The organism is Actinoplanes sp. NPDC049548 (assembly GCF_040676695.1).
GTDB lineage: Bacteria > Actinomycetota > Actinomycetes > Mycobacteriales > Micromonosporaceae > Actinoplanes.
This window is the reverse complement of the sequence record NZ_JBFAPM010000008.1, coordinates 169,686-281,374: the sequence shown is the minus strand read 5'-3', so window position 1 is coordinate 281,374 and position 111,689 is coordinate 169,686. Positions and strand designations below refer to the sequence as shown.

At 71.4% G+C, this 111,689-nt stretch carries 106 protein-coding genes, 3 tRNA genes and 2 pseudogenes (2 of these 111 cut by a window edge); 53 read left to right on the top strand and 58 right to left on the bottom strand.

Translation table 11 applies throughout. The features are described from left to right. On the top strand, nt 1–62 hold the final stretch of the coding sequence (locus tag AB0J80_RS18735; protein WP_364706157.1) for a nitroreductase family deazaflavin-dependent oxidoreductase. Its footprint begins 355 nt before the window's first position; only the last 62 of its 417 coding nucleotides appear in the window; the start codon falls outside the window, past its left edge; it ends in the stop codon at nt 60–62. Nucleotides 63–517: 455 nt separating this feature from the next. Here the strand turns inward: AB0J80_RS18735 and AB0J80_RS18730 are convergent, their stop codons facing one another. From AB0J80_RS18730 to AB0J80_RS18705, 6 genes are all read right to left on the bottom strand, one after another. Next, a complete protein-coding gene (locus AB0J80_RS18730; protein WP_364706154.1) occupies nt 518–877 on the bottom strand; it encodes a hypothetical protein in 360 nt (119 codons plus the stop codon). A 13-nt stretch (nt 878–890) separates the two neighbouring features. Further along, nucleotides 891–4,241 (bottom strand): RHS repeat-associated core domain-containing protein, encoded by a 3,351-nt coding sequence (locus AB0J80_RS18725; protein WP_364706152.1) that lies wholly within the window; start codon nt 4,239–4,241, stop codon nt 891–893. Nucleotides 4,242–4,349: 108 nt separating this feature from the next. Beyond that, nucleotides 4,350–4,514, bottom strand: a complete 165-nt coding sequence (locus tag AB0J80_RS18720; RefSeq protein WP_364706149.1) for a hypothetical protein — start codon at nt 4,512–4,514, stop codon at nt 4,350–4,352. A 287-nt stretch (nt 4,515–4,801) separates the two neighbouring features. Continuing rightward, nucleotides 4,802–5,971, bottom strand: a complete 1,170-nt coding sequence (locus tag AB0J80_RS18715; protein ID WP_364706147.1) for a calcium-binding protein — start codon at nt 5,969–5,971, stop codon at nt 4,802–4,804. 32 nt (nt 5,972–6,003) lie between these two features. Then, nucleotides 6,004–6,480 carry a hypothetical protein gene (locus tag AB0J80_RS18710; protein ID WP_364706144.1) on the bottom strand — a complete coding sequence of 159 codons (477 nt, stop codon included), beginning with the start codon at nt 6,478–6,480 and terminating at the stop codon, nt 6,004–6,006. A gap of 199 nt (nt 6,481–6,679) precedes the next feature. Beyond that, on the bottom strand, nt 6,680–8,515 hold the full coding sequence (locus AB0J80_RS18705) for a M48 family metallopeptidase (protein ID WP_364706143.1): 1,836 nt from the start codon (nt 8,513–8,515) through the stop codon (nt 6,680–6,682). A 177-nt stretch (nt 8,516–8,692) separates the two neighbouring features. Between AB0J80_RS18705 and AB0J80_RS18700 the strand changes: the two genes are divergently transcribed. Beyond that, complete coding sequence (locus AB0J80_RS18700) at nt 8,693–9,901, top strand: cytochrome P450 (protein ID WP_364706140.1); 1,209 nt, start codon at nt 8,693–8,695, stop codon at nt 9,899–9,901. Here AB0J80_RS18700 and AB0J80_RS18695 read toward each other — a convergent pair. Then, nucleotides 9,898–11,367, bottom strand: coding sequence for a beta-N-acetylhexosaminidase (locus AB0J80_RS18695; protein ID WP_364706137.1), 1,470 nt, complete (start codon nt 11,365–11,367; stop codon nt 9,898–9,900). The genes AB0J80_RS18700 and AB0J80_RS18695 overlap by 4 nt on opposite strands. 112 nt (nt 11,368–11,479) lie before the next feature. Between AB0J80_RS18695 and AB0J80_RS18690 the strand changes: the two genes are divergently transcribed. Beyond that, the gene (locus AB0J80_RS18690; RefSeq protein WP_364706134.1) at nt 11,480–12,022 is read left to right on the top strand and encodes a GNAT family N-acetyltransferase; all 543 of its coding nucleotides are present in this window, start codon (nt 11,480–11,482) and stop codon (nt 12,020–12,022) included. Here the strand turns inward: AB0J80_RS18690 and AB0J80_RS18685 are convergent. Then, nucleotides 12,012–12,482, bottom strand: coding sequence for an NUDIX domain-containing protein (locus AB0J80_RS18685; protein WP_364706131.1), 471 nt, complete (start codon nt 12,480–12,482; stop codon nt 12,012–12,014). The two genes, AB0J80_RS18690 and AB0J80_RS18685, sit on opposite strands and share 11 nt — an antisense overlap. 142 nt (nt 12,483–12,624) lie before the next feature. On the opposite strand from AB0J80_RS18685, the gene AB0J80_RS18680 reads away from it, so the two are divergent. Further along, complete coding sequence (locus tag AB0J80_RS18680; RefSeq protein WP_364706129.1) at nt 12,625–13,425, top strand: ATP-binding protein; 801 nt, start codon at nt 12,625–12,627, stop codon at nt 13,423–13,425. 58 nt (nt 13,426–13,483) lie between these two features. Here the strand turns inward: AB0J80_RS18680 and AB0J80_RS18675 are convergent. From AB0J80_RS18675 to AB0J80_RS18665, 3 genes and pseudogenes are all read right to left on the bottom strand, one after another. After that, nucleotides 13,484–13,600: pseudogene (locus tag AB0J80_RS18675) on the bottom strand (DUF1768 domain-containing protein); the annotation flags it as partial. A 113-nt stretch (nt 13,601–13,713) separates the two neighbouring features. Further along, nucleotides 13,714–14,457: a hypothetical protein gene (locus tag AB0J80_RS18670; protein ID WP_364706126.1), complete on the bottom strand. Its 744-nt coding sequence runs from the start codon at nt 14,455–14,457 to the stop codon at nt 13,714–13,716. 13 nt (nt 14,458–14,470) lie between these two features. Beyond that, nucleotides 14,471–15,517 (bottom strand): hypothetical protein, encoded by a 1,047-nt coding sequence (locus tag AB0J80_RS18665; RefSeq protein WP_364706124.1) that lies wholly within the window; start codon nt 15,515–15,517, stop codon nt 14,471–14,473. A 21-nt stretch (nt 15,518–15,538) separates the two neighbouring features. Here AB0J80_RS18665 and AB0J80_RS18660 point away from each other — a divergent pair, with 21 nt between their 5' ends. Further along, on the top strand, nt 15,539–15,721 hold the full coding sequence (locus AB0J80_RS18660; RefSeq protein ID WP_364706121.1) for a hypothetical protein: 183 nt from the start codon (nt 15,539–15,541) through the stop codon (nt 15,719–15,721). 36 nt (nt 15,722–15,757) lie between these two features. On the opposite strand, the gene AB0J80_RS18655 is transcribed toward AB0J80_RS18660, so the two are convergent. From AB0J80_RS18655 to AB0J80_RS18640, 4 genes are all read right to left on the bottom strand, one after another. Then, complete coding sequence (locus tag AB0J80_RS18655) at nt 15,758–16,315, bottom strand: NADAR family protein (RefSeq protein WP_364706119.1); 558 nt, start codon at nt 16,313–16,315, stop codon at nt 15,758–15,760. 40 nt (nt 16,316–16,355) lie between these two features. Beyond that, a complete protein-coding gene (locus AB0J80_RS18650) occupies nt 16,356–16,616 on the bottom strand; it encodes a Txe/YoeB family addiction module toxin (RefSeq protein ID WP_364706116.1) in 261 nt (86 codons plus the stop codon). Next, entirely contained in the window at nt 16,613–16,870 is a 258-nt protein-coding gene (locus AB0J80_RS18645) for a type II toxin-antitoxin system prevent-host-death family antitoxin (RefSeq protein WP_364706114.1), read from the bottom strand. Before AB0J80_RS18645 ends, AB0J80_RS18650 begins: the two co-directional genes overlap by 4 nt. Before the next feature lie 286 nt (nt 16,871–17,156). Further along, nucleotides 17,157–18,140 carry a YafY family protein gene (locus tag AB0J80_RS18640; protein ID WP_364706111.1) on the bottom strand — a complete coding sequence of 328 codons (984 nt, stop codon included), beginning with the start codon at nt 18,138–18,140 and terminating at the stop codon, nt 17,157–17,159. Between the two features lie 62 nt (nt 18,141–18,202). On the opposite strand from AB0J80_RS18640, the gene AB0J80_RS18635 reads away from it, so the two are divergent. From AB0J80_RS18635 to AB0J80_RS18615, 5 genes are all read left to right on the top strand, one after another. Next, nucleotides 18,203–19,171, top strand: a complete 969-nt coding sequence (locus tag AB0J80_RS18635; protein WP_364706109.1) for an ATP-binding cassette domain-containing protein — start codon at nt 18,203–18,205, stop codon at nt 19,169–19,171. Nucleotides 19,172–19,174: 3 nt separating this feature from the next. Next, complete coding sequence (locus AB0J80_RS18630; protein ID WP_364706106.1) at nt 19,175–19,912, top strand: ABC transporter permease; 738 nt, start codon at nt 19,175–19,177, stop codon at nt 19,910–19,912. Nucleotides 19,913–19,955: 43 nt separating this feature from the next. Next, nucleotides 19,956–21,092 (top strand): magnesium and cobalt transport protein CorA, encoded by a 1,137-nt coding sequence (locus AB0J80_RS18625; RefSeq protein WP_364706104.1) that lies wholly within the window; start codon nt 19,956–19,958, stop codon nt 21,090–21,092. Further along, on the top strand, nt 21,089–21,595 hold the full coding sequence (locus AB0J80_RS18620) for a GrpB family protein (protein ID WP_364706102.1): 507 nt from the start codon (nt 21,089–21,091) through the stop codon (nt 21,593–21,595). The genes AB0J80_RS18625 and AB0J80_RS18620 overlap by 4 nt, the downstream gene beginning before the upstream one ends. A 172-nt stretch (nt 21,596–21,767) precedes the next feature. Beyond that, on the top strand, nt 21,768–24,356 hold the full coding sequence (locus tag AB0J80_RS18615) for a hypothetical protein (protein ID WP_364706100.1): 2,589 nt from the start codon (nt 21,768–21,770) through the stop codon (nt 24,354–24,356). A 43-nt stretch (nt 24,357–24,399) separates the two neighbouring features. On the opposite strand, the gene AB0J80_RS18610 is transcribed toward AB0J80_RS18615, so the two are convergent. Continuing rightward, a complete protein-coding gene (locus tag AB0J80_RS18610) occupies nt 24,400–24,825 on the bottom strand; it encodes a hypothetical protein (RefSeq protein ID WP_364706098.1) in 426 nt (141 codons plus the stop codon). Nucleotides 24,826–24,841: 16 nt separating this feature from the next. After that, complete coding sequence (locus AB0J80_RS18605) at nt 24,842–25,333, bottom strand: GNAT family N-acetyltransferase (protein ID WP_364706095.1); 492 nt, start codon at nt 25,331–25,333, stop codon at nt 24,842–24,844. A gap of 70 nt (nt 25,334–25,403) precedes the next feature. Between AB0J80_RS18605 and AB0J80_RS18600 the strand changes: the two genes are divergently transcribed. Together AB0J80_RS18600 and AB0J80_RS18595 are read left to right on the top strand one after the other, a co-directional pair. After that, a complete protein-coding gene (locus AB0J80_RS18600; protein ID WP_364706093.1) occupies nt 25,404–26,048 on the top strand; it encodes a DUF2238 domain-containing protein in 645 nt (214 codons plus the stop codon). Between the two features lie 30 nt (nt 26,049–26,078). After that, nucleotides 26,079–26,420: a DUF2750 domain-containing protein gene (locus AB0J80_RS18595; protein WP_364706091.1), complete on the top strand. Its 342-nt coding sequence runs from the start codon at nt 26,079–26,081 to the stop codon at nt 26,418–26,420. Here the strand turns inward: AB0J80_RS18595 and AB0J80_RS18590 are convergent. Then, nucleotides 26,398–28,938: a transglycosylase domain-containing protein gene (locus tag AB0J80_RS18590; protein ID WP_364706088.1), complete on the bottom strand. Its 2,541-nt coding sequence runs from the start codon at nt 28,936–28,938 to the stop codon at nt 26,398–26,400. The genes AB0J80_RS18595 and AB0J80_RS18590 overlap by 23 nt on opposite strands. A 188-nt stretch (nt 28,939–29,126) precedes the next feature. Here AB0J80_RS18590 and AB0J80_RS18585 point away from each other — a divergent pair, with 188 nt between their 5' ends. The 4 genes from AB0J80_RS18585 (at nt 29,127) to AB0J80_RS18570 (ending at nt 33,251) form a co-directional block, all read left to right on the top strand. Continuing rightward, nucleotides 29,127–29,558 (top strand): response regulator, encoded by a 432-nt coding sequence (locus AB0J80_RS18585; protein WP_364706086.1) that lies wholly within the window; start codon nt 29,127–29,129, stop codon nt 29,556–29,558. Between the two features lie 39 nt (nt 29,559–29,597). After that, nucleotides 29,598–29,951 carry a PRC-barrel domain-containing protein gene (locus AB0J80_RS18580; protein ID WP_364706083.1) on the top strand — a complete coding sequence of 118 codons (354 nt, stop codon included), beginning with the start codon at nt 29,598–29,600 and terminating at the stop codon, nt 29,949–29,951. Nucleotides 29,952–30,020: 69 nt separating this feature from the next. Continuing rightward, complete coding sequence (locus AB0J80_RS18575) at nt 30,021–30,383, top strand: nuclear transport factor 2 family protein (protein WP_364706080.1); 363 nt, start codon at nt 30,021–30,023, stop codon at nt 30,381–30,383. A gap of 120 nt (nt 30,384–30,503) precedes the next feature. Then, the gene (locus AB0J80_RS18570; protein WP_364706077.1) at nt 30,504–33,251 is read left to right on the top strand and encodes a tetratricopeptide repeat protein; all 2,748 of its coding nucleotides are present in this window, start codon (nt 30,504–30,506) and stop codon (nt 33,249–33,251) included. Here the strand turns inward: AB0J80_RS18570 and AB0J80_RS18565 are convergent. Next, a complete protein-coding gene (locus AB0J80_RS18565) occupies nt 33,242–34,012 on the bottom strand; it encodes a nucleotidyltransferase domain-containing protein (RefSeq protein ID WP_364706075.1) in 771 nt (256 codons plus the stop codon). The genes AB0J80_RS18570 and AB0J80_RS18565 overlap by 10 nt on opposite strands. 99 nt (nt 34,013–34,111) lie before the next feature. Here AB0J80_RS18565 and AB0J80_RS18560 point away from each other — a divergent pair, with 99 nt between their 5' ends. After that, complete coding sequence (locus AB0J80_RS18560) at nt 34,112–34,480, top strand: hypothetical protein (RefSeq protein WP_364706072.1); 369 nt, start codon at nt 34,112–34,114, stop codon at nt 34,478–34,480. 8 nt (nt 34,481–34,488) lie between these two features. Here the strand turns inward: AB0J80_RS18560 and AB0J80_RS18555 are convergent, their stop codons facing one another. Together AB0J80_RS18555 and AB0J80_RS18550 are read right to left on the bottom strand one after the other, a co-directional pair. Next, the gene (locus AB0J80_RS18555) at nt 34,489–35,727 is read right to left on the bottom strand and encodes an Ig-like domain-containing protein (protein ID WP_364706070.1); all 1,239 of its coding nucleotides are present in this window, start codon (nt 35,725–35,727) and stop codon (nt 34,489–34,491) included. Nucleotides 35,728–35,807: 80 nt separating this feature from the next. Further along, complete coding sequence (locus AB0J80_RS18550) at nt 35,808–37,094, bottom strand: Ig-like domain-containing protein (RefSeq protein WP_364706316.1); 1,287 nt, start codon at nt 37,092–37,094, stop codon at nt 35,808–35,810. A gap of 156 nt (nt 37,095–37,250) precedes the next feature. Between AB0J80_RS18550 and AB0J80_RS18545 the strand changes: the two genes are divergently transcribed. Beyond that, nucleotides 37,251–37,326: transfer RNA gene (locus tag AB0J80_RS18545), tRNA-Lys, on the top strand. A 143-nt stretch (nt 37,327–37,469) separates the two neighbouring features. On the opposite strand, the gene AB0J80_RS18540 is transcribed toward AB0J80_RS18545, so the two are convergent. The 6 genes from AB0J80_RS18540 to AB0J80_RS18515 all read right to left on the bottom strand — a co-directional run bounded on the left by AB0J80_RS18540 (nt 37,470) and on the right by AB0J80_RS18515 (nt 42,679). Beyond that, on the bottom strand, nt 37,470–38,120 hold the full coding sequence (locus AB0J80_RS18540) for a hypothetical protein (protein ID WP_364706068.1): 651 nt from the start codon (nt 38,118–38,120) through the stop codon (nt 37,470–37,472). A 203-nt stretch (nt 38,121–38,323) separates the two neighbouring features. Further along, nucleotides 38,324–39,256, bottom strand: coding sequence for a copper transporter (locus AB0J80_RS18535; protein WP_364706066.1), 933 nt, complete (start codon nt 39,254–39,256; stop codon nt 38,324–38,326). Nucleotides 39,257–39,495: 239 nt separating this feature from the next. Further along, a complete protein-coding gene (locus AB0J80_RS18530; protein WP_364706064.1) occupies nt 39,496–39,822 on the bottom strand; it encodes a hypothetical protein in 327 nt (108 codons plus the stop codon). A gap of 209 nt (nt 39,823–40,031) precedes the next feature. Then, nucleotides 40,032–40,718, bottom strand: a complete 687-nt coding sequence (locus tag AB0J80_RS18525; RefSeq protein WP_364706061.1) for a polysaccharide deacetylase family protein — start codon at nt 40,716–40,718, stop codon at nt 40,032–40,034. Between the two features lie 100 nt (nt 40,719–40,818). Further along, nucleotides 40,819–41,895 carry an LCP family protein gene (locus AB0J80_RS18520; RefSeq protein WP_364706058.1) on the bottom strand — a complete coding sequence of 359 codons (1,077 nt, stop codon included), beginning with the start codon at nt 41,893–41,895 and terminating at the stop codon, nt 40,819–40,821. A 4-nt stretch (nt 41,896–41,899) separates the two neighbouring features. Next, entirely contained in the window at nt 41,900–42,679 is a 780-nt protein-coding gene (locus AB0J80_RS18515; RefSeq protein ID WP_364706055.1) for a polysaccharide deacetylase family protein, read from the bottom strand. A gap of 134 nt (nt 42,680–42,813) precedes the next feature. Here AB0J80_RS18515 and AB0J80_RS18510 point away from each other — a divergent pair, with 134 nt between their 5' ends. Together AB0J80_RS18510 and AB0J80_RS18505 are read left to right on the top strand one after the other, a co-directional pair. After that, nucleotides 42,814–43,608, top strand: a complete 795-nt coding sequence (locus tag AB0J80_RS18510) for an isocitrate lyase/phosphoenolpyruvate mutase family protein (protein ID WP_364706053.1) — start codon at nt 42,814–42,816, stop codon at nt 43,606–43,608. A 25-nt stretch (nt 43,609–43,633) separates the two neighbouring features. Next, complete coding sequence (locus tag AB0J80_RS18505) at nt 43,634–45,094, top strand: FAD-binding oxidoreductase (protein ID WP_364706051.1); 1,461 nt, start codon at nt 43,634–43,636, stop codon at nt 45,092–45,094. On the opposite strand, the gene AB0J80_RS18500 is transcribed toward AB0J80_RS18505, so the two are convergent. After that, nucleotides 45,091–45,666: a TetR/AcrR family transcriptional regulator gene (locus tag AB0J80_RS18500; protein ID WP_364706049.1), complete on the bottom strand. Its 576-nt coding sequence runs from the start codon at nt 45,664–45,666 to the stop codon at nt 45,091–45,093. The genes AB0J80_RS18505 and AB0J80_RS18500 overlap by 4 nt on opposite strands. A 98-nt stretch (nt 45,667–45,764) precedes the next feature. On the opposite strand from AB0J80_RS18500, the gene AB0J80_RS18495 reads away from it, so the two are divergent. Both AB0J80_RS18495 and AB0J80_RS18490 read left to right on the top strand, forming a co-directional pair. After that, nucleotides 45,765–46,784, top strand: coding sequence for an aldo/keto reductase (locus AB0J80_RS18495; protein ID WP_364706047.1), 1,020 nt, complete (start codon nt 45,765–45,767; stop codon nt 46,782–46,784). Nucleotides 46,785–46,887: 103 nt separating this feature from the next. Next, a complete protein-coding gene (locus AB0J80_RS18490) occupies nt 46,888–48,018 on the top strand; it encodes a peptidase (RefSeq protein ID WP_364706044.1) in 1,131 nt (376 codons plus the stop codon). Nucleotides 48,019–48,062: 44 nt separating this feature from the next. On the opposite strand, the gene AB0J80_RS18485 is transcribed toward AB0J80_RS18490, so the two are convergent. Beyond that, the gene (locus AB0J80_RS18485) at nt 48,063–48,932 is read right to left on the bottom strand and encodes an aldo/keto reductase family oxidoreductase (protein ID WP_364706314.1); all 870 of its coding nucleotides are present in this window, start codon (nt 48,930–48,932) and stop codon (nt 48,063–48,065) included. Between the two features lie 212 nt (nt 48,933–49,144). Between AB0J80_RS18485 and AB0J80_RS18480 the strand changes: the two genes are divergently transcribed. Further along, nucleotides 49,145–49,966: a helix-turn-helix transcriptional regulator gene (locus AB0J80_RS18480; RefSeq protein WP_364706041.1), complete on the top strand. Its 822-nt coding sequence runs from the start codon at nt 49,145–49,147 to the stop codon at nt 49,964–49,966. Nucleotides 49,967–50,022: 56 nt separating this feature from the next. Here AB0J80_RS18480 and AB0J80_RS18475 read toward each other — a convergent pair whose 3' ends face one another. The 5 genes from AB0J80_RS18475 to AB0J80_RS18455 all read right to left on the bottom strand — a co-directional run bounded on the left by AB0J80_RS18475 (nt 50,023) and on the right by AB0J80_RS18455 (nt 57,433). Next, nucleotides 50,023–50,613: a DUF664 domain-containing protein gene (locus tag AB0J80_RS18475; protein WP_364706039.1), complete on the bottom strand. Its 591-nt coding sequence runs from the start codon at nt 50,611–50,613 to the stop codon at nt 50,023–50,025. A gap of 510 nt (nt 50,614–51,123) precedes the next feature. Next, nucleotides 51,124–51,199 (bottom strand) — tRNA-His (locus AB0J80_RS18470). Nucleotides 51,200–51,478: 279 nt separating this feature from the next. Next, nucleotides 51,479–52,069 carry an oligoribonuclease gene (orn, locus tag AB0J80_RS18465; RefSeq protein ID WP_364706036.1) on the bottom strand — a complete coding sequence of 197 codons (591 nt, stop codon included), beginning with the start codon at nt 52,067–52,069 and terminating at the stop codon, nt 51,479–51,481. A 314-nt stretch (nt 52,070–52,383) separates the two neighbouring features. Beyond that, complete coding sequence (locus AB0J80_RS18460) at nt 52,384–55,668, bottom strand: hypothetical protein (RefSeq protein WP_364706034.1); 3,285 nt, start codon at nt 55,666–55,668, stop codon at nt 52,384–52,386. A gap of 103 nt (nt 55,669–55,771) precedes the next feature. Continuing rightward, the gene (locus AB0J80_RS18455) at nt 55,772–57,433 is read right to left on the bottom strand and encodes a copper resistance protein CopC (protein WP_364706032.1); all 1,662 of its coding nucleotides are present in this window, start codon (nt 57,431–57,433) and stop codon (nt 55,772–55,774) included. A 54-nt stretch (nt 57,434–57,487) separates the two neighbouring features. Here AB0J80_RS18455 and AB0J80_RS18450 point away from each other — a divergent pair, with 54 nt between their 5' ends. The 11 genes from AB0J80_RS18450 (at nt 57,488) to AB0J80_RS18400 (ending at nt 66,324) form a co-directional block, all read left to right on the top strand. After that, on the top strand, nt 57,488–58,024 hold the full coding sequence (locus tag AB0J80_RS18450; RefSeq protein ID WP_364706031.1) for a sigma-70 family RNA polymerase sigma factor: 537 nt from the start codon (nt 57,488–57,490) through the stop codon (nt 58,022–58,024). A 90-nt stretch (nt 58,025–58,114) separates the two neighbouring features. Continuing rightward, complete coding sequence (locus AB0J80_RS18445) at nt 58,115–58,570, top strand: MauE/DoxX family redox-associated membrane protein (RefSeq protein ID WP_364706028.1); 456 nt, start codon at nt 58,115–58,117, stop codon at nt 58,568–58,570. Then, a complete protein-coding gene (locus AB0J80_RS18440; RefSeq protein WP_364706026.1) occupies nt 58,567–59,292 on the top strand; it encodes a thioredoxin domain-containing protein in 726 nt (241 codons plus the stop codon). The genes AB0J80_RS18445 and AB0J80_RS18440 overlap by 4 nt, the downstream gene beginning before the upstream one ends. Continuing rightward, a complete protein-coding gene (locus AB0J80_RS18435; protein WP_364706023.1) occupies nt 59,289–60,281 on the top strand; it encodes a hypothetical protein in 993 nt (330 codons plus the stop codon). The genes AB0J80_RS18440 and AB0J80_RS18435 overlap by 4 nt, the downstream gene beginning before the upstream one ends. Next, nucleotides 60,278–60,748: a thioredoxin-dependent thiol peroxidase gene (gene bcp / locus AB0J80_RS18430; protein ID WP_364706021.1), complete on the top strand. Its 471-nt coding sequence runs from the start codon at nt 60,278–60,280 to the stop codon at nt 60,746–60,748. Before AB0J80_RS18435 ends, bcp begins: the two co-directional genes overlap by 4 nt. A 77-nt stretch (nt 60,749–60,825) precedes the next feature. Then, nucleotides 60,826–62,646: a methyl-accepting chemotaxis protein gene (locus AB0J80_RS18425; protein ID WP_364706019.1), complete on the top strand. Its 1,821-nt coding sequence runs from the start codon at nt 60,826–60,828 to the stop codon at nt 62,644–62,646. 112 nt (nt 62,647–62,758) lie between these two features. Next, complete coding sequence (locus tag AB0J80_RS18420; protein ID WP_364706017.1) at nt 62,759–63,700, top strand: helix-turn-helix domain-containing protein; 942 nt, start codon at nt 62,759–62,761, stop codon at nt 63,698–63,700. Between the two features lie 15 nt (nt 63,701–63,715). Then, nucleotides 63,716–63,790 (top strand) — tRNA-Leu (locus tag AB0J80_RS18415). A 340-nt stretch (nt 63,791–64,130) separates the two neighbouring features. Continuing rightward, the gene (locus AB0J80_RS18410) at nt 64,131–64,991 is read left to right on the top strand and encodes a hypothetical protein (RefSeq protein WP_364706015.1); all 861 of its coding nucleotides are present in this window, start codon (nt 64,131–64,133) and stop codon (nt 64,989–64,991) included. 356 nt (nt 64,992–65,347) lie between these two features. Then, the gene (locus AB0J80_RS18405; RefSeq protein WP_364706013.1) at nt 65,348–65,809 is read left to right on the top strand and encodes a phage tail protein; all 462 of its coding nucleotides are present in this window, start codon (nt 65,348–65,350) and stop codon (nt 65,807–65,809) included. Next, nucleotides 65,806–66,324, top strand: coding sequence for a GNAT family N-acetyltransferase (locus tag AB0J80_RS18400; RefSeq protein WP_364706010.1), 519 nt, complete (start codon nt 65,806–65,808; stop codon nt 66,322–66,324). The genes AB0J80_RS18405 and AB0J80_RS18400 overlap by 4 nt, the downstream gene beginning before the upstream one ends. On the opposite strand, the gene AB0J80_RS18395 is transcribed toward AB0J80_RS18400, so the two are convergent. Together AB0J80_RS18395 and AB0J80_RS18390 are read right to left on the bottom strand one after the other, a co-directional pair. Beyond that, a complete protein-coding gene (locus AB0J80_RS18395; protein ID WP_364706008.1) occupies nt 66,321–67,235 on the bottom strand; it encodes an expansin EXLX1 family cellulose-binding protein in 915 nt (304 codons plus the stop codon). The genes AB0J80_RS18400 and AB0J80_RS18395 overlap by 4 nt on opposite strands. Nucleotides 67,236–67,278: 43 nt before the next feature. After that, the gene (locus tag AB0J80_RS18390) at nt 67,279–68,058 is read right to left on the bottom strand and encodes an MOSC domain-containing protein (RefSeq protein WP_364706005.1); all 780 of its coding nucleotides are present in this window, start codon (nt 68,056–68,058) and stop codon (nt 67,279–67,281) included. 62 nt (nt 68,059–68,120) lie between these two features. On the opposite strand from AB0J80_RS18390, the gene AB0J80_RS18385 reads away from it, so the two are divergent. From AB0J80_RS18385 to hutH, 6 genes are read left to right on the top strand one after another with little or no spacing between them, the layout of a single operon-like run. After that, nucleotides 68,121–68,957 (top strand): MurR/RpiR family transcriptional regulator, encoded by an 837-nt coding sequence (locus AB0J80_RS18385; protein ID WP_364706002.1) that lies wholly within the window; start codon nt 68,121–68,123, stop codon nt 68,955–68,957. A 12-nt stretch (nt 68,958–68,969) separates the two neighbouring features. Then, nucleotides 68,970–70,604: a urocanate hydratase gene (gene hutU, locus AB0J80_RS18380; protein WP_364706001.1), complete on the top strand. Its 1,635-nt coding sequence runs from the start codon at nt 68,970–68,972 to the stop codon at nt 70,602–70,604. Further along, on the top strand, nt 70,601–71,785 hold the full coding sequence (locus tag AB0J80_RS18375; RefSeq protein WP_364705999.1) for an allantoate amidohydrolase: 1,185 nt from the start codon (nt 70,601–70,603) through the stop codon (nt 71,783–71,785). Before hutU ends, AB0J80_RS18375 begins: the two co-directional genes overlap by 4 nt. After that, entirely contained in the window at nt 71,782–73,056 is a 1,275-nt protein-coding gene (locus AB0J80_RS18370; protein WP_364705996.1) for a formimidoylglutamate deiminase, read from the top strand. The genes AB0J80_RS18375 and AB0J80_RS18370 overlap by 4 nt, the downstream gene beginning before the upstream one ends. Next, complete coding sequence (gene hutI, locus AB0J80_RS18365) at nt 73,053–74,201, top strand: imidazolonepropionase (protein WP_364705995.1); 1,149 nt, start codon at nt 73,053–73,055, stop codon at nt 74,199–74,201. Before AB0J80_RS18370 ends, hutI begins: the two co-directional genes overlap by 4 nt. Continuing rightward, nucleotides 74,198–75,733, top strand: a complete 1,536-nt coding sequence (hutH, locus tag AB0J80_RS18360; protein ID WP_364705993.1) for a histidine ammonia-lyase — start codon at nt 74,198–74,200, stop codon at nt 75,731–75,733. Before hutI ends, hutH begins: the two co-directional genes overlap by 4 nt. 4 nt (nt 75,734–75,737) lie before the next feature. Here the strand turns inward: hutH and AB0J80_RS18355 are convergent, their stop codons facing one another. Beyond that, a complete protein-coding gene (locus AB0J80_RS18355; protein ID WP_364705992.1) occupies nt 75,738–76,994 on the bottom strand; it encodes a hypothetical protein in 1,257 nt (418 codons plus the stop codon). A gap of 302 nt (nt 76,995–77,296) precedes the next feature. Here AB0J80_RS18355 and AB0J80_RS18350 point away from each other — a divergent pair, with 302 nt between their 5' ends. Then, a complete protein-coding gene (locus AB0J80_RS18350) occupies nt 77,297–78,256 on the top strand; it encodes a sulfotransferase (RefSeq protein ID WP_364705991.1) in 960 nt (319 codons plus the stop codon). Between the two features lie 259 nt (nt 78,257–78,515). On the opposite strand, the gene rdgB is transcribed toward AB0J80_RS18350, so the two are convergent. From rdgB to AB0J80_RS18330, 4 genes are all read right to left on the bottom strand, one after another. After that, nucleotides 78,516–79,172, bottom strand: coding sequence for an RdgB/HAM1 family non-canonical purine NTP pyrophosphatase (gene rdgB, locus AB0J80_RS18345; RefSeq protein WP_364705988.1), 657 nt, complete (start codon nt 79,170–79,172; stop codon nt 78,516–78,518). Continuing rightward, nucleotides 79,127–79,855: a ribonuclease PH gene (rph, locus tag AB0J80_RS18340; RefSeq protein ID WP_364705985.1), complete on the bottom strand. Its 729-nt coding sequence runs from the start codon at nt 79,853–79,855 to the stop codon at nt 79,127–79,129. Before rph ends, rdgB begins: the two co-directional genes overlap by 46 nt. A gap of 147 nt (nt 79,856–80,002) precedes the next feature. Next, complete coding sequence (locus tag AB0J80_RS18335; protein WP_364705982.1) at nt 80,003–81,247, bottom strand: glycosyltransferase; 1,245 nt, start codon at nt 81,245–81,247, stop codon at nt 80,003–80,005. 62 nt (nt 81,248–81,309) lie between these two features. After that, nucleotides 81,310–82,056, bottom strand: a complete 747-nt coding sequence (locus tag AB0J80_RS18330) for an MBL fold metallo-hydrolase (RefSeq protein ID WP_364705979.1) — start codon at nt 82,054–82,056, stop codon at nt 81,310–81,312. A 260-nt stretch (nt 82,057–82,316) separates the two neighbouring features. Here AB0J80_RS18330 and AB0J80_RS18325 point away from each other — a divergent pair, with 260 nt between their 5' ends. Beyond that, on the top strand, nt 82,317–82,910 hold the full coding sequence (locus AB0J80_RS18325) for a hypothetical protein (protein WP_364705976.1): 594 nt from the start codon (nt 82,317–82,319) through the stop codon (nt 82,908–82,910). A 200-nt stretch (nt 82,911–83,110) separates the two neighbouring features. Here the strand turns inward: AB0J80_RS18325 and AB0J80_RS18320 are convergent, their stop codons facing one another. The 3 genes and pseudogenes from AB0J80_RS18320 to AB0J80_RS18310 all read right to left on the bottom strand — a co-directional run bounded on the left by AB0J80_RS18320 (nt 83,111) and on the right by AB0J80_RS18310 (nt 84,963). Next, nucleotides 83,111–84,076, bottom strand: a complete 966-nt coding sequence (locus AB0J80_RS18320; RefSeq protein WP_364705973.1) for a cysteine synthase — start codon at nt 84,074–84,076, stop codon at nt 83,111–83,113. A 5-nt stretch (nt 84,077–84,081) separates the two neighbouring features. Next, nucleotides 84,082–84,396, bottom strand: a complete 315-nt coding sequence (locus AB0J80_RS18315; protein ID WP_364705970.1) for a MoaD family protein — start codon at nt 84,394–84,396, stop codon at nt 84,082–84,084. Between the two features lie 64 nt (nt 84,397–84,460). Then, nucleotides 84,461–84,963: pseudogene (locus tag AB0J80_RS18310) on the bottom strand (M67 family metallopeptidase). 98 nt (nt 84,964–85,061) lie between these two features. On the opposite strand from AB0J80_RS18310, the gene AB0J80_RS18305 reads away from it, so the two are divergent. After that, nucleotides 85,062–85,922 carry an aldo/keto reductase gene (locus AB0J80_RS18305; RefSeq protein WP_364705967.1) on the top strand — a complete coding sequence of 287 codons (861 nt, stop codon included), beginning with the start codon at nt 85,062–85,064 and terminating at the stop codon, nt 85,920–85,922. Nucleotides 85,923–85,928: 6 nt separating this feature from the next. On the opposite strand, the gene AB0J80_RS18300 is transcribed toward AB0J80_RS18305, so the two are convergent. Together AB0J80_RS18300 and clpS are read right to left on the bottom strand one after the other, a co-directional pair. Then, nucleotides 85,929–86,426: a DUF2017 domain-containing protein gene (locus AB0J80_RS18300; RefSeq protein ID WP_364705964.1), complete on the bottom strand. Its 498-nt coding sequence runs from the start codon at nt 86,424–86,426 to the stop codon at nt 85,929–85,931. A 28-nt stretch (nt 86,427–86,454) separates the two neighbouring features. After that, nucleotides 86,455–86,745 (bottom strand): ATP-dependent Clp protease adapter ClpS, encoded by a 291-nt coding sequence (gene clpS, locus AB0J80_RS18295; RefSeq protein WP_364705961.1) that lies wholly within the window; start codon nt 86,743–86,745, stop codon nt 86,455–86,457. A 282-nt stretch (nt 86,746–87,027) separates the two neighbouring features. Here clpS and AB0J80_RS18290 point away from each other — a divergent pair, with 282 nt between their 5' ends. From AB0J80_RS18290 to AB0J80_RS18275, 4 genes are read left to right on the top strand one after another with little or no spacing between them, the layout of a single operon-like run. Continuing rightward, complete coding sequence (locus AB0J80_RS18290) at nt 87,028–89,613, top strand: LuxR C-terminal-related transcriptional regulator (protein WP_364705958.1); 2,586 nt, start codon at nt 87,028–87,030, stop codon at nt 89,611–89,613. A 12-nt stretch (nt 89,614–89,625) separates the two neighbouring features. Further along, nucleotides 89,626–90,912 (top strand): nicotinate phosphoribosyltransferase, encoded by a 1,287-nt coding sequence (locus AB0J80_RS18285; protein WP_364706313.1) that lies wholly within the window; start codon nt 89,626–89,628, stop codon nt 90,910–90,912. Nucleotides 90,913–90,960: 48 nt separating this feature from the next. Then, a complete protein-coding gene (locus AB0J80_RS18280; protein ID WP_364705956.1) occupies nt 90,961–91,545 on the top strand; it encodes an isochorismatase family protein in 585 nt (194 codons plus the stop codon). Then, nucleotides 91,542–91,961, top strand: coding sequence for a RidA family protein (locus tag AB0J80_RS18275; protein ID WP_364705954.1), 420 nt, complete (start codon nt 91,542–91,544; stop codon nt 91,959–91,961). Before AB0J80_RS18280 ends, AB0J80_RS18275 begins: the two co-directional genes overlap by 4 nt. Nucleotides 91,962–91,985: 24 nt before the next feature. Here AB0J80_RS18275 and AB0J80_RS18270 read toward each other — a convergent pair whose 3' ends face one another. The 3 genes from AB0J80_RS18270 to AB0J80_RS18260 all read right to left on the bottom strand — a co-directional run bounded on the left by AB0J80_RS18270 (nt 91,986) and on the right by AB0J80_RS18260 (nt 96,410). Then, nucleotides 91,986–93,278, bottom strand: coding sequence for an MFS transporter (locus AB0J80_RS18270; protein ID WP_364705952.1), 1,293 nt, complete (start codon nt 93,276–93,278; stop codon nt 91,986–91,988). A gap of 147 nt (nt 93,279–93,425) precedes the next feature. After that, nucleotides 93,426–95,177, bottom strand: coding sequence for a cytochrome c oxidase subunit I (gene ctaD, locus AB0J80_RS18265; protein WP_364705950.1), 1,752 nt, complete (start codon nt 95,175–95,177; stop codon nt 93,426–93,428). A gap of 123 nt (nt 95,178–95,300) precedes the next feature. Continuing rightward, on the bottom strand, nt 95,301–96,410 hold the full coding sequence (locus AB0J80_RS18260; protein WP_364705948.1) for an FAD-dependent monooxygenase: 1,110 nt from the start codon (nt 96,408–96,410) through the stop codon (nt 95,301–95,303). A 141-nt stretch (nt 96,411–96,551) separates the two neighbouring features. Here AB0J80_RS18260 and AB0J80_RS18255 point away from each other — a divergent pair, with 141 nt between their 5' ends. Next, nucleotides 96,552–96,947, top strand: a complete 396-nt coding sequence (locus AB0J80_RS18255; RefSeq protein ID WP_364705945.1) for a VOC family protein — start codon at nt 96,552–96,554, stop codon at nt 96,945–96,947. Here the strand turns inward: AB0J80_RS18255 and AB0J80_RS18250 are convergent. Continuing rightward, entirely contained in the window at nt 96,940–97,605 is a 666-nt protein-coding gene (locus AB0J80_RS18250; protein WP_364705942.1) for a helix-turn-helix transcriptional regulator, read from the bottom strand. The two genes, AB0J80_RS18255 and AB0J80_RS18250, sit on opposite strands and share 8 nt — an antisense overlap. 73 nt (nt 97,606–97,678) lie before the next feature. Here AB0J80_RS18250 and AB0J80_RS18245 point away from each other — a divergent pair, with 73 nt between their 5' ends. Next, nucleotides 97,679–98,746 (top strand): DNA polymerase ligase N-terminal domain-containing protein, encoded by a 1,068-nt coding sequence (locus AB0J80_RS18245; RefSeq protein WP_364705939.1) that lies wholly within the window; start codon nt 97,679–97,681, stop codon nt 98,744–98,746. Nucleotides 98,747–99,153: 407 nt separating this feature from the next. After that, nucleotides 99,154–100,551, top strand: coding sequence for a hypothetical protein (locus AB0J80_RS18240; RefSeq protein ID WP_364705937.1), 1,398 nt, complete (start codon nt 99,154–99,156; stop codon nt 100,549–100,551). A gap of 8 nt (nt 100,552–100,559) precedes the next feature. Here the strand turns inward: AB0J80_RS18240 and AB0J80_RS18235 are convergent, their stop codons facing one another. Then, a complete protein-coding gene (locus AB0J80_RS18235; protein WP_364705934.1) occupies nt 100,560–101,159 on the bottom strand; it encodes an MBL fold metallo-hydrolase in 600 nt (199 codons plus the stop codon). Further along, complete coding sequence (locus AB0J80_RS18230; RefSeq protein WP_364705932.1) at nt 101,159–102,244, bottom strand: S-(hydroxymethyl)mycothiol dehydrogenase; 1,086 nt, start codon at nt 102,242–102,244, stop codon at nt 101,159–101,161. Before AB0J80_RS18230 ends, AB0J80_RS18235 begins: the two co-directional genes overlap by 1 nt. A 65-nt stretch (nt 102,245–102,309) precedes the next feature. Here AB0J80_RS18230 and AB0J80_RS18225 point away from each other — a divergent pair, with 65 nt between their 5' ends. After that, the gene (locus tag AB0J80_RS18225) at nt 102,310–104,280 is read left to right on the top strand and encodes a TPM domain-containing protein (RefSeq protein WP_364705931.1); all 1,971 of its coding nucleotides are present in this window, start codon (nt 102,310–102,312) and stop codon (nt 104,278–104,280) included. Here AB0J80_RS18225 and AB0J80_RS18220 read toward each other — a convergent pair. From AB0J80_RS18220 to AB0J80_RS18210, 3 genes are all read right to left on the bottom strand, one after another. Further along, nucleotides 104,277–104,738 (bottom strand): MarR family transcriptional regulator, encoded by a 462-nt coding sequence (locus AB0J80_RS18220; protein ID WP_364705929.1) that lies wholly within the window; start codon nt 104,736–104,738, stop codon nt 104,277–104,279. The two genes, AB0J80_RS18225 and AB0J80_RS18220, sit on opposite strands and share 4 nt — an antisense overlap. 224 nt (nt 104,739–104,962) lie before the next feature. Next, on the bottom strand, nt 104,963–105,352 hold the full coding sequence (locus AB0J80_RS18215) for a cupin domain-containing protein (protein WP_364705927.1): 390 nt from the start codon (nt 105,350–105,352) through the stop codon (nt 104,963–104,965). A gap of 44 nt (nt 105,353–105,396) precedes the next feature. Then, nucleotides 105,397–107,157, bottom strand: a complete 1,761-nt coding sequence (locus AB0J80_RS18210; protein ID WP_364705924.1) for an EAL domain-containing protein — start codon at nt 107,155–107,157, stop codon at nt 105,397–105,399. 368 nt (nt 107,158–107,525) lie between these two features. On the opposite strand from AB0J80_RS18210, the gene AB0J80_RS18205 reads away from it, so the two are divergent. Then, nucleotides 107,526–109,121, top strand: coding sequence for a restriction endonuclease (locus AB0J80_RS18205; RefSeq protein WP_364705921.1), 1,596 nt, complete (start codon nt 107,526–107,528; stop codon nt 109,119–109,121). On the opposite strand, the gene AB0J80_RS18200 is transcribed toward AB0J80_RS18205, so the two are convergent. Continuing rightward, nucleotides 109,118–109,507 carry a cupin domain-containing protein gene (locus tag AB0J80_RS18200; RefSeq protein WP_364705920.1) on the bottom strand — a complete coding sequence of 130 codons (390 nt, stop codon included), beginning with the start codon at nt 109,505–109,507 and terminating at the stop codon, nt 109,118–109,120. The two genes, AB0J80_RS18205 and AB0J80_RS18200, sit on opposite strands and share 4 nt — an antisense overlap. 51 nt (nt 109,508–109,558) lie before the next feature. On the opposite strand from AB0J80_RS18200, the gene AB0J80_RS18195 reads away from it, so the two are divergent. Then, on the top strand, nt 109,559–110,536 hold the full coding sequence (locus AB0J80_RS18195; RefSeq protein ID WP_364705917.1) for a helix-turn-helix domain-containing protein: 978 nt from the start codon (nt 109,559–109,561) through the stop codon (nt 110,534–110,536). Here AB0J80_RS18195 and AB0J80_RS18190 read toward each other — a convergent pair. Both AB0J80_RS18190 and AB0J80_RS18185 read right to left on the bottom strand, forming a co-directional pair. Beyond that, a complete protein-coding gene (locus AB0J80_RS18190; protein WP_364705914.1) occupies nt 110,487–111,422 on the bottom strand; it encodes an SMP-30/gluconolactonase/LRE family protein in 936 nt (311 codons plus the stop codon). The two genes, AB0J80_RS18195 and AB0J80_RS18190, sit on opposite strands and share 50 nt — an antisense overlap. Further along, on the bottom strand, nt 111,382–111,689 hold the 3' portion of the coding sequence (locus AB0J80_RS18185) for an AAA domain-containing protein (protein ID WP_364705911.1). It continues 3,952 nt past the right edge of the window; only the last 308 of its 4,260 coding nucleotides appear in the window; its start codon lies beyond the right edge, outside the window; its stop codon occupies nt 111,382–111,384. The genes AB0J80_RS18190 and AB0J80_RS18185 overlap by 41 nt, the downstream gene beginning before the upstream one ends.

Genomic DNA, 111,689 nt, shown 5'->3' with positions numbered 1-111,689 from the left:
CCGACCACCAGGACAAGGCCGGCGCCCGGCGCATCCCGATCGTCGCCTTGCGAGCCGACTGAGCTTTGTGCGCGACGCCGGCTTCTGTTGCTGCATGACCGTCCCTCCTTGACGGATCTCGGTGATGGGCACGCCCAGGTGGCCGCACCCCTCAGCGGTGGGCAGCCAACGTGGTCGGTGCCGATATACGGCGAGGCGGAAGCCGCGAGCGACGACGCCGTCGACTGCTCCGGCGCCGAGCAGAAGCGCTCCAGCCGTGAACGGCACGGTGGTCGGTCCGGCGACGGCCCAGGTCCCGGCAGCGGTCATGCCTCCGCTGACGATGCTGGTCAGTCTGCCGACGTTCGAACTTGTCGAACACGTGCCGGCCGGGTCGATGGTGTGTGCTGCTCCTGCATGCCCTGGTCGAGCGTGATCTCTCCGGCGCGGGTCGCTCCGACCTGGTCGGCCGACGGCAGCGGCCCCTTCCGACGGTGCGGAAGAGGCCGCCGTTCAGGCCGCTGATCGGCGCTGCACCTTACTTACCCGACTGGGCCCTCCGGCCCGCGAGCCCTGCGCCGATCAAGCAGACGGACATGGCCGACAGGAAGCCGAGCACTTGGGGTGCGGCCGTCACCTCGTGGGTCGCGGCGATTGCGGCTCCGAGCGCGATCAGCACAACCACCAACAGACCCACGTGGATCAGCGTCGTTGCGCGTTCTGGGGAGAGTCGCACATGCCAACCGTTGTTCTTCCGATGCGCTGCTACAGCAAGCAGCACGGTAACAGCGGCGAGGACAACCACAATGGGCCACCCGATGGAGGCATACGTGAACCATCCGATGAAGACCATTGCAGCGAACCATCCCGTGATCAGGAACGCCGTCGCCAAACGCATGGACTGTCTCCTCCTAAAGGGCCGAGCGGGCGCCCTTGACGAACACACCTCCGGCGAGGCCCATCACCCCGCCCGCGAAACAATTGAGCGCCAGCCCGCCGCCGCTCACGTCACGGTGTTGCGAGACGTACGAGCCCGCCATGCCCCCGGCGCAACCACCGATGGCACCAGCTACCAAGATGCCGGCGCCCAGCGTGGCGGCGACATAACCGACGGCGAGAGCGACACCGGCGCCAGCGATGAGACCGAAGGCGTCGTTGGCCTCGTCGTCTGACATCTGCCCTGTCGGGTCGATGTTGTTCACCGGATTTGCACCGGCGTAGCCGTAGCGGTTGCCGTTTCGCGGGTTGCCGATGAAGCTGAGGTTGTCTTGTTGGGTGAAGCGGCCCTGGTTCGGGTTGTACCAGCGTTGTCCGTACTTGGTGAGCCGGGTGGCGGGGTCGTAGGTGCCGCCGGCGTAGCGGATGATGTTGGTCTGTCCGAGGCCGTTCTCCTGGCTGGCGGCTTGGACGACGCCGTAGGGGTCGTACTGGTAGGCGGCGGCCACGGTGTTGTTGCTACCCATGATGGCGGCGACCGAACCGAGGCCGTCGAGGACGTAGGCGTAGTCGGTGGTGCCGATCCGCAGGCCGAGCGGGGTGCCGAGGCCGTCGCGTTCGACGTAGACCGTCGGGCTGGTGCCGTTGGTCCAGGACTGGATCCAGGGCATGCCGTGCTGGTCTTCCATGCCGTAGTCGAGCTTGATCGCGCCGGCGCGGGTGGCTTCGACCTGGTCGGTGCCGGCGTAGGTGTAGTCGGCTGCCCCGCCGGGGCCGTAGGCGGAGGTCATCTGGTTGGCGGCGTTGTAGGACAGAGTGCCGATCAGCGGGGCGCTGGCCTTCGTCTGGTTGCCGCGGTTGTCGTAGTTGTTGTCGGTGCTGGTGATCTGGTTGGCGGAGTTGAAGTTCAGGCTCTGGGTGGTGTTGCCGTCGACCTTGACGCTCTTGCGGTTGCCGTTGGTGTCGTAGTCGTACTCGTAGGTCTTGCCGTACCAGTTGGTGGCCTTGGTGAGGCGGTTGCCCTTGTCGTGGCTGAACTCGCTGACCGCGCCGGTGATCTCGTTCTTCTGCCACTGCCGCAGGCCGGTGTCGTCGTCCTTGTCGGTGGAGCACGGCTGGCCGGAGGTGTACTCGGCGTAGCAGTAGGTGGTGTCGAAGACCTTGGCCGGGGCAGCGGAGTTGCGGGTGGCGGTGATGCGCTCGGGCCGGTCGGACTTGTCGTAGCTGGTTTCGGTGTGCAGGGCCCACGTGGTGTTCTCGTTGTCGGTGGCGAACCACTGGTCGGTGCGGTTGCCGTTCTTGTCGTAGGCGAAGTTGTAGCGGGTGCCGCCGGCGGTGTCGAGGCGGACCAGCCAGTTGCGGGTGTTGTAGTAGTAGCGGGTCGTGCCGCGTCCGTCGATGAGGTACTCGAGGTTGCCGGCCGGGTCGGGCTTGTAGGTCTGCACCGGCGTGTTCGGCGCGGTGCGGATCCGCAGCCGGTTCAGCTGGTCGTACTGGTAGGTGGTGGTGCCGGTGGCATCCGTACGGGTGATCAGGTTGCCGGTCAGGCCGTAGTCGAAGGCGACCGGCGTGGTGGAGGGGCAGCCGGAGCCGGAGTAGGCGACGTTCATCAGCCGGTCCTCGGCACTGTAGTCGTACGTGGTGGTGCAGGCGCCGTTGGTGACCGTCTTGAGCCGGCCGAACGAGTCGTAGGTGAAGGTCTTGACCGCGAGGTTGTTGCCGGTCGGGGCGGTCACCTTCTTGAGCTGCTTGTGATCGTCATACTCGTAGGTGGTGCTGTTGTCGTCGTTGCCCGGGTCGGTGGACTTCTTGAGGGTGCCGTCGTCGTTGTAGTCGACCTTCGCCTCGGCCGCGAGGGCGTCCTTCGTGGAGGTGCGGTTGCCGGCACCGTTGTAGGTGTAGCTGGAGCTGTTTCCCTGGGTGTCGATGGACGACGAGGGTTGGAAGTTGGCCGTCGGGTTGGTCTCAGTGGCCGGATTCGCGTATGCGGCGGATGCGCTCGCGCCGGTCGGCGAGGCGGACTTGGTCATCGACTCGCCCGCGTTCGCCCCGTACGAGTTGGTGATGGTGCCGCCCTCGGGTGACTGCGAGGAGGCGACGTCACCGAACGGGGTGTACTTGTCGCTGCGCTCGTTGCCCGCCGGGTCGACGGCCTTGGTGACGCGTTCCTCGTCGTCGAGGGTGTAGCTGGTGTGGGGCACGTCGGTCACCGGCTTCGACAAATCCTGGCGCGGGTCCGCCACGTCGGTCTGCGTCGAGCTGGTATAGGCCAGGCGGGTGACGGAGCCCTTGCCGGTGGCGAATTCGGTGACCTGGTTGACCGAGGTGACCCGGTGCTGACCGTCGTAGGTGATGATCACGTAGGTGTCCGGCTTGGTGGTGATCTTCGTGAGGTCACCGGCGGCGTCGTAGTCGAACATGACCTTGCGCGGGGTGGCGCTCTGGATCGTCTGCAACCGGCCCGCGCTGTCGTAGGCGTACGACGCCTCGCGCCAGCTGCCGTCCGAGCCGGTCTGCCGGTACTTGCTGATCTTCCCGTCGGTGTACGACACGGCCACGGTCTTGCCGGAGCCGACGCCCTTGTCGGAGGTGACACTGGACCACTGCGAGCCGTTGTAGGCGTAGTCGGTGACGTTGCCGTTGCGGTCCTCGGTCTTGTCCAGCACGCCGTCGGAGGTGAAGAACAACTCCTTGCCGCTGCCGTGCTCGGTCAGTTTCCAGCCGGAGCCGTTGTGCTTGAGCGTGGCCTTGAACTGCCCCGGCGACTTGTAACCGGAACCGGAGACGGTGAACTTGCCGACCACACCGTCGGCCGCCACGTACGTCACCGAGTCGTCGCTGGAGGCCTCGTAGAGGCGCACGTCGGCGCCGCTGCGGCTGCGCCAGCCTGGCCCGAGCGAGCCTTGGGGCAGGTCGGCACCGAGGAACCTGCTGTTGAACGACGCACCCAGGGTCACGTTGCCGGCGATCCCGGGCAGCGTCATCTCCGTGCTGGTCAGCAGCAGGTTTCCGGAGCCGACATTCACCTTCATCTGCAGGCGGTCGGTCAGCGAGAACGACAACTGCGTCGCGTTGCGCACAGGTCCCGTGCCTTTCGGCACGGACGGCGGGTCGGTCACCCCCGCGGCGACCGCCCTGTCCGCGCGCGCCGGCGCCTTGGCAGAACCTGTGTAGAGCCACACCTTGTCGCTTGATTGCGGCGACACCACGGGCTCGATCTGCGGTGCGGGCGGTTCGGCCGACGCCGAACCGGTGGAGATCGCCACCAGGGACGACGATGCCGCCAACGACATCGCCATTCCCAGTGCAGCGCGAATGCGTGCCATCCGAACTCCTTACCGTCGACCGGTGAAGACGGTCTTCACCGGCACCTCAGACAGGAAGAAGGCAGCCTGCGGATCGCGCCGGCGGCGCAGTTCCGCAGTAATGGCGAGTCAGTTCGTGGAGTCCGCCATCTCTTTGTCCGCCCGGACCGGTGGCGGCGCGTCATCGAGCATGTGGTCGACCAGACGCCAGGCGCGGGCCAAGGACCGAACCGCCCAGCTCAGAACCGCGACGAGCGAGATGACAACCACCGCCCTAGCGGCGATCGAGCTCATGACAGAACCGCGGCAACCATGACGTGCCCCCGTATTGCTCTCCCCGTTTGATGACGATGAATGTATGTCCGTCCACAAGCAACAGTCAAGGAGACTAACAAGCGGTGAGGACGAATACCGATAAGACATGGGAAATGAGGTCATCCGGTAACCGAACGTCGATCTTTCCACATTAAACCATGGCCTGCGTCACATCGAGACTAATGTCTGACGCATTCATAGATCTCGAATCCTGCGTGCAGGGACCGCGGAACGCGAGGGCTGCGAGCGGCGCTATCCGCGAAGCGTCACCAGGGCTGGAACGTCTCGCAGGAGATCAGGGTGACGGTGTCCCAACGGCCGCTGCACACGTCGTTGTTGTCGCCGCCGTCGAGGAAACCGACACCGTCGTAGGCGGACAGAACGTCGTCGCCCTTCTCGCCGTAGAGCTTGTCGTTGCCGTTGTTGCCGCGCAAGTCGTCGTTGCCGCCGCCACCGAGAATGGTGTCGTTGCCGCCGAAGCCGTCGATGACATTGGCCGCCGCGTTGCCGACGAGGCGGTCGCTGCCCGAGCCGCCTTCGAGGAGCTCGACGTCGGCGCCGACGGTGTCGTGCTCACCGGCCACACCGTCGTCGCGGGACACGCCGTTCAGAGAGATGGTGACGGGCTTCTTGTAGCGCTGGTAACTGACCTGGTCCCGGCCGGTGCCACCGAGCAGCACGTCGGCGGAGACCTTGCGGTCGTCGGGGTCGCCGCGCAGCTGGTCGTTCCCGGCGCCGCCCTCGATACGGTCCGCGCCGCCCCAGCCGGTGAGGAAGTCGTTGCCGTCGCCGCCGTACAGCTTGTCGTTGCCGTTGTCGCCGAAGATGTCGTCGACGCCGTTGCCACCGTGGATGACGTCGTTGCCGGGGCGATGGGGCGCGGTGAGGCAGTCGCTGTCGCCGAGGACCCGGTCGTCGCCGTCACCCGCGGAGACGTAGTCGGACCCGTCGCCGGCGTAGATGAGGTCGTCGCCGCCCTTGCCGTAGATCTTGTCGTTGCCGGTCGCCCCGTCGCAGGGGTCCTCGCCGTGCAGCGCATCGGCCTTCGGGCCGCCCACGAGCTTGTCGTTGCCCGCGCCGCCGTAGGCGGTGATCGTGAGGTCGCTGTTGTTGACCACCGAGTCGTCCCGGTCGTAGAGCCAGACGGTCACCCTGGCAGGTGTCCTCGTGGTCTTGCAGCGGACCCGGGTCTTGTCACCCTTCACCTGCTTGCAGTTCCTGCCGGGCTTGACAGCCACCCGATCGTCGATCGTGACGGTCCGCCCGGAACGCGTGATCACGACCTTGTTCTTGACCTTGGTGTCGGCCGAGAACGTGACCGTGGTGGCGCCCGCGGTCACCCATCCGTAGCTCGACGCCGCAGCCGGGCCGGCAACGGCCGTGGCAGCAACGGTGATGACAGCCGACAGAAGAAGGGCCGACCAGACTTTGCGCACCGACGCAGCATAGAAGATCTTCGAAAGTCGGCCTAAGCGAGCTCGGTCTTCGTCTCCGAGTCGGTGGATGCCGGGTCCGGCGGCGGCGGGTCGTCCTGGTCGTCACCCGTCGCCGGGGTGGTCGGCTCGGTGGTCGACTCCGTCGGCGGTGTGGTGGGCTCGTCCGTCTCGTCGTCCGCGGGCGGCGTCGACTCGGTCGGCGGGTCGCTCGGCTCGGACTCGGACGGCTCGGGCGATGCCGAGGACGCCGACGGGGCCGGCTTCGGGCGGCTGCGCAGCGGCTTGGTGTCGGCCTTGGGCTCGGTGCGGATGATCTGGGTCTCGTCGGCGGGCGCGTCGCCCGCGCCGGTTCCGCCCTTGGGCTCCGTCGCGTCGTTGTGCTGCACGGTCACCGCGGGCGGCCGCTGCGGCGTCAGTGTCGCATCACCGAACTGCGCGCCCAGCCACATCGCCGGTCCGAGGCCCACCGCCACGATGGCCCCGAAGAGCGCCATAGGTCCCCGTTCCATGAGCGCCCCTCCCCCCTGTCATGGCGATCATCCTCGCTTCGCGTTGCCTTTCTCTACCCATTTCGGCGAACGCTAAGCGAATGACGCCCGATCTTCAGTGTGACAACCCGTGCCGGTCCGGCTACCGCTTCGTCGGACATGCGACCATCCACTAGAGAACACGATCCCGGGGGCGAATCGGTTCATCCGGTCAGGATGACTATCGGGTACGGGACAGAAACGCCACGGCGTCGTCGAGGGCACCCCACCCGCCCGGCAGCTCGTCGGAGTCCAGCGCACCCCGCACGCTCAGGGTCCCGCCCTCGCGCAGCTGCAGGTCCCAGCTCCGCCGCTTGACCTGCGTGGCGCCGGCCACGTCCGCGTACGCGACGAACCGCGACTCCGGCGCGATGACCTCCCGGCGCGGCCCGTCGGCGGCGGCGAACTCGGCCAGCCGCCGCTTCGCGGAGCCGTTCTGCGACCGCGGCAGCCCCGGCACCAGGAACAGCCCGGTGTCGACGATGAGCACGTCCGTCCGCGCCCCGTCGACCACGAGGTTCACGACCCCGCCGACCACCTCGGCGCGGGGCAGGCCGGCCTCCTCCGCGGGCCCGGCCGAGACGTCGACGCCCAGCTCGGCCAGCCGCTCCCGGGCCGTCGCCACGGTCGCCGGGTCGACGGCCAGCGCGGCGAGACCCCCGAGATCCAGGTGCGCGCCGTCCGGGGCGACCAGCTCCGCCGTACCCATCCAGCTGTGCCGCCAGCGGGCCGCACCGCTGCGCAGGGCGGCGAGCGCGAGCAGCAGGGTCACCAGCTCGGCCACCTTCAGCGCGGTCTCGTCGGCCGGCAGGCCGGGGAAGACCGACTCGGCGAGCTTGCGCAGCCGCCCGTCGCCGGCCAGGTCGAGAACGTCCGCCGTCGTGACGACCGGGCTGCCGGCGACCCGGCTCAGGGTGGTCAGGGCCGCGCCGGCCTCGCGCTCGACCTCCACGGTGCGGGCGGCACCGAAGAACTCGTCCCAGCCGACCGCGGTCCGCCCCTGCGGCGGGAAGGCCACCGCCTGCAGAGCGCGGCCGAGGCCCGGGAGGTCGGGCACCAGCTCAGCCTCTGCCGGCATGGGCTCCTCCGCCGCTCCTTCGACAGCGGCGATGGCGGCCAGGCGTTCCTCGCGCGGCGGATGCGTGTCCCAGGTAGACGGCGGCGCCGGCTCCCGCGCCCGCAGCATGGCCACATCCTCGGCCCGGGCCGCCAGCGCCCGCAGGAAGCCCCCGAAGATGTCGTCCGGCACGTGACCCGCCTGCCACCCGGGCCCGAGATACTCGGCGTGGAAGATCCGCATCAGCCCGTCCAGGGCGGGCAGGTCCCGCAACACGGCGGCCGCGGCGGCAGGTCCCGCGTACGCGGCCGCGATCCGGTCCGCCTGCAGCTCCTGCGCGGTGCTGAACGGCGCATCGACACGGCGGTAGAACCGGGCGTACGCCCGCAGCAACGGCCCCGCCGGATTGCGCCGAGGGATGCGCGGCACGATCCGCCCCACCGCGACCCGCCCCCGGTACGCCACCGGCGCGAGCCGCCCCGATGCCGGCGAGTAATGACCGAGCTCGTGCGCGACGACGGCCCTCAGCGGCGCGGTGTCCCACGCCTGCAACAGCGGCAGCCCCAGGTAGAGGTCCCGGCGCCCGCCCGCGAGCCCCAGCAGCCGGGTGCGCTCGATGACCTTGGCAGCCACGTCCGCGACGATCGTCAGCCGGTCCGGAGCCCGCGTACCCGCGGCCGCGGCAGCCCCGTCGACCAGCGCCCACAGCCCGGGGGCGTCCTCCCGACCGACCGGAATCCCGACCGGCTCCGGGCGACGCGTGTGCAGCGCGCGCCGGGTCGCGTACCCCATGACCCCGACCGTGGCGATGCACACCGGCAACCCGATCCGCAGCGCGGCGCCACCCGGCAGCATCGACAGCACCAGCATCACCGGCACGACGACGACCGCGAGCTGCAACGCCGCGACCGCCAGGAACCCGGCCAGCGCGGCAACCGAGCCCCACACCCTTCTCTGCACCCGGCAAGCCTAGGGCCGCCACGGACCCTCCCGGCCGCCGCGGTCCGGCGGTTCGGCCCGGACCATGCCTCTGACGTGCGAAAACTCCCGTCCACTGCCACCGGAGATTTAAGCCTGGTTTTAGCTGGGGGCCGGTCGGACAGTTTCGGGCCGCGCCCGCCGGGGATGCAGGGGCGCATGATCGATCAGACTCTCGCTCTCGCGATCAAGGGGTATGCCTGGCTGCCGGACCTGCGCCGCGAGGCCGGTGGTGGGCCCGTACGCCTGCGTGTCATGGGGCAGCCCGCCCTCGGCATCTGCGGGACCGACGCGGCGGCGTTCTTCTACGCCGACGGCAATCTCGAGCGGCACACTGCGCTGCCGCATCCGGTCGTCAGTTCGCTGTTCGGGAAGGGGGCCGTGCACACCCTTGATGGTGAGGCGCATCGGGCGCGGAAGGCGTTGTTCGTGGCGTTGCTGCTCGGTGACGGGATCGGCGAGGTCGCCAAGCTGACCGGGGAGGCGTTCGACCGGGCCGCCGAGTCGTGGCGGGGCGGGCCGCCCGTCACCCTCTTCGACGAGTCGGCGCGGGCGATCGCGCGGGGGGTGACGCGCTGGACCGGCGTACCGCTGGCCGAGGGTGCGGTGGACGGCCTGGCGGCCGACATGATCGCGCTGGTGGACGGGTTCGCGACGGCCGGACCGCGGCATTGGCGGGCCCTGGCGGCCCGGCGGCGGCGGGAGCGGTGGCTGGCCGGCCTGATTTCGGGGGTACGCGCTGAGCAGGTCGAAGCGGCCCCGGAGTCTGCGCTGGCGACCGTGGCGCGCTTCGAGGACGAGGGCGGGCTGCTGGATGCACGTACCGCCGCGGTCGAGATGCTCAACATCATCCGGCCTACGACGGCCGTGGCGTGGTTCGTCGCGTACGCGGCGCACGCGCTGGACCGGCAGCCTCGGTTGCGGGCGGCGCTGCGTGCGGGTGACGACGAGTTCACCGCCGCCTTCGTGCACGAGGTTCGCCGGTTCTACCCGTTCGCGCCGTTCCTCGGTGGGCGGGCTGCCCGGGACCTGACGTTCCGGGGTGAGGAGGTGCCGCGCGGCACGTTGGTGCTGCTCGACGTGTACGGGCAGAACCACGATCGGGCGCTGTGGGCGCGGCCGTACGAGTTCCGGCCGGAGCGGTTCGTGGGCCGGTCGATCGGGGAGTTCGAGCTGATCCCCCAGGGCGGCGGCGACCCGCGGACGGGTCACCGCTGCCCCGGCGAGAAGATCACGGTGGCGGTGCTGGGCACGCTGGTGCAGCGGCTGGCGCGGCTGGACTACTACGTGCCCCCGCAGGATCTCTCGATCGGTCTGAGCCGGGTCCCGGCTCGGGTGACGAGCGGGTTCCAGCTGGTCGTGCCCTAGTCCATCCAGGGGATCTCGGGCGCCGGGTGGAAGGCGACGCCCTGGTGCCGCCACCGCGGGGCGAAGGCGGCCAGCCGGCGGCGGAACGACTCCCAGTCCCGCACGTCGCGCGGCGACCAGCCGATCTCGGCGATCGCCGGGAGGCGCGGGAACGTCATTGTCTGCACGTCGGCCAGGTTGCGCAGGGTCTCGGACCACAGCGGCGCCTCGACGCCGAGCAGGGAGTCCTCGCCGACGCCGGGGAGCCGCTCCGCCGGGTCCCAGCCGTACGCCTTCTCGACGCCGACCGTGCCCGCCCAGTCCAGCCCGAGCGGGCTGTCGGCGGTGTACTTCATGTCGAGGTAGGTGCGGTCGGCGGGAGACATGAGCACCTTGCTGCCGTGGGCGGCGGCGCGGGCGGTGCCCTCGTCGGCGGCCTCGATGCGCCAGAACTGCGGCACCGCCGAGGCGGGCAGGTCCACCGCGGCCATCTCGTGCCAGCCGACCGGGCGCTTGCCCAGCGCGACGACCAGGGGCAGCACCCGCTCGATGAAGGCGCGGTAGTCCTCGGCGGTGGTGGCCTGGGCCTCGTCGCCGCCGATGTGCAGGTACGGGCCGGGGGTCAGGGCGGCCACCTCGCGCAGGACGTCGCCGACGAACGCGTACGTCTCCTCCTTGCCGGCGACGAGCGAGCTGTAGCCCACCTCCACGTCGGTGCGCTGCGGCGGGGCGACCCCGTCGGCGGTCAGTTCCGGGTACGCCACCTGGGCCGCGTTCACGTGCCCCGGCATGTCGATCTCCGGGACGACGGTCACGAAGCGCTCGGCCGCGTACGCGACGATCTCGGCGTAGTCGGCCTTGGTGTAGTAGCCCGGCCCGGTGCCGCCGACGCCGGTGCCGTCGCCGCCGCTGATCGCGGTGAGCTTGGGCCAGCTGTCGATCTCGAGGCGCCAGCCCTGGTCGTCGGTGAGGTGCAGGTGCAGGTGGTTGATCTTGAAGAGCACCAGGGAGTCGACGTACGACTTCACCTCGTCGACGGTGAAGAAGTGGCGGGCCACGTCCAGCATCGCGCCGCGGTAGCCGAAGCGCGGCCGGTCGGCGATGGTGCCGCCGGGCAGCGTCCAGGCGACCTGCCGCAGTGTGGTCGCGAAGATCTCCGCGGGCAGCAGCTGGCGCAGCGTCTGCACCCCGTGGAACAGCCCGGCCGGAGCGCCGCCGGTCAGCGTCACGTCCGCCGAGGTGATCTCGAGCCGGTACTCCTCGTCGCCCAGCGCCTGATCGAGCCGCAGCCCGATCCCGCCCGGCCCGTCGCTCACCGGCAGCCCGAAGCCCGTCGCCGGCCGCAGGCTGTCGGCCAGGTACGCCGCGACCTGCTCCGTGCCGGGTGCCGCGCTGATGCCCGTACCGTCGTCGATCGTGAAACGTGCGGCCGCGTCGGGCCGCACCTCGGCCGGCGCGGGAATCACATCGCCCAGTCCTCTCGTCACCACTACGCCCTTCTCGTAGAGGCCGTGGCTCGGCCCGCCGGAAACTCTAAACGTTATTTCCAGTTTCCGACCAACCCGATGAAGCGCGTCACGTCGCCGATATCGTGGCGACATGGCGATCTCTCCCCGGCGCGCCACCCCGGCGGACGCGCCCGCGCTGCACGACCTCGCGGCCCGCACGTTCGGACTGGCCACCCCGCCCGGCACGCTCCAGACCGACATCGACGCTTTCATCTCGCAGCACCTGTCGCAGTCGAGTTTCGAGCAGTACCTCGCCGACCCCGACCGCATCCTGCTGCTGACCGAGGCCGAGGACGGCAAGCCGGTCGGCTACGCGATGCTGGTCGGCGGGCCGATCCAGGACCCGGAGCTGGCCGCGACGGTGGGCCCGGACAGCATCGAGCTGAGCAAGTTCTACGTCGCGGCCGACAGCCACGGGTCCGGCACCGCCGCGTCGCTGATGACCGAGACGCTCGCGGCGGCCGCGCAGACCGGCGCGAAAACCTGCTGGCTCGGCGTCAACCAGCTCAACGTCCGCGCCGCCAAGTTCTACGCCAAGCACGGCTTCGAGATCATCGGCACGAAGAAGTTCCTGGTGGGCGACGTCTGGCACGACGACCACGTACGCGCGCGCCGGCTGGAGGTCACGCGCTGAACCAGGCGGCCTCGCCGGGCCGCAGCGCGCACTCGATGCGCCGGCGGGTCAGCTCGGCCAGCGGCGGCAGGCCGGCCGGGTCGAACCAGCCGACCGCCAGCGACTCGTCGTCGTTGACCCGTGCCCGCCCGCCGACCGCCCGGCACCGGAAGGCGATGTCGACGTACTCGGTGCGGTCGCCGTTGGGGTAGGTGTTGGGCGGCTGCGTCAGCACGCTCGTGACCCGCTCCGGCACGACGTGGACGGCCGTCTCCTCGTAGACCTCCCGCACCACCGTCTCGGCCGGCTGCTCCCCCGGGTCCATGACGCCCGCGATCAGCGACCAGGACCGGTCGTCGCTGCGCTGACCGAGCAGGATCCGGCCCGCGTCGTCGAACACCACGGCGGTGACCCCCGGCAGGAGCAGCAGGCGCGGCCCGACGACGTCCCGCAGGCTCTTCAGGTACGGCGATATCGGCATACCGGGCACCCTAGGGCCGCCGGCAGAGGCACGATGCTCGTCAATACCCCTGAACGGGCGATCCCGTACGGGTGACGCTCCCGTTGACTGCCGGCGACCCGCACCCAAGACTCCGAGTACCCAGCGGCGAAAGGGCCGTGGCATGCGTGAGAAACCCCCGTACCTGTTCGATCCGGGCGACGAGCACTTCAGGGTCACCGCGGACGCGGACGGCGCGGTCATCGACATGACCGTCCGCGGCACCTGGCAGCCCGCGCTGCACAGCGCCGCCTCCCGGACGCTGCGCATGTGCCTCGCGGAGAGCCCGGCCGGCATCGTCGTCGACCTGACCGCGATCGAGGACCCCGCCGCGGCCAGCGTCCCGACCTGGCTGGGCGCCGCCCGGGCAACGGCGGCCGCCACCCCCGCCGCGGGCCTCGCGCTGTGCCTGCCGCCCGGAGCATCCCTGGCCGCCCACCTCGACCGAGCCGGCGCGCCGGCCATCCACGCGACCGCCGCCGAGGCCCGCGCGGCCCTGGCCGAGCACCGGGCGCACGAGGTCATCCGCATGTCGCTGCCGCCGGCCTCGCTGTCCCCGAGCCGGGCCCGCGACCTGGTCGGCCGCGTCTGCCAGGACTGGAAGCTGCCCGCGCTGCTGCACCCGGCCCGGGCGGTCATCTCGGAACTGGTCACCAACGCGGTGGAACACGCCCGCACCCAGATCGACGTCGCCGTCTCCCGGCGCGGCGCCGCTTTGCACCTCGCCGTCCGCGACCGCGACCCGATGCTGCCCCGGATCCTGGACCTCCCACCGGTCCGCACCGGCCACCCCCTCGACGAACGCGGCCGCGGCCTGCGAGTGGTCCACGCCGACTCGACCGCCTGGGGCGCGATGCCGACCGCCGGCGGCAAGGTGGTCTGGGCGACGGTCCGCGACCGCGCGGGACGCCCCCGCCCCTGGTGACCGCGGCAGTTCAGGCGGCGAGCCGGTTCCGCCGCCCGCCCTCAGCGACCGCGGCGGATCAAGCGGCGAGCCGTTGCCGGGCCTCCAACAGCGCGAAACCCAGCAGGTTGAGCCCCCGCCACCGGGCCGGGTCGGCGGCCCGCTCATGGGTTGCGGCCAGCCGGATCCCCCCAACCGGCCCGTCGGAGCGCTCCAGCGTGACCAGGTCATCCACGGTGCGAGGCGAGTCGTGCACGCCGGCAGTATCCGTCAGGACTCCGACACCCCTTCGCCGATAGGTTGACCGGCTCAGCCGCGCTTGGACCCAGACAGCGCAGCTTGGAGGAGCTCGTTGACGAGATGAAGATCGTCCAATTCCGTCTCCCGACCCTCAGGAATGCTGCGAAGTTGACGGAGGGAGCGCTCCGCGCGATCGCCGAACCAGAGCTGGGCATGGCGTGCGGCGTCGTCACGTATCTGAGCATCGGCGTCAGCCAGCTGGGTACGGAGAACCGGGCCAGCGGCGGGATCGAGACAGAGACGAATGATGTCCAGAAGGTCTGTCCCCTCCTTCTGCGAACCCCGATTCATTACCGACTGCAGCTTCATGGCGATGATGGGTCCTGGCTCCGCTACGGCGACTGTCAGATCCGCAGTACCGGTGGCCCGTATCATCACCGGCGTCGCGCTTTCCGCGGCCCATGCATGAGACAGCACATGCAGGCGGTCTGTCGGATCGTCCGGCAACGGAGCGAGATCTGCGTCCGCCACCTCGAGGACGTCGACCTGCACGGGCCCTGCGGGAGTAGGTACGAGGGCACCCGACACGCCGCTCCGCTGGGCGCCGCTGCTGATCAGCAATTCCAGTTGTGCGATCTCACCCTCGTGCCGTCGGTTCACCGTGTCCAGGTCACTCGTGGCTCGGTACGGTCGCGTCAACCGGCAGACGACTGCCAGCCCACCCACAACTATGACCTCACGACCCGTCCTTTCCGTGACGGCCGGGATGGCGAGAGCGAGCGCCGACATCGATGTACCGACGAGATCGACCATGACGGGTAAGCGGTTACCAGACACGCGGCCCAGCTTCCGGCGGAGGCGTCCATCCGTCCAAAACTGCACGACCGCGGTCGGGATCCCGCGCCAGGTCAAGCGCCACGAACAACGGCCTGGCCAGTGGCCATGCTTCGTCGGCCAGCTTCACGCGGCTGGCGCACACCATGGCCAGCGGTGCGACGCGTATCGTGGCGCCACGAGTTTCGTGGTTGGCTGCCGGACCGAGCAGGTGAAGGGCTCGTCTCACCACCGCCTGATCCGGCACATAGAAGTCGGGAGGATGGTCCGATCGAGCGGCGAGCGGCGCGCCGTATGCCGCAGCTGCGACCGTGTCGGAGAGTGCCCAGCCGATCGTCGCGCCGGCGTTCGCCAAACCGAGCCGAAGCGCCTCGTTGACGACACTGACCTCCCCGGATGTCACGGGAGCAGGATGACCATGAAGATCCGTGGGGACCGACTGCCAGCGTTCGGCAAGCTCCCAGAACAAGTGGGGGATCATCGGCTTGAGTTGATCGTCGATGAGCGCGGCCGATCGCATCTTGGTCAGGGCTTGCGACACCGAGCTCGGTGATCGGTCGAGCGTCCGTGCGATCTGGCGTACCGACGCCGGTCGGGCTGGTTCAAGCAGGAGTAGTGCCGCCACTTCCTGGCTTACCCGCCCCGCCAGTGCAGGTCCGATGGCAGAAGCCGCTTTCAGTTTGGGGACGTCTGCGTCGATGAAGAGCTCCGCATGGACGAGGTGAAGGTGCCCACGCAGATCCAGCCAGCTGAAGCCAGCCTCCCGCAGCAGCTGGCGAGCCGCTTCTGTCACCCGGTCGGCGACCAACACCAGTAGCGGTTCGTTCGTGCCGCCATCCTGTTGAAGCAACGTCCGCCCAACGGCCTCGGCAGCGACGAGCGACATGCGCTTCACCTGGACCAGGGTGCGACCACCCCCAGGACTGATCAGCACGAGGTCAGCTCCGCTGTCGTTCGGGGCGGGAGCCACGCCTAGGCCGATCGTGGTCGCGGCCTCGCGCAGTTCAGCAACGCCTCGCACATCCGCAGCACTAGCCACCTGCCCACTCTACCGTGTTCGGTGTTCGGTCAATACCGAACACCGAACACCCGTGGCAGGCGCCGGCCACCCCTCGACGAACGCGGCTGCGGCCTGCGAGTGGTCCACACCGACTCGACCGCCTGGGGCGCGATGCCGATCGCCGGCGGCAAGGTGGTCTGGGCGACGGTCCGCGACCGCGCGGGACGTCCCCGCCCCTGGTGACCCACCGCCGGGCGACAAGGCGGTCTGGGTGGCGGGTCAGGCGGCAAGCCGGTCCCGGGCCTCCATTAGCGCGAAACCCAGCAGGTTGAGCCCGCGCCACCGGGCCGGGTCGGCGGCCCGCTCATCGGTCGCGGCCAGACCGATCCCCCACACCCGGTCCGTCGGGCTGGCCTCGACAAGAACGCGCCTGCTCGTCCCGGCGAGGAACTCGCTCAACTCGGCGGACTGCCCGAACTTGGCGACGCTCGCGTCCACGACGATCTCGAAGCGCTGCGCGACCCAGGTCTGCTCGTCGAAGCCGCGCACCCGCCGGCCCAGCATCTTTGCCTGCCGAGGATGGCTCGCGGCGACGATCCGGGCGGCAGCCTCCTCGTCACCGAACAGCAGCGCCTTGCGCCACATCATGTAGTGCTCCGCCGTGCTGAAGCGGACGCCGTCCACTGTGAAGGCGGACGGCCACCACTGGCTGAGGCAGCCCGTGCCGATGCTGCCGTCGCGCTGCGGCCGATGTCCCCAGAAGAAGACGTACTTGACCGGGGCACCGGAGCGCTCCAGCGTGACCAGGTCGTCCACCGTGCGAGGCAAGTCGTTCACGCCCGGCAGTATGCCCGCCCCCTCCGACACTTCCGCCGCATTATTCGTAGTGGTAACGGCAGGAGATGATCGTGACTTCACCGGGCTCCACCGCGTACACCAGGCGATGCTCCTCGTCGATGCGTCGCGATCGGAGGCCTGCGAGATTGTTCCTGAGAACCTCTGGCTTACCGATTCCAGGTCCGTCGGGATCACGCTTGATGTCAGCAATCAGCGTGTTGATGCGCTTCGGCGTCTTGCGGTCCTGGCTCTGCCAGTACAGGTAGTCGTCCCAGCCGTGGTCGGTCCAGCTCAGCTTCATTCTTCCGGACCGAAGTCGCGCTCGGTGGCCCGGCCGGCACGCCACTGCTCAACGCTCTCGATCAAGCGCTTGGCGTTGGCCGGCGATCGAAGCAGGTAGTTGGTCTCCATGATCGAATCCCAGTCTTCCTTGCTCACCAGGACCGCGTTACCCCGCTTCGACACGATTTCGATCGGTGTGTGATCTTCGTTCACCCGCTCAATGAGCGGGAAAAGGGTCTTTCGCGCCTCACTGGCACTGATCGCTGCGGTCACGACGCCTCCCATAGTTGTACCGGATATGGTACCAGTTGGCCGGCCGAACCGCAGAACACCTGACCAAGCGCGGTCCAGCCTGCCCGACGGCGTCGCCGCCGCCGAGGACGCGAGAAACGGAATCGACCATGGTCCGGTCCCGAACGTTCGGTGTTCGGTCAATACCGAACACCGAACACCGCCCTTGCGGGTGAGCGGCCAGGGCACTCTTCCGGAGTTCGGCGCCGCGCGAGCCACCACTGTGGATCGCGGCGCCGAAAAATGTCAGAGGGGGCGACTAGGTTGGTCAGTGCGGATCGGCGCCACGGGGGCGCCGATCCGCGGCACCGCGCAGCAGGGTCTCGGCGGCCTGCCGGGCGCGCTCGTGCAGCTCCGGCGGGGACTCGATGGTGAAGTCGCCGCCGAGCACGCCCAGGATCATCACCGGCCAGCCCAGATCGTCGACGCTCATCCGCATCCGGCTGGTCTCCTCGGTGACCGGTTCCACTGTGGCCCAGTGTCCGACCGTCTGCCGCACCGTCCCCGCCGGGACGCTCACCAGCACCGACACGTCGTATCGGCTGGGTGCGGCGGCCAGCCGCTGCCGCATCCACGCGACCGGGTCGCCGCCGGGGATGTCGCGGGGGCGGAAGCGGGCGCCGGTCAGTGCCGGCTTCGTGAGGCGGTCGACGCGGAAGCTGCGCCAGTCGCCGCGGTCGAGGTCCCAGGCGATCAGGTACCAGCGGCGGCCGAGCGAGACCAGGCGGTGCGGTTCGACGTGGCGGTAGCCGGTCTCGCCGTCGCGGGGGGCGTAGTCGAAGCGCAGTCTTTCCTCGCCCCGGCAGGCCATCGCGATGGTGGTGAGCGAGGCCGCGTCCAGCACCGGGCCTCCGCCGAAGACGCCGGGGGCCGTTGCGGCCTGCAGGGCGTCGATGCGGCGGCGCAGGCGGGGCGGGAGGAGCTGGATGACCTTCGCGAGGGCGCGTACCGATGTCTCCTCGAAGCCGGCGACGGCGCCGGCGGCGGCGGTCCGGAGGCCGACCGCGATGGCGACCGCCTCCTCGTCGTCGAGCAGCAGCGGCGGGACCGCCGCCCCGGCCTGCAGCTGGTATCCCCCGGCGACCCCGCGGGCCGCGTCGACCGGGTAGCCGAGGTCGCGGAGGCGGTCGACGTCGCGGCGCAGGGTGCGGGGGCTCACTTCGAGCCGGTCGGCGAGCTCGGCGCCGGGCCAGTAGCGGTGGGTCTGCAGGAGGGAGAGGAGCCGGAGCATCCGCGCGCTCGTGTTCGCCATGACTCCAGCGTCCTTCCTATTGCGGTCAATAAGTGGCCGGTATGGACCCTAGCGTGGGACGCATGATTCAGACCGAGGAGCTCACCAAGCACTTCAAGGACGTCAAGGCGGTTCAGGGCCTGACGCTCACCGTCCGGCCCGGGGAGCTGGTCGCCCTGCTCGGGCCGAACGGGGCCGGCAAGTCGACCACGCTGCGGATGCTCACTACGCTGATCCCGCCCACCTCCGGCACGGCACGGGTCGCCGGCTTCGACGTGGTGGCCCGGCAGCGCGACGTCCGCCTGCGGATCGGCTACATCGGGCAGGGCAACGGCGCCGGCCACAGCCAGCGCGGGCGGGACGAGCTGATCAGCCAGGGCCGGGCGTACGGGCTGCGGGTCGGACAGGCCCGCCGGCGCGCCGCCGAGCTGATCGACTCGCTGGGGCTGGGCGAGGTCGCGGACCGGACCGTCGCCACGCTCTCCGGTGGCCAGCGCCGGCGGCTCGACATCGCGATGGGTCTCATCCACGAGCCGGGGCTGCTGTTCCTCGATGAGCCGTCGACCGGCCTGGACCCGCAGAACAGGGCGAACCTGCAGGAGCACATCCTCGCCCTGCGCGAGCGGCACGGCACCACGATCGTGCTGACCACGCACTATCTCGACGAGGCCGACTCGATGGCGGAGCGGGTCATCGTCGTCGACCACGGCCGGATCATCGCGGACGACACCCCGGCCGCATTGAAGGCCACCCACGTCGGCGACAGCATCCGGCTGGGCTTCGACCACGAGACCGACGTCGCGGCCGCGGCGGCACGGCTGCGCTTTCCCCGGGTACGGCGTGACGGCCTGACCTTGGAGATCGGCGTACCCGGAGCGCCGCGGCTCGTCCCGGACCTGCTGGAGGATCTGCGCGCCGCCGGGACCGCGGCCGCCTCGGTGGAGGTCACCCGGCCCACGCTCGACGACGTCTTCCTGAGACTGACCGGCCGCAGCCTGCGCGAGGGCGGAGCGGTGGCCGGCACCCGCAGCGACGAGCTGGTGGAGGCCTGAGTCATGAGCAACCTCGTCACCGACACCGGCGTCGTCTTCAGCCGTGAGCTGCGGCCGATGCTGCGCAACCCGGTCACCGTCGTCTTCTCCATGGTGCAGCCGCTGGTCTTCCTCGGCCTCTTCGCGCCGCTGCTGCCCGACGACCTGTCCCTGCAGTGGTTCGTGCCGGGCATCGTGGTGATGTCGTGCCTGTTCGGCACGTCCATGACCGGCTCGAACCTGCTCTTCGAGATCCAGACCGGCTCGCACCAGCGGATGCTGGTCACCCCGCTGCGGCGGCCGGCCCTGCTGCTCGGGCGGGCGCTCAAGGAGATCGTGCCCGTCCTCGCCCAGGCCGCCCTGATCGTGGGACTCTGCCTGCCGGGCAGCTTCGAGCTGCACCTCGCCGGGGCCCTGGTCGGGCTGGCCATCCTCGCGACGTTCTGCCTCGGGCTGGGCGCGCTGTCGTACACGCTGGCGCTCGCGGCGAAGCACCGGGAGTGGCTTTTCTGGACCGTGCAGCAGACGTTGCTCTTCCCGTTGCTGCTGCTCGCGGGCATGCTGCTGCCCATCGCCAACGGGCCGGGGTGGCTGCGGGCGTTGTCGCGGTGGAACCCGCTGACGTACGTGGTCGACGCCGAGCGGGCGCTGTTCAACGGGGAGATCTGGACCTCCACCACGGCGGCCGGCGTCCTCGCGGCGGCAGGGGTCGGCGCGGCGGGCCTGCTCGTCGGGACCCGAGCGATGAAGAACTCCGACTAGGCGTGCGGCCCGCGCGGGCCCGGTGCGGTTACCGTCGGGGTCGATGATCGACAGGACGGGGAGGGCACGACGGATGTTCGGCTGGCGGCTGCGGCGGGAGCCGTACCTCATTCCCCGCACCCTCGGCCGGTTCATCGAGGGCCTCAGCCGCCCCGAGCGCAGCGTTCCCGAGCCCCGGCGGCACAACCCCGACGCCGTCGTCGACTGCGCCGTCTACCACGAGGGCAGGCGGCTGCCGGGACGGCCGCACTACGCCGCCGCCGCTCGGACCGCCCGGCGGCGGCGTGACGCCTTCGTGTGGCTGGGCCTGCACGAGCCGGACGAGGCGACGATGGCGTCGATCGCCAAGGTGTTCGGCCTGCACCACCTGACGGCCGCCCAGGCCGCCTCGGGCGGGCACCGGCCGGCCGCCGAGACCTTCGGGGACGTGGCGCGGCTGGTGCTGCGGACCGCCCGGTACGTGGAGCACGAGGAGCTGACGGCCACCTCCGAGGTGGTCGACACGGGGGACGTGACGGTGCTCATCGGCGCCCAGTTCGTCATCACCATCCGGCACGGGGCGGCCGGCGCGCTCCAGCCCGTACGCGAGGAGCTGGAAGCGCGACCGGCCCTGCTCGCGGAGGGTCCGTGGGCCGTCGCGTACGCGGTCTGCGAGCGGATGGTCGACATATACCTGGATGTCGCCGGGCACGTCGAGCGGGATCTGGAGGCGCTCGAGACGATCGCCTTCGCGGCGGACAAAGCGCCCGATATCGCCCATGTCTACCAGCTGAAGCGCGAGATGGTGGAGTTCAAGCGGGCCGTGCTGCCCCTGCAGGAGCCGTTGCAGCGTCTCCTGGACCGCGGGGTGGTGCCGGACGCGCTCTATCCGTACCTTGTGGACGTACGGGGTCGCCTGGGGCGGGCGGTGGACCGGGTCGCGGGGTTCGACGATCTGCTGAACTCGATTCTGCAGGCCCGGTTGGCCCAGGTCTCCGTCGATCAGAACAATGACATGCGCAAGATCGCTTCCTGGGCGGCCATCGCGGCGGTGCAGACCGCCATCGCCGGGATCTACGGGATGAACTTCGAGTTCATGCCGGGGCTGAAGTGGGAGTACGGCTACTACGCCACGCTCCTGCTGATGGCGGTCGCGTCGGTGGTCCTGTACCGCAGGTTGAAGAAGGTGGGCTGGTTGTGACGATCGCGGAGCCGGAGCAGCGCTGGGCGGAGCTCGGCCGGCAGGCGTGCCGCACGCTGGCACCCCTCTTCTCCGCCGTGGAGCACATCGGCAGCACCGCCGTACCGGGGCTGCCCGCCAAGCCGGTCATCGACCTGATGGCAGCCGTGGACGATCTCGACGACATCAACGACAGCGCGCTGGAGTCGCTCGGTTACCGAGCGCAGCCGACGGACATGCCCGAACGGCTCTTCTACCGGCGTGAGGACTACGACAGCACGGCGTACCACCTGCACGTCGTGACCAGTGACACGTGGGACACCCGCAACGAGCGGCTGCTGCGCGACCACCTGCTCGCCCATCCCGAGGCCCGCGAGCGCTACGCGGCCCTCAAGCGGGAGCTGATGGACCGGTTCGGGCCAGGCGATGCGTATACGCGCGGTAAGACCGAGCTGATCCAGGAACTCACCGATGCGGCCCGAGCCGGGCGAGGACTGCCCTCGGTTCCGGTGTGGGAGGAATAGTCCCAGGTCACACCCGTCACAAACCTCGGCCGTTCGGTCCCGGACCCCTCCCCCGGACCGCACGATCTCCACACCGGACGGAACCCGCGATCTACCCCACTCTGCCGTGGCCGATCAACACACCCCGTAACTACCGTTGCGAGTCGATCACCACGGCTGGGGGCGGTAGTAGGTGGAAAGCACGGTTACTGAGGCCGTACCGGAGAGCCTTGACGCCGGGCCCGAGGGTCCGGGCCGCGGTGGGCTCGTCACCGTTCTGCGGGGTCACCTCGACCTCTTCCTGAACGCCGGCTCGCTCATGGCCACCACCGCCATCACGTCGCTGTTCGGCTTCGCGTACTGGTGGCTCGCCGCGCGCACCGCGCCGGCCGCGGCGGTCGGGCAGGCTTCGGCCGCGGTCTCCGCCATGACCCTGATCGGGACGATCGGGATGTTCGGCATGGGGACCATGCTGATCTCGGATCTGCCCGCGCTCAAGGGCCGCAAGTGGGAGCTCATCAGCACCTGCCTGCTCGTCGCCGGCAGCGCCGCGACGCTCGGCGGGCTGATCTACGTGGGGCTCGCCCACTTCGCCGTCCCCGGGCTGCGGGAAGCGCTCGGCAGCACGGCCGCCACCGTGCTGCTGGTCTTCGGCATCGCGCTCAACGCGATGACGCTGGTGCTGGACGAGGCCCTGGTCGGGCTCCTGCAGGGCCCGATGCAGCTGATGCGCAACGCCTGGTTCTCGGTGATCAAGCTGGCGCTGCTCGGCGGCCTCGCCGTGGCGCCGCTCACCCTGACCGGCGGCGAGCTGCTGCTGACCTGGGTGGCCGGCATGGTGCTCTCGGTCGCGGTCCTGGGCCGGGCACTGCGCCGCAAGGGCATGGTGGATTCGGTACGCCCCCGCGCGTCCCTGCTGCGCGGCCGCGGCCGGGCGACGTTCGACCACAACCTGCTGAACCTGGCGACGTACCTGCCGCGGGCGGCCCTGCCGCTGGTGGTCACCGCCGTGCTCTCGGCCGAGGCGAACGCGTCCTTCTACACCGCGTTCATGGTGCTGTCGTTCCTGGCCATGGTGCCCGGCAACGTGGCGCTGACCCTGTTCGCGGTGGCCAGCGGCGACAAGGCCGCGCTGCGGTCCAAGGTGCGGATGGGCCTGCTGATCTGCCTCGGCGGCGGCCTGCCGGTCTCCCTCGTGGTCGCCGTCGCCGCCGGCCCCATCATGTCGATCTTCGGCTCCGCGTACGCCGACTCGGCCGGCACGGCGCTGACCATCCTGGCGCTGACGTACCTGCCGTTCGTCTTCCACCACTTCTTCCTGGCGATCTCCCGGGTGCAGGGCACCGTCCGCGGCGCGGGCATCTTCTCGGTCTTCGCCGGGGTCGCCGAGCTCGTCGCGGCCTGGTACGGGGGCAGCCGCGGCAGCCTCACGGAGCTCGTCACCTGGGTGGCGCTGGTGATGGCGGCGGAGACCGTCCTCGTCGCCCCGACCGTGCTGCGCGTGGTCTTCGCGAAAGCAGCTCCCGAAGGAGAGAACATCATGTCGAGCACCAGCCTGACCCTGCGCGAGCGCGCGTGGCTGCCGCTGGAGTACATCCGTACCGTCGGCCCGCTGACCGGCGTGACGGCCGAGCGGCTGCGCGCGGCGCTGATCGGGTTGCACGCGGCCGACCCGACGCACCGGGCGGTGTCGCGCCTCGACCGCAGCGGCGCCCGCTGGCTGCACATGGACGCGGAAGCGTTCGCCGAGTACGTGCGGGACGCGGTGACCGACCTCGGCGACGGACCGGCGGACTTCGACGCGATGACCCGGCAGCTGCAGGCCGAGCCGCGCGCCCACCACCCGGTGCGGATCCTCGCCGGAGGCGGGTACGTGGCCATGAAGGTGGCGCACGCGTACGGCGACGCGGGCCCGGTGAACACGCTGCTGCGGGAGCTGGTCCGGGCGGCCGGCGAGGAGCGGGCCGCGGTGATCGCGCCGTCGGTGCGGCACCGCTGGGCGCTGCCGAAGGCGTGGTGGAAGCAGTTCGGCACCAAGCCGGGCCGGTGGAAGCAGGGCCTGAGCTTCGCGCGGCCGCCGCACGAGGAGCCGTCCGCGACCCGTCCCTGGACCGCGAGCCTGACGGTGGAGACCGCCCGCTCGGCCGACGTGCTGGCCAAGATGCGGGTCTGGCGCGACGAGCACGCCCCCGGCGTGACCACGTCGGCCATCACCTTCGCGGCGTTCACCGCGGCGCTGCGGGACCTCGGGCTGAACCCCGACCTGACCGGCGGCACCTTCCTGGCGGACGCGCGGCGCTACGTCGACAAGGGCGTCAGCATCGACAGCAACTTCTGCATGGGCCCGTACCTGATGCCGCCGAGCCTCACCGACCCGCAGGCGATCCACACGACGCTGAAGGCGGAGCTGGCGACCGGCCGGATCCTGACGATGATGCTGCTGCGCGAGGGCAAGATCCTGGTCACCGGTGCGCCCGGCATGCCGGACCCGTACCCGGGTGAGGCGGCGGCGGAGCCGCGGCCCCGCCTGACGTTCAGCAACCAGGGGCGCCACGACGTGCTCGCCGACCTGCCGTGGGCGGCCGAGGCGGCGGGCCGGGTGAACCAGAGCGTCCCGACCCTCAACGGCCCGGAGGGCATCACGCTGACCACCTCGGAGATGGGCGGCGTGCTGCACCTGGAGGCCACGTTCCACGCCTCGACGTACGACCCGGCCGTGGTGGCCCGGGCGCTGCAGCTGGTCTGCACCGACCCGGCCGCCCTGATCATGGCCACTCGCTGAGACTTGCGCGCGGCCGGCCGCCCCCGCCGGCCGCGCGCAACCCCTATCGGGCCAGCACCGGCAGCGTGAGCTCGAAGTGCTTGGTCTTCTCCATGTCGTTCTTGCAGTTCGTGTAGGTGATCGTCGCCTCGATCGGCACGAATGCCGACCGCTTGTAGTGCGCGGTCACGTTGACCGCGGTCCGGTCGATGCGGCCGGGCTTGAGCATGTCGCTCTGCGAGAACGACGTGTACGTGCCGGTGTTACTGGGGTAGCCGACGTCGACCTTGCGGCCCTCGACCACCACCTCGGCGTCACAGATCTTCTTGCCGGTGCGCCAGTAGATGTCGACCCACGTGGGCTCGTGCGCGTCGACGGCGCGTACCCAGTTCATGATCGGGCGGGGCCCATCGCCCGCCGCCGCCGCGGGTGTCCCGATCAGCACCGACGTGAGAGCGGCCACGGCCGCGACTCCTAGAACCTTCCTCATGCCCGGATAGTAGGTCTCATTCCCCAAGCTTCTGGTACATAACGTGCAAACCAACCAGACCGTGCGACACGCTGTCGAAGGCCTCCGGGATCGTAGTCATGATCTCGAAACCCAGGGACTTCCACAGGTGTACGGCGGCCACATTGGATTCCACGACGCAGTTGAACTGGATGCCGTGGTAGCCCTCCCCCCGCGCCCAGTCGAGGACGTACGCCCCCAGCGCCCGGCCCACCCCGCGACCCTGGGCGCCCGGACTCACCATGAAGGACCCGGTGGCGATGTGCGCGCCACGGCCGGGGCGGTTGGGCCCCATCTTGGCGGAGCCGAGGACCTCGTCACCGTCGACGGCCACCACGGTCCGCCCCGGCGGCTGTTCCATCCAGATCGTCCGCGCCTCGTCGCTGTCGAGGCCGAGCGGATAGACGTACGTCTCCCCCGCCTCGACGATCTCCGACCAGAAGGGGAAGATGCTCGGCCAGTCCTGAGCGGTCGCCGTTCTGATGTTCATGGACCGACCCTAGGTCGAACCGGTACGGATACTCATACCGGTGCCGCCGCCGGCTGACAGCATCTCCGGCATGACTCAGGTACGCCGGGAGCCGGCCATCTTGCTCGGTGCCGGGATCGTCGCGCTCGCGGTGTCGGCGATCCGGCCCGCCTCATACGGGACATGGCTGCTCGAGGTGCTTCCCGCCCTCATCGCGGCGCCGGTGCTCGTGCTCACCTACCGGCGGTTCCCGCTGACGCCGCTCGCGTACCGGCTGATCCTGGCGCAGGCGCTGATCCTCATGGTCGGCGGCCACTGGACCTACGCCGAGGTCCCCGCCGGCGACTGGGTACGCGACGCGCTCGGGCTGGACCGCAACCCGTACGACCGGCTCGGCCACCTGTTCCAGGGCATCACGCCGGCCATCATCGCGCGGGAGATCCTGCTGCGCCGTACGCCGTTGCGCCCCGGCGGGTGGCTCTTCGCCCTGGTGGTCTGCGTCGTGCTCGGCATCAGCGCCTGCTGGGAGTTCTTCGAGTGGTGGTCCGCCCTCATCGGCGGGTCGGCAGCCGACGACTTCCTCGGCACCCAGGGCGACGTCTGGGACACCCAGTGGGACATGTTCCTCGCGATGATCGGGGCGATCCTCAGCCAGCTGGTGTTCGGGCGGCCCCACGACCGGCAGCTGAGTTTTGCCCGTTCAAATCACCTGGAACGGCCCGGAGGGCGACGATAGGGGCAATCGGTCGACGAGAGAGGAACGGCGATGTCGCTCAGTGCGGCCCATTCGGCGGCGTTCCGCCGCGAGGCGCCTGTGGAGGGCCGGGTCTGGTCCATCCGGGACGCCGGCGGCTTCCCCGCTCCCCGCGGCGCCATGCCCTTCTGGTCCAAGCGGTCCCGCGCCGAGCGGGTCGTCGGGGCCGTCGAGGCGTACCGGGACTTCGAGGTCGTCGAGATCGCCCTGCCCGACTGGCTCGGCAGCTGGCTGCCCGGCCTGGCGGAGGACGGCCTGCTGGTGGGGGCGAACTGGGCGGGCGCCAGGGCGACGGGGTTCGACCTGACGCCCACCGAGGTCGCCGGCTGGTTCACGGCCCCGCCGACCCGCTGACCACCGGCGACGCCGACAGAGAGGCCGAAGGCGACGGAGAGGCCGACGGCTGTGGACGAGCCTCCAGCGGGCGGGCCGTCACCGTTCGCTTCGGAAGCCGGAAGCGCCAGCCGTCCGCCTTGAGCCGCGGGAGCAGCTCGCGCAGCGCGGCCACCGTCTGTTCCCGGTCGCCGCCGCCGTCGTGGACCAGCACCACCGAGCCCGGCCTGAGCTGCTTCTCGATCCGATCGGCGATCACCCGCGCGCCGGGCCGCAGCCAGTCGTCCGGATCCACATCCCAGCTCAGCGGGGTGTGCCCCAGCCTGGTGCCCTCTCCCGCCGAGGCACCCCAGGAGCCGTACGGCGCCCGGAAGTACGGCACCGTCACACCGGGGTCGGCCGCCGCTATGGCATCGTCGGCCCGCTGGATGTCGGCGCGCGCCGCCGCGGCCGGCATCGCCCCGAGGTCGTCGTGCTTCCACGAGTGGTTGCACAGCGCGTGCCCTTCGGCGGCGATCCGGCGTACGAGCTCGGGGAAGCGCTGCACCTCCTCGCCCACCACGCAGAACGTCGCCTTGATGCGGTACTCGCCGAGCAGGTCCAGCACCTGCGGGGTGAAGGAGGACGGCCCGTCGTCGAAGGTCAGCGCGAGGAGCTTCGGGCCGCTCTTCTTCTTCACCGGGTCACCGGACGGCCGGGTCCGGCCGGCGTCCCCGACACCGGTACGCCCGGCATGCGCGGCCGCCGGCAGCGGACTGACCGGGGTGGCGACCAGCGCGTCCCGCGTGAAGTCCCGCCACAGCTTCGCCGGGACGGTGTCGCCCTGGATCGGCTTGCCGGACGAGTCGCGGATCGGCCCCGGCTGTGCTTTGCCGATCCAGACCGCGGTGGCCAGGTCGGGCGTGTAGCCGGCCATCCACGCGTCCTGGTTGTCCTTCGTATTGCCCCACTGCTGCGTGCCGGTCTTGCCGGCGGCCGGTCGCCCCGGCCGGACCCGGTCGGCCTCCACGACGGCGGCGAGCACCGAGCCGATGTCCGCGGCGACGGCGGGGCTCAGCACGGTACGGCCGCGCGGGTCCGCGGTCCACAGCCGCCGGCCGTGGGAGTCCGTCGCCCTCTCGACGAAGTGCCGCTCGTGCCGTACGCCGCCGGACGCGAAGGTGCCGTAGACCGTCGCCAGGTCGGCCGGCGTCACCGGGTACCGGCCGATGGCGATGTCGGGGCGGGTTCTGCCGGGCCGCGGGTCACCCTTGGCGTCGACGAGCGTGGGGGCGCCCGCGTACCGCTTCGAGACGCCGAGCGCGTGCGCCAGGTCCCGGACCGTGTCCGCGCCGATCTCCTCGGTCACGGCGTAGAAGGGAGTGTTCAACGACTCCACCATCGACTTCTCGAGGGTGCAGTCCGGGCACTGGAGGTTCTTCTGGTTGCGCAGGGGCACCCCGAGCCGGCCCGGAAAGGTACGCGGGGAGCTGCCGTCCCACCGCGACCTGGCGCTGATCCCCCGGTGCAGGGCGGCCGCCAGCACGATCGGCTTGAACGTGGACGCGGCCGGGTGCGCCGCCGAGGCGTCGTCGAAGAATCCCCGGCCCCGCTTCCCGCCGTAGTAGGCGCGTACCCCGCCGGTGCGCGGATCGACCGCGACGAGCGCCGCCCGCAGCCCCGGCGGCTGACCGGCGAGGTGGCCGGCCACCCGGTCGGCCGCCGCCCGCTGCGCGGTCGCATCCACCGTCGTGACGATCGACAGGCCCCGGGTGTGCAGCTCCTGCGAGGAGACGCCGTGCGCGGCGAGTTCCGCCTCGACCCGGTCGATGATGAGCCCGGCCGGGCCGGGACCCTTCACCGACGGCGGTTCGACCCTCGGGTACGCGGGCGACCCGGCCAGCCACCCCAGGTCGCGCTGCGCCTTGACCACCCAGTCCCACCGCTTGCGGGCGGCGCCGGGGTCGTTCGCCGGGTCGAAGCGGTACGGGTCCTTGATGACGGCCGCGAGCACCGCCCCCTGCGCGGGCGTCAACCGGTCCGGAGTGATGCCGAAGTACGCGTGCGCGGCCGCGGCGATCCCCTGAGCGCCCCGGCCGAAGTAGATCGTGTTGAGGTAGCGCTCGAGGATCTCGTCCTTGGAGTACTCCCGCTCCAGCCGGATCGCGAGCGCCACCTCCTTCGCCTTGCGCTCGACCGAGACGTCCTGGGTGAGGAAGGCGTTGCGGGCGTACTGCTGGGTGACGGTCGAGGCGCCTTCCCGCGCGCCCTTGACGTCGGCCACCGCCGCGCGCAGCACGCCGCGGACCGACACGCCCGGGTGGTCGTAGAAGTCGCGGTCCTCGGCGGCGAGCACCGCGGTGCGGACCGCCGGAGGCACCGACGACAGCGGCACGTCGCTGTGGTCCACCGTGCCGACCCGCGCGAGGATCGTCCGGCCGTCGCGGAAGTACAGCGTCGAGGCCTGCGGCGTGGCCGGCGTCGAGGGAATGGGCACCGACTCGACGTACGACTCTGCGACGGCTGCGCCCGTACCGCAGTACAGGAGCACGACCAGCATCAGGCGGATGATGATGCGCCGCCCTGCTTTTTTGATCACGCCGACAAGACGCGGCCGGCCCCCGCATCAGTGGCATTCGATGAGTCGCATATGAGACATGTCTCGTCCGGGCGCATTTCATACCGGGGCGCGGTGGTATTCCCGGTCCCCCACCCCTATGCTTGCCGAACTGCAAACAAGGGGGCAGGGTGCGAAGTCTCGAGATCCTCGTCGTCGACGACGATGACGCCGACGCCTTCATGATCTCGGAGGCGCTGGAGAACGCCGAGACGCGGACGACGGTGAACCGGGTGTCCGACGGCCGGGAGGCGCTGGACTACCTGCGCCGCGTCGATCCGTACGCGGACGCGCACCGCCCGGACCTCATCCTCCTCGACCTCAACATGCCGCGGATGGACGGCCGCGAGACGCTCGCCGCCATCAAGACCGACGACCGGCTCAAGACCATCCCGGTGGTCATCCTGACGACGTCCGGCGCCGACCAGGACATCGCCGCCAGCTACCAGCACCGGGCGAACGCGTACGTGACGAAGCCGTTCACCCTGGACGACTTCGAGTCGACCGTCCGCACCATCGACCGCTTCTACCGCGAAGTGGCCGTGCTGCCTCCGGTCGACTGACCCGGTTACCCGGCAGGCGGGCTGGGTACGTGCTCACGCATGGCCGACACCGATTCCGCCCCCGAGGACCTCGGGGCACCGCAGTCGTTCCTCGTCCTGGCCGACGGCACCCCGGTCTACGACCGCGCGGGTGACCGGGTCGGCACCGTGGAGCACGTCCTGTCCGACGACCGCGAGGAGATCTTCCACGGTCTCGTCGTGAAGACCGGCGACGGCCATCGCTACGCCGCCGCGAACCAGGTCGACGGCATCTTCGCCCACGGCGTGATCGTCGCCGTGCCGGCCGGCGAGCTCGCCGAGCCCAGCGAGGACGCCGCCGCGAGGACCACGGACGACGACTCCCTCGCCGACGGCCTGCGCCGCGCCTGGAACTGGCTCGTCCAGCCGAAGTGACGGGCGGGACCGCGCCTGGAACCGGCTCGTCCGGCCGAAGTGACCGGCGGGACCGGTACAACTGACGGCATGGACGACGAACTCCGCGATGCCGAACGGCGGCTGCAGGCCGCCCAGGTGTCCTCCGACGTCGACGCGCTCGACCGGCTGCTCGACGACCGGCTGGTCTTCACCGGCCCGGACGGCAAGCTCTACTCGAAGGCCGACGACCTGCGGGTGCACCGCGAGGGCACCCAGGTCATCGACTCCCTCCACGAGGAGCACCTGGACGTGGTCGTCGCCGGCGACACCGGCGTGACGTGGTTCCTGGGTCGCCTGAGCGGCAGCATCGACGGCGTGCCGTTCGATGCCCGGATGCGCTACACCCGCACCTGGATCCGGGACGGTGCGGGCGGCTGGCGGATCCTCGCCGCGCACGCCGGCGTGGTGTGAGGCTCGGCACGCTCTGGGTGGCGCCGCAGGGGGGACCGCAGCGCCACCCACCCCCGTGCATCGAGCGGGCCCGATGATGCCCGGTTCCGCTGAAATCCGGATTGATGAAGACTGAAACCCATGTGGGAGTTGCGTCTGCTCGGTCCGGTCGAGCTGTGGGCCGGCGGCCGGCGCGTCGAGCTGGGCCCGGCGAAGCAGCGCGCGGTGCTGGCGGCGCTCGCCGCCGAGCCCGGCCGGGCGGTGCCGCTCGAGGAGCTCATCGACCGGGTCTGGGACGGCACGCCGCCTCGTACCGTCCGCAACGCCCTGCACACGTACGTGCTGCGCCTGCGCCGGGTCTTCGAGGAGATCGGCCCGGACGCACCCCGCCTGGAGTTCCGCAACGGCGGGTACGCCCTGGCCGCCGACCCGGACCAGGTCGACCTCAGCCGCTTCCGTGACCTGGTCGCCCGGTCCCGCCGGGGCGGCCTGGCCCCGTCCGAGGTCGCGGCGTACCTGCGCGAGGCGCTGGCACTGTGGACCGATCAGCCCCTCGCCGGCCTGAGCGGCGACTGGGCCGCGGACCTGCGCGACGACCTGGCCCAGCAACGGCTCGCCGCGGCGCTGGCGCTGGCCCCCGTCGAGCTCGGCCTCGGCACCGCACCGGCCGCCGTGGCGGAGCTGCTGCTCCCGCTGCTGGACGACCATCCGCTGGTCGAACCGCTCGCCGCACTGCTGATCCGCACCCTGCGCCGGGACGGCCGGGAGGCGCAGGCGCAGGCGGTCTTCGCCCGGACCCGGCAACGCCTGCACGACGAGCTCGGCACCGCGCCGGGCGCCGAGCTGCGCCAGGCGATGCAGAGCCGGCCCGCCCCCGAGGCCGGCCGTCCCCGGCAGCTCCCGATGGACGTCCGCGGCTTCACCGGGCGCCGGGCGGAACTGGCCCGCCTCGACGAGCTGCTCGGCCGGGTGGGGCAGGAGGCCGTCGTCGCCACGCTCTCCGGCACGGCCGGGGTGGGCAAGAGCGCGCTGGCGGTGCACTGGGCGCATCGGGTCCAGGACCGGTTCCCCGACGGCCAGCTCTACGTCAACCTGCGCGGCTTCGATCCGAGCGGCCCGCCCGCGCCGCCGGCCGAGGCGCTGCGCGGCTTCCTCGAGGCGCTGGGCGTGCTCCCCCAGCGCATGCCCGCCGACGTGGCCGGCCAGTCGGCGCTCTTCCGGAGCCTGCTCAGCGGCCGCCGCATGCTGATCCTGCTCGACAACGCCGCCGACGCCGGGCAGGTGCGTCCGCTCCTGCCGGGCGCGGCCGGCTGCCTGGCGCTGGTCACCAGCCGCGGCCGGCTGGGTGGGCTGGTCGCGGCCGAGGGCGCCCATCCCGTACGCCTGGCGACGCTCGCGGACGGCGAGGCGCGCGACCTGCTGGCCCGGCGCATCGGCTCATCCCGGGTGGAGGCCGAACCGTCCGCGGTGGCCCGGATCCTGGCCGCCTGCGCCGGCCTCCCGCTGGCCCTGGCCATCACCGCCGCCCGGGCCGCCACCGACGAGGCATTCCTCTCCACCGTGGCCGAGGAGCTGACCGGCGACCGGCGCCGCCTCGATGCGCTGGCCGACATCGATCCCGCGACCGACGTCCGGGCGGTGTTCTCGTGGTCCTACCGCACCCTGGACCCCTCGGCCGCCCGGCTGTTCCGGCTGCTCGCGCTGCATCCGGGCCCGGACGCGGGCCTGGCCGGGATCGCCGCGCTGCTCGGCGTGCCGGCCGACGAGGCCCGTGGCCCGCTGACCCGGCTGGTGCAGGCCAACCTGCTGGTCGAGCAGCCCGCCGGGCGGTACGGCTGCCACGACCTGCTGCGGGCGTACGCGAAGGAACTGGCCGACCGCCACGACCCGGTAGCGGACCGCCGGGCCGCTACCCGGCGCATTCTGGACCACTACCTGCACTCGGCGCTGGCCGGCGACGAACGCCTGTATCCGCACCGGCACCGGTTCCACTACCGCCCCGAGCCCGCCGCGCCCGGGGTCGTCCCGGCCGAGCTGCCCGACGTCCCGGCGGCGCTCGCCTGGTTCGCCACCGAGGAACGCAGCCTGCGCGCCGCCGTCGACCTGACCGCGGCGCAGGGCTTCGACACCCACGCCTGGCTGCTGCCGTGGGCGCTGGCCACCTACTTCGAGCGGCAGTGGAACGGCCGCGACTGGCTCGCCTGCCTGGAGGTCTCGCTGAGCGCCGCGGAGCGCGCCGGGGACGCGTTCTGGCAGGCCCGGACCCACTGCAACCTCGGGTACGCGTACCGCGAGCTGGGCCGCCCCGAGGAGGCCCATCCGCACCTGAACCGTGCCCTCGAGCTCTTCGGTGACGCCGGCGCGGCGGACGAACGCGCCCTGGTCCACCTCAACCTCGGCACCACGGCCCGCCGCCTCGGCCACTACGAGGAGGCCCTGCACCACGGCAAGCAGGCCCTCGAACGGTACGGCCAGATAGACGACCAGCCGGGCATGGCGTCCGCGCTGAACAACCTGGGCTGGTGCCACGTGACGCTCGGCAACTACGCGGAGGCGCTCGCCTACTGCCGGCGCGCGGTGGACATCCAGGAAGAGGCGGCGAACCTGCCGGGGGCGGCCCACTCCTGGGACAGCCTCGGCTACGTGCATCACCACCTCGGCGAGTACGCCGACGCGATCCGGTGCTACCGGCGCTCCCGGGAGCTGTTCCACCGGCAGGGCGACCGCCGCCTCGAGGCCATCATCCTGAGCCATCAGGGCGACACCCATCACGCGGCCGGCGACCCGGCGGCGGCGCTGGAGGTGTGGCGTCAGGCGCTGCAGATCTTCACCGACATCGACCACCCGGACGCGGCGGAGGTGCGGGCCAAGATCCACGCTCAGGCGTGATCCAGGACGTGGGTCACGAACCGGATCATGTCGAGGTGCCGGTGCACCTGGTTGCGGTACTGCGGCTCCCCCTCGCCGGTGCGGATCCGCAGCGCCTCCCGGACGATGCGGTGCCACCGCTGCCCGTACGTCTGCAGGGCGTAACCGGCCGCCTCGGTCTTGGCGGTGACGCGGCCGGCCGCGAGCGTGTGCCGCAGCCGGGCCACCCCGAGCACGCCCCAGGCGGTGGCCCAGTCGCCCGCCCCGGCCAGGCCCAGCGCCGCACGGTTGCGCCACGCGGCCCAGTAGCCCGCCAGGTTCTCCCGCGTCTCCGCGGCGAGCGTCGGCCAGTCGGTGTACACGCAGAGCTCGGCCACCGCCGGCCCGCGGATCGCGATCCCGCCCTGCGCGAGCACGTGCCAGGTGACGAGGTTGCGTTCGAAGCGGGACACGGCCTCCACCCGCCACTCGTGCACCGACGGCCCGTCCGGCACCACGTCCGGATCCCGGCGCAGCGCGTCCTCCGGCAGGTAGACCCCGTCGAAGTCGGTGCCGCCATGGGTACGCCGCAGCCCCGAGTGGATCGCCTCCAGCGCTCGCGGATCCGGCGTGCGGGAGGTGACCGCCACAAAGTCGATGTCACTGGCCCCGGGCCGGTAGTCGCCGAGCGCGAGCGACCCCTGCAGGTAGAGACCCTGCACGAGGCCCGGCTCGTAGCGGTCCGCGAGCGCCAGGTACGCGGTGCAGGTGCGCGCCACGTCAGCGTCGAGTGTGGAGGTCACCGTTGCGACCGTATCGAGGGGTGTCCAGCGGAACACCCGACGCGACACCCGCCGGCGACCTACGGTGAGGTGGTGTGGCGACGACTCATCGTAAGCTCCGTGACCGTGCTGGCCCTCGCGGGCTGTTCGGGCGGCGGCCCGGTGCCCGTGGCCGCGTCGCCCGCCCCGTCACCGGCCTCCTCCGCCGTCGCGGACGACCCGCCGGGAGCGCTGGCCTGCGGCAGGATCGTCGAGGCCGTACGAGCCGGCACCCTCATGCAGCCGGGCGTGGTCACCGGCGTGAGCGCCTCCACCGCAACCGCCGACGCGCCGGTGGCGGACGCGGCGGTCCGCCTCCAGCAGGCGTACGAGCAGGCGGTGAAGGCGCAGGGCAGCGAGGACGAACCGGACCTGGTGGCCGCGGTCAGCGCCGCCGCGGCCGAGATGGTGTCCGTCTGCGCCGACTCCGGGCTGGAGACGGCGGGCTAGGACCGGCCCTAGAGGGCGCTGCCCTTCTTGTAGTCGTCCCAGCTCATGTTCCAGTCGGTCCAGCCGTTGCCGTTCTTGAGCTTGACCTCGGTGTTCTTGACGATGACCGGGTCACCCATCATCGTGCGGTCGAAGAGCCACTTGGCGTTCGCCTCCGAGACGTTGACGCAGCCGTGCGAGACGTTGACGCGGCCCTGGACGCCCTCCGACCACTTCGCGGAGTGGACGAACGAGCCGCTCCACGTGATCCGCTGGGCGTAGTCGATCTCGGTGCGGTAGCCCTCGCCCTCGGGCAGCTCGTCCATGGTGTCGAAGACGGTGTGCCGCTTCTTCTCCATGATCAGCATCGTGCCGCTCCACGACGGCGTGCTCTTCTTGCCGAGGCTGACGGGGATGCTCTTGACCTTCTTGCCGTCCTGCGTCACGGTCATGTGCTTGGTCTTGTTGTCCACCGACATGACGAACGAGCGGCCGGTCTTCAGGTCCACGGTCAGGTCGGAACGGCCGTACCATCCGTCGCCCATGGGCACACCGGCCAGCTGCACCTTGTAGAAGATCTTCGTGTACGGCTTCCAGTAGGTCTTGGGCCGGTAGTGCACCTCGGTGGGGCTGGTCCAGTGCCAGGTGCCCTCCTGCGCCGGCGTCGCGGTGACGACCATCCGGCGCTCGACGTCGGCGCGGTACTTCTGCGGGATGGAGCGGCCGAACCTGACGATCATCGGCATGCCCACGCCGACGACCTGACCGTCGCCCAGGAAACTCGACACCCGCACCAGCTTCGACGGCTTCTTCATGACCGTGAAGGAGCTGGTCGTGGAGCCGCCCTTGTCGCCCGACGGGGTGCCGTTGACGGTCACCGTGTAGGTCTTGCCCCAGCCCAGCGCCTTGGCCGGCCGGAAGACCTTCTCGTCCTTGTCGAGGGTGCCCTTGACCTCGTTGCCGTCGGCGTCCTTGACCTCGACCGAGGTGTTGCCCGGGTCCTCGGTCTCGTACTTGATCTCGGCGATCGCCTTCACCCCGGTCGCGTTCGCGGCCGGCGAGGTGACGGAGACCGTGCTCTGCGTGGGCTGCGGCGAGGGCTGCCCCTCGCCGCCGGGGCCGGCGGAACCGCCCTGCCAGGTGGGGGTCGCGGACTTGTCGTCACCGCTGCAGCCGGCGCTCAGCAGGACACCCGCGGCCACGAGCGCCGCCGCGGCGGTGCGCCACTGCCGTCGTCCGGCCGAGCCGGTCACATTCCGAAGTCTCATGATCCCTCTCACCACGCGTCGTCCCGGCGACCATCATCCGTCATGGATGCCAGGTCACCAATCCCGGATTCGTGCCGCGATCAGTCCTGACCCTTCTGGGCGGCCAGCTCGGCGGGGACGGGGAGAGCACTGCCCTTGACGAACTCTTCCCAGCTCACGTCCCATGCCGTCCAGCCGTTGCCATAGACCAGCTTGTCCTCCGTACCCCGAACGGTGACCGGATCACCGATCAGGGTCTTGCCGAACAACCACCGCGCGTTCGAGGGAGAGACGTTGACACATCCGTGTGACACGTTCCGGCGACCCTGCGCGCCCACCGACCACGACGCCGCGTGGACGTACTGACCGGACCACGTCAGGCGCTGGGCGTACTCGATCTTGGTGCGGTACCCGTTCACGGGCCCCAGCTCGGCGATGGTGTCGAAGACGGTCTCCGCCTTCTTCTCCATGACCACCATGGTCCCGGTGGACGACGGGGTGCTCTTCTTCCCCAAGCTGACCGGCATCGTCCGGACGACCTTGCCGTTCTCGACCACGGTCATCTTCTTCGTCTTGTTCTCGACCTTCATGACCAGGCTCCGCCCGATCTTCGCCGTGGCGGACCGGTCCCGGTCGCCGTACCGTCCCCCGCCGGTGGGCAGCCCGCCCACGGCGATGCGCACGGCCAGCGTGGTGCCCGGCTGCCAGAACTTGGGCGCACGGTAGAAGGCCTGGGTGCCACTCGAGGTCCACGACCAGGTCCCCGGCTGCGACGGGGCACTCTTGACGAACATCCGCTTCTGTACGGCGGCCCGGTCCTTCTTCTTGATCCCGGGGTTGAACTCGACCACCACGGGCATCGCGACACCGTACGTACGGTCGTCGAACAGGTAGAGCCCCGTCCCGGTCTTCCGCCCCGGCGCACCCATGGTGGTGAAGGTGGTCGTAGCGGTCTTCGACTGCCCGGCGCCGTCCACGGCGGTGACCGTGGCCACGTACTTCTTGCTGTTCTTCAGCGGCTTGGCCGGCACCCAGGCGGAACCGTCCTCCCGAAGCTCACCGGCGACACCCTTGCCCTTGTCGTCCGCAAGGGCGACGGTCGCGACCTTCCCGCCGCTGACCTTCAACCCGATCTCGGCGCTGACCGGCACGCCCTTCTTCCCGGTGGCCGGCGTCACACTCAGCTCGAAAGGGCCGGCCCCGCCGCTCTGCACGCCGACGGCCCCGGAATCCGGACCCCCCGACGGACCGGCGGACGGACCCGCACTCGCCACCCAGGCAGCCTGAGCGGGCTTGTCGTCACCCTTCCCACACCCCGCCAGCGCCACCGGCGCCCCGACCACCAGTGCCACGACCGCCAGTAGCGAGCGCCGCCGCATGCCGCCCATCCTCTGCCCCGTTCTCACGTTCCGCGGGCACATCCTGCCCTACCGCGGCAACAGACGGGGCCCACCGGCGGGCGGCATGCCGACGACGATCATGTCCGGCCCCCGATTTCGGGGGCGCCGGATGGTCGTGTTAATGTTTCTCCCGTCGCCAGGCGAGCGCCGCTAGCTCAATTGGCAGAGCAGCGGACTCTTAATCCGCGGGTTGTAGGTTCAAGTCCTACGCGGCGCACCATGGTTGATCAGGCCGTATAGCTTCCGGGCTATACGGCCTCGATCTTTTGTAGGACGTCGGCGTCGACGGCCTGTCCAATTCTTCGAACGCCTGGTCGAGGCCGTGACCTCGGCCGGCGGATCGCACCGGGGCGATCTTGGTGCTTACGCGTATCCCCCGCAGAGATCCACAGGAATACGGTGGGTGACTCGCATGGTGGTCGGGTCGAACGCGATGGCGACGGAGCCCTCCTCGGTAGCGATGCGAACGAAACCGGCTTCGACCGTCAGGACTGCCCGGTAGTCCGCCGACGCCTCCGAGAACAGGCATCCTGCGGACGCCTCCGTGCCGCGTAGGCCGTCTCGGCGGTAGATGACGACGTCCCAGCCGGGCTCGCCCAGTACGGCCTCCCAGGCGAACACCTCGACCTGGTAGCGGCCGTCCGCTGATGAGACGACATCGATCCGGTCACCGTGCCGGCCCGACGACCCGAACCCCAACCCGAAGAAGGTTGCGGCAAAACCGACGCACCCTATGAGGAGGACGGCAAGCCCGGTACCGCCGAACGCCCAGGCGACGGCCGATCGGCTCCGGAGGTCGGAGGGAACGAGCATCGTCACGGCCAGGGCGAGCAGCACCCATAACGCCGGCCCGAAGACCAAGGTGGGAAGGGGATGGTCGTGCAGAACCACGAGGTCGGCCATATTCCCGTACGCCACCGTCAGAAGGACAGCCGCCACGAACGCGACGCCGGCCCGTAGCGGCGCCCGTACCCGTGGCGAAGACGGTGCCATGTTCAGCTCGACCTCGCGCATCGGTTCTCGACCAGGCTCACTCGACGACATGGAGGAGTCCGGCGAGAGTCGGTGGTCCGGGCAGCTCAGGCACCAGCGGAGCCTAAGGTCCACGACCCCCTCGGCACGTCATCCGAACCGCCCTGCGGCATCACCTCTCCGGCCGGGCGAGCGGACCGCTGCAGGCTCAATGCGGCCGGAAGGACCGCGCAGGGAGCGGCTGGCTACCGCGCGGCCTCGGGCACCAGTCCGGCGGCGCCGGGGTTCAGCCCGTACTGGCCGACCTTGTTGTGCACCAGCCGCTCGATGCAGGTCAGCGCGGTGGCGACCTGGCCGTCCGCGGTGCTCGCGTTGTCCACCGTGGAGATTGCCTGAACCAGGCTCGGGTCGCCGCGCACCGCGGAGATCAGGTTGCCGTCGCCGACGCCTGTTCCGGCGATCACCAGCGGCCGGCTCTTGAACTGCTCGGCCAGGGTGACCGCGGACTGGTTCTTCTTCGCCGCGTCCTTGTCCACCGGCGGCGACCCGGAGATGATCACGGTGCCGTCGGCGCCGCCGGTCGCCTTGTCGTCGACCGCGAGATAGCCCTGCTTCGCGTACGCGGTGAGGACCGCGGTCACGTCGCCGGCGCTCGCCTGGCTGGTGCCGGCGCGCTGCAGCAGCGCGAGTGCGAGCTGGGCGCCGGCTGTCTCGACGCCGTTGCTGTTCTGCGGCAGCCCGTCGAGCTGGATGGTCGGCTGCTTCGCCTTCTCGGCCAGACCGAGCAGCTCGAAATCGATGTTCGGGTCGAAGAACTTGTCGTTCACCGTGATCTTGGCGGTGACCGTGGCGTCGGCCACGGTGAGCATCTCGATCAACCGGTCGGCGTAGTCGGACGTGTTCGGCAGCACCAGCACCGCGAGCTTACGGCCGGCCAGCTTCCCCCCGAGCAGCTCCGGGGCGATCCCGACGGCGAAGTCCTGGCCGCGGTCGAGCTCCTCGCGATACTGCTCGATCTCGTTGCGCTTGTTGCTGTTGTCCTTGCCCAACGCGGAGATCTGCGCCTCCAGCCGGTCGGCCACCGGCCCGTTGAGCGCTGCGGTGCCCACCACCAGGCCGAGGGCCAGGGCCAGGAACACCGCGGCGAGCGACACCACGTGATAGCGGAAGTTGATCACAAGAAGCCCTTGAGAGTTCCGAACAGGGTCCAGCTGTCGGGCGCGATTGTTCCGCAACACGCGGAAACCACGGCGAGGACAAAGGCCATCGCATACGTCGCCGATGACTGGTCCTGCTCACGCTTCCGGCGGTGATCGGCTCGGCGGAGTGAGGAAATTCGTCGCTACCCGGGCGGCGACCTGTTCGACCACCTCGGGGCAGGGCCGTCAGGAAACGGCGCCGCCCCGGAGAGGTCGTACTACCGCTTTTCCCAGCCCTGGGCGATGGCCAGCGGCTGAGACGACGGGCAATTGGCGTACGAGATCGTTCCACCGTTGTTGATGGCCTTGACCCACACGCCGCGGGCGGTCACCTTCTGGTTCGGGACAGTCGGCTTGATGCACGTGGCAAGGGATCGCAGCTCTCCCGAACCACCCATGCAGTAGGCGTACGTTCCGCCGTGGCTCTCGACGTAGCCCGAGTAGCACTCGTAGAAAGCAGCCTGAGCGGGTGAAGCCAGCCCGACTATCGCGGAAGCGGAAATTCCGACGACACCAACGATCAGCGTGGGGATTCTCGCACGCATATACTTCACCCTTTCCGTGGAATGGACTCGTCGACGAGCCTCGATGATCAGCTGGAACGGTATCGCACATGATCCGCGCATGTCCACGGGCGGAATGCACCCTCATGCGATAGCAAACAAATAGACCACTGTCCACAGTGAAGTGAATGTCGTCACAAAATCCCCGCCGCTGCCGCCAGAATCCAGCCGGGTCAAGGGCCTCGCCAGGCCTAGCAGTCGGGCAGAACCTTGAAGACGTAGCCCATGCTCTTCAGCTTCGGCAGGATCCGCTTGAGAGCAGCCAGGGTGTCTCGCTGCGAGTTTCCGCCGTCATGCATGAGCACTGTGGAGCCGTTGTGCACGCCGCGGATGACCCGGTTGTAGATGCCGGTCGCGGTTTGCGAGTCCTCCCAGTCGCGGGTGTCGACGTCCCACAGCACCGTCTTGAGGCCGGCCTCCTTGGTCCAGCGCCGGACCGTCGTGTTGGTGGCACCGTACGGCGGACGCATGCAGTGGGTCTTGTAGGGGCCGAGCGCGCTCTGCGTACGGGTGAGTTGGCTTTTCGCCGCCCCCTTGCTCAGCCGGGTCAGGTTGGCGTGGCTCCAGGTGTGGTTGGCGAGCAGGTGTCCTTCGCGGTGGATGCGGGCGGTGGTTCGAGGGTGCGCTCTGACGTTCGCTCCGGTGGCGAAGAACGTGGCCTTGGCGCCGTACTTCTCGAGCACGGCGAGGTAACGCGGCGTCCAGGTGGCGGACGGTCCGTCGTCGAAGGTGAGGTAGACCGTTCGGCGGGCGACCGCCACCTTCGAGGCCTGCGGTGAGGCGGCGAGCGGGGGCACCGCCGCCTGCACCGGGGAAGACCCGAACCCCACCACCCAGGTCAGGAAGATCGTGCTCACTGTGACAGCCACCCGGCGCATCGCCCACTCCCCTTCGGTTCGCCGGGACGCTAGGTAACAACCGCCCCGGGGTGGTAGCACCGCGTTACCATTTTGGCCGTTCGGTGGGCGACATTCCCCCTCAGCGGCCGTGCGTGACGTCGTTCGGTGGGTGCCTGCGCACGTACTGTGAAAGCTTGCCGTCGCGAACCGCCGCGAACAGCTCCTGGCATTGCTCCTCGTCGGGCACCATCACCGCGCCGACCCCGGGTACGTTCCGGTTCTCCGCGATGGGCAGGGTCATGAAGGTCAGGTCCTTCGGGCCCAGGCTGCGCAGCGTGAACGCCAGGCGTTGCACGGGCATGGTGCGGTCCACCGTGAGCATGCCCGCCGCGGCCCGCACCAGCCGGTCCAGGGCCAGCGGGTCGGTGACCAGGTTCTGGTCGGCGATCTTCTCGGCGAGCGCCCGCAGGTACTGCTGGTGCCGCTTGGCCCGGTCGAAGTCGTCGTTGGGCAGGCCCCTGCGCTGGCGTACGTAATATTCCGCGAGCTTGCCGTCGAGATGCACCTTGCCGGCGTGGAAGACCACGCAGCGGCGGGAGCGGCCCTGCGGGTCGGTGCACGGAGCCGATGGGTACGGGCTGTTCTCGGGCAGGAAGCGGTACCGGTCGACGGCCGTCTTGTCCACGACGACGTCGACCCCGCCGACGAGGTCGGTGAGCTTCCGCACCCCGGCGAAGTCCACGATGACCGGCCAGTCGACCGTGAGGCCGCTGAAGTGTTCGAGGGTCTGCACGAGCCGGGGCGCACCGCCCCAGGCGAAGGCCGCATTGACCTTGTTGCGGTTGCCGCGGTCGCCGTCGGCCGTGGCGATCGGCAGGTAGGTGTCGCGGGGCACGGAGATCACGTAGGCGTGCTTGGTCGACTCGGGGACGTGGACGAGGATGATGACGTCGCTGCGCCCTTCGCCGGGTTCGTCGCGCTTGCGGCTGTCCGAGCCGATGAGCAGGAGGTTCATCGGTCCGCGTACCTTCGGCGGTTCCGTCCGGCCGCCGGAGCGGGTCGGCGCGGGAAGCAGGTCGGCGCGCTTGACCGCGCTGTCGTAGCGGCCGGCGAGCAGGTGCATGCCCGCCACCGCCGCCACGGATCCGGTGGCCAGCAGGGCGACGACCAGGGCGAGCACCAGCCGCCAGCGGCGCCTCGGTGAACGTGCGACCATGCCGTCACACCCCCACGAACTTGTAGCCGGAGTCGAGGAGCACGGGTACGAAGTGCCGCAGAGCCTGCACCGTGGGCGACCGGTCGCCGCCCCCGTCGTGGGTGAGCACGATCGACCGGTTCCCGACCTGGTCCAGGACCTCGGAACTGATGTGTGCCGCGCTGGCGTCGTCCCAGTCCCGCGGGTCGACGTCCCAGGCGATCGAGGTCTGCCCCATCGCGGCGCATTCCTGGAAGACGGTACGCGACCAGTTGCCGTACGGCGCGCGGAACAGGCTCGGCGCCCGGCCGGTCGTCGCGGCCACGGTGTCGACGGCGCGCCGTATCTCGGTTCGCACCTTGGCGGCGGACAGCTTGCGGAGGTTCGCGTGCGACCACGTGTGGGTGCCGACGGTGTGTCCGGCGTCCACAAGAGACCGGATCAGGCCGGGGTGGGCCGCCGCGCTCTGCCCGATCACGAAGAAGGTCGCGCTGATGTGATGCTTGTGCAGGATCTTCAGCACCTCGGGCGTATAGCTGGGATCCGGGCCGTCGTCGAGGGTCAGCGCCACCACCTTGGAACCCGGGTGCGCCGACGAGGCGGGCACCACGTACCGCGGTTTCCGCTGCACCGGGATGCTCGTGGGCGTCGGCGAGGGCGGCGGGGGTGCCGGTGGCGACGAAGGTGGAACGGTGCTCGGGCTCGGGCCGGGCACTTGCGGCTGTTCCGCCGCACAGGCGCTGAGCAGCGTGAGACCACCGAGCGCGAGGAACGCCCGCCGGCTGCCGCCTGGTCGTTGCATCATCCGCGTCACCACCTCCGGCTTCGCGCGGCCGCTGCGGGGGCAGCGGCGGCTTGATCACGAAGTGCTCGGAGTCTCGCGGAGGGATATCAGGAACTCGTTTGGATCCCGACTTTCACCGCTGGCAGGGTGGCCTCATGACTTCGCCGCGCGATCGGTTCCGTGCCCTGCACATCTCCGGCATCTTCGTCATGCCGAACCCCTGGGACGCGGGCTCGGCCCGGCTCCTCGAGCACCTCGGGTTCCCCGCGCTGGCCACCACGTCGTCGGGGCTGGCCGCGAGCCTGGGCAGGCTGGACCAGCAGGTCACCCGGGACGAGCTGGTCGCGCACGTCGCCGCCGTCACGTCGGCGGTCACGGTCCCGGTGAGCGTGGACGCGGAGTGGTGCTTCGCCGACAGCGCGGACGGCATAGCGGAGACCGTGGACCTGCTGGCTCAGGCGGGTGCGGCCGGCATCTCCATCGAGGACTACGACCCGGCCGCGCAGCTGGTCGTCACGAAGCAGCTCGCCACCGAACGGGTCGCCGCGGCGGCCCGGGCATGCCGGCGGCACGGCGTCGTGCTGACCGCCCGCGCGGAGAACCACCTGTACGGGCACGCCGGCCTCGACGACACCATCGACCGGCTGCGCGCGTACCGGGACGCGGGGGCCGACGTGCTGTACGCGCCGGGCCTGACGTCGCCGGCGGACATCGGCCGCCTGGTCGAGTCGGTGGCGGCACCCGTGAATGTCCTCGCCGTCGCGGGCGCACCGCCGGTCGCGGAGCTCGGGACGCTGGGCGTACGCCGTGTGTCGACCGGAGGCGCGCTCGCGTGGGCCGCGTACGGCGCTCTGCGCGACGCCGCCCGCGAGCTGCTGAGCTCCGGGACGACGACGTTTCGGGAGCGGGCCCTGACCGGCGAGGAGCTGTCGGCAGCCCTTCGAGGCTGAATGTCCCTTATGAGAGCATTGCGCCATGGGAATGTCGCGTCGTGTTCTTCTGGGTGCCGCCGGGTTGAGTGGGCTTGCCGTTCCGCTGGCCGCCGGCGCGTCCGGGCGCAGCGGCGGGCCGGCCACCCAGGACTGGCAGGCTCTCGCCGCCGGCCTTGACGGTGCGCTGGAACGGCCCGGCAGTGCCGGTTACGACCCCGCGCGCCGCCTCTTCGACCCCCGGTTCGACGGGGTCCGGCCGCCCGCGGTCGCCCGCTGCGCCGGCCCGGCCGACGTCGTCGAAGTGCTCGCCTTCGCCCGCCGCTTCGGCGTACCGGTGGTGCCGCGCGGCGGTGGGCACTCGTACGTCGGCGCCTCCACCAGCACCACCGGTCTGGTCCTCGACCTGCGCCGGTTGTCGGCGGTGGGCTACGACGCGGCCACCCGGACCGCACTGATCGGGGGCGGCGCGCGGCTGATCGACGTCTACGACACGCTGGGCGCGCACAAGGTCTCCGTCCCGGCCGGGTCGTGCGGCACGGTCGGGATCGGCGGGATCACGCTGGGTGGCGGGATCGGCATGGGTGCTTCCGCGTACGGGCTGACGTGCGACACCGTGATCGCGGCCGACGTGGTCACCGCGGACGGCCGGCATCGCACTGTGGACGCAGCCCGGGAGCCGGCGCTGTTCTGGGCCCTGCGCGGCGGTGGTGGCGGGCAGTTCGGGGTGGTCACGCGGTGGCGGATGCGTACCCATCCGCTGGGCACCGTCGGCTCTTTCGTGCTGTCGTACCCGTGGGCCGATGCCGCGGCGGTCGCCGCCGGCTGGCAGGCCCGGCTGGCCACCGCGCCCGACCGGACCTGGTCCGCCTGCCAGTTCGCCGCGGACGCCCGCGGACGCCGGTCGGTCCGGATCTCCGGGTTCGTGCTGGACGGTACGGCCGACGCCGAGGTGGACGCGATCGTCCGGGCTATCCGCCGCGACCCCGCCACGACGACCGTGGACCGCCGCGCCTACCTGGACGTGGTCCACGACCGGGCCGGGTGCGACGAGTCGGGCGACTGCGGCGACCGGTCCACCGAGCTCGTCGGCAGCGACGTGTTCCGGCAGGCACTGCCCGCCGACGCGATCGCCGCACTGCTGGCCGCCGTGGAGCGACGGGCGCGGGACCGGCGGCCGGGGGTGGCCAAGTTCAAGCGGATGACCGGGGCGGTCGCGCGGGTGCCGGTCGACGCCACCGCGTTTCCCTGGCGCGGCGCTCACACGATGCTGCAGTGGCTGGTCAAGCCGGCTGCGCGGGACGCCGCCACCGTGCGCGACGCGTACGCCTGGATCGACGGCGGCCATCGCGCGCTGGCCAAGTGGTCCGCCGGGCGGTACGTCAACTATCTGGAGCCGGGCGCCGCGCTGCTATCCCGGTACTACGGCCCGCACCTCGACACGTTGCGCCGGATCCGCGCCGCGGTCGACCCGGACCGGCTGTTCCGGAGCCCGTACGCGCTCTAACGGGCGCGCAGGCCGGCGATCAGCAGTCCCACCAGGCGACGGGCGTCGTAGCGGGGGTTGTTCTCGGCCCCGATGCACAGGTTCCCCACGCCCCGCATCAGCTGGTACGCGTCCATGCCGGCGTGGATCTCCCCGGCGGCGGCCGCGGCGTCGAGCAGCCGGTCGCAGACGGGGACGAGGCGGTCCAGGAAGTACGCGTGCAGCGTCGTGAAGGCGGCGTCGTCGGACTGCATCGCCCCCGCCAAGCCGTGCTTGGTGACCAGGAAGTCGACGAACAGGTCGATCCACTGCGTCAGGGCGGCATGCGGGCTGTCGCTGTCGGCCAGCAACGCCGGTCCCGCTTCAGCGCAGGCTTCGACCTGGTGCCGGTACACGGCCACGATGAGGTCCGCGCGGGTCGGGAAGTGGCGGTAGATCGTGCCGACGCCGACTCCCGCTCTGGCCGCGATGTCGCGTACCGGAACATCCACGCCCGAAGCGATGAAAGCCGCGGCGGCCGCATCCAACAGGGTCTTCTCGTTGCGCCGCGCGTCCGCGCGCTTGCGCGGCGCCGGCGACCCTGCCTCGGACATCCCCGTTACCTCCACCACACTCCTGGTAAAGCGGAACGCTGCTCCGTATCGTGCAGAGCGGAACAGTGCTCCGCTTACAGCGTACAGGAGGAACCGCCATGCAGTACCGCACCCTCGGCCGCACCGGGGTCCAGGTCAGCACCCTCGCGCTCGGCGCGATGAACTTCGGGAAGATCGGCGACACCACCCAGGACGAGGCCACGGCCATCGTCGACGCCGCACTGGAAGCGGGTGTCAACCTCATCGACACCGCCGACATGTACAGCGCCGGCCAGTCCGAGGAGATGGTCGGCCAGGCCATCGCCGGGCGCCGCGACGACATCGTGCTGGCCACGAAGGCCACCATGCCGATGGGCGACGAACGCAACCACCAGGGCAGCTCGCGCCGCTGGCTGACCAGAGAGCTGGACGCGAGCCTGCGCCGGCTCGGCGTCGACCACGTGGACCTCTACCAGATCCACCGCTGGGACCCGGCCACCAGCGACGAGGAGACGCTGTCCGCCCTGACGGACCTGCAGCGCTCGGGCAAGATCCGCTACTTCGGCTCCTCGACCTTCCCCGCCTACCGCATCGTGCAGGCACAGTGGGCCGCCCGCGAGAACCACCTGAGCCGGTACGTCACCGAGCAGCCCAGCTACTCGATCCTGCAACGAGGCGTCGAAAGCCACGTGCTGCCGGTGACCCAGGACTACGGCATGGGCGTCCTGGCGTGGAGCCCTCTCGCCTCGGGGTGGCTGTCGGGGGCGGTCCGCGCCGGCCGGGAGATCAGCACGAACCGCTCCCGCGTCCTGCCGCAGCGTTTCGACCTCACCCGCCCCGGCAACCGCGCCCGGCTGGACGCCGTCGAACAGCTGGTCAAGGTCGCCGAACAAGCCGGCCTGACGCTGATCCAGCTCGCGCTCGGGTTCGTCACCGCGCATCCCGCGGTCACCAGCGCGATCATCGGCCCCCGTACGGTGGAGCACCTGCGATCGCAGCTCGCGGCCGCCGACACGGCCCTCTCGGCCGACGTGCTGGACGCCATCGACACGATCGTCGCCCCGGGAGTGGACCTGGCCGCGGACGAGAAGTTCGACACCCCACCCGCTCTGCTCGATCCGGCACTGCGGCGCCGATGAGATCTGGAAATGTTCCTTAACGAGCGTTAGCATTTCTGACACATCGAGCTTCATCTATCACCGTCCCTCGGGTGATCCCCCGTCGAAGGAGCTGATCGATGTGTTGACAACGTTGTCACGGCGGGCCGCCATCCTGGCTGCCGCCGTGCTCACCGTCCCCGCAGTGATCTCCACCGGTCCGGCGCAGGCGACCCCGCGCCTCGCGCCGCTCACCCTCGCCGCCGCCGACCAGGTCCGCATGGAGCAGCAGCGGCCCCTGGTGGCAGCGGCCACGACGATCCGGTGGGCGGTCGAACGGCACCGCTACCCCGGGTACGCCGGCATCGTCCTCGAAGACGCGCAGGTGGCCCTGTGGTGGAAGGGCCCGGTTCCGGCAGCGATGCGCCGAGTCGTGTCCGAGGCGTCTCGCACCGCCCCGGTCCGCGTCCGGGCCGCCGAGTACTCGGTCGCCGAGCTGCGTACCGCCGCCGCTCGCGTCCGGGCCACGGCCGGCTCGACCGTCGACAGCATCAAGCTGCGACCCGACGGCAGCGGCCTGGTCGTCGGCGTACGCGCGGCCACCCGGCAGGCTTTCCCGGACGCCGGCGTGCCCGTCACCGTGACGACCGAGGAACCCCTGCGGCCGATCAGCCGCGACGACGACTGGGCTCCCTGGAAGGGCGGCGCCACCATCGTGAACGCCACCCGTTCCACCGCGTGCACCGCCGGGTTCGGTGTCCGGTCCGGCAGCGCGAGCTACGTGCTGACCGCGGGCCACTGCGGACAGACCGGCGACCGCATCCAGGACGCCCGGGGCGAGTTCATCGGCAACGTCGGCCCGCGCCACCAGGACCACGACGTCGAGCTCATCCCCACCAGCAGCGTCGACGGCTGGGTGTACGTCGGCACACCCACCGACAACGTCGCCGCCGCGGTCGAAGGATGGGGCTGGACGTACGTCGGCGAGTACCTGTGCCAGTCCGGCGTCACCAGCTCCCGCGAGCTCGGCCGGCCGGTCTGCAACCTGAAGGTGCTGTTCTACTACGCCGACCGGGAAGACCTCGTCGAAGCCGAGCAGACCGAGGGCCAGACCGCGGCCCGTCCCGGCGACAGCGGCGGACCGATCTACTCGGTGTCCGGCAGCGGCAAGCTGGTCGCCAAGGGCACGACCACCCGGGTGGCCGGCGCCCGCCTCGGCTTCCAGGACTACGGCACAGCCTGGCGCGACTTCGGCATCACCCCCGCCACCAGGTGACGGCCGGGGAGGGTCGCCGGGCTCGGCACAGCCCGGCGGCCCCCTCAACCGGCGATCGCATCGAGCTCCGCGAGCGCATCCTCCGGCAGCTCCAGAGCAGCGCCCGCGACGTTCTCGCGAAGATGCGCCACGGACGACGTACCGGGAATCAGCAGAATGTTCGGCGAACGCCGCAGCAACCACGCCAGGGCGACCCCCAGCGGACTCGCACCGAGCCGGGCCGCGACCGCCGCCAGCACGTCGGACTGAAGCGGCGAGAACCCCCCGAGCGGAAAGTACGGCACGTACGCGATGCCCTGCGCTGCCAGCGAGTCGATCAGCTCGTCGTCCACCCGATGCGCCAGGTTGTAGTAGTTCTGCACACACACCACCGGCGCGATCGACTGCGCCTCGGCGACCTGCTCGGCGTTGACGGTGCTCAGGCCCAGATGCTTGATGAGCCCCTCCGCCTGCATCTCGGCGAGCGCGGTGAACGGCTCCGCGATCGACCCCGGCTCCGGAGCATCGAGACCGCCCATCCGCAGGTTCACCACCTCCAGGACGTCGAGCCCCAGATTCTCCAGGTTCTCGTGTACGGCACGACGCAGCTCGTGCGGCGCCCGGGCTCGAGGCCAGCCCCCTTCTGCATCCCGGCGGGCGCCCACCTTCGTCACGATGTGCAGGCTGTCCCCGTACGGATGAAGGGCCTCTCTGATGATCTGGTTGGTCACGTGTGGGCCATAGAAGTCACTGGTGTCGATGTGCGTGATGCCCAGCGCGACGACCTCACGAAGTACGGCGACGGCGGCGGCCCGATCGGCCGGCGGACCGAAGACGTGCGGCCCGGCCAGTTGCATCGCTCCGTAGCCCATGCGCGTCACCGTCAGCCCGTCCGCCAGGGTGAAAGTGCCGCCGGGAAGTGTCTCAACGATCATGTGTCCAGCTTCGGCGGTGGTGGAGGCGGCAGGCAGCTCCCCGCTGTTCCTGGGAGTGACAGGGCCAGGGACGCGCAGGTTCACGGTGCACCCCGCACGGCCCGGCGCCAGGGAAAGCGTCCGTGGTGCAGCGCCGGGAGACGGCTGCGCGGCGCTCTCATCGGAGGAGCGGGACCACCGGCGCGCTGTGGCCGCGCCACTACCGTGGAGGGGTGGAGGATGCGAATCCGTTGGGCGACTATCTGCGCGCCCGCCGTCAGTTGGTGAGCCCCTCGGACGTCGGCCTGCCACCCGGCGGATTCCGGCGCGTCGCCGGACTGCGCCGCGAGGAAGTGGCGATGCTCGCCGGTATCAGCGCCGACTACTACCTGCGGCTCGAGCAGGGCCGCGACCGGCACCCTTCGGAACAGGTGCTGCAGGCGCTGGCCCGGGTGCTGCAACTCGACGACAGCGCCACCGACTACCTGCTCGGTCTCTCGCGGCCTCGCAGCGGACCGCGCTCTCGCCCGCGACGCGAACGGGTGCCGGTGGGCATCCAGCAGCTCATCGAGGTGATCGGCCTGCCCGCGTTCGTGGAGGGCCGTTACTTCGACGTCCTGGCGGCCAACGCGATGGCCCAGGCCCTCTCCCCCAGCCTGCGGGTGGGCGCCAACCGGCTGCGCTCGGTGTTTCTCGACCCGGCCGAACAGGAGCTGTACCCGGACTGGGAACAGGACCTGGCCGGCATGGTCGCCGTCTTCCGGTCCTCGGTGGGCACAGCAGCCGACGACCCCCGCTGTACGCAGCTGGTCGGCGAGCTGTCGGCGGCCAGCGCCAACTTCCGCCGGCTGTGGGCGCGCCACGACGTAAAGGTTCGGCAAGGCGCCCGGACGCGTCTGCGCCACCCCGAGGTCGGCGAACTCTCCCTGCGCCGCGAGAAGCTCGAGATCGGCGGCAGCGACGGCCAGCTGCTGGTCATCTATCACGCCGAACCAGGCACGGCCAGCGCCCGGGCGCTGGCGCTGCTCGGCTCGATCACGGCCACAGCAACCTGAACCCCGCGCGGCCGGTAACGGGTCGCGGCCTGCGGCGCCGGAGCCTGACGCCTACGTCAAGGTCGGCTTCCCACTGGCGAGCGACCGGCGCGCGGGCGCCAGCCGGCCGGTGGGTCCTCCCCGGCCAGGCCGTCCACCGCTTCGCGGAGCAGGTCGGCGTGGCCGGTGTGCCGCCCGTACTCCTCGATCAGGTCGCAGACGAGGCGGCGCAAGCTGGCATGCCGGCCGTCAGGCCCCGAGACGTGCACGAGCTGATCGAGGCCACCGTCGGCCAGGGCGGCGGCGAGTCGTGAGCGGGAGCGCTCCACCGCGCCGTCCCACAGGGCGTACAGCTCTTCGGGGGTGTCGGCGGCGGCGGACGTGAACTCCCAGTCGGGGTCGTCGTCCCAGGCCGTCGGGCTCCACGGCGCCCCGGGTGGCTCGTCGCGCAGCTTGACCGTGAAGGTGTAGTCCTCCACGAACGCCAGGTGCTTGAGGAGGCCACCCAGAGTGAGCGAGGACGCGCCGATGCGGGCCCGCAGGGCAGTGGCGTCCAGATCGTCGGCCTTCCAGCGGAACGTGGTCCGCAACCGGTCGAGCGCGCCGACGAGGTGCTCGGTCTCGGTGCCGGTCAGGGGCGGTTCCCAGGGGAAGTCGTCGCTGCTCATGGGAGTCACCGTAGTGCGGAACGGGGGCCCTCGGGCGGGGCTGTGGACAGAGCGGGGGTCGTGCACGAACGGCCCACACACGCCGGACCCCGGTGACTGTTGCGGCAATCTGCGCGGCCGATATGGACGATTGACACTCCATCGATTATTGTTGTTGAAGACGCCGTTGCGAGTTCTTCCCCCGTGGAATTCGCAACGGCGTCTTTTCGTCTGGGGGCCTGCGACGGAGTGACCGGACCCGAGACCTGGGCCCGGGGCTGAAGGCGACGGCTCGGCCTCGAAGCAGCCTTGCGGCGACGGGCCACCCGGCACACCCGCCGGCCAGGGCACATCGGCCGACCGCGGAAGGCTTGCCGGACACGGCACGCCCGCTAGATACGGCTTCTCCTCCGGACACATCCAGGTGAGCCCGGGAGCGCGGGCTGCCACGGACCAGGTCGGCGTCGGTGAGTGGCTCGTCCGTCAGACACGAAGAAGCCCGCTCCTCGGAGCGGGCTTTCGTTGCGTGCATGGGGTGATCGACGGGACTCGAACCCGCGACCCCCGGGACCACAACCCGGTGCTCTACCAGCTGAGCTACGACCACCATGCCACCGCTCGCGGCGAGATTCTCCGCAGCGGGCGCCGGACAAGCATAGCCGCACCCCCCACCCTGTCGTCGACCGGGTTACCCACCGGCGCGGCGGCGAGGACGTTGTCGGGGTGGTGGGCCTCGGTGGCGCACGCGGCGGTCGCTGCCACCCCCGCCGACTCAGCCCTCGAACCAGGGCTCTGCGACGCAGGCTCGAACCAAGGCACGGCGGCGACGGCGCAGCCTTAACCGCCGACGCCGGCTCCAGCCTTTCGGCTACAGCGCGGGCCTGGTCTACAGCTCGGCGGCGATGGCGCGGGCCTGGTCGACGTCCGGGCCGGGGAGCGGGACGAAGATCGTGCGACGGTAGTACTCCAGCTCGCGGATGCTCTCCCGGATGTCCGCGAGGGCTCGGTGGGCAAGCCCCTTCTGCGGCTGGCCGAAGTACACCCTCGGGTACCAGCGGCGGGCCAGCTCCTTGATCGAGGAGACGTCGATCATGCGGTAGTGCAGGAAGTCGTCCAGCGTCGGCATGTCGCGGGCCAGGAAACCGCGGTCTGTCGCGATCGAGTTGCCGCACAGGGGGGCGCTGCGCGGGTTGGGGACGTACTGCTTCACGTACGCGAGGACGGCGTCCTCGGCCTCCGCCATCGTGACCGTGGAGCGGCGCACCTCCTCGGTGAGGCCCGACTTCGCGTGCATCTCGCGCACGATCTCGGGCATGCCGTCCAGCGCCGCGTCGTCGGCGTGGATGACGAGGTCCACGCCCTCGCCCAGGACGTTGAGATCGGGGTCGGTGACGAGTGCCGCCACCTCGATCAGTGCGTCCTTGCCCAGGTCGAGGCCGGTCATCTCACAGTCGATCCACACCAGAAGATCCGCCACGCGGTCAGCCTACGCGCACCCAGGCGTGACGCGCCGGGACGTCGTGCCCTACCCACCTGTTCGAGAGAGTCCGCACGCACAAGAGCAGAATCACCCTAGATTGTCCGAATTAGCCCCAGGACTACCCAGTTCGGTCGCGGAGGGTCTAAACTGTGCTTAACGGACGAAGCCCCCCTTCGGTTACTCCGTTTCCCCCGGTAAAAGGGCCCTCCGCGTCGGCAGCGCGGAGGGCCCTTTCGGTGCTTCGGTGACCGTCCGCGGCAGCGGTCCCCTCATGGCGGAAGCCCCGGGCGTCTGCCCGGGGCTTCCTCATCTCAGTCCTTGCCCTGCCCGCGACCGCGGCGCGGAGGCCGGGTCAGCTTGATCGGCGGCTCCTGGTTCTCCGGGTCCGGCGCCGGGAGCCCGGAGGCCGTGGTGTTCCTCCGGCGCCGGGCCTTGGCGCCACCCAACAGCTCTGCGACCTCGTCCTTGTAGCTGCCGAGCAGCCCCTTCTTCGCCGGAGCGGCGGCAGTGGCGCTCTTGGCCTTCGGGACCTGGGCGCTGGGCTGCGCGTCGCCGGCGCCGTCCTTGGCCGGGGCCGTCGTCGAGCGCAGTGCCGACTGCTCACCGGCATCCTGAGCGGTCTTGTGGGAAGTAGGCTCCGCCGCCGCCGGCTTCGGCTCCGCGACCTTCGCGTTCCCCGCCGGCATCTCGGTGCGCTGCCCGGCGATACGAGCCTCGGGCCGCGCCGCCTCGCCGGAGGAGACCTCGGCCGCCGCCGTGCCGGCTGCCTGCGCCGCGGCCGTTGGCACCTTGGCTTCGGCAGCCGTCCTGGCGGAGCCCTCCACTGACGACGCCGCCGGGGACCGCTGGACGGAAGGCGCGGCCGTAACCCGCTCACCGGCGGAGACCGCCGCCGAGCGGTCGCCCGAAGGCGCCACCACAGAACGCTCACCGGCAGGCGCCACGACAGAACGCTCCGCTCCGGGAGCAGCCGCGGGACGCTTGACCGTGGCCGCCGCGCTTCCCGCAGCCTCGCCCTTCACCGATCCTGCCGGCACCGGCTCACGGGCAGGCTCCGTGGGCCGGGAAGGCCCGGGCACCGAGGGCCGCGCGGGCGCCGGCGCAGGAGGTGCCGGCACAGGCGCCACGGGCTTCGTCGGCGACACCGGAGCCGGTGAAACAGGTCGAGCCGGAGACGGGGCCGTGTCAGCCTCCACGTTCTTCGATGCACTCGAAGGAGGCTTGTCGGCGGTCGTAGGGATGGAGGTCGCCGCGGGCCTCTCAGCGGACGCCGCCGCAGGCTTCGCAGCCGCCGCAGGCTTGGCAGCCGACGCGGCAGGTGCCGACGGGGACTGTGCCGCGGGTGCCGTTCCAGACTTCGGAGCAGCGGGCGCTGACGGGGACTTCGGCAGGGCCGCGCCCGTCGGGCCCGGGTTCTTCGGGGAGGCGATCGGCGCTGCGGGCTTGGGAGCTCCCGTTGCGCCGACCCGGCCCGAGTCTGCACGGGTCAGTCCGGTCGCCGCCCAGGCGTTCGCCGGCGGGCCGCCGAAGAGCGCGTTTCGCGGGGTCTTGGCGGACGGCGAGGGCTTGGGCGCGGATCCCACCGTTGCCTGGGATGGGTTCTTCGGGGTTGCACTTCCGACCGGCTCCGGATCCGCGGTCTTGGCGACCTCAGCGTCAGGCCTGGGTGCCGTGCGCTGCCCGTCGCGCTGCGCCGCGTCGGCCAGGCCGACCACAGCGACGTCGTAGCCCTTCGGCATCGGCCCGATGGCGGGCGCGACGGGCGGGATGTCGCGAGGCGGCTTGACCTCGGTCGCCGGCTTCGCGTCCGCCTTGGCGGCGAGAACTGGTTCAGCAGCGACTGCAGGCTTGGCGGCAACCGTCGGCTCAGCACCGACCGCAGGCTTGGCGGTAACGGGCGGCTCAGCACCGACCGGCGGCTTAGCAGCAACGGTCGGTTCAGCACCGACCGCAGGCTTGGCGGCAACCGGCGGCTCAGCACCGACCGCAGGCTTGTCGTCCGCGGCAGGCTTCGTGGTCACTGCGGGCTTGGCGTCAGCCGCAAGGGAAGAGGCGGCGGCCGGCTCCGCAGCCGAGGTTGAGCCGACCTCGCCCTCCGAGGTCGCGACGGCCGTCTGAGCAGCAGGTACCGGCGAGGACGCGGCGGCCGGCTTCGAGGCCTCGGCGGCCGGCGAAGCGGCCGGCGAAGCGGCCGGCGAAGACGCGGCCGCCGCGGCGGCCTTGCGGGAGGCGTTCAGTGCCGCCACCGCACGGGCCTCGGTCTCGCGAGCGCGGGCCGCGGCGGTCTCCGCGACCCAGGCCCCGACCGCGGAAGCCTCGAAGATCGGCAGGTCAGTCGGCTGCGGAGCGGTCCGGCGGCGAGCACCGCGCTCCGGCGCGCGACCGAACAGCGCGTCCCCCGTGGCCGCCGGCGCCGGTTCGGCAGCCGGTGTGACCCGAGGCGTGATCAGGCTCAGCGGCTCGCCCGGGGCCGGGCCGGAGCCGACCGGCGATGCGGACGGCGCGTCAGCACCACCCGGAGAAGGCGCCGAGGCCGGAGCAGGCGATCCCGGGGCACTTGCTGACAAAACGCCCGCGGACACCGGCTCAGCGACCGCAGCAGCGGCCGGAACCGGAGCAACGGCCGGAACCGGAGAGGCAGCCGGAACAGGAGCAGCGGCCGGAACGGGCGAGACGGCCGGACCGGAGACCGGAATGGCAGGCATCGGAATGGCCGAACCCCGCTGCGCCCCCTGCCCACCCCGCGACGAAGACGAAGACGAAGAGGATGAGGAAGGCGGCCACGTCAACGCCGGCGGGCGGCTTCGAGGCTGGGAGTCGGCGAGCGTACGCGGCCGGTGCGACGCCGAGTGCCGCCCGCCCCCCGTACGGCTCAGCGGCAGCGGCGCGCCGATCGCCTGCATGAGATCCGGCACCTGGCTGGGCTCCACGATGTAGACGACCTCGCGCCGCCGCGACGGCCAGCCGAGGAAGATCATGCCGATCATCACGAGGAGGGTGCCGGCGGTCAGCAGGGCCCAGGTCGCCTGGTTGAGCCAGCCCGGGCGGATGGCCGCGGTGGACTCGAGGCGTACGCCGGGCTGGGCCGCCGGGTTCATGATGACCAGGCTGTAGGCCGTGTCGCGCAGGTCCGTCGGGTTCCAGTCGACCGCTCCCGTGCCCGCGGCGATCCAGAAGCGTTCGCGGCCGGGGAGCTGTTCGGGGGCGCGGGTGCCCGGTACGAGCTTGCTGGTCACCGGGAGGGCTCCGGTGCCGAGGTCGATCGCGGAGACCGAGATGCGGGGGATGTCAGCCAGGTACGCGTCGACGCGTCCCCGCGGTGCGATGCCCACGAACGCCGGCGCCGAGGACGACGTGGCCGTGATGCGCAGGCGGGTGTCGCCGAAGCGGGCGAACGGGGCGTCGGTGCGCAGCAGGGTGTCGACGTCGTCGACCACGACGGCGTACCCGGAGGTCGCCACCCGCTGCATGGTGCCGCTGAATGCGCCGCCCGCGTCCCGGTGTTGCATGGCGGCCCAGAGGGCACCGCCCACCAGTAGGGCCGGTAGTCCGACGGTCAGCATCAGCATGCCGAGGATCGTGCGGAACACCCGCATCTCGATCTCCCCCTTCTCGGTGGTACTGGGCAGACCATACAGACCGAAATAACACCAAAATGGATAAACGGTTACTTAGGCCCCGAGAAGGAGGAGGAATCCGTCAGGAGATGTTTGCGGTCATCGTCAGGGTGGATTGGTCGATGTCGCTGGTGCGTACGACGAACTTGAACGTCCACTCCCCCGCCATCGGCAGGGCGATGTCCCCCACCGCGTGGAAGTCCGTGATGCGCAGCAGCGGCACGTCGATCGGCTCGATGCCCTTGGCCGGCAGTGCCGCGGTCGCCGACCACTCGACCACCGGCAGCGGCTTGTTGTCGGGCGTGTACGCGTACAGATGCAAAGAATTGTTGCCGACGGTGGCCGGGAAGACGTCGACCTGGAGCGACACCGAGTCGTTCGCCACGGTCTTGGTGATCGTCGTGGAGGTGGTGGCCGTCTGTGCCGCCTCGGCCGTGCGGGGCGGCGGGATCTGCACCAGCGCCGCGGTCACGCCCAGCACCACCGCCGTGACCGCCAGCTCGGCCATCACCAGGCGGCGCAGCAGGCCCGGGCCGCTCTCGGCGCTGCGGTTGCGCACGAGCTTGCGGGAGTACGCCGCGATGCCGATCACCGCCGCGGCGAGCGCGACCTTCGCCAGGATCAGCCGGCCGTACGTGCTGTCGTAGAGGCCCTTGAAGGACGAGACCTCGATCAGGGCCTGGACCACGCCGGCCAGGATGAGCGCGGCGACCGCGGTGGCCGCCCACCGGGACCAGATCGGCAGGATGGCGCCGAGCTCCGTCTCGTTGGCCCGGCGCAGCAGGAAGCCGGTCAGCATCACGAGTCCGCCCAGCCAGACCGCCATCGCGGCCAGGTGGATGGCGTCGACGACGACGGAGACGCCGGCCACCGGTGAGGCGGTGGGATGGCCGGTGAGCGGCCAGGTCGCCAGCGCCGCCACCCCGAGCACGCCGAGCAGGGCCAGGTCCGCCTTGCTCTCGCCGCCGGAGCCGCGCAGCAGCGGGCGCAGCAGGAACGCCGCCGCGATGATCACGCCGAGGCGGACCAGCATGACCGCCCCGAACGTGCTGCCCAGCACGTCCTTCAGGTCGGCGCCGGAGGCTCCGAACAGTCCCGTGCCCGTGGTGTACGGCGCCTGCAGCCACAGCCCGAGCACCGTGCTGCCGAGGACGAGCCCGAGCCCGGTCCAGACGAGCCGCGCGGGGGCCACGCGGGACAGCCGGTGCGGCCACAGCAGGGCGAGCACCAGCACCGGGCCGATGAGCAGCACCAGGCCCGCGTACCCGAGGTATTTGCCGACCGGGATGAGCGCGCGGACCACCGGATCGACCGACTCCGCGGCCTGCGACTCGGTCGGCGGCGTCGAAGCCGCGCCCACCGAATAGGTGAGCGTGCCCGCGACGGGGTGGGAGTCGGCGGAGACCACGCGGTAGCTGACAAGATAGGTGCCGCGGCCGCCGCCGGAGCGCAACGGGATGGTGACCGTGGCACCGTCCGCCTTGGGCTCGCCCTGGTCGGCGCGGCTGCCGTCGGGCGCGAGCACCTGGATCTTGCCCGAGATCAGCTGCACCGACTCGCTGAAGGTCAGCGTGACCTTGTTCGGCGCGTCCGGAACGATGGTGTTGCTTCCCGGATCGCTCGCCACCAGCGCGGCGTGCGCGGCGGCCGGTCCGGCCGGTCCGAGGAGCACGGCCAGCAGCCCCAGGAGCAGCCCGGCCAGGGTCATCGAAGCTCGGCGTCGATCAACGGTCATGCGAACCATGCTCCCCGATGGCTCCGGGGGCGCGGCAAAGTGGTCCGCGTACCATCTCCCGGTGTGACCCCCGACCCCCTGACCGCACTCGCTCTCCGGGCGCGGGCCGGTGACGCCGGCGCGCAGTCCGCCCTGGTGCGGGGCACGCAGGCCGAGGTGTGGCGGTTCACCGCCGCGCTGGTCGACCCCGGCTCCGCCGACGACCTGACGCAGGAGACCTACCTGCGCGCCTTCAAGGCGCTGCCCGCCTTCGAGGGACGTTCGAGCGTGCGCACGTGGCTGCTCGGCATCGCCCGGCGCACCTGCGCCGACCACCTGCGGTCCGTGGTGCGCCGGCGCCGGCTCGACGCCCGGCTGGCCGCGGAGGCCTTCGCGGACCGCCCTCAGCAGCCCGACCCGGCGCACCGGCTCGGCGCCGCCGACCTGCTGGACCGGCTCGGCCCCGAGCGCCGCACGGCGTTCGTGCTCACGCAGGTGCTCGGGCTGTCCTACGCGGAGGCCGCCGAGGTGGAGGACGTACCGGTCGGCACGATCCGCTCCCGCGTCGCACGGGCCCGCGAGGACCTGGTCGCCGCGGTGGCCGAGGCCCAAGCCAGCTGATCAACGGGACTTTCGGCCCGTCACACAGCAAACCCCCAGGCGGTAGAACGGAACCGGGCGGCGTTCCCCGCCGACTAAGGGGGCGTGAGCATGTGGATCTCGACCGCCGCCCGCTTCGGCCTCGCCGCGGTGTGGCTGATCGCCGGCGGACTCAAGGTCGGCGACCTCGCCGCCTCCGGGCGCGCGGTCAACGCCTATCGAATCTTCCCGTACGAGGTCGCGAAGGTCATCGGCGCCGCCCAGCCGTTCCTGGAGATCGCCCTCGGGCTGCTCCTGCTGGCCGGGCTGGCCGTACGCCTGAGCGCCGGTATCTCGGCCACCCTGCTGGTGCTCTTCACGGCCGGGATCGTCTGGGCGTGGGCGCACGGCCTGCAGATCGACTGCGGCTGCTTCAGCAAGGGCGGTGAGCTGGGCGCCGGGGCCGACCCGGCGTACGGGTGGGACATCGCCCGGGACGCCGGTTTCCTCGTGCTCGCCGGGATCCTGCTGTGGCGGCCGCGGACCCGCTTCTCGTTGGACGGCATCCTGATGGGGGACGCGCAGTGAGCAAGGGCAAGGACCGCGCACAGGCCAAGAAGGTCGTGCAGGCACAACTCGCGAAGGAGCGCCGTCGTACGGTGACGCTCTGGACGACCGTGGGCGTCGTCGCGGTGCTGGTCATCGCGGGTCTGATCGGCTGGGGCGTGGCGGCCGGGCAGGAGAAGGACACCGCGGGCAAGCTGACGGTGCCGCCGTCGGCGGTCGACGACGGTACGGCGTTCGCCCGCGGCTCCGGCCCGGTGACGATCGACATCTACGAGGACTTCATGTGCCCGGTCTGCCACGAGTTCGAGAAGACGTCCGGCCCGACGGTCACCCAGCTGGTCGACGCCAAGAAGGTGACCGTGCGGTACCACCCGATCGCAATCCTCGACCGGGCCTCCACGACGGAGTACTCCACACGCTCGGCGGGTGCGGCGGCGGCCGCGTCGGTGGGCGGCAAGTTCTTCGAGTACCACGAGGTGCTCTTCGCCAACCAGCCTGCGGAGGGCAGCGCGGGGCTGGACGACGCCAAGCTGATCGAGCTGGGCCGCTCGGTGGGGCTGACCGACGCCGCCTTCGCCGACGCGGTGAACGGCAGGACGTACACGGCCTGGGCCACGGATGTCACCGACAAGGCGTCGGCGCGCGGGGTGACCGGCACCCCGACCGTCCTCGTGGCGGGCAAGAAGCTGGACCAACCGACGCCGCAGGCGCTCACCGCGGCGGTGGAGGCGGCCGGCGCGTGAGACGCGGTGCCCTGTTCCTGGCGGTGCTGGCCGGCGCGTTGCTCGTGCCGGCCGCTCCGGCGTCGGCCCACGGCGGGGAAGCACCCGACGCCACCGCCTACCGCATCCAGGCGACAGGGCTCAGCCTTTCCGTGCCGGATCTGACGGTACGGGTGGTGGAGGCGGGCGCTCGCCTCGAGCTCACGAACGGTACGGGCCGCACGGTGGAGGTACTCGGCTACTCGGACGAGCCCTATCTCGAGGTTCGCCCGGACGGCACGTACCAGAACGTCAACTCGCCCGCCGCGTACACGAACCAGACGCTCGACGGTGACTCCCCCGTACCGTCGAATGCCGATCCGGCCGCGCCCCCGCAGTGGCAGCGGATCTCCGCGGAGCCCAGCGTGCGCTGGCACGACCGGCGCACGCGATGGCTGAGCGCGGACCCGCCGCCGGAGGCCGAGGCCGACCCGTCGCACCCTCACAAGCTTCGCGACTGGGCGGTTCCGCTACGTCAGGGGGTGACCACCTTCGAGTTCCGCGGCACGCTGACCTGGGAGCCGCCACCCGCCGCCTGGGCCTGGTGGGTGGGCGCGGCACTGCTGGCCGGCGCGGTGGTCGCCCTCGGCCTGCGCCTGCGGCGCGGCGTCGGCACGGTCGCGGTGGTCGGCGGCACGCTCGTTCTCGGGTACGCCGTGACGCGCGCGATCTCCGGCGTCGACGGTCACGCCCCCGCCATCGTGGCGGCGGCGCTCGCGGTCGCGGCGGGGGTGCTGACCCTCCGGGGCCGTACCCCCTTTCTCCTGCTGGTGGGGGGCGCCGCGCTCGCGATGTTCGGCGGCCTGGCCGACGCGGGGGTCTTCGCCCAGGCGGTCGTGACCTTCCCCGGGCCCGGCTGGGTGGCCCGGACGGCCGTGCTCGTCGCGCTCGGCGCGGGCGCGGGCCTGGCGGCGACCGGACTGCTGCGCCTGCGCTCGGCCGAGCCGGCCCCGTTATCTTCGGACGCATGACTGAGCGCCTCTCGCCGGGAGACCCGGCCCCCGACTTCACCCTGCCGACCGACACCGGCGAGACCCTCGCCCTCAAGGACCTGCGCGGCCGCAAGGTCGTGCTGTACGCGTACCCGGCCGCGATGACGCCGGGCTGCACCACCCAGGCGTGCGATTTCCGTGACTCGCTGGGCTCGCTCAAGGCGGCCGGGTACGAGGTCATCGGCATCTCCCCGGACATCCCGGCCAAGCTGGCGAAGTTCCGCGAGCGCGACGCCATCACCTTCCCGCTGGTGAGTGACCAGGACAAGAGCGTGCTGACCGCGTACGGGGCGTTCGGGGAGAAGCAGCTCTACGGCAAGACGGTGACCGGGGTGATCCGCTCGACGTTCGTGATCGACGAAAACGGCGCCGTCGAGAAGGCCCTGTACAACGTCAAGGCAACCGGCCACGTGGCAAAGCTGCGACGGGATCTCGGTATCGACTGACTTTCTGGGCGATTTCTCGGATCCTGGGGGGTGGTGCCGATAAGAGAGGTAACCACCATCCAGCTCCGGAGACGCCGATGCCGACTGCCAAGCCGACCCGCCGCTTCCGGCTGGGTGACACGCTCCGCCGCGGTAGGAAGAGCTCGCCCGCACACTCGGCCCCGCCGGCCGGTGCGGCGACTCCCGCGGCCGGGGCGGCGTCTCCCTACCCGGGCGCGGCTCCCGTACCGGGCGTGAAGGCCAAGCCTTCGCGGGGGCGCCGCCACCGCAAGCAGCAGGAGAAGCGATCGAGGCTGCCCAAGCTGCCGTCGATCGGCCTGCTGCGCAACCTCACCGTCTCGCAGAAGCTCATCTCCAGCTTCGGCATCCTGAGCCTGCTGGTGGTCACGGTCGGCGTGTTCGGGCTCTACGAGCTCAACTCCTCCAAGAACCGGCTCGAGACGGTGTACGGGCGCAACACGCAGGCCATCAGGTCGCTCGGTGACGTCCGTGCGGACGTGCAACAGCTCACCTCGACGGCGTACAAGCTGATCGTGCGCTCGCCGCTCGCCGACGTCAGCAACGTGGAGATGGCGATCGACCGGCTCGACCGGAAGATCGACGACAACTGGAAGGCCTACTCGTCGCATCCCGCCAAGGGCACCGACGCCGACCGCGCCGCCTTCACCGCCGCCCTCGCGCAGTACCGGAAGGTGCGCGACGAGCAGCTCGTCCCGGCCGCCAAGGAGAACAGCTTCACCACCTACCTGGGCGCCCAGAACAACTTCATCGACCCGCTGACCGACAAGCTCACCATCGCGCTCAACAACCTGGCCGGGATCGAGGACCGGGCCGCCCAGGCGGAGATGTCGCAGGCCCGCGACAACGCCGCACTGGCCCGAATTGTCACGATTATCCTGATCATCGGCGCGGTCGCCTTCGCCATGATCATCGCGATCGTGGTCAGCCGCGCCATCGCCCGCCCCCTCGGCCAGACCGTCAAGGTCCTCGAGGGCCTCGCGGAAGGCCGCCTCGACCAGCGCCTGCAGGTCAAGGGCCGCGACGAGGTCGCCCGCATGGCGGAGGCGCTCAACACCGCCCTCGACAAGCTCACCGCGACCATGCGTACGGTCGGCGAGAACGTGACCACGCTCGCGTCCTCCTCGGAGGAGCTCACCGCGGTGGCCGGCCAGATGAACTCGTCGGCGGCCCGCTCCGCCGACCGCGCGAGGGCCGTCTCCCACGCGTCCGAGGAGATCAGCGTCAACATCACCACCGTCTCCGCGGGCGCCGAGGAGATCGGCGCCTCCATCTCGGAGATCGCCCGCAGCGCCAACAGCGCGGCCGAGGTCGCCGGCCGGGCGGTCCGGGTCTCCGGCGAGGCCGAAGCGATCCTCCAGCAGCTCGGCACGTCCTCCGCGGAGATCGTCTCGGTCATCAAGATCATCACCGGCATCGCCGAGCAGACCAACCTCCTCGCGCTCAACGCGACGATCGAGGCGGCCCGCGCGGGCGAGATGGGCAAGGGCTTCGCGGTCGTCGCCGGCGAGGTCAAGGAACTCGCCCAGGAGACGGCCCGGGCCACCGAGGACATCCGCACCCGCGTCGGCGCCATCCAGGCCGACTCGACCGCGGCGGTCACCGCGATCGCCGAGATCGGCGCGGTCATCGACCAGATCAACGCCACCCAGACGGCCATCGCGGCCGCGGTCGAACAGCAGACCGCGACCACCAACGAGATGACCCGCAACGTGGCCGAGGTCGCCGGCGGCTCCACCGAGATCTCCGCCAACGTGGCCGAGGTCGCCGAAACGGCAGCCGAGACCACCAACGCGGCCTCCAACACGGCCGCGGCCGCGGACGAGCTCGCCCGCGTGGCCCACGACCTGCAGCAGAGTCTGGCGATGTTCCGCTACTGAGCAACCACCCCTCCGGGGACCGCCGACCCACGGCGGCCGTCACGCGGCCTGGATCCGCGAGGCGGCCGCCGTGCCGTGTCGCCGGACTTGACTACATCGGTATGTTGTAACCATGGCGAACATCCGTTACACCCGCGAGCTGCTTGCCGAGGCCGTCGCCGCCTCCCTCTCCACTGCCGATGTGCTGCGCTACCTGGGCCTGCGACAGACCGGAGGCGGGCACGCTCACATCCGCCGGCGCATCAACCACTACGGCATCGACACTTCGCACTTTCTCGGCCCCAACCATCCCCGGGTTCCGCCGAGCAATCGGCGCCAAGCGGCCGAGATCCTGGTATTGAGGTCCGCGGACGCCCGACGGGAGGCACCGTCGCGGCTACGGCGGGCTCTCATCGAGAGCGGACGTGAGCACCGGTGCGCCACATGCGGGTTGGGAAACGAGTGGAACGCCCGTGCCCTCACGCTGCACGTCGACCACATCAACGGTCGGTTCTGGGACTGCAGACCGGACAACCTCCGCTTCCTCTGCCCGAACTGTCACAGCCAGACAGAGACGTACGCCGGGCGTAGCCCGCTCAGGGTGCCCTTCGTAGCCCAGAAGGCAGCCGTCGACGGCGATCCGGCATCCCGTCGACCCCTGACCGAGGCGCAACGGATGGACGTGATGGGACGCGTTGAGCGCGGCGAGCTCGGTGCGAGCGAGGCAGCAAGACAGATGGGTTGCAGCCGCAGCCACATCTACCAGCTGCAGCGCCGACTGCGAGAAAGAGGCACCATCGCGACGCTCAAGCGTCGACAGTCCCCCCCGACGGCGACCGAGGAGGCGATCGTGAGGTTCGCTCTCGAACATCCGGAGATGGGCGGTCGGCGCATAGCCCGCATGCTGGCGACCACCACCGAAGGGCACATCGATGTGCCCTCGCACAAGGTCTACTACATTCTCGCCCGAGCAGGCCTCGCCAGCCGGAAGCTACGCCAGGCTTCCATGGCGAACCGAGCTGACGAGACGGAAGCGCCCGGACCACGACGCGACGCAATGCCGTGCACCGCCTAGAGTGGTCAGGACAGAGGGGCCGTAGCCCAATTGGCAGCAGGCACACGGTTTAGGTCCGTGCAAGTGCGGGTTCGAGTCCCGCCGGCCCCACCCTTGAGTAAACGCCCGGGACTTCTGCCCGGGCGTTTACGTCTGTGCCAGATCTGTGTTCGATCACTCGGCCCGGCTGGGAGCTTCTCTTCAGATTCGTGTCCGCAAAGCCGATGCGGCATGCGTGACAAAACCGCACGCGCCTAGCCGTTCCGGGTGGGTGGTTCTGCTTGCCGTCGCCGGAGTTGTCGCGGGTGGCGCTTTCGCCATACGCGTGGCCAAGCGCAAGGGGGTCGGTTGCCCCGCATTGCCAGACCAGGCCTCGCCGGATGCGGTCTCGATGGTCAGACCGGCGCTACCCGAGCCGTCACCGTCCGGGCCGTCGCGATCACTCGCGAGGATGGCTGTCGGCGCTGCGGTCCTCGTGCTCTTGGCTTTGGCCACTGCTGTCGCAACCCGGCCCTCGGACACAAACGAGGCGACCCGGCCCTCGGACAGCAATGGGACAGCCATATCACTCTGGCCGCTCAGACCGAGCGCGAGCCCGTCCGGCGACCAAGCGGATGCCGGAGCGTCGCTGCCGAGCGGGCTGACCACCAGCGGACGCTTTTGCCAGACCGGCATTAACCGCCCCGACCTGGACACCGTATTTCCCGTTCTGTCCGCGGCCGTCACACCGGCGCCCGGTATGCAGAGTGAATTCTCGTTCCAGCTCCGGGGAATGAGCGGCCTCACCGCTCAGCAGGACACCGATCTTGTCGGACAGCTCAATCCGGCCACAGGGACTGCCGTGTTGGACTTCAAGAGGGTGGGTGCCAAGCTGCTGCACGGTGAGTCGTACCGATGGCGGGTGCGCGACCGCTCGCCGTCCGTCCAAGCGGATGGCTGGTCGCAGTGGTGCGAGTTCGCGATCGCCACGCAAACGCCGGACGATCTGGGCCTGGCCGATGAACGTCAGTACAAGGTGGTTCTGCCGGCCGCGAGGTGGCGCGAAATACTCAAGGTTCTCGGGCCGGTGGAGACGTACGTCAATGGCGAGAAGTCGATCCACGCTCCAATCGAGAAGGCCGCGAAGACCGCATCGTCGCCGACACGTCGTGTTCCGGTGACGTTGAGCGGTCGATACTGGAGCGACGTTGTCAGCGGCCTGGCATATTGGGCTTCGCAGCGGGCTGATGGGTCGTACTGGGCACTCGCCGACCTCCTCTCCGATATCCTGGGCGGCCCCGTGTACGTGACCATGGGCTTCCCCCGCACATAGCGGCGGCGCGCATTGGGGGGGTCACGGGTTCGAGTTCCCTTAGCTCCGCCGGCTCGAGTCCGCCGGCCCCCGAGAGACGCCATGCCCGGCCTTGCTGCGCGCCGTTCGCAGCGTCGAGGTCGGCGACTGACCGGGGACAGCGGTGGGCGGGTCCGGGCCCGGCGAGTGTGCCGGCCGGCCTGATGGAGACGGCGGCCGGCTGGCGTGGTTGCCGGAGCAGGCGGGCCCACGGGCTCGAGCGCCCGCAGCACGATTGCGGTGTCGATGAGGGACGAGTAGACAAAACCAGGACCGCGGCCGCCGCTTACCAGCACAATCCGTCGTAGCAGCACCACACGCCCCGGGAGGAACTCGTCATGTCCTATGCCGTGGATTTCAACACCGTGTCGACCGTCGGCCTGGAGTCGTCGCCGGTTGCGGATGCGCTTGCCGGACTGCGGGCGAACGAGGCCCGGTATTTCAAGAACAAGTACGGCCACGTCTTCACGGTCGAGCCCGCGAGCGAAGCCAAGGAGATCATCGACTACGTGCACCGCATCCTCGAGGAGGAGCGCGGCATCGTCATCTCCTCTCCCCCGCTCGAGGCGACCGAGTTCCAGGTGGAGAACGTCCGGTGGACCTACGTGTTCTACGAGAACGGCCTGTCCATCAACGTGTTGTACACCCTCGACGACAGCGGGAAGCGGGCGGTCGGCTTCAAGCTTTCCGACGGGATGGAGGTTCCCGAGGAGCTCGGGGCGTTCAAGTTCGCCCGGCAGAAGTCGAAGCTGGCCGGCACCATCCGCGGCTCGTACTTCGTCATCAAGAAGGAGTATTGATCCTCTCGTTCACGCTCGACCCGCCGCTGACCCCCGCTCTCCGCGAGCAGATCGTCGACCTGTGGGTCGAGGCCACCAACGCCGGCGGCGCGGTGGGTTTCGTCGCGCCGGTCACCGCCGATGAGGTACGCCCGCTGGCCGAGGCCACCTTTGCCGAGGTGACCGACGGCCCGGACCGGCTGCTCGTCGGCGCCGATGGCGGCCGGCTGGTGGCGCTGCTCTTCATCGTCGACAACCGGTTCACGCTCAAGGCGCATTGGCGGGTTCTCAAGCGCGTGATGGTGGCGCCCGGCAGCCAGGGGCGGGGCTATGGTGCCGCGCTGATGCGCCAGGCTGCCGTGATCGGGCGGGAGTCGGGGTTGGCGGGCCTGCAGGTGACCCTGCGCGACGGGCATGGCCTGCACCGCTTCTACGCCAAGCTCGGCTATCGGGAGGTCGGCCGCTTCCCGGGAGCGCTGCGTGTCGCTCCCGGGGACGACCGTGACGAGGTCGTCATGTGGCTGGGGCTGGCTTAGCAGGACGGCTTCGGGGCCGCCGCGGCGAGGGCGAGGTCCTGCTCCGGCTCCGCGGTGGGTTCGAGCAGCGGCAGCGCGGTGGCCGGCGTTGAGGTCGAGGCGTGCGGCGCCGGGGATGCCTTCTTCTTCTTTGCGGGTGCCTTCGACGTCGGCGCCTTGGGGGACGGCGCGGCCTTGACTTCGGTGGAGCCGCCGGCGAAGCGTACGGATGTCGCCTGCTTCTTCTCCGGGATGAGCTTGATGTTCTTCGCCGTGACGGTGTTGCCGTAGATGTCGGTCATCTGGATCTGGAAGGGGCCGTTGCCGGTGCGCTTCTCGATGATCCAGAAGTTGTAGTCGACGTGGTCGGCGGTCATCCAGCTGCCGCCGGGGCCCTTGGCGCGCACCGAGCGGATCGGGTTGGCGTGGTTGTCGATGAGGACGGCCCACCAGTACTGGGACGAGCCCTTGGCGAAGGTGACGCTCAGCGGGCCGGGAGTGGCGGCGTTGGGGACGGCGCGGTAGGTGATCGGCACGATGCCCTGGGACTCGTTGGCGATCTTCTTGAAGGCGGTGCGGCTGAGGTCGAGCCAGCCGGGGGTGCATTCGGGGCAGGAGTCGAAGACCTTGACGCGGACCTTGCCCTTGGGGCCGGTCACGTCGATGTAGCTGCCGCAGGACAGGGCCTTCGAGTACTCGGTGCGGCCCAGGGCCACGTACAGGTCGTCGGCGGGGGGTTTGAAGTTGCAGTTGCCCACCGTGCCGGCGAGGTCGTAGAAGGTGGCCTTGCCCTTGTGCTTGGCGCTGGTGGGCGGGGCCGCGCAGGCGCCGCCGCCGTTCTGCAGCAGGAGCGCCGTGCCGAGGACGCCGGCCAGGAGGACGGCGCCGCCCGTGGCGAGCCAGCGGGGACGCAGAAGGCGATGAGCTGTCACGCTGAGGCATCCTGCGGGGCCGTCACCGCCTCGGGCAACTCTCCTAAGACACGCTTAAGACAGGCTCCCCCACCCGGATGACGGCTGTCTGGTCCGGTATGAGGTTGACGCCGAAGGGCAGGCCACCGGCGCGGCGGCGGAACCGGCCGAGGGCACGCAGTGGTTCGCGGCCGACCTCGCCGGTCTCCTGATCGATGGTCGTCACCACGCAGCGGTTGCTCGGTTCGGCCACCCGGAACGTGATGTCGCCGATGCGCAGCCGGCCATCGACCCATTTGTCCTCGGTCCACGGTTCGGCGCCCGCCACGACGATGTTGGGCCGGAAGCGGGTCATCGGCACCGGGTCGTCGAGCCGGCCGTTGAGCGCTTCGAGCGAGGCCTCGCTGGTCAGCAGGATGGGGAAGCCGTCGGCGAAGGAGACCCGGTCGTCCGCGCGGGCGTTGCGCTGGATGGGGCGGGCGCGGGGGTCGGCGAGCCAGGCCAGACGGGCGTCGCGCTCCAGGAAGTCGGACAGGAACCCGGTGGCGGCCGCGGCGAGGCGGGCGGCGACGGGTGGCTTGGAGCGGAAGACGCGGACGGTGGTGGGCGGCCCGTCGAGCGGCTCGGCCACGTCGAAGCCGTTCAGGACGATGCCGCCGGGGCGCGGCACCGCGTGCAACCCGGTGAGGGCGGGCGCCTCGCGCTGGGTGATGCCGACGCCGTCGGCGTCGACCGCCATCCAGCGGCGGTCGCCGGCGAGGCCCCAGGGTTCGATTACCGCCACGTCGTGGTCCAGCCGGTGACACCCTTTGACCGGGTACGTGTGCAGCGACGTGATCCGCATCCGACCAGCGTCGCACAGTGGGACACTAGCGCTGTGAAACTTTTTATGCATACTCTGCATCTGTGAATGACGGAGCGGTCAGGGTGCTCGACCTGTTTCAGGGTGCGCGGCTCACTCCCACGCAGCGGCGGATCGCGCACAGCCTGGTGCAGCACGGGCCGTCGGCGGCGTACCTGTCGGCTGCGGAGGTGGCCGAGCTCGCCGGGGTCAGCCAGCCGTCCGTCACCCGGTTCGCGATGGCGCTGGGCTACGCCGGCTACCCGGCCCTGCGGCGGGAGCTGCGGTCGCTCGCCGACGTGCCGGCCAGCCCGCCGGAGGCCGGGGAGAACGAGACGCAGCTGGCCCTGCGCGCCGAGAGCCGCCACCTGGAACGGATGGCCGACGAGCTGGGCGACCTCGGGACCGTCGAGCGGGCCGCGGCGCTGCTGGCCGGCAGCCGGCCGCTGGCGGTGCTGGGTCTGCGGGCCGCCGCGCCGCTGGCCGGCTACTTCGGGTACTTCGCGGCGAAGGTGCTGCCCGACGTGCGGGTGCTCGACGGCGGCGGGACCACGCTGCTCGACCGGCTGGACCAGGCGCGGGCCGCCGGGGCGACCGCGATGCTGGCGATCGTCCTGCCGCGTTACCCGCGGGAGGCGCTCGACGCGATCCGCGAGGCGACCGCGATGGGGATGGGCGTGGTCGCGATCACCGACTCGGCGGTCAGCCCGGCCGCCGAGGCCGCCGACGTGGCGTTGCCCGCGCCGGTCGGCACCCAGCTCGTGTTCGACCTGCACACCGGCCCGATGGCGATGGCCATGGTGCTGCTGCAGGCCGTGTGCGACGCCGCGCCGGAGCCGGTGCAGCGCCGCCTGGAGGAGTTCGAGGCGACGGCCGCCCGCCGCCACATCTTCGAAGCGTGAAGGAGTCCGGCAATGCCAGAGGTACGCGCCCCGCGCGGCACGGCGTACACCGCTCAGGGCTGGCCGCAGGAGGCCGCCAAGCGGATGCTGATGAACAACCTCGACCCGGACGTGGCCGAGCGCCCCGACGACCTGGTGGTGTACGGCGGCACCGGCCGCGCCGCCCGTGACTGGCCGTCGTTCCACGCGATCGTCCGCGAGCTGGACGCGCTCAAGGGCGACGAGACGCTGCTGGTGCAGTCGGGGCGCCCGGTCGGCGTGTTCCGTACGCACGAGTGGGCGCCGCGCGTACTGATCGCCAACTCGAACCTCGTGGGCGACTGGGCGACCTGGCCCGAGTTCCGCCGCCTGGAGAAGCTCGGCCTCACCATGTACGGGCAGATGACCGCCGGTTCGTGGATCTACATCGGCACCCAGGGCATCCTGCAGGGCACGTACGAGACGTTCGCCGCCGTGGCCGCCAAGCGGTTCGGGGGCGATCTCGCCGGGACGCTGACCCTGACCGCGGGCTGCGGCGGGATGGGCGGGGCGCAGCCGCTGGCGGTGACCATGAACGGCGGCGCCTGCCTGATCGTGGACGTCGACGAGTCGCGGCTGCGGCGCCGGGTGAAGGACCGCTACCTGGACACGGTGGCAAAGGACTTGGACGACGCCGTCGCGCAGGCCGAGGCCGCCAAGCGGGACCGGGCCGCGCGCAGCATCGGCGTGGTGGGCAACGCCGCGGAGGTCTTCCCCGAGCTGCTGCGCCGCGGGGTGGCCATCGACATCGTCACGGACCAGACCAGCGCCCACGACCCGCTCAGCTACCTGCCGGTCGGCGTCGAGCTCGCCGACGCCGCCGACTACGCCGCGGCGAAGCCGGAGGAGTTCACCGACCGGGCCCGGGAGAGCATGGCCCGGCACGTCGAGGCGATGGTCGGCTTCCTGGACGCCGGTGCGGAGGTCTTCGACTACGGCAACTCGATCCGCGGCGAGGCGCAGCTGGGCGGCTACGACCGGGCGTTCGCGTTCCCCGGTTTCGTGCCCGCGTACATCCGGCCGTTGTTCGCCGAGGGCAAGGGCCCGTTCCGCTGGGCGGCGCTGTCCGGCGACCCCGCCGACATCGCGGCGACCGACCGGGCGGTGCTCGACCTGTTCCCCGAGAACGAGCCGCTGGCCCGGTGGATCCGGATGGCCGGCGAGCGGGTGGCGTACCAGGGGCTGCCGGCGCGGATCTGCTGGCTGGGCTACGGCGAGCGGGACAAGGCGGGCGTGCGGTTCAACGACATGGTGGCGCGCGGCGAGGTTTCCGCTCCCATCGTCATCGGCCGCGACCACCTGGACGCCGGTTCGGTCGCCTCGCCGTACCGGGAGACCGAGGCGATGCTCGACGGCTCGGACGCCATCGCCGACTGGCCGCTGCTGAACGCGCTGGTCAACACCGCGAGCGGCGCGAGCTGGGTGTCGATCCACCACGGCGGCGGGGTCGGCATCGGCCGGTCGATCCACGCCGGGCAGGTGTGCGTCGCCGACGGCAGCGCGCTCGCCGGGCAGAAGATCGAGCGGGTGCTCACCAACGACCCGGGCATGGGCGTCATCCGGCACGTCGACGCGGGCTACGAGTCCGCCGCCGCGGCCGGCGTCCACATCCCGATGGCGCAGAAATGACCGCGGCCTTCCGGGAGCTCTGGCGGGAGATCGCGACCATCGGCCGCGACCCCAAGGGCGGCTATCTCCGGTACGCCCTGAGCGAGCCGGAACTCGTGCTCCGGGACTGGTTCCGCAACCAGGCGGCCCGCCGGGACATGGACGTCACCGAGGACGGCAACGGCAACCTGTTCGCGTGGTGGGGCCGGCCGTGGGGCCCGCAGGCGGTGATCACGGGCTCGCACTTCGACTCGGTGCCGCACGGCGGCGGCTACGACGGCCCGCTCGGCATCGTCAGCGCGTTCCTGGCCGTCGACGCCCTGCGTGCCCGCGGCGTGACACCGGGCCGGCCGCTGGGCATCGCCGCGTTCGTCGAGGAGGAGGGCGGGCGGTTCGGGGTGCCGTGCCTGGGCTCGCGGCTGCTGACCGGGGCGATCACCCCGGAAAGGGCCGCCGCGCTGCGCGACCGCGACGGGATCACCTTCGGCGAGGCGCTCGGCGCCCGGCCGGCCGGCGCGCTGCCGGGCCTGGCGAGCCGGGTGTCGGCGGTGGTGGAGCTGCACATCGAGCAGGGCAAGGCGCTGGTCGACCTGGACGCCCCGGTCGGGGTGGCGAGCGCGATCTGGCCCCACGGGCGCTGGCGGATGGACTTCACCGGCACCGGCGACCACGCCGGCACCACCCGGATGACGGACCGCCAGGATCCGATGCTGACGTTCGCGCACACGGTGCTGGCCGCCAACCAGGAGGCCCGGGAAGCCGGTGCGCACGCCACGGTGGCGCGGGTCGAGGTGGAACCCAATGCCACCAACGCGATCCCCTGGCTGGTCCGAGGCTGGCTCGACGCCCGGGCGGCGGACACGTCCACGTTGGACCGGCTGGTGGAGGCCGTGCTGAAGCGCGCCACCGAGCAGGCCGGACGCGACGGGACCGAGGTGGTGGTCGAGCCGGAGTCGCTCTCCCCGGAGGTCGCGTTCGACACCGCCCTGGCGGCCCGGCTGGCGGAGATCCTCGGCGGCGCCCCGATCCTGCCGACCGGCGCGGGCCACGATGCCGGGGTGCTGTCGGCGCACGTACCGACCGCGATGCTGTTCGTGCGCAACCCGACCGGGGTGTCGCACTCCCCTGCCGAGCACGCCCCGGACGAGGACTGCGCGGCCGGCGTCGAGGCACTGGCAACGGTTCTCGAGGCGCTCACATGACGTACTTCGCGGAGCTGGCGTGGGTCGACGGGCGGGTCGAGCGCGACGTGGCCCTCGAGGTCGAGGACGGCCGGTTCACCGCCGTCACGCCGGGCTCCGCGCCGCGCGGGACCCGGCTGCGGGGGCTGGTGCTGCCCGGGTTCGCCAACGCGCACTCGCACGCGTTCCACCGGGCGCTGCGCGGGCGTACGCACGGCGACCGCGGCAGCTTCTGGACCTGGCGCGAGCTGATGTACGAGGTCGCCGGCCGCCTCGACCCGGACGGCTACTACACGCTTGCCCGGGCCGTCTACGGCGAGATGGCCCTCGCCGGGATCACCTGCGTCGGCGAGTTCCACTACCTGCACCACGGCCCCGACGGCACCCCGTACGCGGACTCGAACGAGATGGGTCACGCCCTGATCCGCGCGGCGCGGGACGCGGGCATCCGGATCACCCTGCTCGACACGCTCTATCTCACGTCCACCGTGGACGGTAAGCCGCTCGAGGGTGTGCAACGCCGCTTCGGCGACGGCGACCTCGACGGCTGGCTGAGCCGCACGTCGGCTCTGCGCGACGGCGAGCATGTGCGCATCGGTGCGGCCCTGCACTCCGTCCGCGCGGTGCCGGCCGGGTTCCTCAGTGGGCTCGCCGGACGTGGGCCGCTGCACATCCACCTGTCCGAGCAGCGCGCGGAGAACGAGCAGTGCCAAGCGGTGCACGGCTGCACGCCCACGGAGCTGCTGCACAGGCACGGCGTCCTGGGCCCTGGCACCACCGCCGTGCACGCGACTCACCTCAGCGACGGCGACATCAAGCTGCTCGGCGGTAGCCGTACCGGAGTCTGCCTCTGCCCCACCACCGAGCGGGACCTGGCCGACGGCATCGGGCCCGGCCGCGCGCTCGCCGACGCCGGGTCCCCGCTGAGCCTCGGTAGTGACAGCCATGCCGTCATCGACATGTTCGAGGAAGCCCGCGGCATGGAGCTGGACGAGCGCCTCGCCACCGAGCGCCGCGGCCACTTCAGCGCCCCCGAGCTGCTCGCGGCGGCGACCGCGCACGCCGGCCTGGGCTGGGACGACGCAGGAACGATCGCGGTCGGGAAGCGGGCGGACCTGGTGGCGGTCTCGCTGTCCTCCGTGCGGACCGCGGGCACCGACCCGATCGGTGCGATCTTCGCCGCGACCGGCGCCGACGTCACCGAGGTCGTCGCGGACGGGCGCCTCGTCGTGGACGGCGGCCGGCACACCGGCTTCGACGTGCCGGCGGCCCTGCGGGAGGCGCTGTCATGAGTCTGCTGGTCACGAACATCGCCGAGCTGTTCACCAGCGACGACGAGCTGAGGACGCTGCACGACGCCGCGATCGTCGTGGACGCCGGGCGGATCGCCTGGGTCGGCCCGGCGGCTCAGGCGCCTTCCGCCGACGACCGCCTCGACGCGGACGGCCGGGCGGTGATCCCCGGCTTCGTCGACAGCCACGCCCACCTCGTCTTCGCCGGGGACCGCGCCGCCGAGTTCGCCGCACGGATGAACGGCGAGCCCTACACCGGCGGCGGCATCCGCACCACCGTCGCCGCGACCCGGGCCGCCTCCGACGAACAGCTCCGGGGCGCGGCGCTGCGGCTCGTCACGGAGATGCGGCGGCAGGGCACCACCACTGTCGAGGTGAAGAGCGGCTACGGGCTCACCGTCGAGCACGAGGCACGCAGCCTGCGCGTCGCCCGGGACCTCACCACCGAGACGACCTACCTCGGCGCTCACGTCGTCCCCGCGGAGTACCAGGACCGTCCGGACGAGTACGTCGCCCTGGTGGCCGGGCCGATGCTCGACGCCGCGGCGCCGTATGCGAAATGGGTCGACGTGTTCTGCGAGCGCGGTGCCTTCGACGGCGACCAGGCGCGCGAGATCCTCACCGCGGGCCTGAAAGCGGGGCTGGGCGCGCGCCTCCACGCCAACCAGCTCACGGCCGGGCCCGGGGTGCGGCTCGCGGTGGAGCTGGGCGCCGCCAGCGCCGACCACTGCACGCACCTCAGCGACGCGGACGTGGACGCGCTCGCCGGCTCGCAAACGGTGGCGACGCTGCTGCCGGGTGCGGAGTTCTCCACCCGGTCGCCGTACCCGGACGCGCGCCGGCTGCTGGATGCCGGTGTCACGGTCGCGCTCGCGACGGACTGCAACCCCGGTTCGTCGTACACGTCGTCCATGCCGTTCTGCATCGCTCTCGCCGTGCGGGAAATGCACATGACCCCCGCGGAGGCCGTGCGCGCGGCAACCGCGGGCGGCGCGCGGGCCTTGCGCCGCGACGACATCGGCGTGCTGCGCCCCGGGGCCCGCGCCGACCTGGTCATGCTCGACGCCCCGTCCCACCTGCACCTGGCCTACCGGCCCGGAGTTCCGCTGATCCGCACAGTTCTGCACGACGGAGTGCCCCTATGAAGGTCATCGTCCAGCCCACCGGCATCACCCCCGCCGACGTCCTCGCCGTCGCCCGGCACGACGCGAAGGTCGAGATCTCCGACGCCGCCGTCGCGGCCATGAGCCGAAGCCGGGGCATCGTCGACGGCATCGAGGCCTCCGGCCGACCCGTGTACGGCGTGTCGACCGGCTTCGGCGCCCTCGCCAACACCTCGATCGCACCGGAGCGCCGCGCCGAGCTGCAGCACGCCCTCATCCGCTCGCACGCCGCGGGGGTCGGTGCACCGATGCCGCGCGAGGTGGTGCGCGCGATGATGCTGCTGCGCGTACGGTCGCTGGCCCTGGGCTTGTCCGGGGTCCGCCCGAAACTCGCCCAAGGGCTCGTGGACCTGCTCAACCACGGCATCACGCCGTGGGTGCCGGAACACGGCTCGCTGGGCGCATCCGGCGACCTGGCCCCGCTGGCGCACTGCGCGCTGGTGCTGCTCGGCGAGGGGTGGGTGCTCGGCAAGGACGGCGCCCGGATCGACGCCGCCCAGGCCCTGCACGCCGCCCACCTGGAACCGCTGGACCTGGCCGCGAAGGAGGGCCTGGCCCTCATCAACGGCACCGACGGCATGCTCGGCATGCTGCTGCTCGCCATCGACGACGCCGAGCACCTGTTCACGATGGCCGACGTCACGGCCGCGCTCGCCATCGAGGCGATGCTCGGCTCCGAACGCCCGTTCCTGCCCGAGCTGCACGCGATCCGCCCCCACCCCGGACAGGCCTCGTCGGCGGCGAACATCCACCGGCTGCTGCAGAACTCCGCGATCATGGACTCGCACCGCGACGACCTGGCGCACGCGGTGCAGGACGCGTACTCGATGCGCTGCGCGCCGCAGGTGGCCGGTGCGGCCCGCGACACCCTGGAGTTCGTCCGCACGACCGCCGACCGGGAGCTGCGCTCGGTGGTCGACAACCCGGTGGTGCTGACCGACGGCCGCGTCGAGTCGACGGGCAACTTCCACGGCGCCCCGCTCGGCTTCGCCGCGGACTTCCTCGCCATCGCCGCCGCCGAGGTGGGCGCGATCGCGGAACGCCGCGTCGACCGCCTGCTCGACGTGGCCCGCTCCCGCGACCTGCCGCCGTTCCTGTCACCGGACGCCGGCGTCAACTCGGGCCTGATGATCGCCCAGTACACGGCGGCGGGCATCGTCGCGGAGAACCGCCGGCTGGCGAACCCCGCCTCGGTCGACTCGCTGCCCACCAGCGGCATGCAGGAGGACCACGTCTCGATGGGCTGGGCCGCGGCGAAGAAGCTGCGGACCGTGCTCGACAACCTCACCAGCCTGCTGGCGGTGGAGCTGATCGCGGGCGTCCGCGGCATCCAGCTGCGCGCGCCGCTCGCGCCGTCACCGGCGGGCCGCGCCGCGGTGGCCGCCGTGGCGGGAATCGCCGGCGAACCGGGACCGGACGTCTTCCTCGCACCGGTGATGGAACAGGCCCGGGCCGTCATCGCCGGCCGGAGCCTGCGCGCCGACATCGAGACGGCCATCGGCAGCCTCCACTGAGGACCTAACCGGTGATGGCGGTACGCACCACGATGACGCGGGGCGTGCCGTCCTCATCGGTGAAGGCGCGCGCCAGGTAGAGCTGGTCGCCGTGCACCGCCACCGCGTCGGCGTGCCCCGCCACGGTGGACAGTGAGCCGTCCGGCCGCACCCTCAGCACCTCGGTGTCGCTGCGACGCTGCGCCTTCGAACGAATCAGGAGCTGGCGCTGGGTGTCGTTCACGTCGCCGGTCCAGGCGAAGGTGTCCGGCAGCCAGTCCGACTCCGGCCGCACGCTGGTCAGGTACAGGTTGCCCAGCGAGTCGGTCACCAGGCTGGCGCTGCTCCGGCCGGTGCGGACACTGCCCGTGCCGAGCAGGTTCACCCGCGCCTTGACAGCCGGGCCACGGTCCTCGAAAGGCTCGCCGGGCGGGATGTCATCGTCGTCGTCCACGGTGCCGCCGGTGTTGCCGATCACCTCGTGCGTCGTGCCGTCCGGGCGTACGGCCACGACGCTGTGCTGCCCGACCCCGGCGTACAGGCTGCCGTCCGGGCCGGCCGCCAGCGGAACGTCGAGCCCGTTGTCGACGGCCACCTGCCGTCCGGGAGTGCCGTCGGGAAAGCCGGTGCTGGTCCGCGCGCCGCGCCACTGCCGCTCGGTGAGACCGGCCAGGTCCCGCCCGAGCACGGTCTTCAGCTTGCCGTCCGCCACGGTACGCACGAGCTGATGCGTCACCGGCTCGAGGCGCTCCTCGGCGAAGTACATACGGTCGTCCGCCGACACGGCCACACCGTGCAGGAAGCGTACGTACGCCCCGGCGGCCGTAGCACCGTCGGCGACCGGGTCCCGCTTCCCGCGATAGGTGTCCCGGTCGATGCCCACCTTCTGCGTCACCGAGCCGTCGGGCTTGATCTGCCACACCCCGCCGTCGCCGTTCCACAGGGCGACATACACGGCATCGCCGGCGCCGGCGGCGGCCTGGCTGACGTAGTCGGCTTTGATGCCGGCCACCTTGACCCGCCTGAGCTGGGAACTCTCGACGGTCCAGAGGGTGAGGGCGGACTTGTCCTCGGTGAGCACGCGCAGCGTGCCGTCCCGGCCGGTGACCATGTCCACGAGCCGGCCATCGATGAAGGCGTCGGCCGCGGCGCCGCCGTCGTTCTCCCCGCCACCGGCGACGACCTCGATCTCCTGCGCTTCGGACCAGCCCGGGTCGCAGCCGGCGGCCGAGGTGAGCAGGCAGGCCGCGGCTACCGCGGCGACGATCCCCCGTGTGTTCACGGTTCGGAATGGTAGAGGGTACGGGCCTGAACGGGGCGGCTGATGGGATCAACTGGTCCATGGCGGCACGCTCGCGTAGCAACATCCGTCCCCGCCGACGCCGGTGCCCGCCTGGCCGACGTCCGCTGCCCGGTGCTGATCGTCGAGGGAACTCCCGACCCGCCGCGTTGCCGCCCGGGCTGGGCCGCTTCACGTGCGGTTCCCTCGGAGGTGGCCGCCGTGATGGCGTCGTTCCTGCACTCGGTCCGCGCCAAGGCGTTATTGCGTTGCGCAGGAGGGGCGCCGGCATTGAGGTGGACGCCATGGCTTCTCCCTCACCGGTTTTCGTGGCGGGCACGGGTCGTTCCGGCACGTCGCAGATCGCGGACATCATCGGAGAGCATCCGCGCATCCACCGGATCCCGGTCGAGACCCGGCTCATCCCGGATCCGGGCGGGCTGCGAGACCTGGCGGACGCGCTCACCACCCGATACGACCCGTACGTCGGGGACGACGCCCTGCGCAGGCTGAACGAGATGCTGACGGTGCACCTGCCCCGCAGGTTCGACAGTTACCGCGGACACACCGTCTCGCAGGCCGTCGGCGAGCGGCACTACTGGGATGCGGTGGGGCGGCTCTGGTCGGAACTGGTGGCCTGCACGTTCGACGCTCCCCTGCCCGGGGCGGGGTCCGGGCACGCCGGCCGGCCCGCCGGACCGCTCGAGCCGCGGAGCCACCGGATGGCGATCCCCCGGTACTTCGGTGACCGGAGCGAGCTGATCGCCATCCTCCGGCGCGCCGTCGACACGATGTTCGGCGGGGCGGCCACGGACGCGGGCAAAGAGATCTGGTGCGAGAAGACGCCGTTCAACCTGCTGTGCATGGACTTCCTCTGGGAGCTGTACCCGCAGGCGAGCATCGTCCACATCAAGCGCCACCCGGTCGCGGTGGTCGCCTCCCATCTCGACCAACCCTGGGCGCCGTCCACCGTCGACGGCGTGCTCGCCTGGGTCAGGCCCCTCTACGAGCGCTGGCTGACCTGGAAGGCCACGGCCGACCTGACGAACCGACGGTACGCGGAGGTGAAGGCGGAGGACCTCGCCGCCGACTGGCCTGCGCAGCGTGGAGCACTGTTCAAGCTGCTCGGTGTCGATGACGTCATCACCACGTCGACGTTCGAGCCGCACCTGCTGAGCCACCGTGACGACCAGCTCGATGCCGCGACCCGCGCGCATGTCGAACGGGCGCTCGGTGACGTCATCCCGGCCATGGGATACGCGTAGGTTCCCGCACTCGTCGCAGGCCGCCACGCCCGGCGGTTGGGTCTGGCAGGCCGCACCCGGCCGTAGTCCGGCAGGCCGCGCCCGGCCGTAGTCCGGCAGGCCGCGCCCGGCCGTAGTCCGGCAGGCCGCGCCCGGCCGTAGTCCGGCAGGCCGCGCCCGGCCGTGGTCCGGCAGACCGCGCCCGGCCGTGGTGCGGCGGCGCTGGTCAGCGGCTGGGCGCATCGCGGATGGCCGGGCGCAGGAGCTTGCACGACCGGTGCTAGCGGGGCAGCTCCTTCGCGATCACCTTGGACAGCTCGCGGAACGCCTTGCCTCGGTGGCTGATGGCGTCCTTGTCGGCCGGGGAGAGTTCCGCGTTGGTGCGGTCCTGGCCGTCGCCGAGGAAGATCGGGTCGTAGCCGAACCCGCCCGTGCCGCGGCGCGCGCGCAGGATGCGGCCGGTCTGGCGGCCCTCGACGAGGTGCTCACGGCCGTTGGGGAGCACGAGCGCCGCCGCACAGACGAAGGCGCCGCCGCGGTGCTCGTCCGGGACGTCGCCGATCTGGGCGAGGACGAGGTCGAGGTTCGCCTGGTCGTCACCGTGGGCGCCGGACCAGCGGGCGCTGAACACGCCCGGCATGCCGTTGAGGGCGTCGACCGCGAGACCCGAATCGTCGGCGACCGTGGGCAGGCCCGTGCGCGAGGCACCCTCGCGGGCCTTGATGAGCGCGTTCTCCCCGAACGTCAGTCCGGTCTCCGGCACGTCCGGGTAGCCGGGGAAGTCGCCGAGGCCGACCAGCTCGATGCCGCCGGTGCCGAGGCTGGCGTCGAGGATGCGCTGCAGCTCGAGGAGCTTCTTCTGGTTGGCCGTGGCCAGCAGCAGACGGGCGGTCACGACGCGAGCGCCTTCTGCTGCGCGGCGGCGAGCTCGGCGCATCCGAGGACACCCAGGTCGAGCAGGGCGTCCAGCTGGTCGCGGCGGAACACGTTGGCCTCGCCGGTGCCCTGGACCTCGACGAAGTCGCCGTCCCCGGTGCACACCACGTTCATGTCGACCTCGGCCGCCACGTCCTCCTCGTACATGAGGTCGAGACGGGCCTCGCCGGAGATCACGCCGACGCTGACCGCCTGGATGGAGCGGTGCAGGACCGCGGCCGGTTTGCCGGCGAGGGCCTTGCGGTCGGCGAGCCAGGTAACGGCGTCGTGGAGCGCGACATACGCGCCGGTGATGGCGGCCGTGCGGGTGCCGCCGTCGGCCTGGAGCACGTCGCAGTCGAGGACGATGCTGTTCTCGCCGAGGGCCTTGAGGTCGATGCAGGCGCGCAGGCTGCGCCCGATGAGCCGGGAGATCTCCTGGGTGCGGCCGCCCACCTTGCCCTTGACGCTCTCACGGTCGCCGCGGGTGTTCGTGGCGCGCGGCAGCATCGCGTATTCGGCGGTGAGCCAGCCCAGGCCGGAACCCTTGCGCCAGCGCGGCACGCCCTCGGTGACGCTCGCGGTGCAGAGCACCCTGGTGTTGCCGAACTCGACGAGCACCGATCCCTCAGGATGGATGCTCCACCGGCGGTTCAGGGTCACGGGACGAAGCTGGTCCGGCGCTCGGCCGTCGGGACGTGCCATGGCCAAGAGCCTAGGCGGACGGTGACCGCTTCGTGCCGCGGGGTGCCGCGCCTGTGGACAACGCCGCGTTGTGGACAACCCGCCGCGGCGTGGCCGAACCCTGGAGAATCGCCTCGGTCACCGACTAGGAAAGCGAGTACAGGGATGTCAGACGCGGTCGGCGGACGCCGCGGCCCAGACGTTCGATGCGGCCGCCACGACCGGGACAGCGGGGCGCAACGCCCGCGCGCTCGGCCGGACGACAGTCGGCGGACGCAGCGCCGGCCGGGCGCCGTGGGCGCGCAGGAACCCCTCGACGGCCTGCGGCCAGCCGAACAGTTCGGCCCGGGCACGAGCGGCAGCGCGACGCTCACCCTCCGGCCGCTCCATGATCTTCCGTACGCCGTCAGCGAAGGCCGCGGGCGTGCCGGGCACGGCGATCCCGGCCTCCCCCACGACCTCGGGCAGCGCACTGGCGGCGTTGACGACCACGGGCGTCCCACAGGCCAGCGCCTCGAGCGCGGCGAGCCCGAACGTCTCGACCGGCCCGGGGGCGACGGCCACGTCGGCGCTCGCCAGCAGGGCAGCGACCTCGTCACGATCAGTGATGTGGCCCGCGAAGCGGACCGGCAGGCGGGCCGAGCGGTAGGCCAGCGCCGCCCGGCGTGCTCCGTCACCGGCCATCACCAGCACGGCGGGCGCCTTGGCGGCCCGGAGGGCGGCGACGGTGTCCACGGCGAGCTCGGGGCGCTTGTCGGCGGAGAGCCGGCTGCAGTAGACCACCAGGAGCTCGTCGGAGCGCGCGTACCGGTCACGGACGGCGGGATCACGCCGGCTCGGGTGGAACTGGCGCAGGTTGACGCCGAGCGGGATCTCGATCAGGTTCGGCACGCCGAGGCGCCGGAACTCCGCGGCGGCGAACGCGGTGGTGCAGACGATCTGGTCGAAGGTTTCCGCCGTACGCCGGTTGAGCCGGTCCGCGAGCGAGTCGCGGTGCGGCATGCCCCACACGCCCAGCAGGCCGGCGAGGCTCTCGTGGGACACCATCATCGAGCCCACACCGCGCTCGCGGGCCCAGCGGCCGGTCCAGCGCAGGGTGGAGCGGTCCGACACCTCGATGCGGTCCGGGGCGAGCTCGTCCAGCAGACGGGTCAGCTCGCGGCGCCCGGCGAGGACGCGGTAGCCGCCGGTGCGGGGCAGCGGGTGGCCCGGGAGCGTGATCACCCGGCCCTGCTCGGTCATCTCGTCGGAGCGCTCACGGCCCGGCACGACGAGGATCGGCTCGTGGCCCTCGCGCAGGTAGCCCTCGCCGAGGTGGCGCAGGGCGGTCCGCAAGCCGCCGGAACGAGGTGAGACGAAGTTCGCCAGCCTGACGATGCGCAGTCCACGCCCGCCCACTGATCGACCGGTCATGCAGGGCACTCCAAGGTCACAATCGATTCCGATGGTGCGCTCGTGCCGTCCCCTCGGCAAGCTCAGAGATCGTAGCGGGCGCCCGGGCGGACCACCTCCACCGGACCCGCATAGGCGGCACAAGCGGCCTCCACAGTAGAGGCTTCGGAGCCCCATGCGGTCACGAGATGGGTCAGCAACAGACGGCCCACATCGGCCTTGGTGGCGGCTTCGCCTGCTTCCCCGCCGGTCAGGTGCAGGTCGGGCGGGTTGTCCACACCGTCGAGGTAGCTCGCTTCACAGAGGAACAGATCCGCGCCTTGGGCCAGGCGCAGCAGCGGCTCGCAGGGGGCGGTGTCCGAGGAGTACGCGAGGACGCGGCCGCCGTGCTCCACGCGTACGCCATAGGTTTCGATCGGATGGTTGACCCGGTCGGCCGTGACGGTGAACGGACCGATGGGGAACGTCCCCGGCTGCAGGGCGTAGAAGGTGTAGACGTCGTCCACGGGCTCATTCTCGGAGCTGTAGGCGGCCGAGATGCGCTCGGCCGCGCCGAGGGGTGCGTAGACCGGCAGCGGCGGCAGGGGGCCGCCCGGGGCGTACCGGCGGACCACCACGTAGGTGCAGGCGTCCAGCATGTGGTCGCAGTGCAGATGGGTGAGGAGGATCGCGTCGACGGCGTCGAGGCCCGCGTAGCGTTGCAACGCGGACAGCGAGCCGGAGCCAAAGTCGATCAGCAGCCGGAAGCCGTCGGCCTCCACGAGGTAGGCGGAACAGGCCGACTCGGGGCCGGGGAAACTGCCGGCACAGCCGAGAACGGTCAGTCGCATGCGGGTCCCTCTGGTTCACGCTCGGTCGTCCACGACTCCGCCGACTGACCACCGGCAGAGAATGCAGACCAGTCAATCACGCTGCGCAGCCTACGCCGGGACCAGTGCGTCACGTAAACGTCTGATCGATTTGTCGTTAAATCGACAACGTATGTCACACCGGCCGTGAGCTGGGTCATTTTCGCCCGCGTTACGCCTCGTGAGTCCGGCCCGTTGCACACGGTGAAGGGACACACGGGGCAAAGCGGAGGGGCGAACAAGTGACGACGACAGGCGTGGACCAGACCACCGGCACCCGGGAGGCGACGCCGGACATCGGCCCCGCCGCCGACGGTTCCGGGACGCCGACCAACGAGGACCAATCGGCCGGCAACCGCGTGAACGCCGCCTCGGACGCTCCGGGCGCGCACGGAGTCCTGACGGCGGGCGGCACCCGGACCGCCGACCCGCGCGAGTTCACCGGTCCTCGCGAGGTGGCCGCGCCGGAGGTCGTGCCGTTCGGGTGGGAGCCGGCCCGGCCGGGCGCCGCCACGGGCCTCGAGGACGAGGCTCTGTTCAGGTTCCCGGCGGCTGACGACCCGGCGCCCGGAACCCGCCGCCTGCTCGGCATGTCGATCTACGCGGCGCTGCTCGGGCTGGGCGGGGTCGGTGTGGGCGTGCGGGGACTGTTGTCGCAGATCGGCGGCGGGGTGCCCGGGTGGTACACGTGGGTGCTGGCCTTCCTCGGCATGGTGAGCGTGGCCCTGGCGGTGGGCGCGTTCCTGTCGATCCACCGGCGCGTCCTGCCGCTGGCGCTCCTGGGTGCCGCCGCCGTGCCGCTGACCGCCGACCTGCTGCTGGCGGTCGCCTACTAGGCCGGTCCTGCCGGCCACCGTCAGGCGCTGCGCCGCTTCGCCCAAGACCTCGCCGCCGCCTGCGCAGGCCGAGACAGCCGAGCCGCGGACCGCAGCAAGCGAGCCGCCGACCGAGACAACCGACGCGCGCGCCGAGATGACCGATGCGCAGCCCCGCCCGCCGCCGGACCGGGCAGGGCTCGCCGGTCGGCGGGTCGGGGTTATGCCCAGAGCTGTCCTTCGAGGGCGTCCTCGGCATCCGCCAGCGTGCCGCCGTAAGCGCCGGTCGACAGATACTTCCAGCCGCCGTCGCAGACCACGAACGCCACGTCCGCGCGCTTGCCTTCGCGCACGGCCTCGTGGGCCACGGCCAGCGCCGCGTGCAGGATCGCGCCGCTGGAGAAGCCGGCGAAGATGCCCTCGACCTCGACCAGCTGGCGGGTGCGCAGGACGGCGTCGCGGGTGCCGACCGAGAAGCGACGGTTCAGCACCGAGGCGTCGTAGAGCTCCGGGACGTAGCCCTCGTCGATGTTGCGGAGGCCGTACACCAGCTCGCCGTAGCGGGGTTCCGCCGCGACGATCTGGATTCCTTCGACCTTCTCCCGCAGGTAGCGGCCGGTGCCCATGAGGGTGCCGGTGGTGCCGAGGCCCGCCACGAAGTGGGTGATCGTGGGCAGGTCGTGCAGCAGCTCGGGGCCGGTGGTCTCGTAGTGGGCGCGGGCGTTGGCGGAGTTGCCGTACTGGAAGAGCATCACCCAGTCCGGATGCTCCGCGGAGATCTGCTTGGCGACCGCCACGGCCTGGTTCGAGCCGCCCGCGGCCGGCGAGAAGATGATTTCCGCGCCGTACATGCGGAGCAGTTGGACCCGCTCGGACGAGACGTTCTCGGGCATCACGCAGACCAGCCGGTAGCCTCGCAGCTTGGCGACCATGGCCAGGGAGATGCCGGTGTTGCCGCTGGTCGGCTCCAGGATCGTGTCGCCGGGGCGGAGGCGGCCGGACTCCTCCGCCTCGCGCACCATGAACAGCGCCGGCCGGTCCTTGATGCTGCCGGTCGGGTTGCGGTCCTCGAGCTTGGCCCACAGCCGCACCGGCGGCGCCCCCTCGGGCACCGTCGGTGAGAGCCGGGGCAGGCCGACGAGCGGCGTACCCCCGCAGGCGTCCAGAAGGCTCTCGTAGCGAGCCATGACGCTTACCGCCCGAGCAGTGCGGCAGCGGCGGCGAAGCCGAGCGCGCCGCCGGCCACGGCCGGGAGGATGGTCACGGAGTCGCCGTCGTTCAGCTTCGCGTCGAGCGCGCCCAGGAAGCGGACGTCCTCGTCGTTGACGTAGATGTTGACGAAGCGGTGCAGGCCGCCCTCGGGCGTGATGAGCCGGCCCTTGAGGCCGGAGTGCTTGGCGTCCAGGTCGTCGATCAGGCCGGACAGCGTGTCACCGGAGCCCTCGACGACCTTCGAGCCGCCGGTGTAGCTGCGCAGGATGGTCGGAACGCGCACTTCGATAGCCATGGTGGAAATGCTCCTCGGAAAAGAGTGTGTCGAGAGATGTTCGGGGCAGGTCAGGAGTCGTCGCTCAGCGACACTCGTAATAGACCGACGCGGGGCTCTGCCCGAACATGTACGACTGGACGGCGAACCCGCCCGCACTCATACTCACGCGTCCACCGTCGCATCCACGATGTTGACCTCTTCCTCGGTCACCACACCGTCCACGATACGGAACGAGCGGATTTCCTCGGAATCCGGCTCACGGGTTGAGACGAGCAGGTAGTGGGCACCCGGCTCGCCGGCGAACGAGATGTCCGTGCGCGACGGGTAGGCCTCGGTCGCGGTGTGCGAGTGGTAGATCACGACGGGTTCCTCGTCGTTGTCGTCCATCTCGCGCCACACGCGCAACTGCTCCATCGAGTCGAACTCGTAGAACGTCATCGACCGCGCCGCGTTGTCCATGGCGATGTGGCGCGTCGGCAGGTCGCTGCCGATCGGGCCGGCTACCACGCCGCAGGCCTCGTCGGGGTGGTCCCGGCGGGCGTGGGCGACGATCGCCTCGACGATCGCGCTGTCGATGGTCAGCACGTCGTTCACATTACCGTGACGTCGGCGGGTGCCGGGCGTGGCAGTGCTCACGTGGAGGGAAGGCGCGTACTAGGAGGAGTCCCGGGTACACGCACTCCATGAAGCAGCGAACCATCGGAGACGTCCAGGTCGGCGCCATCGGGCTCGGCGGCATGCCGATGTCCATCGAGGGCCGCCCCGACACCGACCGCTCGATCCGCACCATCCACGCCGCGCTCGACGCAGGCGTGACGTTGATCGACACGGCCGACGCGTACCACCTGCACGCGGACGAGGTCGGCCACAACGAGACGCTGATCGCCCAGGCCCTGGCGAGCTGGGGCGGGGACACCTCGGGCGTCCTCGTCGCCACGAAGGGCGGTCACCTGCGTCCCGGCGACGGGTCCTGGACGGTCGACGGCTCCCCCGCACACCTGCGTGAGGCCGTCGAGGCCTCGCTCAAGCGGCTGGGCGTGGAGGCGATCGGCCTCTACCAGTTCCACCGTCCCGACCCGGACGTGCCGTACGAGGACTCCATCGGCGCCCTGCGCGACCTGCTGGACGCGGGCAAGATCCGGATGGCCGGGATCTCGAACGCCGACGTGCGGCAGATCCGGCAGGCGCGGGAGATCCTCGGCGGCCGGCTGGTCTCGGTGCAGAACCAGTTCTCCCCGGCGTTCCGCTCGTCGGAGTCCGAGTTGCGCCTCTGCGACGAGCTAGGGGTGGCCTTCCTGCCCTGGTCGCCGCTGGGCGGGATCAGCCGGGCCGGCGAGCTGGGTGACCGCTTCGCGGCTTTCGCCCGGGTGGCCGAGGCTCACGGCGTCAGCCCGCAGCGGGTGACACTCGCCTGGATGCTGGCGAAGAGCCCGGTGGTGATCCCCATCCCGGGCGCCAGCCGCCCGGAGTCGATCACCGACTCCGCCCAGGCCCCGGAGTTGACCCTCGACGACAGCGAGCTGCGCGAGCTCGACGCGGCCTAGCGGACGCTAGCCCTCCGGGAGGGCGTTGAGCAGCGACTCCTGGAGGTAGCCCAGGTACGCGTACACGGAGAGCTGGAACACCCGGCTCGACGCCGGATCGTGGATGACCGCCTCGTCGAGCTCCTCGCCGAGGTCGGTGTCGGCCTGGATGTCGAGCCGGGTGGCCATGGCGAGCCGGGCGTCGTTGATCGCCCGCAGCCAGGCCTCGGCCTCCTCGCCGTCCAGGCGGACCTCACCCGGGCCGTCGTCCGGGAGCGCCGCGAGGATGGCGCCCGCCTGGTCGATCTTGCCCGTTTTGAGGTCGCCCTCGGTGTAGAGGCGGAACTCGGCGGAGTCGTCCGGCCGGTCCGGGTAGATGTCGGGGAAGAGCCGGGACACGACGGGATCGGTGTGGTCGAAGCCGTCCATCAGCAGCCCGACGACCTCGCCGGCCACTTTGCGGAGCACCCGCACTTCGTCCACGGCGAAGGTGGCCACGCACAGGTTGCCGTTGCGCCGGAACATCAGTCGATCACCCGCCCAGTATCCGTACTCACGCCCGGTCCACCGTCGCCCACAGACCGTAGCCATGCAGCTGGGAGGCGTCCATCTCCATGCGCTCCCGCGCGCCGGTCGACACGACCGCCTTGCCCTTGTTGTGGACCTCCATCATGAGCTGCTCGGCCTTCTCGTGGCTGTAGCCGAAGAGCTTCTGGAAGACCCAGGTCACGTACGACATCAGATTGACCGGATCGTCCCAGACGATGGTCACCCACGGCCGGTCATCAGCCGGTACCTCCTCGATCTGCGGCGTCTCGACGGGAGCGACCTGAGGCAACGCCATGCCCCCCATCGTGCCACGCCGTCCGGGACGAGGGCTCCACCGGCGAGGGATGACGCGGCGGGCGGTGCGACGCCCGCGCTGCGCAGGGCACGGCGAGGCAGGCGCCCGGGCCCGCCCCGCCAGGCGGGGCCCGGGCACGTCGCGCCGGCACCGCCGAACCGTAAACGGCCCGGGCGTCCCGGGACAGATACCGCATTACTCACGGCCTGACCGGCGGATACTCATTCTCCGGCGGGCGCCGGGCCGGACCAGGACCATGACACATCTCGATATGCTGACTCGGTGGAGCAGTGGGCGTTCGTGGGCCGCGCCGACGAGCTGGCCCGCCTACGGACGGTCGCCACGAGCGGTTCCGAGCACGGCCTGATCCTCAGTGGCGCGGCCGGCATCGGGAAGAGCCGGTTGTTGCACGAGTCGGTGGCCGGGCTGGCGGAGGACGCCTGGGCCGTGCACTGCGCCTCCGCCAACATCGCCAGCTCGGGCCTGCCGTTCGGCGGGCTGGCGCAGGTCCTGCCGCCCGACCCGCCCGCGGGCGTCTCACCGGCCGGGCTGCTGCGCTGGGCGGCCGACGGGCTGCGCACCGAGGCCGGTGACCGGCCGCTCGTCCTGGCCGTCGACGACGCCCACCTGCTCGACCCGCCCTCGGCCGCCCTGGTGCACCTCCTGGTTCGCGAGGGGGCGACGCTGCTCGGCACACTGCGGACGTCCGAGCCGGTGCCGCCCCCGATCACCGCACTGTGGACCGAGGGACTGGTCGCCCACGACGAGCTCGCGCCGCTGAGCATCGAGGATTCCCGCGCGCTGCTCGCCACGCTCGTCGGCGGGCCGGTCGAGGCCGGGTCCGCACAACGGCTCGGCCGGCTCGGCGCCGGCAACCCCCTGCTGCTGCGCGAGCTGGTGATGGCCGCGGTCCGGGGCGGGGAGCTGACCCAGGCGTACGGTTTCTGGCGCTGGACCGGCCGCCTCTCGCTGGCGCCCAGCCTGACCGAGCTGGTGGACGCCCGGGTCGGCAGCCTGACCACCGGCGTGCGCGACGTGCTGGAGCTCGCCGCCTTCGGCGAGCCGATCGGGCTCGGGCTGCTGCTGCGCGCCGCCGACCCGGCCGACGTGGAGGCCGCCGAGGAACGCGGGCTGATCCGGGTCGTGACCGACGAGAGCCGCCGCGACGTCCGGCTGGCGCATCCGCTCTACGGCGAGGTCGTGCGCCGCCGGTGCCCGGTGACCCGGTCACGCCGCCTGCTGGCCGCCCTGGCCGACCTCGTGGCGCAGGCGGGCGCCCGGCGCCGCGACGATCTGCTGCGGGTCGCGGTCTGGCGCCTGGAGTCCGGGACGGCGCAGGACGGCGCTTTGCTGCTCGACGCGGCGGCGCAGGCCTTCGCCCGGTTCGACATCGATCTGACCCGCCGGCTGGCGTCGGCGGCTCGCGACGCGGGCGGCGGCTACCCGGCAGCCGAGCTGCTGGCCACCGCGTTGCTCTTCGCCGACGAGCCGGAGGCGGCCCTGGCGGTGCTGGACGCGGAGCCGGACGACGGCGCCCGCCGGATCACCACTCGCGCGACCGTGGAGTTCTTCGGGCTCGGCAAGACGGAGGCGGTCGAGACGCTCGCCGCCGCGGATCCCGCGGACCCGGCCGATGCGGCGCGCGTACGGGCGGTCGAGGCCTTCGTCAACCTCCAGCTGGACGACGTGACACGCGCCCGGGACCTGGCCCTCGCCGTCCTGCGCGCGCCCGCGGCCGGCACCCCCGCCCGCGGCCTGGCCCGGTGCGTCCTGGCCTTCCTGGCGGCGCTCAGCGGCGATCCCGACGGCGCCCGGGCGCTGCTCGAGGAGGCCGGCGCCGACCGGGCGGCCCTGCGCCGGGACATCCCCACCCTGCAGTACGCGTTCCAGATGGCGGAGGGCACGCTGGTCAGCGTCTCGCTGGATCTCCCGGCGATCGACGGCATCCTGGCCGCGGAGTTCACCGACCTCGCCCAGTCCGGCGGCTTCGGCTTCGGGTCCGGCTGGGTGTCGCTGCTCCAGGCCCGGGCCGCGTGGCTGCGCGGGCACACGGACGAGGCACTGCGGGCCGCCGACCAGGCCTGCGCCACTCTCGCCATGGCCCGGGTCTACGACGGTCACGCCCACTTCGCGCGCGCCACCATCGCGGCGCTGCGCGGCGACCACACCCTGGCCCGGTCGTCGCTGGAGACCGCGAACGGCGCCGCGAGCAACGCCACCGGGCTCTACTACGCGTGGCGGCAGCAGGCTCGGGCGTGGACCAGCGCCTGCGCCGGGGACGTCGCCACGGCCGTACAGGTGCTGCTCGAGGTGGCGGCGGACCTGCGCGCCGACGGTTTCCACGCGGTGGAGCTGATCGTTCTGTACGACCTGGTCCGGCTGGGCCGGCCGGAGCTCGCCGCCGGGCGGATGACCCAGCTGGCCGCGACGGTCGGTGGGCGGGCGACACCGCTGCTGGTACGCCACGCCTGCGCGGACGCCGACGGAGAGGCCCACCTCGCCGTGGCGCGGGAGTTCGCCGGCCTGGGCTACCAGGTGTTCGCGGCCGAGGCGGCGGCCGGCGCGGTCCGCATCTTCCGGGCCGATCGCGACCCGCAGGCGCTGGCGGCGAGCACCCTGCTCGCCGACGTGCTGGCCCGCTGCGACGTCCTGCGCACGCCCGCCCTGCTGTCGGTGCAGCCGGCCCTGACCGTCCGGGAACGCCAGGTGGCCGAGCTGGCGGCGGACGGTGCCCGCAGCCGTGAGATCGCCGACCGCCTCTTCCTGTCACCACGTACGGTGGAGAACCATTTACAGCGGGTCTACACCAAGCTCGGTGTGAGCGGGCGCAACGAGCTTGCGCCCGCGCTCCGGCTCCTGCCGCAATAGGGTGGGGGCGTGATGGATGAGTTGTCGCCCGCGCTGTTGACCGATCACTACGAACTGACGATGGTCAGCGCGGCCCTCAGGGACGGCACCGCGAACCGCCGGAGCGTCTTCGAGGTGTTCGCCCGGCGCCTGCCCAGCGGCCGTCGCTACGGGGTCGCCGCCGGTCAGGGCCGGCTCATCGAGCTGATCCGCGACTTCCGGTTCACCGAGCAGGACGTGACCTTCCTGCGGAAGGCGGGCGTCGTCGACGAGACCACGGCGGCCTGGCTCGCGGGTTACCGCTTCACCGGCGACATCGACGGGTACGCCGAGGGCGAGCTGTTCTTCCCCGGCTCCCCGATCCTGACGGTGTCCGGCGGCTTCGCGGAATGCGTCGTGCTGGAGACGCTCATCCTGTCGGTGCTCAACCACGACAGCGCCATCGCCTCCGCCGCCGCCCGTATGGTCACCGCCGCCCGGGGCCGGCCGATCATCGAGATGGGCTCCCGGCGCACCCACGAGCACGCCGCGGTGGCGTCGGCGCGCGCGGCGTACCTGGCGGGCTTCGCCTCCACGTCGAACCTCGCGGCGGGCGGCCGCTACGGCATCCCGACCACGGGTACGTCCGCACACGCGTTCACCCTGCTCCACGACGACGAACCGGCCGCCTTCGCGTCGCAGGTCGCGGCGCTGGGCAAGAACACGACGCTGCTCGTGGACACGTACGACATCGCGCAGGGCATCCGCAACGCCATCGCGGTCGCCGGCCCGGACCTGCGCGCCGTCCGCATCGACTCGGGCGACCTGTCGGTGCTGGCCCAGCACTCCCGGGAGCTGCTCGACTCGCTCGGCGCCACCGAGACGAAGATCATCGTCTCGGGCGACATGGACGAGTACGCGATCGCCACCCTCGCCGCGGAACCGGTCGACATGTACGGCGCGGGCACGGCCGTGGTCACCGGCTCGGGGGCACCGACGGCCGGCCTGGTCTACAAGCTCGTCGAGGTCGAGGGCCGGCCGGTGGTCAAGCGCTCCGAGAACAAGGCGACGGTCGGCGGCCGCAAGACCGCCATCCGCCGCCACAAGCCGACGGGTACGGCCACCGAGGAGATCATCGTGTCCCAGGGCGTCCCGGACCACCAGCCGAACGACCGCCTGCTGCAGCGTTCCTTCGTGGCCGGCGGCGAGGTCGTGGAGGCGCCGACGCTGGCGGAGTCGCGGGAGCATCTGCGTCAGTGCCTGATCTCGATCCCGTGGGAAGGCCTCAAGCTGTCCGCCGGGGATCCCGCCATCCCGGTCACGGTGGTCCCGACGACCTGACGCCCGGCACGTCCCGCCCGCGCCCGTCCATCCGACCTTGGAGGTTCCGTGTCCCGAGCCCTGATCATCGTCGACGTGCAGAACGACTTCTGCGAGGGCGGCTCCCTCGCCGTCCAGGGCGGCGCCGGCGTGGCGGCGGCCATATCGTCCGCGCTGGCCGAGTCCTCCGGCCGCTGGGACCACGTCGTGGCGACGAAGGACTACCACGTCGACCCGGGGGCGCACTTCAGCACGCACCCGGACTTCGTCGACTCGTGGCCGGCGCACTGCGTGGTGGGGACCGCCGGTTCGGAGTTCCACCCGTCGCTGGCCACCGAGCGGGTCGAGGCGGTCTTCCACAAGGGTGAGCACGCGGCGGCGTACTCGGGCTTCGAGGGCCACACCGAGGCCGGTGAGGGGCTGGCGGACTGGCTGCGCGCCCGCGAGGTGACCGAGGTGGACGTGGTGGGGATCGCCACGGACCACTGTGTGCGGGCGACCGCCCTGGACGCGAAGACCGCGGGCTTCACGACGACCGTCCTGCTGGACCTGACCGCGGGCGTCGCCGAGGCCACGACGGCGGCGGCGCTGAGCCAGTTCCAGAAGGCGGAGGTAGCCACGGCGGGCCGTCCGGTCGTCAAGACCGCACCGTGACCTCCTCGCGCCGCCTGGTCAGCTCGGGATCACCGCTGGAGCCGGAGATCGGCTTCTCACGCGCCGTGCGCATAGGGCCGTACGTGTCCGTGGCGGGGACCGCGCCGATCGCGGCTGACGGCTCCACCGCCGGTCCGGGAGACGTGTACGCCCAGTCCGTGCGCTGCCTCGACATCGCTGAGCAGGCGCTGCGCGACTCCGGTGCGACGCTCGCCGACGTCATCAGGACCCGGGTCATGCTCGTCGACGTCACTCGGTGGCGGGAGGCGGCACGCGCCCACGGCGAACGGTTCGGCGAGGTCCGACCGGCGTGCACGTTCGTCGAGGTGTCCCGCTTCATCGACCCGGCGTGGCTGGTGGAGTTCGAGGTCGACGCCGTCGTGGCGGAGAGCGACGGTGGCGCCCGCACGTCCTGACCTGCCGAACCGGTGGCGTCCCGCTCACCGGGCCGGTGTCGGGGCGTCGTCCGGCGAGGGGAACTCGGCCGCCGGACCACCGAGACCGTTCTGCCATCCTGCGGCCTCCGGACCGACCGCTTCGGCGCTCTCCTGCCCGGCCGCGTCCTCGCGGCGGCGCCGCAGCTCGGTGGGGAGCACCAGGACGGCCACCGCCAGCCCCACCCCGCCGACCGCCGCGAAGCCCCATCCCGGCGACGTCGCGTCCATCACCACGCCCGCCAGCGGTGCGCCCAAAGCCACGCCGACGGTCAGGGAGGAGTTGTGCCAGCCCATCGCCTCGCCGCGGGCGGCGGCGGGGGTCAGGCGGCTCACCGCGTCGGCCGTGGCCGTGATCGTCGGGGCGCACAGGGCACCCGCGGGCAGCAACAGCAGGCCGAGCAGCCACCAGTTCCCGCCGGCGATGCCCACCGGAATCGTCAGCAGGGCCATCGGCGCGAACAGCACGAGGGGCGGGAAACCGTGCTTGACCATCCCGTACGTGAAGCCGCCCAGCAGCGAGTAGGAGGCCCACATGGCGAGCACCGCCCCGGTCCACTGAACCTCGCCCGAGTGCTGGAGCACGGCCACCACCGCGACGTCCGTGCCGCTGAGCACGAGGGTGGCGGCGCTGCTGATGGCGAGGACGGCGATCAGGCGGGGGCGCAGCCAGGCCCTGCGGGGCACCCGCTCGCCTGCCGAGATGGGTGCCTCGTCCTTGCCTCGGATCGGCGGGTTGAGCACATAGAGGCCGATGCCGGAGAGAAGGATGCCACCACCGACGGCGAACATCGCCGTGCGGGCGCCCGCGGTCGTGGAGATCAGAACGCCCAGCGCGGGCCCGGCCATGAACGACAGCTCGGTGGTGATCGAGTCGAGCGCGAAGGCGGGCAGCCGGTGCGACTCGGGGGCGAGCGCAGCGATCGACTGCCGGGCCACCGCGAAGGCGGGCAGCGTCAGGAAGCCGCCGAGCAGGGCCGCGACGAGCAGCGCCCAGTACGGCATGGCCTGCGCGGCCGTCCAGAACGTCACCTCGGCGGCGGTGGTGAGCACCAGCACCGGGCGCAGGCCCCTGCGGTCGGTGATCCGCCCCATGACCGGCGCACCGAGCGAGCCACCGACCGTGAAGGCGGCGCCGACCAGCCCCGCAGCGCCGTACCCGAGGTGCAGGTCCTGGGTGACGTGCAGGGTGAGCGTGACCGTCCCGGCGGTGATCGGGATCCTGGCCAGGGTCGCCACGATCAGCAGGGATGGCAGCCCCCGCAGGGCGAGGGTCTCGCGGTAAGGCGTGAGTGTCATGTGCGGTCGTAACCTCCGCCCGCCAGTCTCCGCCAGGGGTACGACATTCCCCACTGATTTGACCGGGGTCACGGCCGGACCGGGACGTTGCGCAGCGAAAAGCCCGCCCCGGATCGCGCCGGGGCGGGCTTCGTCGCTGCGGTCGGGCTACTTGCGGTCGCTCAGGTCTTCCTGGTACGTCGCGCCGCCGTCGGACTCGCCGGTCAGCGGGCGGGCGCCGCCCTCCGGGGGACCGGCGATGGACTGCTCGCCGGCCGCGAGCTCCGGGTACTTCGCGTCGAACGCCGGGCGCTCGGAGCGGATCCGCGGCATCCGGTCGAAGTTGCGCAGCGGCGGCGGGCAGGACGTCGCCCACTCCAGGGAGTTGCCCGCGCCCCACGGGTCGTCCACGGTGACGAGCTGGCCGACCTTGTAGGACTTCCAGACGTTGTAGATGAACGGCAGGGTGGAGGCGCCCAGCACGAAGGAGCCGACGGTGGAGAACGTGTTGAGGGTCGTGAAGCCGTCGGTGCCCAGGTAGTCGGCGTACCGGCGGGGCATGCCCTCGGCGCCGAGCCAGTGCTGGACCAGGAAGGTGGCGTGGAAGCCGATGAAGGTCAGCCAGAAGTGAATCTTGCCGAGGCGGTCGTCGAGCATCCGGCCGAACATCTTCGGGAACCAGAAGTAGATGCCCGAGAAGACGGCGAACACGATCGTGCCGAACAGCACGTAGTGGAAGTGCGCGATGACGAAGTACGAGTCCGAGACGTGGAAGTCGATCGGCGGGGCGGCGAGGAGCACGCCGGAGAGGCCACCGAAGAGGAAGGTGACCAGGAAGCCGATCGCGAACATCATCGGTGTCTCGAAGCTGATCTGGCCGCGCCACATCGTGCCGATCCAGACGAAGAACTTCATGCCGGTCGGGACCGCGATGAGGAAGCTCAGGAAGCTGAAGAACGGCAGCAGCACCTGGCCGGTGACGAACATGTGGTGCGCCCACACGCTCATCGACAGCGCCGCGATCAGCAGGGTCGCGCCGACCAGGCCCTTGTAGCCGAAGACCGGCTTACGGCTGAAGACCGGGATGACCTCGGTGATGATGCCGAAGAACGGCAGCGCGATGATGTAGACCTCGGGGTGGCCGAAGAACCAGAAGAGGTGCTGCCACAGCATCGGGCCGCCGGTGTCGACGTCGAAGACGTGGGCGCCGAGGATGCGGTCGGCGGCGAGGGCAAACAGCGCGGCGGCCAGGAACGGGAAGACCATGATCACCAGCAGGCTGGTGACCAGGATGTTCCACGTCATGATCGGCATCCGGAACATCGTCATGCCGGGCGCGCGCAGCGTGATGATCGTGGTGATGATGTTGACGCCACCGAGGATCGTGCCCAGACCGGAGAGCGCGAGGCCGACCACCCACATGTTGCCGCCGACGCCCGGCGAGTGCAGAGAGTCACTGAGCGGCGTGTACGCGAACCAGCCGAAGTCGGCGGCACCACCCGGCGTGAGGAACCCGCCGATGGTGATCGTGCCGCCGAACAGGTACAGCCAGTAGGCGAAGGCGTTGAGCCGCGGGAACGACACGTCGGGCGCGCCGATCTGGATCGGCACCACGAAGTTCGCGAACGCGAAGACGATCGGCGTCGCGAAGAACAGCAGCATGATCGTGCCGTGCATGGTGAACAGCTGGTTGTAGACCTCCGGCGACAGGTACTGCATGCCGGGCCGGGCCAGTTCACCGCGCATGAGCAGGGCCATGAACCCGCCCAGGATGTAGAACACGAAGGCGGTGATCATGTACATGATCCCGATCTGCTTCGCGTCCGTCGTCCGCAGGATCCGTGCGAGGGCCGAGCCCTTGACCTGCTGCCGGACCGGCCACGGCCGGGTCACGATCGGCTTCGGCGCAACGGTCGTCACGGATAGCCTCCGGTGTCTCGTTCGTCCCACTGCGTACACCCGAAGTGAAAGGCGTACCTCGCAGGCAGAATAGTCCCCCGCCGACCTCCGGCGGGCGCGGGGTGACCAAAGACCACCCAGGTCTCAGAACGGCTCCACGAGCGTCCGGTAGTGATCGGTGAAGATCCGCTGGCCCCGCCTGCGCAGCATAGGGTCGCGCTCCGCCGGCGGCACGTCCCGGGTCCGGTCGCGCTCACGGGTCCGCTCCCGGACCTGGTCACAGCGTTCCCTGCGACGCCGTTCGTATGCACGCAACGCCGCCCGGACATCGCCGCCCGCCGCCTTGAGCACCTCGCCGAGAACCACCGCGTCCTCGAGGGCCATCGCGGCGCCCTGGGCGAGGCTGGGCGCGGTGGCGTGGGCAGCATCACCGACGAGCAGCACCGGCCCGGCGGTCCAGCTGTCGATCGCCACCTCGTCGGTGCGGGCCACCTGTACCTTCTCCACCGCGTCGAGGATCGCCGGCACGCAGCCGCCGAAGCCGCCGAAGAGCTCCCGGAGCCGCGCCAGCGGGTCGGCGGGGTTCGGGGCGTCCGCGCCGGCCGTCTCGTCGGCATAGACGTACAGCCGCCGGCCACCCATGGGCATCGCCACGAACTGCGCACGGTCACCGAGCAGGGCTGTCCAGTCACTGAGCGCGGGACCTCCGGCCACCACGCTGCGGTAGACGATCTGGCCGGTGGGCACCGCCGGCCCACCGAGATCGGCCTTGTCACGGATCATCGAGCGCCGGCCGTCGGCGCCGATCACCAGGTCGTACTCGGCGACGCGCCCGTCGCCGAACTCGACCTTCGCGGCGCCGTCGATGAGGGCGAGATCGCGGACGGCGGTGTCGTAACGCACCTCGCCACCGACCCCGGTGAGCAGAACCTGCTGCAGGTCGGCGCGGGACAGCGCCCGCGACTCGCCCACGCCGGCCCACAGCGCGGCCACGTCCAGCTCGAAGAGCTCGTGGCCGGCGCTGTCCTGGAAGACCTGCCGGAAGATCAGATCGCCGAGCGGGCGCAGCGGGGCGTCGAGACCCAGCAGGCGCATCGCCCGTGAGGCGTTGCCCGGCAGGTAGATGCCCGCGCCCGGCAGCATGGTGGCGGGAAGCTCCTCCACCACGTCCGGCCGGAAGCCGGCGATCCGCAGCCCCCGGGCCGCGGCGAGACCGCTGATGCCGGCGCCCACGACGAGGATGCGCAAGGTCATCGCAGCAACGCCTCCGAGGGGTGGTCGATACGCGTCGGAGCCAAGACACTACCGGCCGCCACCGAACCAGGCCACCCAGGACAATGATCGCGTCCGATTTGTTCAAGACGAACGCCGGGGACCGCTCGTAGCGTCGTGGTCATGGCACCTACCTTCGCTGGAATCGGCCTCGCGGTGGCCGACATGGACACGTCACTGGCCTTCTACCGCCGGCTGGGTCTCGACATCCCCGCCGGCTCGGAGAAGGCACCGCACGCCGAGGTGACCCTGCCCGGCGGCATCCGGCTCATGTGGGACTCCCACGAGACGATGCGCTCGTTCCACCCGGACTTCTCCCCCGCCGTCGGGGACAGCCGGGTCAGCCTCGCCTTCGCCTGCGCCGACCCGGCCGACGTCGACCGTACGCACGCCGCGCTCGTCGCCGCCGGCCACGAGTCCCACCTGGAGCCCTGGGACGCGGAGTGGGGACAGCGGTACGCCGTCGTCCTGGACCCCGACGGCAACAGCGTGGACCTCTTCGCGCCGCTTCCTACCTGACCAGCTCGCCCAGCGGCACGCCGGCCAGCGCCTTCACGTCGCGCGACAGGTGAGCCTGGTCGGCGTAGCCCGCGGCCACCGACACGTCGGCGAACGGTCGGCCCCGCCGGGCCAGGCCGACCGCCGTCTGCAAGCGGAGGATGCGGGCCAAGGTCTTGGGCCCGTACCCGAAGGCGGCCCGGCAGCGGCGCTGCAGATGTCGCGGACTGAGGCCGCACTGCTCGGCGATCGCGCCGACCGGCACGCCGGCGCGCGCCTTCTCGGCGACCGCGACCATCGCCCGGTCCGGGGTCTGCCATCGACGCCGGGCGAAGGCCTCCAGGGCCGCCACCGGGTCCTCGGCCTCGGCCAGCCGGCGCGCCTCGGCCGGCGGGAAGAGGTCGCCGAGGGGCACCCGGCGGTCGGTCAGCTCGTCGGCCGGCACACCGAGCACCGAGGCGCCGACGCCGTCGGCGAAGCGCAACGCGAACAGCCTGGTGCCGGCCGGCGCCCCGACCACCTGCGCGGTGGTGTCCGGCCCGGCGACATAGACGCTGCCGTCCTGCCAGATCACGTCGAGGCAGCCGTCGGGCAGGACGCGCGTCGGCGGGCACCCGGGCGGCACCACGCTGCGCCAGGCGACCACGTGCGGCAGCTTCGATGCCCATTCGGCGTACATGAGGCAACCCTGGCACGCGGGTACGACAGGTTCCGCGAATGACAACCGTGTAATCCGGGCAGACAATCGGGATATGACCGACCGTCTGGACGAGTACCGGCGCAAGCGGGACGCGCGGCGCACGCCGGAGCCCGTGCCGCGCGCCCGGCCCCGCCCGACCGGCCGGAACAGGTTCGTCATCCAGCAGCACCACGCACGCAGCCTGCACTGGGACGTCCGGCTGGAACGCGACGGCGTCCTCGTGTCGTTCGCCGTCCCGCGTGGCCTGCCCCGCGACCGCGCCCGCAACTACCTGGCCAAACACACCGAGGACCACCCGCTGGAATACCTCGACTTCCACGGCGAGATCCCGGCGGGCGAGTACGGCGGCGGCCACATGCTCATCCACGACCGCGGCACCTACGAGGCGGACAAGTGGCGCGACGACGAGATCGGTGTCACCTTCCACGGCGACCGCACCTCGGGCCGCTACGTCTTCTTCCAGACCGGCGGCCGGGACTGGATGGTCCGCCGGATGGACCCGCCGGAGCCCGGCTGGGAGAGCATGCCCGAGACCGTCGAACCCATGCTCGCGACCCGGGCCGCCGGCCTCCCGCCGGACGACCGGGACTGGGGGTACGAGCTCAGCTGGGCCGGCCGCCGCACCCTCGCGTACGTCTCGGGTGGCCGGGTACGCCTCACCGACGCGACGGGCGCCGACGTGACGTCCTGGTATCCGGAGATCCGGCCGCTCGGGGAGGCGCTCGCGCCGCTCGAGGCCGTACTGGACGGCGAGATCGTGGCATTCGACGGGCCGGTCGTCTCGCCGCAGCTGCTGGAGCGCCGCAAGGCCCCGCGGGACTCCGCGGCGGCACGCCGGGCCGCCGAGCGCACACCGGTGCAGTTCCTGGCCTACGACCTGCTGTGGCTGGAAGGCCACTCGACAGTGGAGCTGGTCCGCTACGCCGAGCGACGGGAGCTGCTGGACGGCCTCAACCTGGCCGGTGACAACTGGCAGACCCCGCCGTACTTCCCGGGCGGGGGCGAGTTCGCCCTGGAGGCGGCCCGGGCCCAGGGGCTGGCCGGCGTGGTGGCAAAGCGCCTCGACTCGCCCTATCTCCCGGGCCGCCGCAGCCGCCTGTGGCTCGACATCGCCGCCTGAGAAACAGCGACGCGCCCGCCTGGCGGGGCGGGCGCGTCGTGATCGGGTGCGGTCAGGCGACGAAGCGGGTGCGACGCCGGCGGGCGATGACCACGCCCGCGCCGCCCGCGACGAGCAGGAGCAGCCCGCCGCCACCGATCGCCCCGGCGACCGGCCCGGTCACCGGCAGGCCGTGAGACCCGCGGACACACGCCGGGCGAAGGTGGATGGCATAAGCGGTCGGACGATCATCGCGCTGCCCCGCCGGCGGCCCCGCCCTCGGCCGAACGGATGAACTCGACCCGAGTTCCGCCGGCAACCGATTCCCGCTCGAGGGTCCGCACCTTATATCTGGCGAGAAGCTCTACAGCGGGACCCGCGCCCTGCCGATCAGGGGGTTTGCCGGGGCTCGCAGCGGAAAGGTCTCTATGAAGATGCACCTCCAGACCACCGACCCGACCGCCGCTGTGACCTCGACCATGTCTGCTGATCTCTGGAACTCCGCCGCCTCCGTCCTCGACACCAACTGGTCCTACGACCACATGGTTCCGTCCCGCCGGCTGTACCCCCACCAGTGGAGCTGGGACGCCGCGTTCATCGCCCTCGGGCTCGCGTACGTGAACCCGACCCGTGCCTGGCGCGACCTCCGGAGCCTCTTCGAGGCGCAGTGGCCGGACGGCCGTGTCCCGCACATCGTCTTCGACCCGCTGACCGCCGAGGGTGACTACTTCCCCGGGCCGGGGTTCTGGAACGTCCCCGCCTACGGCAACCGGCCCGCGCGCGGCAGCACCGGGCTCGTCCAGCCGGCGCTGCACGCGGTCGCCGCGTGGGAGGTGTACCGGCGCGCCGCCTCGCACGGCGCCGCCTGCGCGCACGAGGCCGGTCAGCAGCTCAAGTGGCTCTACCCGCGGCTCGTGGCGCAGCAGGAGTATCTGAGCCGGAGCCGTGAAGCGGGCGGTGACGGGCTGGCCAGCATCGTGCACCCGTGGGAGTCCGGTCTCGACAACAGCCCGTCGTGGGACTCGGCCATGGCCGGCGTACCCGCGGATCTGGGCCTGCTGCAGCGCTACCAGCGCCGCGACATCGAGGTGGCCGACGCGGCGCACCGCCCCACGGATCTCGACTATGCCCGCTACCTGGGCCTGGTCCTGAACTACCGCGACGGCGGGTACGGGGATGCGGACCTGGCACACCGGCACGCGTTCGTGGTGGAGTGCCCGGCCTTCAACGCGATCCTCGCCGCGGCCGAGCTGGCCCTCGTGCACATCGCCGCGGTCGTCGGCGCCGACCCGATGGCGCACCGGCGGCGCGCGCGGCAGATCACCGAGGCCATCTCCCGGCACCTGTACGACGAGCGCTCCGCGACTTTCCGGGCGCGCGACGTCCGTACCGGAATCCTCAGCCCGGCCCGGTGCGTCAACGGCCTCGTGCCTCTCCTCCTGCCGGACCTGCCCCGCGACCAGGTCGAAGCGATCATGGCGGAGGCGGCGTCACCGCGGTTCGGGCTGCCCGCGACGACCGGCCTGCCGGTGCCGAGCTACGACCGGACCGCCACCGACTTCGACACGTTGCGCTACTGGCGCGGTCCGATCTGGATCAACGTCAACTGGCTCCTGCGCCGGGGAATGCTCGTGCACGGCTACCGCAACGAGGCCGAGGACCTGCGGACGGCGATGCTGCGGCTCGTGCACCGCTCCGGGCACTACGAGTACTTCCACCCGGAGACCGGTGCGGGCATCGGCGCCCCGACGTTCAGCTGGACCGCCGCGCTCGCCCTCGACCTGCTCGCGGACCGTTCCGTACCGGCCTACGCCCGGGCGGCGTGAGCGCACGTTCAGAAGCGCTCCGCGCCGATCGTCGTGTCCGGACCGTGGCCGGTGTGCACCACGGTCTCGGGCGGCAGGGTCAGCAGGCGGCTGCGGATCGCCTGCTCGATCGTGGGCCGGTCGCTGTAGGAGCGGCCGGTCGCGCCCGGACCGCCCTGGAAGAGCGTGTCGCCGGTGAACACGCAGCCCAGCTCGGGTGCGTACAGGCAGACGGCGCCCGGGCTGTGTCCCGGCGTGTGCAGCACGGTCAGGACGGTGCCCGCCACTGCGATCTGCTGGCCGTCGCTCAGCGGGGCGGGCATCGGCACGCCGGGATGGGTCAGCTTCCACAGCACGTCCTCGGCCGGGTGCAGCAGCAGCGGCGCCCCGGTCTGCGCGGCCAGCTCCGGAGCGACGCGGACATGATCGTCATGTGCGTGCGTGAGGACGATCGCGACGACCTCACGGCCGTCCACCACCCGCAGGATCGACGGTACGGAGTGAGGCGCGTCGACGACCACGCACTCCGTGTCGTCCCCGACCACCCACACGTTGTTGTCCACGTCGAACGTCTCGCCGTCGAGCGAGAACGTGCCGCTGGTCACCGCGTGATCGACGCGTACGCCCATCAGAAGATCACCACCGAGCGCAGCACGCCGCCGGTGTGCATCTTGGCGAACGCGTCCTCGACCTGGTCCAGGCGGATCTCCTCGGTGACGAACGCGTCCAGGTCGAGCCGGCCCTGCAGGTAGAGCTCGGTCAGCATCGGGAAGTCGCGGGTGGGCAGGCAGTCGCCGTACCAGCTGCTCTTGAGCGCGCCGCCACGGCCGAAGACGTCGAGCAGCGGCAGGTCGATGGTCATCTCCGGGGTCGGCACCCCGACGAGGACGACCGTGCCCGCCAGGTCACGGGCGTAGAACGCCTGCTTGTACGTCTCCGGCCGGCCCACCGCCTCGACGACCACGTCGGCGCCGTGGCCGCCGGTGAGCTCCTGAACGGCGGCGACCACGTCGGTCCCGCGTGCGTTGACCGTGTGGGTGGCGCCGAACTTGCGGGCCCATTCGAGCTTCTGGTCGTCGGTGTCGATCGCGATGATCGTGGTGGCGCCGGCCAGCGCCGCGCCCACCACGGCACCGTCGCCCACCCCGCCGCAGCCGATGACCGCGACCGAGTCGCCGCGGGTCACCCCGCCGGTGTTGATGGCCGCGCCGATGCCGGCCATCACCCCGCAGCCGAGCAGGCCCACGGCGGCCGGCCGGGCGGCCGGATCGACCTTGGTGCACTGCCCCGCGTGAACCAGGGTCTTCTCCACGAACGCACCGATGCCCAGCGCGGGCGAGAGCTCGGTGCCGTCCTCGAGCGTCATCTTCTGCGCCGCGTTGTGGGTGTTGAAGCAGTACCACGGCTTGCCCTTGCGGCAGGCGCGGCAGTCACCGCAGACCGCCCGCCAGTTCAGCACCACGAAGTCACCGGGAGCCACGTCGGTGACACCCGCACCGACCGCCTCGACGACACCCGCGGCCTCGTGACCCAGCAGGAAGGGGAAGTCGTCGTTGATGCCGCCCTCGCGGTAGTGCAGGTCGGTATGGCACACCCCGCACGCCTGGATCTTCACGACGGCCTCGCCGGGCCCGGGATCCGGCACGACGATGGTGGTGACCTCGACGGGTGCACCCTTGGCCCGGGCGATGACTCCGTTGACTCGCTGGCTCATGCGGACCACCTTGCCACCGCAGTGCGCCGGGCGCGAAGCGTCGCCGGAGGATCTACGGTGTCCGGGTGACTCTCGTCCGCCGCATCCTCCTGCTGAGCCTGGCTCTGCTGCTGCTTCCCGCCCCGGCGTGGGCCGATCCGCCGGCCCGGCTCGCCGGCCAGGTGACCGACGCGGCCGGGGTGCTCGGCGACCGCCAGGCGGTCGACCGGGCCCTCGGCTCCCTGCGCGACAAGACCGGTGTGCAGCTGTTCGTCGTGTTCGTGGACTCGTTCGACGGGGTCCCGGCCCAGGAGTGGACGGATCGCACGGCGCAGCTCAGCGACCTCGGGGACCGCGACGCGCTGCTCGCGGTGGCGACCACCGACCGGGCGTACGCGTACTCGTTCCCGCCGGACTCCCGCGTCTCGGACGCCGAGCTGGTGCGGGTGGCGGAGCGCGACATCGAGCCGGCCCTGGCGAAGAGCGACTGGTCCGGGGCGGTCGTCGCGGCCGCCGGTGGCTACACGGACGCGGCCGGCGGTGGCGGCTCGTCCGCGTGGATCTTCGTGGTGCTGGCGGTGGTGCTCGGCGGCGCCCTGCTGTGGGTGTTCCTGCGTCGCCGCCGCCGTGCCCGGCCGCCCGCACCGGCCGGACCGTCGACCGACGAGCTGACCGCGCAGGCCAACGCCCTGCTGCTCGAGCTCGACGACGACCTGCGCGCCAGCGACAGTGAACTGGCCCTGGCCACGGCCCAGTACGGCGAGCCGGAGACGACCCGCTTCCGCGCGGCCCTGGAGGCGTCGCGCCAGGACGTGGCCGAGGCGTTCCGGCTGCGGATGACCCTCGACGACGAACCGGCGCCGGACGAGGAGACCCGCCGCCGCACGCTCGCGGAGATCATCTCGCGGTGCCGTGCGGCGGACGAGCGCCTGGACGCCGAGTCGGAGGCCTTCGACCGGCTTCGCGACCTCGAGACGCGCGCGGCGGAGGTGGCCGGGGAGGTGGACCGCCGCCGGGCCGCGGCCGAGGCGTCCCTGCCCGAGGCGGCGAAGGTGGCGGCCGATCTGGGCCGCCGGTACGCGGGCCAGACGGTCACCGCGGTGTCCGGCAACGTCGACCAGGCCCGCGAGCGCCTGCAGTTCACGGCGGAGGCGATCGGCCAGGCGCGAACCGCTCTCGAAAGCGATGCCCCTGCACCCGGCGCCGCCCCGACGGCCGTTGATGCTCCGGCGGTGCAGGGACGGGCTCGGGCGGCTCTCGCGGTCCGCGCCGCCGAACAGGCCGTCCAGCAGGCGGAGCAGCTCGTCGCCGCCGTGCACCGGGCCGCGGCCGACCTCGAGGCGGCCGGCTCGGCCGCCGGTGCGCTGATCGCCGAGCTGGAGTCCGAGATCGCAGCCGGGCGAGCCGCACCGGCCGCCGGTTCGCCCGGTCTCGCGGCTGCGGTCGCCGCTGCCGAGCAGACCGTGGCGCAGGTACGCACCCGGCTCGCCGCCGAACGACCCGATCCGGTCGCCGCGGTCGCCGCGCTTCAGGCCGCCGACGCCGCGCTGGACAGCGCCCTCGCCGAAGCCCGTGACGCCGCGGAACGGTCGGCGCGCGCCCGCGCCCTGCTCGCCCAGGCGCTTCCGGTGGCGAGGGCCGAGGTGTCGGCCGCCACCGACTTCATCACCACCCGGCGCGGTGCGGTCGGCACGGGAGCTCGGACCTCGCTGTCGGAGGCCCATCGCCACCTCGCCCTGGCGGAGAGCCTCGCGGAGACGGACCCGGTCGCGGCCATGGCCGAGGCCCAGCAGGCGCAGCAGTACGCGGGGGCGGCGAGCAGTGCGGCCCACTCCGACGTGCAGAGCTGGGGCGGATACGGGCCGGGCGGGTACGGCCAGGCCGGCTTCGATCCCGGCGCGTTCGCCGGAGCGGTGCTGGGCGGCATCCTGGCCGGCGGCGGCCGCTCGCACGGCCACTCCGGCGGCGGCTGGGGCGGCGGCTCAGGGGGAGGCTGGGGCGGCGGCTTCGGCGGGAGCGCCACGCGGAGCCGGCGGGGCGGCGGCGGGCGCTTCTAGCGGACGTCGGCCGGGTTCTCCAGGAGGGACTCGCAGACCTTGGCGAGCTGGCGCACCTGCGCCTGGCTCAGCCGGTCGAACACGAGCTGCTGCACGGCCTCGGCGTGCCCCGGGGCGGACTCGACGACCTTGCGGTAGCCGTCGTCGGTGAGGACGGCGATCTGGACGCGGCCGTCCTCCGGGTCGCGTTCGCGGCGTACCCAGCCCTGGGCCTCAAGGCGTGCGACGACGTGGGACAGGCGGGACAGCGAGGCGCTGGCCTTCTTCGCCAGGCGGCTCATGGGCAGGCGCCGGTCCTCGCGCTCCGACAAGGTGGACAGCACCAGGTAGCCCATGTGCGTCACGCCCGCGTCCCGCTGCAGCTGGCCCTCCAGCGCGGCCGGCACCTTGACCAGCACTTCGACGAATCTGCGCCACGTCTGCTGCTGTTCGTCCGTCAACCACCGTGGCTGGTCCATGGCAGCAGGTTAGTGACCTGACCCGCGGCGACCCGCGCCCGGGTGTGGTGCCGCGGCGGCGCACGATGACACGGGGGAAACGGCAGGCGAACAATCGGGCAGGTCGATCGACTTCCTTTAAGTCTCAAGAGTAACGTTCCGCCCGGACTTTCCACCCCGGCCCGGCGCCGGGATCGGCCGGCTGGGGGGCCTGGGCCGGTCCCGGCGCCGTGGTGCGCCGGGGATCAGGACTGCGGGGGCTCGTCCTTGCCGGCCTCTTCCAGCTTGTCCGCCTCTTCCTTGGTCTTGTGGACCGCGCCGTCCGCGTGCTCCGGCGGCCCGTAGACCGTGTACAGCACCAGCGGGTTCGGGCCCGCGTTGACGAAGTTGTGCTTGTGGCCGGCCGGCACGACGACCAGGTCACCCTGGTTGACCTTGCGGGTCTGGCCGCTGACCTTGGCCTCGCCGGTCCCGCTCACGAACGTCAGGATCTGGTCCACCTCGTGGACCTCCTCACCGATCTCGCCGCCCGGCGGGATCGTCATGATCACGAGCTGGGTGTGCTTGCCCGTCCACAGCACGCGGCGGAAATCCGGGCTCTTCTCGGCAACCGTGGCGATCGTGTAGTGCTCCATGCCGAGCCGCTTACCCGGAACCGCGTCGGCGCAATCCTGGCTGGTCAGGAGGGCCGCAGGCGGGGCACCGGCCCCAGCTGGGACACCGGCTCCGGCCGGCCGATCAGGTAACCCTGCACGAAGTCGACGCCGAACTCCCGCAGCATCCGCATCGTCGCCTCGTCCTGCACGAACTCGGCCACGGTGTGGATCCCGTACGCCTGGCAGACCTGCACCAGCGCCCGCACCAGCACCTGGTCCTGCGGGCTGTGCACGAGGTCCCGCACGTACTCGCCGTCGATCTTGACCAGGTCGATCGGGAACAGCCGCAGGTAGCGGAACGACGCGTACCCGGAGCCGAAGTCGTCCAGGGCGAGCTGGCAGCCCCGGTCGCGGATGCGGTCGGCGAAGTTGCGGGCCTCGCTCAGGTTGCCGATCAGCGCCGTCTCGGTGATCTCGAAGGTGAGCTGCTCGGGGTTCACCCCGTACCGGTCGATGAGGGCCTCGACCTCCCCGGTCAGGCGCGGATCGCCGACCGTACGCCCGGAGAGGTTGATCTGGAAAGCGTGCGCGGGCAGCGACGCCGCGACCTCCATCGCCCGCTCGACCACCCACAGGTCGATGTCGTAGACGGCGTCGAGGCGCTCGGCCGTGTCGAGCACGTGGATCGGCGACTGCGGGTTGCCGTGCTCGTCGAGCACCCGCAGCAGCAGCTCGTGGCGGAGCACGAGGTTGGTCTGCAGCTCGAGGATCGGCTGCGCGAACAGGGTGAACCGGTCGGTGCCCAGCGCGTCGGCCACCCGGTCGCGGTAGGAGCCCTGCCGGTCCTTGGCCGGCACGGGGTCGGCGACCAGGGTGAGCGGCCGGTCCGCCTCGCGAGCCTGCCGCCACGCGTGCTCGGCGTCGATGAGCAGGTCGTGGCTGCCCGCGTCGCCGCCGGGGCGGAAGCGGACCAGGCCGGCCCAGGCGCGGGCGTGCACCCACGCGTCCGGCAGGACGAAGGGCTGGCTGCGCAGCGCCTCGACGAAGAGGTCGGCCTGGCGGCGGGCCATGACCCAGGAGGCGCCGGGCAGCAGCACGCCGATCTCGTTGGGGCCGACGCGGCCCAGCAGGTGGTCGGGCCGCACCAGCCCTTCCACCACGCGGGCGGCGCGGTGCAGCAGGTCGGCGTTGACGTCGAAGCGCACGGCGTCGGCCCGGTCGGGTTCGACGCGGACGATCAGCAGTGCTCCCCCGCCGCTGCGCTGCGCACGGTCGATCTCGTCGGCGAAGCGGGCGCGGGTCAGCAGCCCGGTGGCGGGGTCGGGATCGATGATGGACGCCTGGACGGTCTCTCCGCGGCGGGTCAGGCGCGCCACTTCCCGGCGGGCCCGCTCCCGGGCGGAAACGTCACGCAGCGCACCCCGGATTCCACTGACCGTGCCGTCCGGGCCGGCGATCGGCTCCAGGCGGCAGTCCACGTCGAACCATCCACCGTCGGCGCGCATGAGCCGCACGGTGGTCCGAACCGGCTCGCGCGCCGTCCAGGCCCGGGTGATCGAGCCCAGCGCCTTGGCGTGGTCGTCGCGGTGCACGTGCCGGGCCAGCAGCTGGCGGCTCAGCTCGTTGTCCTTGGGCGGGCGGCCGAGCAGCGCCGCGAGGCTGTCGGACCAGACGATCCGGTCGCCGTCGGCCGTGTACGTGAACCAGGCCTCGTCCTCGACCGGCGTCCGCGACTCGGGCAGATGCGGTCGCTGGGGAGCCGAGTTGGGGCTGAGCCGGGGACGGCGGGAGAGCCGGTCGCGCAGCGCGCGCGGACGCGGAAAACGTTCGTCGGGTGCCGTCATGCGCCGCCGCCACCTCCCCTCCTGCGGTGAACGATGCCCCTGACCTATTACGACCTGTCACCGCTTCGGGTAACAGGGGGCGGCCGCGACAATGTTTTCGCAGCTGGCCCAACAAAACAACGAACAGGCAGTTCTCGACCGATCAGAGCGTGAAATTAGCCGATCGGCTGACGGTGCGACCAGGGGGTCGACAGGGCCCCGGTCCATGACGGACAGTTACGGGGAGTGCCGGTGCAGGAACCATGTGCGACACCTACCCAGTGACCTCGATCAACATGCACCGAATGCATCCAGGGAGGTGCTCCCCGTAACGAGATCACGAGACGGTGGATATGGTGGCCCTTCGGACACGTGAGCGAGGACCACGCATGGGCATCATTCGGGACATGCAGCGGGCGCACGCGACGCAGGCGGCCGCCGAGCAACGGGCACGCACGGCCGCCGCCCAGCAGCGCCAGCTGATCCGGCGCAACGCGGACCTGGCGATCGCGGCGGCCCAGCAGGCCGCCGCCGACGCGGAACGGCAGCGCGAGCACCGCAAGCTGTACGCGGAGGCACGCACCGCCGATGCCGCGGCGGCGAACGCGGACCTGCGGGCCCGGCTGTCGGATCTCGACACGCTGCTGCTCTCCACGTTGGACGTCGACGACCACATCGACCTCGACCGGTTCAAGAAGCCGATCGACCTGCCCCCGTTCGACCCGGGACGGCTGGGCCGGCCGGCGCCGGAACCGTCGTGGCAGAGCTACGCCCCGCCGGAGCCCCGCGGCGTCGGCAAGATCCTCGGTGGCGAGCGCCTCCACCAGCAGCAGCTGGCCCTGGCGCAGCGCGCCTTCGAGGAGGCCAAGGCGCAGTGGGCCGAGGGCGAGCGGCGCCGCACCCGTCAGCTCGCGGCACGCCGGCAGCAGTACGAGGAGAACCGCCGACGTCACGAAGCGAAGCTGCGCGCGTACAACGCGGAGGTGGACCGGTTCGCGGCGGCCGTCGCGAACGCGGATCCGACGTCCGTGGTGGAGTACTTCGCGATGGTGCTCGGCAACTCGGTGTATCCGGACGATTTCCCTCAGCACTTCCGGCTCGCGTACCTGCCGAAGAAGCAGCATCTCCTCGTCGAGTACCACCTGCCGCCGCTCGAGGTGATCCCGGTGGTCAAGGAGTACCGCTACGACCGGGTCCGCGACGACCTGCTCGCGGTGCCCCGCGACGAGGACGAGATCCGCCGCCGCTACATCGGAGTGATCTCGATGGTGGCGCTGCGCACGGTCCACGAGATCATCGAGGCGGACCGCGGCGCGCTGGTGCGCGAGGTGCTCTTCAACGGCATCGTGGACACGATCGACCGGCGGACCGGCCTCTTCGTGCGGCCGTGCCTGGTGTCGCTGCGTACGGACCGGGACACCTTCGCGGCGATCAAGCTGCGCCGGGTCGACCCGGTCGCGTGCCTCAAGCACCTGCAGGCCGGGCTCTCCGGGAATCCGGACCAGCTCGAGGGCGTGCAGCCCGTGATCGACTTCGACCGCGAGGCGGACCGGGACTTCACCAGCGAGTTCAACGTCCTGGCGGACATCGACCAGCGCCCCAACCTGGCGACGATGTCCGACGCCGAGTGGGAGCAGACGATCGCCGACCTGTTCAGCAACATGGGGCTGGCGGTCGGCACCGCCGACGAGGGCCGGTGGCGGGCCACCGATCCGCGGCCCATCTTCGGCGGCCCGGTCGTGATCCAAGCGGTACGCGGCCGGCCGGTCGACGCGGCCACGGCGACCTCCGTGGTCGCCGCGATGACGGAGGCCGGAGCGACCAAGGGCATCCTCGTGGCAACGGACGGCTACGAAGTCCAGGCCCACGAGGCGGTCGCGGGCCGGCCGGTCGAGCTGCTCGACGGGCCGGCCCTGCTCAACCTGCTGGCCGAGCACTCGGGCCTCAAGGCCCGCATCGAGCCCGCGGAGGAGGCAGCCGTCTAGAGGCGGTGGCCCGTCGTGGCATCGACGTGGTCCGGCACATCGTCGTGCCGGTCGCCGACGGTCAGCGTTCCGGTGGGCTCGAACATCAGGATGGCCGCCCCGCCGGGCGACATCGGCTTGTGCGCGACGCCCCGCGGCACGGTGAACAGGTCGCCGCGGGCCAGGGCCACCACCCGCTCCTCGTCGGCGCTGTCGCGAAGGGCGATCTGCAGCTCGCCGTCGAGGACGAGGAAGAACTCGTCGGTGTCGTCGTGGGTGTGCCAGACGTACTCGCCCCGCACCTTGGCGATCCGGACGTCGTAGTCGTTGACGCTGGTCACGATGCGCGGACTCCACAGCGCGTCGAAGGACGCCAGGGCCGCGGTCAGGGAGATGGGTTCGCTCACGACCCGATCCTCGGCCTTTATCGGGTACGCCACGAGTGCTAGGAATCGCACATGTCGCAAGATTCCTTGCACCGGGTCGTCGTGCTGGTGGACGAGAGCTCGAACCCCTTCGAGCTCGGCTGCGCCGCCGAGGTGTTCGGCCTGCGCCGCCCCGAGCTCGGCGGCCTCCTCTACGACTTCCGCCTCTGCGCCGCCGCCCCCCGTACCCGGATGCGTGACGGCTTCTTCACCCTCACCGGCGTCGCACCCCTGGCGGCGATCGACGAGGCCGACACGGTGATCGTGCCCAACCGCCCGGACGTCGAGACGCCCCGCCGCCCCGTGGTCCTGGACGCGATCCGTCGCGTGCACGCCCGGGGCGCCCGCCTGATCGCCTTCTGCACCGGAGCGTTCACCATCGCGGAGGCCGGCGTGCTCGACGGCCGCCGGGCCACGACCCATTGGCAGTGGGCGGAGGACTTCCGGTCCCGCTTTCCCCGGGTACGCCTGGAACCGGACGTCCTCTTCGTCGACGACGGCGACATCCTCACCTCGGCGGGCAGCGCGGCCGCCCTCGACCTGGGCCTGCACGTGGTCCGCCGCGACCACGGCGCCGAAGTGGCCACCTCGGTCAGCCGCCGCCTGGTCTTCGCCGCCCACCGCGACGGCGGCCAGCGCCAGTTCATCGAACGCCCCATCCCCGACATCCCGGACGACTCGCTGGCGCCCGTCCTCGCCTGGGCTCAGGAACGGCTCGACCGCCCGCTCACGGTCACCGATCTGGCCGCGTACGCATCGGTGAGCCCCGCCACCCTGCACCGCCGCTTCCGCACCGAGCTCGGCACCACACCGCTGTCCTGGCTCACCGGCGAACGCGTCGCGCTGGCCTGCCGCCTCATCGAACGCGGCGAGACCCGCCTCGACGTGGTGTCCCGCCGGGCCGGCCTCGGCACAGCGGCCAACCTCCGTACGCTGATGCGCCGCGAGACGGGCCTGACCCCTACCGACTACCGCCGTCGTTTCGGCCCGGTGGGTAGCGAACGCCGTTGACCGTGACGCGCAGCGAGTAGAGGCTCGTGGAGGCGGTGATGAAGAGGTGGTTGAGCCGCAGCCCACCGAAGGTGAGGTTGGACACCGCCTCCGGCAGCAGCAGCTTGCCGATCAGGTCCCCGTCGTCCGGCGCGAAGCAGTGCACGCCGTCGTAGGCGGCCGCCCAGATTCGCCCCGCATCGTCGAGACGGAAGCCGTCGAAGCGCCCGGCGGTGCACTCCGCGAAGACCTCGCCACCGGTCAGCCGTCCATCGTCCTTCACGTCGAAGACACGGATGTGGCTGGGCTCCTGCCGGGTGTCGGCGATGTACAGCCGGCGCTCGTCGGCGGAGAACGCCAGCCCGTTGGGACGGGAGAAGTCGTCCGCGACGACCCTCACCTCCCCGTCGGACGGGTCGACCCGGTAGACGTAGCTGGCGCCGATCTCGCTCTCGCCCCGGACACCCTCGTAGTCGCTGTTGATGCCGTACGGCGGATCGGTGAACCAGACGGACCCGTCACTGTGGACCACGACGTCGTTCGGGCTGTTGAGCCGCTTGCCGCGGAAGCGGTCGGCCAGCACCGTCACGGAACCGTCGTGCTCGGTGCGGGTCACCCGGCGGTTGCCCTGCTCGCACGTGACCAGCCGGCCCTGGCGGTCGACGGTGTTGCCGTTGGCGTAGCCGGACGACGCGCGGAACACGCCGACCGCACCCGTCACCTCGTCCCAGCGCAGCAGCCGGTCGTTGGGGATGTCACTCCACACCAGATACCGGCCGGCGGCGAAGTACGCCGGGCCCTCGGCCTTGCGCGCGCCGGTGTGCAGACGCTGCACCACATAGTCGCCGTCGCACAGCGCGAACCGCTCATCCAGCGTCTCGAACCGCGCCTCGATCGTGTCCACCATCTGATCCCCCATCGTCGCCTTCGACAATAGGGGCCGGGTGAGGAACGTCGATCCCCAGCTCCTCGATCCGCTGCCACAGCGGCCGCAACGCCGCCTCCGGTTCGCGGGCGAAGATGCTGCCGCGGATCCGGACGAACACGCAGTTGCCCACGCGTTCGAGCACCGCCTGCCGGCGCATGTCGCTCTCCCACTGCTCCGGCCCGTGGTACGCGGCCCCGTCGCACTCCACGGCGAGCCGCCGCCCGCCCGGCGCGTTCAGCACGAAGT

Bases quoted from the DNA above. Each gene is read 5' to 3' on its own strand.
- AB0J80_RS18730 (WP_364706154.1), bottom strand. From the start codon at position 877: ATGCGTTTGGCGACGGCGTTCCTGATCACGGGATGGTTCGCTGCAATG.
- AB0J80_RS18725 (WP_364706152.1), bottom strand. From the start codon at position 4,241: ATGGCACGCATTCGCGCTGCACTGGGAATGGCGATGTCGTTGGCGGCA.
- AB0J80_RS18720 (WP_364706149.1), bottom strand. From the start codon at position 4,514: ATGAGCTCGATCGCCGCTAGGGCGGTGGTTGTCATCTCGCTCGTCGCG.
- AB0J80_RS18710 (WP_364706144.1), bottom strand. From the start codon at position 6,480: ATGGAACGGGGACCTATGGCGCTCTTCGGGGCCATCGTGGCGGTGGGC.
- AB0J80_RS18700 (WP_364706140.1), top strand. From the start codon at position 8,693: ATGATCGATCAGACTCTCGCTCTCGCGATCAAGGGGTATGCCTGGCTG.
- AB0J80_RS18690 (WP_364706134.1), top strand. From the start codon at position 11,480: ATGGCGATCTCTCCCCGGCGCGCCACCCCGGCGGACGCGCCCGCGCTG.
- AB0J80_RS18685 (WP_364706131.1), bottom strand. From the start codon at position 12,482: ATGCCGATATCGCCGTACCTGAAGAGCCTGCGGGACGTCGTCGGGCCG.
- AB0J80_RS18680 (WP_364706129.1), top strand. From the start codon at position 12,625: ATGCGTGAGAAACCCCCGTACCTGTTCGATCCGGGCGACGAGCACTTC.
- AB0J80_RS18670 (WP_364706126.1), bottom strand. From the start codon at position 14,457: ATGGTCGATCTCGTCGGTACATCGATGTCGGCGCTCGCTCTCGCCATC.
- AB0J80_RS18650 (WP_364706116.1), bottom strand. From the start codon at position 16,616: ATGAAGCTGAGCTGGACCGACCACGGCTGGGACGACTACCTGTACTGG.
- AB0J80_RS18640 (WP_364706111.1), bottom strand. From the start codon at position 18,140: ATGGCGAACACGAGCGCGCGGATGCTCCGGCTCCTCTCCCTCCTGCAG.
- AB0J80_RS18635 (WP_364706109.1), top strand. From the start codon at position 18,203: ATGATTCAGACCGAGGAGCTCACCAAGCACTTCAAGGACGTCAAGGCG.
- AB0J80_RS18630 (WP_364706106.1), top strand. From the start codon at position 19,175: ATGAGCAACCTCGTCACCGACACCGGCGTCGTCTTCAGCCGTGAGCTG.
- AB0J80_RS18625 (WP_364706104.1), top strand. From the start codon at position 19,956: ATGATCGACAGGACGGGGAGGGCACGACGGATGTTCGGCTGGCGGCTG.
- AB0J80_RS18610 (WP_364706098.1), bottom strand. From the start codon at position 24,825: ATGAGGAAGGTTCTAGGAGTCGCGGCCGTGGCCGCTCTCACGTCGGTG.
- AB0J80_RS18605 (WP_364706095.1), bottom strand. From the start codon at position 25,333: ATGAACATCAGAACGGCGACCGCTCAGGACTGGCCGAGCATCTTCCCC.
- AB0J80_RS18600 (WP_364706093.1), top strand. From the start codon at position 25,404: ATGACTCAGGTACGCCGGGAGCCGGCCATCTTGCTCGGTGCCGGGATC.
- AB0J80_RS18595 (WP_364706091.1), top strand. From the start codon at position 26,079: ATGTCGCTCAGTGCGGCCCATTCGGCGGCGTTCCGCCGCGAGGCGCCT.
- AB0J80_RS18590 (WP_364706088.1), bottom strand. From the start codon at position 28,938: ATGCTGGTCGTGCTCCTGTACTGCGGTACGGGCGCAGCCGTCGCAGAG.
- AB0J80_RS18580 (WP_364706083.1), top strand. From the start codon at position 29,598: ATGGCCGACACCGATTCCGCCCCCGAGGACCTCGGGGCACCGCAGTCG.
- AB0J80_RS18575 (WP_364706080.1), top strand. From the start codon at position 30,021: ATGGACGACGAACTCCGCGATGCCGAACGGCGGCTGCAGGCCGCCCAG.
- AB0J80_RS18570 (WP_364706077.1), top strand. From the start codon at position 30,504: ATGTGGGAGTTGCGTCTGCTCGGTCCGGTCGAGCTGTGGGCCGGCGGC.
- AB0J80_RS18555 (WP_364706070.1), bottom strand. From the start codon at position 35,727: ATGAGACTTCGGAATGTGACCGGCTCGGCCGGACGACGGCAGTGGCGC.
- AB0J80_RS18550 (WP_364706316.1), bottom strand. From the start codon at position 37,094: ATGGGCGGCATGCGGCGGCGCTCGCTACTGGCGGTCGTGGCACTGGTG.
- AB0J80_RS18540 (WP_364706068.1), bottom strand. From the start codon at position 38,120: ATGCGCGAGGTCGAGCTGAACATGGCACCGTCTTCGCCACGGGTACGG.
- AB0J80_RS18530 (WP_364706064.1), bottom strand. From the start codon at position 39,822: ATGCGTGCGAGAATCCCCACGCTGATCGTTGGTGTCGTCGGAATTTCC.
- AB0J80_RS18525 (WP_364706061.1), bottom strand. From the start codon at position 40,718: ATGCGCCGGGTGGCTGTCACAGTGAGCACGATCTTCCTGACCTGGGTG.
- AB0J80_RS18520 (WP_364706058.1), bottom strand. From the start codon at position 41,895: ATGGTCGCACGTTCACCGAGGCGCCGCTGGCGGCTGGTGCTCGCCCTG.
- AB0J80_RS18515 (WP_364706055.1), bottom strand. From the start codon at position 42,679: ATGATGCAACGACCAGGCGGCAGCCGGCGGGCGTTCCTCGCGCTCGGT.
- AB0J80_RS18510 (WP_364706053.1), top strand. From the start codon at position 42,814: ATGACTTCGCCGCGCGATCGGTTCCGTGCCCTGCACATCTCCGGCATC.
- AB0J80_RS18505 (WP_364706051.1), top strand. From the start codon at position 43,634: ATGGGAATGTCGCGTCGTGTTCTTCTGGGTGCCGCCGGGTTGAGTGGG.
- AB0J80_RS18500 (WP_364706049.1), bottom strand. From the start codon at position 45,666: ATGTCCGAGGCAGGGTCGCCGGCGCCGCGCAAGCGCGCGGACGCGCGG.
- AB0J80_RS18495 (WP_364706047.1), top strand. From the start codon at position 45,765: ATGCAGTACCGCACCCTCGGCCGCACCGGGGTCCAGGTCAGCACCCTC.
- AB0J80_RS18485 (WP_364706314.1), bottom strand. From the start codon at position 48,932: ATGATCGTTGAGACACTTCCCGGCGGCACTTTCACCCTGGCGGACGGG.
- AB0J80_RS18475 (WP_364706039.1), bottom strand. From the start codon at position 50,613: ATGAGCAGCGACGACTTCCCCTGGGAACCGCCCCTGACCGGCACCGAG.
- AB0J80_RS18460 (WP_364706034.1), bottom strand. From the start codon at position 55,668: ATGCGGGTGTTCCGCACGATCCTCGGCATGCTGATGCTGACCGTCGGA.
- AB0J80_RS18455 (WP_364706032.1), bottom strand. From the start codon at position 57,433: ATGGTTCGCATGACCGTTGATCGACGCCGAGCTTCGATGACCCTGGCC.
- AB0J80_RS18445 (WP_364706028.1), top strand. From the start codon at position 58,115: ATGTGGATCTCGACCGCCGCCCGCTTCGGCCTCGCCGCGGTGTGGCTG.
- bcp (WP_364706021.1), top strand. From the start codon at position 60,278: ATGACTGAGCGCCTCTCGCCGGGAGACCCGGCCCCCGACTTCACCCTG.
- AB0J80_RS18425 (WP_364706019.1), top strand. From the start codon at position 60,826: ATGCCGACTGCCAAGCCGACCCGCCGCTTCCGGCTGGGTGACACGCTC.
- AB0J80_RS18420 (WP_364706017.1), top strand. From the start codon at position 62,759: ATGGCGAACATCCGTTACACCCGCGAGCTGCTTGCCGAGGCCGTCGCC.
- AB0J80_RS18410 (WP_364706015.1), top strand. From the start codon at position 64,131: ATGGCTGTCGGCGCTGCGGTCCTCGTGCTCTTGGCTTTGGCCACTGCT.
- AB0J80_RS18405 (WP_364706013.1), top strand. From the start codon at position 65,348: ATGTCCTATGCCGTGGATTTCAACACCGTGTCGACCGTCGGCCTGGAG.
- AB0J80_RS18390 (WP_364706005.1), bottom strand. From the start codon at position 68,058: ATGCGGATCACGTCGCTGCACACGTACCCGGTCAAAGGGTGTCACCGG.
- hutU (WP_364706001.1), top strand. From the start codon at position 68,970: ATGCCAGAGGTACGCGCCCCGCGCGGCACGGCGTACACCGCTCAGGGC.
- AB0J80_RS18375 (WP_364705999.1), top strand. From the start codon at position 70,601: ATGACCGCGGCCTTCCGGGAGCTCTGGCGGGAGATCGCGACCATCGGC.
- AB0J80_RS18370 (WP_364705996.1), top strand. From the start codon at position 71,782: ATGACGTACTTCGCGGAGCTGGCGTGGGTCGACGGGCGGGTCGAGCGC.
- hutI (WP_364705995.1), top strand. From the start codon at position 73,053: ATGAGTCTGCTGGTCACGAACATCGCCGAGCTGTTCACCAGCGACGAC.
- hutH (WP_364705993.1), top strand. From the start codon at position 74,198: ATGAAGGTCATCGTCCAGCCCACCGGCATCACCCCCGCCGACGTCCTC.
- AB0J80_RS18350 (WP_364705991.1), top strand. From the start codon at position 77,297: ATGGCTTCTCCCTCACCGGTTTTCGTGGCGGGCACGGGTCGTTCCGGC.
- rdgB (WP_364705988.1), bottom strand. From the start codon at position 79,172: ATGCGCCGAGCTCGCCGCCGCGCAGCAGAAGGCGCTCGCGTCGTGACC.
- rph (WP_364705985.1), bottom strand. From the start codon at position 79,855: ATGGCACGTCCCGACGGCCGAGCGCCGGACCAGCTTCGTCCCGTGACC.
- AB0J80_RS18335 (WP_364705982.1), bottom strand. From the start codon at position 81,247: ATGACCGGTCGATCAGTGGGCGGGCGTGGACTGCGCATCGTCAGGCTG.
- AB0J80_RS18330 (WP_364705979.1), bottom strand. From the start codon at position 82,056: ATGCGACTGACCGTTCTCGGCTGTGCCGGCAGTTTCCCCGGCCCCGAG.
- AB0J80_RS18320 (WP_364705973.1), bottom strand. From the start codon at position 84,076: ATGGCTCGCTACGAGAGCCTTCTGGACGCCTGCGGGGGTACGCCGCTC.
- AB0J80_RS18315 (WP_364705970.1), bottom strand. From the start codon at position 84,396: ATGGCTATCGAAGTGCGCGTTCCGACCATCCTGCGCAGCTACACCGGC.
- AB0J80_RS18305 (WP_364705967.1), top strand. From the start codon at position 85,062: ATGAAGCAGCGAACCATCGGAGACGTCCAGGTCGGCGCCATCGGGCTC.
- AB0J80_RS18300 (WP_364705964.1), bottom strand. From the start codon at position 86,426: ATGTTCCGGCGCAACGGCAACCTGTGCGTGGCCACCTTCGCCGTGGAC.
- clpS (WP_364705961.1), bottom strand. From the start codon at position 86,745: ATGGCGTTGCCTCAGGTCGCTCCCGTCGAGACGCCGCAGATCGAGGAG.
- AB0J80_RS18285 (WP_364706313.1), top strand. From the start codon at position 89,626: ATGGATGAGTTGTCGCCCGCGCTGTTGACCGATCACTACGAACTGACG.
- AB0J80_RS18270 (WP_364705952.1), bottom strand. From the start codon at position 93,278: ATGACACTCACGCCTTACCGCGAGACCCTCGCCCTGCGGGGGCTGCCA.
- AB0J80_RS18260 (WP_364705948.1), bottom strand. From the start codon at position 96,410: ATGACCTTGCGCATCCTCGTCGTGGGCGCCGGCATCAGCGGTCTCGCC.
- AB0J80_RS18255 (WP_364705945.1), top strand. From the start codon at position 96,552: ATGGCACCTACCTTCGCTGGAATCGGCCTCGCGGTGGCCGACATGGAC.
- AB0J80_RS18250 (WP_364705942.1), bottom strand. From the start codon at position 97,605: ATGTACGCCGAATGGGCATCGAAGCTGCCGCACGTGGTCGCCTGGCGC.
- AB0J80_RS18245 (WP_364705939.1), top strand. From the start codon at position 97,679: ATGACCGACCGTCTGGACGAGTACCGGCGCAAGCGGGACGCGCGGCGC.
- AB0J80_RS18240 (WP_364705937.1), top strand. From the start codon at position 99,154: ATGAAGATGCACCTCCAGACCACCGACCCGACCGCCGCTGTGACCTCG.
- AB0J80_RS18235 (WP_364705934.1), bottom strand. From the start codon at position 101,159: ATGGGCGTACGCGTCGATCACGCGGTGACCAGCGGCACGTTCTCGCTC.
- AB0J80_RS18230 (WP_364705932.1), bottom strand. From the start codon at position 102,244: ATGAGCCAGCGAGTCAACGGAGTCATCGCCCGGGCCAAGGGTGCACCC.
- AB0J80_RS18220 (WP_364705929.1), bottom strand. From the start codon at position 104,738: ATGGACCAGCCACGGTGGTTGACGGACGAACAGCAGCAGACGTGGCGC.
- AB0J80_RS18215 (WP_364705927.1), bottom strand. From the start codon at position 105,352: ATGGAGCACTACACGATCGCCACGGTTGCCGAGAAGAGCCCGGATTTC.
- AB0J80_RS18210 (WP_364705924.1), bottom strand. From the start codon at position 107,157: ATGACGGCACCCGACGAACGTTTTCCGCGTCCGCGCGCGCTGCGCGAC.
- AB0J80_RS18205 (WP_364705921.1), top strand. From the start codon at position 107,526: ATGGGCATCATTCGGGACATGCAGCGGGCGCACGCGACGCAGGCGGCC.
- AB0J80_RS18195 (WP_364705917.1), top strand. From the start codon at position 109,559: ATGTCGCAAGATTCCTTGCACCGGGTCGTCGTGCTGGTGGACGAGAGC.
- AB0J80_RS18190 (WP_364705914.1), bottom strand. From the start codon at position 111,422: ATGGTGGACACGATCGAGGCGCGGTTCGAGACGCTGGATGAGCGGTTC.